The sequence below is a fragment of the Streptomyces incanus genome (assembly GCF_042656345.1).
In the GTDB taxonomy this organism is placed as follows: Bacteria; Actinomycetota; Actinomycetes; order Streptomycetales; family Streptomycetaceae; genus Streptomyces; species Streptomyces incanus.
Genome location: NZ_JBHSPC010000032.1, coordinates 63,229 through 148,154, shown reverse-complemented (window position 1 = coordinate 148,154; position 84,926 = coordinate 63,229). Strand labels below are relative to the sequence as shown.

Genomic DNA, 84,926 nt, shown 5'->3' with positions numbered 1-84,926 from the left:
CACCCGTGATGCCCGCTTCCCCGCCCCCGCCCACCTCTCCCCCAGGTCCGAGGCGGGCATCGCCCGAGCCGAACGGGCGCAAACGGGCAGCATCGGTCACGCAACAGGCCTGGTCAGGTTCGCGTACCCGCTGTACAACTTCTCGCAAGGACCCCACAGGGCCCGAACGGGCATCCAACCGGAAAGCAGGTGTGCGGCCATGAGTGACAGAACGGCCGAGGAGCGCCAGCGCGAGATCGTGCGGGTGGCACGCGCCACCGGCTCGGTCGACGTGACGGCGCTCGCCGCCGATCTGGGCGTGGCCAGGGAGACCGTACGACGGGATCTGCGCGCCCTGGAGGACCACGGCCTGGTCCGCCGCACCCACGGCGGTGCCTACCCCGTGGAGAGCGCCGCCTTCGAGACCACGCTCGCCTTCCGTGCCACCAGCCATGTGGCCGAGAAGCGGCGGGTCGCGAACGCGGCGGCCGAACTCCTCGGTGACGCGGAGACGGTGTTCGTCGACGAGGGCTTCACCCCCCAGCTCATCGCCGAGGCACTGCCCCAGGACCGGGCGCTCACCGTGGTCACCGCCTCCCTGCCGGTCGCGGGCGCGCTCGCCGAAACCGGCACCGCGTCCGTCCTGCTGCTCGGCGGCCGGGTCCGCTCCGGCACCCTCGCCACCGTCGACCACTGGACGACGAAGATGCTCTCCGGCTTCGTCATCGACCTGGCGTTCATCGGCGCCAACGGCATCTCGCGCGAACACGGTCTGACCACGCCCGACCCGGCGGTCAGCGAGGTCAAGACACAGGCGGTGCGGGCCTCGCGCCGGGTGGTGTTCGCGGGCGTCCACAGCAAGTTCGGGGCGGTCAGCTTCTGCCGGTTCGCCGACGTCGGCGCGCTGGAGGCGGTCGTCACGAGCACGCTGCTCCCGGCGGCCGAAGCCCACCGTTACTCCCTGCTGGGCCCTCAGGTCATCCGCGTCTGACCGGACGACGACCCGGTGGACCGCACCGCACCCCCCACGGTTTCCACCGCGCACCGATTCACCGGTGCCTCGGTACATCGGTACATCGATTCACAGCACAAGGTTCCACTTCCCCACGGGCCGACCCACCCAGGCGACGCCCGATACCTCCCTATACGTCCAGGAGCGATCCATGCGAACCCAGAGCCGACGGAGGCCGCCGCGAGCCACACTCGCCGCGGTCGCCGCAGGGACGCTGCTCGCCCCGCTGCTCTCCGGCTGCTGGGTCGGAGCGGGCGGGGCCGGCTCAGGCGGTGATGCCATCAATGTCCTGATGGTCAACAACCCGCAGATGGTGGAGCTGCAGAAGCTCACCGCCGCGCACTTCACCAAGGACACCGGCATCAAGGTGAACTTCACCGTGCTGCCGGAGAACGACGTCCGCGACAAGATCAGCCAGGACTTCGCCAACCAGGCCGGCCAGTACGACGTCGCCACCTTGTCCAACTACGAGATCCCGATCTACGCCCGCAACGGCTGGCTCAAGGAGATGGACCCGTACGTCGACGAGGACCCCGGCTACGACGAGCAGGACGTCCTGAAGCCGATGCGCCAGTCCCTCACCGGGGACGACGGCAAGCTCTACGGCCAGCCCTTCTACGGCGAGTCCTCGTTCCTGATGTACCGCAAGGACCTCCTCGAGCGGGAGGGCCTGACGATGCCCGCCAACCCCACCTGGCAGGAGGTGGGCGAGATCGCCGCGAAACTCGACGGGGCCGAGCCCGGCATGAAGGGCATCTGCCTGCGCGGTCTGCCCGGCTGGGGCGAGGTCATGGCACCGCTGACGACCGTGGTGAACACCTTCGGTGGCACCTGGTTCGACGAGGGCTGGAACGCCCGCCTGGACTCCCCCGAGTGGCGGAAGGCGACGAAGTTCTACGTCGACCTGGTCCGCGAGCACGGCGAGGCCGGCGCCGCCCAGTCCGGCTTCGCCGAGTGCCTGAACAACACCACCCAGGGCAAGACCGCCATGTGGTACGACGCCACCTCCGCGGCCGGCTTGCTGGAGTCCGCCAACTCCCCCGTCAAGGGAAAGATGGGCTACGCCCCCGCCCCCGTGGAGAAGACGGAGTCGGCCGGCTGGCTCTACACCTGGGCCTGGGGCATCCAGAACGCCTCCCGGAACCCGGACAACGCCTGGAAGTTCGTCTCCTGGGCCTCCGGCAAGGAGTACGAGCAGCTGGTCGGCGACGAGACCGGCTGGTCCAACGTCCCGGCCGGCAAACGCGCCTCCACCTACGAGAACCCGGACTACCGCGCGGAGGCCGCGGCCTTCCAGGAGATGACCAGGAAGGCCATCGAGCAGGCCCGCCCGGACGACCCGGGCGTGCAGCCGCGGCCCGCGCCCGGCATTCAGTTCGTCGGCATCCCCGAGTTCACGGACCTCGGCACCCAGGTCTCCCAGGAGATCAGCGCGGCCATCGCCGGACGCCAGTCCGTCGAATCGGCCCTGAAGAAGTCCCAGCAGCTCGCCGAAGAGATCTCCGAGGAGTACGAGGGACGATGACCGCCACGACAACGGCTCCCGTGGCCGCCCCGGACGTCCGCCCCGGCGGCGGGCGACGCTCCGACCGACTGCGCGGCTGGGCCACCAGGGCCCCGCTGCTGCCCGCCCTGATCTTCATGATCGCGGTGACCCAGCTGCCCTTCGTGGCGACGCTGGTGATCTCCTTCTTCGACTGGAACTCCCTCTACCCCGACGCCCGGGAGTTCGCCGGCTTCGCGAACTACGGCGAGGTGCTCGGCGACTCCGACCTGCGCCGGTCGGTGTGGACGACGATCCTGCTGACGGTGGCGGTCGTCCTGGCCAGCCTGGTCCTCGGTCTGCTGCTGGCCCTGCTGCTCGACCGGAAGTTCCGCGGCCGGGGTGTCGTCCGCACTCTGCTCATCGCCCCGTTCCTGGTGGTCCCGGTGGCGGCGGCCCTGCTGTGGAAGCACGTTCTCTACAACCCCGAGTACGGCCTGTTCAACGGCCTGCTGCACTACGTCGGCGGCCCGCAGCCGGACTGGATCTCGGGCACGCCGCTGCTCGCGGTGGAGGCGGCGCTGGTGTGGCAGTGGACGCCGTTCATGATGCTGATCCTGCTCGCCGGCCTGCAGAGCCGGGACCAGGAGCAGATCGAGGCAGCCCGGGTGGACGGGGCGAGCGACTGGCAGATCTTCCGCCATCTGACCCTGCCGCACCTGCGCCGCTACCTCGAACTGGGCGCCCTGCTCGGGTCGATCTACATCGTGCAGAACTTCGACGCGGTCTTCACGATCACGTCCGGCGGCCTGGGCACCGCCAACCTCCCGTACACCGTGTACCAGACCTTCTACCAGGCCCACGAGAACGGTCTGGCCTCGGCCGCCGGTGTCCTGGTCGTCATCGGCTCGATCATCATCGCGACCTTCGCCCTGCGCGTCGTGTCGTCCCTGTTCCGCGAGGAGGCGTCCCGCGCATGAGTACCGTCGCAGTACCCGACCGCGGCCGGAACCGCAAGGGAGCGGGGCTCGGCCTGGTGGCCTGGCTGGCCGGCATCGTCTTCTTCCTGCCCATCGCGTGGATGGCGCTGACCTCCTTGCACTCCGAGGAGGACGCGGCCACCAACCCGCCGTCCTTCACCGCCGCCCTCACCCTGGACGGTTACCGGGAGTTCTTCGGCGCGGGCGGCGGCGCGAGCCCCTGGCCGTCGCTGATCAACTCGACGGTGGCGTCCGTGGCGTCGACGATCCTGGTCCTGCTGCTCGCGCTCCCGGCGGCATACGCCCTGTCCATCCGCCCGGTGAAGCGGTGGACGGACGTCCTGTTCTTCTTCCTCTCCACCAAGATGCTGCCGGTCGTGGCGGGCCTGCTGCCGATCTACCTGTTCGCCAAGAACGCCGGGATGCTCGACAACGTCTGGCTGCTCGTCCTGCTCTACACCTCCATGAACCTGCCGATCGCCGTGTGGATGATGCACTCGTTCCTCTCGGAGATCCCGGTCGCGGTGATCGAGGCCGCCCAGATCGACGGGGCTCGGCTGCCGACGGTGCTGGCCCGCATCATCGCCCCGATGGCGCTGCCCGGCATCGCGGCGACGGCCCTGATCTGCTTCATCTTCAGCTGGAACGAACTGCTGTTCGCCCGGGTCCTGACGGGCGTGGTCGCCGAGACCGCCCCCGTCTTCCTGACCGGCTTCATCACCAGCCAGGGCCTGTTCCTGGCCAAGGTGTGCGCCGCGTCGCTCGTCATCTCCCTGCCGGTGCTCGCCGCGGGGTTCGCCGCCCAGGACAAACTCGTCCAGGGCCTGTCGTTGGGAGCCGTGAAATGAAGGCCGCCGTCATCGAGTCCGTGGGCCGGGCCGTCGTCACCGAGGTTCCGGACCCGACGCCGGGACCCCGCGAGGTCGTCGTCGAGGTCGCGGCCTGCGGGCTGTGCGGCACGGACCTGCACATCCTGCAGGGCGAGTTCGCGCCCAAGCTGCCGATCGTGCCGGGGCACGAGTTCGCGGGCGAGGTGGTCGGCGTCGGCGCCCAGGTCACCGAGGTGTCGGTCGGCGACCAGGTCGCCGTGGACCCCTCCCTGTACTGCTACGAGTGCCGCTACTGCCGTACCGGCCACAACAACCTGTGCGAGCGCTGGGCGGCGATCGGCGTCACCACGGCGGGCGGGGCCGCCCAGTACGCGGTGGCCCCGGTGGCGAACTGCGTCAAGCTGCCCGAGCACGTCCGCACCCAGGACGCGGCCCTGATCGAACCGCTCTCCTGCGCGGTGCGCGGTTACGACGTCCTGCAGTCCCGGCTCGGCGCGCACGTCCTGATCTACGGCTCCGGGACGATGGGCCTGATGATGCTGGAGCTGGCCAAGCGGACCGGCGCGGCGAGTGTGGACATGGTGGACCTCAACCCGGCCCGCCTGGAGACCGCCCGGCAGTTGGGCGTCTCCGCCTCGGCGGCGAACCCGGACGAACTGGACCGCCCCCAGGGCTGGGACCTCGTCATCGACGCCACGGGCAACGCGGCGGCGATCCAGGACGGCCTGGAGCGCGTGTCCAAGGCGGGCACCTTCCTGCAGTTCGGCGTCGCCGACTACGCGACCCGCGTGACGATCGACCCGTACCGCATCTACAACCAGGAGATCACGATCACCGGGTCGATGGCGGTGCTGCACAGCTACGAGCGGGCGGCGGAACTGTTCGCGACCGGTGTCCTGGACCCGGACGTCTTCATCAGCGACCGCGTGCCGCTGGACCGGTACCCGGAGGCGCTGGACCAGTTCGCGAGGGGTGTGGGGAGGAAGATCGTGGTGGTGCCGTAGGGGGAACGGGACTTTTTCCCGCCCCCCGGGACGGGCTGAATGTCCCGGCCGGCTCCTCCCCACCGACCGAGTCGGGTGGTGGGCGGGCAGGGACGGGGGTTCCGGGTGCGGAACCCCCGGAGTCGGGTCGTGTCCCGCGTCGTGGTGCAGGGGATCAAGCGTTACGGGTTCCGGTACAGGGCCCCTGCCGATCTCCGGAAAGGCGGCAGTCCACGAGGCGCCCTGCTGAGGCGAATTGAACATCCGGTCCGGCGGAGCGACCGCCCCCGACCTGCGGATTCCGGCGCCTTGATCGGCTACACCACCGGGCGGGGCACCATCCGGAGTCGGGAAGCGAAGGGAGGCGGGGGCGAAACCCACTGGGCGAGCCGCCCCCGCCGCCGTACCATCCGCGCATGCCCGAGCCCCACGGATTCGCCTACGAGACCCACCCCAACGGCACCGTGCACATCACCCACCACCACCGCCCCGCGACCATCCTGAACGGCGACCGTGCCGCCCGTTTCCTCACCGAGGTCACCGCCGGCGACCCCCAGCTCGTCATGGCCCGCTGGACCGGCGACTACAAGCGCGGCAACGAACGCACCGCCCGCAGCCACCCCCGGAACCGGGGCTGAAAACCACCGACCCATTCGAGCCACGGGTAAGGGAACGGCAAAACGCCCCCGCTCGTTCACCCGGCATGACAGCTATGACCCCCGGCTCGAACATCCCCCTTCCCGCCGCCCGCGTGACGGTGGACGTCGCCGCACCGGTGCGGCTCGACGTATCGGGCCTGCTGCTCACCGCCGACGGCAAGGTGCGCTCCGACGACGACTTCATCTTCTACAACCAGCCCGCGGGCCCCGGCGTGACCTACCGCTCCGGCGGCGGCAGCGCCCCGGACGCCATCACGATCGACACCACGGCCGTCCCGCCCGGCATCGAGAAGATCGTCGTCACCGCGAGCCCCGACGCCCAGGGCCAGACGTTCCAGGGCATCGAACCGACGGCCACCATCCGGAGCGCGGACGACAACGCCGTCCTGGCCACGTTCACTCCGCCGAGCCTCAGCGCCGAGACCGCCCTGGTGATCGTCGAGGTCTACCTGCGCAACGGCGCCTGGAAGGCCCGCGCGGTCGGCCAGGGCTACGCCAACGGCCTGGCCGGCATCGCCACCGACTTCGGCGTCACGGTCGAGGAACCGGCCGCCCCCGCCCAGCCGGCCACTCCCCCTCCGCCGGCGCCGCCGGTCCCGCCGCTGGCCGCCCCGCAGGCTCCGCCCGCGCCCGCCGCTCCCCCGGCACCGCCCGCCGCCGCGCCGGGCACCGGGAAGATCAACCTGGACAAGGGCCGGGTCAGCCTCCAGAAGAACCAGACCGTCTCCCTGATGAAGGGCGGGCGTCCGCTGCTCTCGCAGGTCCGGATGGGCCTCGGCTGGGAGCCGGCGTACCGCGGCAAGGACATCGACCTCGACGCCTCGGTCATCGCGTACGGCCCGCAGCGCAACCACATCGACAGCTGCTACTTCGGCAAGCTCCAGATCGTGAACGGCGCGATCCGGCACTCCGGTGACAACCTCACGGGCGAGGGCAGCGGGGACGACGAGACGATCACGGTCGACCTCGGCCGCCTCCCCCAGGAGGTCTCCGGCCTGGTCTTCACGGTCAACTCGTTCTCCGGCCAGAAGTTCACCGAGGTCGCCAAGGCGTACTGCCGCCTCCTGGACGCCACCACGGGCGAGGAACTGGTCCGCTTCGACCTCACCTCCGCCGAAGCGCAGACGGGCGTGATGATGGCGAAGCTGATCCGCCAGTTCTCCGGTGAGTGGGAGATGACCGCCCTCGGCGACTTCGTGAAGTCCCGCACGGTCAGGGGCATGGTCAAGCCGGCCGCCCAGGCGCTGTAACAGCCGCAACGGCCCGTGGCCGGGCGTCCCGCATCGGGGCCCCGGCCCAGGAACCCCGAGCGGACCGCTACGGCCGCGCCTGGACCCGCCACGGCCGCGACCCGTCCGTCAGCGGCCCTGGCACCGGCGGAGGTGCCGGCCCTCCCCGTCCGCCGGTCCGGATGTCGTGGCCGCCCCGCGCACCGGACGCGGGACGTCGATCGGCTCGACGTCCCGCGTGGGGTTCCCCCCCCCCCACCAGGGCCGCGTCGGCCGGCGCGGCCGGGGCACCTCAAACCCGTCCTGCAACCGGCTTCCTTTCACGTTCAGGACACAAACACCCAGGCCCTCCTCCGCCTCGCCCGCCACCGCATCAGCGTCCTGTTCGCCATGCTCCGCGACGGCACCTTCTACGAACCCCGCGTCTCCCGGGTGACGGCTGCATGAACCAGCCCACAGGCAGGTCGACTCAGATCAACGTCTTGCGTCGTCTGTCCACGCCGAGATCTCCGCGGCACCCCGGCGGACAGCTTCTTCCGGATCCCGGGCGAGCTGCTCGCAGACCGCTGCGACGTCCGGCACACCGTCCGGTCCCACGAGCGCGTCATGCACCCCGGTCTGCAGCCAGTCGGCCTGGTTGTCGTCGGCCTCGGCAGCCGCGAGAGCGATGAGCCTTATGGCGGCCACCGTCCCCACCCGGGCCAGGGCCTCTGCCGTCTGCCGGGTCACCGCCGTGTTCTCGACGTCCATCAGCAGCCCCACCAACGCTTCCGCAACCTCAGGAACATCAGCGAAGGAAGCAAGGTCACGCCCGGCACGAACACGCTGCGACCACGAAGGAGACGAAGCCTCGGTCAAGGCCGCCTCCAACCCACTCCTCGTCTCCGGCACGACCAGACAGTCTCATGCCCCACGAAGAAGATCGAACCCCGGACCGAAGCCGCCCACGCACTTGACGAAGAACAGAGAGGCACCCCCATGCCCCGGCGGTCGCCGGACACCCGGAACGTACGCCATCCCGGCGCTCATCCACCCGCCGAACTCCGGCTCACCCAGAGAGCAGGCTGCCGCGACCCGCCCTCGCGCCCCAGGGGGACCCATCACCACATGCGTGAGCACTCCGGCCATGACTGTCCACATACCGCTCGTCTGAGTGCACAAGTGTCATTCGCCCACTGACTGCTCACGTTTTTCAGTTGCCCCACAGTGGGACGGCATCGCCACGCGTTGTGCGAGCATCGGCCCGACCGGCAGGTCCCTGCCAGACATGCTTCTGCACCTGGAACCTCGACCGTTCGCCGACCCGGGAGCAGCGGACTCAGGCACGTCCAGGAGCGCCCCGCAATCGGGCGACCAGCCGGTCGCTCCTCGATCGCATGGTCCCCTGGCCGGCCGGGCGGCCCGGGGCCTGGTCCCAGGAGGGACGTCCGCGGACCGGGCCCGGAAATGGTTCCGTGCCGTGGGTTCAGCGGCGCTTCTGGCGCTTCCAGGGGCCGGTGATGGCGAGCATGATGCCTGGTTCCTGGATGTTGGCGTACAGGGTCTTCCCGTCGGGCGAGAAGGTGACGCCGGTGAACTCGCTGAACTCCGGCTCCTCCTCGGTGCCGATGTTCAGTTCGTTGCGGGCGATGGGGTAGGTGCGTCCGCTGTCGGTGGCGCCGAACAGGTGCTGCGCGCCGTCGCCGTCCTCGGCGATGACCAGTCCGCCGTACGGGGAGACGGTGATGTTGTCGGGGCCGTCGAAGGCGCCGTCCTCGGCCGGGTTCCGGTTGACGCCGAGCAGGACCTTCAGAGTCAGGGTGCGGCGCCGGGGGTCGTAGAACCAGACCTGGCCGTCGTGCTGTACGGGGCTCTCCTCACGGGCGTACGAGGAGACGAGGTACGCCCCGCCGTCGCCCCACCACATGCCCTCCAGTTTGCGGGCGCGGGTGACCTCGCCGGCCCCGAACTGCTCGCGCACGGAGACGGTCCGCGCGTCGCGGTCGGGCACGTCCACCCAGTCGACGCCGTACACCGTGCCGGTCCGGGTGGCGCGGGAGAGGTCGTCGACGAACCGGCCGCCGGAGTCGTAGCACTTGGGCGCCTGGAGGACGCCCGCGTCGTCGGCGAGGGTGCGGAACCCGCCGGGGCCGTGGCGGAAGTCCTTGGGCGGGGTCCAGCGGAAGAACAGGCCGTTGGGTTCGTCGGCGTCCTCGGTGAGGTAGGCGTGACCGCGCTTGGGGTCGATGACGACGGCCTCGTGGTCGTACCGGCCGAAGAACTTCAGGGGCTTGGGGTCGCGGTTGGCGCGCCGGTCGGCGGGGTCGACCTCGAAGACGTAGCCGTGGTCCTTGGTCATGCCGTTCTCGCCGGCCCGGTCGGAGTTCTCCTCGCAGGTGAGCCAGGTGCCCCAGGGGGTGCTGCCGCCCGCGCAGTTGTCGGCGGTGCCGGCGATGCCGACCCACTCGGCGACGCTGCCGTCGGGACGCACCTCGACAACCGTGCAGCCGCCGGGCGCGCCCGGGTCGTAGACGAGGCCCTCGACGAGCGGGACCGGGTGTTCCGCCTCGTCGCGCGGGCCGTCGATCTCGTGGTTGTTGACCAGCAGGGTGGTGCTGCGGGGGCCGTCGAAGGCGGCGGTGCCGTCGTGGTTCGAGGGGGTGTACTCGCCGGACTCCAGCCGGGTCTTGCCGGTGTACGTGAGGGTGCGGTAGGTGAAGCCGGCCGGCAGGGCGAGGATGCCGGCCGGGTCCGGGACCAGGGGGCCGTAGCCGACCGTGGGGTGGGGCCGCCGGGCCGCCTCCCGCTCCTCGCCCACGCTCTCGGCGTCGTGGGACGCGAGGGCGCCCGGCGCGGAGGCGAGGGCGCCTACGCTGCCCACCAGTGCGACACCGGCACCGGCGACCGCGGATGTCCTGGCGAAGTCCCTGCGGGTGAGCGGCATGGAGCCTCCTGTGACGGTGGGTTGCCGCGAGGGGGTGACGGGTCAGGTCTCGTTCACCGTCACGCTTCCGCCCATGCCTGAACACCGGTTGAACTCCGCGGGGCCTCCCGGCGGCCGCTTCGGTGAACCACGCGCGGCCGCCCGTCCCGCCCACCGACCGGAGCGGTGCGCCCCCACCCACCGGTCGCAGCGGTGCGCCCCCGCTCTACTACCGGCGCGAGGCGCCCACCGCCCGCCATGCGCCGTCCACCGTCCGCTCAAACCCCCTGCTGCACGTCAGCTCCCGCGCTGCGAGCGCGCCTTGAAGGCGGCCTTGCGTGCGGCCTTGGCGATCGCCTTGTCCGGGTGCAGCCGGCCCATCGCCTCCAGCACGTCCGCCGTGGCCGGGTGCTCCACCCGCCAGGCGGTGGCGAAGAAGCCGCTGTGCTGGCGGGCCAGGCCCTCCACCAGGGCCTGCAACTCCTCGGAGTTGCCCTCGGCCGCGAGCTGTGCGGCCACCGTGTCGATGGTCAGCCAGAAGATCATGGCCTCGGAGGGCGGCGGTACGTCCGTCGCCCCGTGCTCGGTCAGCCACACCCGGGCCAGTCCGCCGAGTTCCGCGTCGTCGAGCACCTCGCGCAGGGCGGGTTCGCCCGAGACGCCGACCAGCGCCAGCGCCTGCTGGCACTGCAGCCGCCGCAACGGCGCGTTCTCGTCGGTGCCGCGCGCGGCGGCGAGCAACTCGCGGGCCGCGTCGAGGGGTTCGCGGTGGGCGAGCCACTGCTCGGTCTCCGCGTGGGCCGCCGCCGGCGGGAAGGCGGGAGTGCGGTCGAGCAGAGCGTCGGCGCCCTTGTCCGTGAGGTCCCCGACCGCCGGGGCGTCGAACCCCGCTTCCAGCAGGCGGGCGCGCAGCCCGTACAGGCCGAGCGGGGTCAGCCGCACCACGCCGTAGCGGGTGACGTCGGTGTCGTCCCGGGGCGGGGCGGGCTCCTCGTCGCCCTCGGCCAGCAGCGCCTCGTCGACCGGCTGGTACTCCACGAGTCCGGCCGGCTCCAGCAGGCGGAACTGGTCGTCCAGCCGCATCATCGCGTCGGACACCTCCTGGAGCACGTCGTTGGTGGGCTCCGGCATGTCGTCGGGGACGATCACGGAGGCGGCCAGCGCGGGCAGCGGCACCGGCGAACCGGCGGGCCCCGCCTCGCCCACGGTCAGCAGATACAGGTTGCCGAGGACCCCGTCGAGGAAATCCGCCTCGGTCTCGGGGTCCCAGTCGACCGAGGAGAGGTCGAGTACGCCGGATCCGTCCCCGGCGGCGAGAGCGTCGACGAGCCCGTCCAGGTCGGGCACGCTCGCGTCGGCGAGCACCGCCTCCAGGGCGGCGAGCCACACGGTGAGGACGTCCTGCGGCGAGCCGCCGGTGAGCAGCGCGAGGTCGGCGCCCGCGGTGACGGTGCCCTTCTCCTCGTCGACGACGTCGACGAGCCCGGCGTCCACGGCGACGCGCCATGCCGCACTGACGTCGGCGGTGGCGTCCTCGCCGTTCAGCCCGAGCGCCTCGGCCGCCGCGGGCAGCTGCTCGTCGACGAGTCCGCCGCCGGCGTCGACCCGCGTTTCGGATCCGGCCCAGCGGGCGAGCCGGGCGGCCCGGGACAGCAGCGGCGTGGACAGCGCCTCGCGCGCCAGCTCCGCTTCGGGGTGCAGCCGCGCCGGCGGCATGGAGCTGTCTGACATCGGCTGTTCCTCCTAGGTCCTGGCCTCGGCGCCATGTACGACTCAGCCGCTCAGCCTAGACGGATTTCCGCCCAAGCCGCCCGCTTCACCTCTGCTTCACCCCCCGTGCATGGCCGAAACCTTGACAAGTGACCTGGCCAGGTTGGAGATTGACGCGCGTAGAAGTGGGCGGACAATTGCTCACCGGAGTCGGAGGCCGACCATGGACGCCATCCGTGGGAACCACGCCCGGACGTCACTCGTGACCGGCTGCGGACGCCATCCGCAGCGGGCATCCTGAGAGGACGGGAAGCCACGCGGGACGGAGGGGGCCGCCCACGGCGGTCCACCCGCCCCGCGCCTTCTACGCGCGTCACACCCGCCCCACCGGCCTCATCGGCCCCACCGGCCCGAGCTGCTCCCGCCGTCCACGCACGTCACACGCTTTTCCACCCTCGTCCCGGCACTCATCACATTCCCGGAGGGAATCCGTTGCCGAGCAAGCCGTCCGCGCGTCTCGCCGCACTCACCGTCGCCGCCGTGTGCGCGGCGTCCACGATCGCCCTCACCTCGCCCGCGCACGCGGAGTCCGTGCGCATCCACGACCTCCAGGGCGACACCCGGATATCCCCGTACGCCGGACAGCAGGTCACCGATGTGGCCGGAATCGTCACGGGCATCCGCACCTACGGCTCGTCCCGTGGATTCTGGATCCAGGATCCGATGCCCGACGCCGACCCGGCCACCAGTGAGGGCGTCTTCGTCCACACCGGTTCGACCCCCCAGGGGGTCGCCGTCGGCGACGCCGTCACGGTCTCCGGCACGGTGACGGAGTACGTCCCCGGCGGCACGTCCTCCGGCAACCAGGCGCTGACGGAGATCACCCGCGCCACGTTCACCGTCGTCTCCAGCGGCAACCCCGTCCCGGCCGCGACCAGGATCGACGCCGGGTCCGTCCCCGCCGCCTACACCCCGGCCGGGGACACGGCGACGAACGGCTCGGTCAACGCCCTGCCGCTGCGCCCCGACCGCTACGCCCTGGACTTCTACGAGTCCCTGGAGGGCATGAACGTCCAGGTCTCCGACACCCGGGTGGTCGGCGCCACCGACCCGTACGCCGAGCTCTGGGTCACGGTGAAGCCGGGGGAGAACCGCAACCACCGCGGCGGCACGGTCTACGGCTCCTACGACGACCGGAACACCGGCCGCCTGCAGATCCAGTCCCTGGGCGGGGCCGCGGACTTCCCCGACGCGAACGTCGGCGACACCCTGGCCGGCACCACCGCGGGCCCGCTGGACTTCAACCAGTTCGGCGGTTACACGCTGGTGGCGAGCGAACTCGGCACGCTCAAGAGCAAGAACCTGCGGCGTGAGTCGACGCGCGCGCAGCGCTCCGGCGAGCTGGCGGTCGCCACGTACAACGTGGAGAACCTGGACCCGTCCGACGACACGTTCGCCGCGCACGCCGAGGCGATCGTGGGCAACCTGAAGTCGCCCGACATCGTGTCCCTGGAGGAGATCCAGGACAACAACGGCGCCACCGACGACGGCACGGTCGCCGCCGACCGGACGGTGGCCGAACTGATCGACGCGATCGAGGCGGCGGGCGGCCCGCGCTACGACTGGCGCGGGATCGACCCGGCCGACAAGGCCGACGGCGGCGAGCCGGGCGGCAACATCCGCCAGGTGTTCCTCTTCAACCCGGAGCGGGTCTCCTTCACCGACCGCGCGGGCGGCGACGCCACGACGGCCACCGGCGTCACCAAGGTGCGCGGCAAGGCGGCCCTGACGGTCTCCCCCGGCCGGGTCGCCCCCAAGGCCGCGGCGTTCGAGAACAGTCGCAAGCCGCTGGCCGGCGAGTTCGTCTTCCGCGGCCGCACGGTCGTCGTGGTCGCCAACCACTTCGCCTCCAAGGGCGGCGACCAGGCCCTGACGTCGCAGTACCAGCCGCCGTCGCGCAGCTCGGAGACGCAGCGTCACCTCCAGGCGAAGGAGGTCCACGACTTCACCGCGAAGATCCTCGCCACCCAGAAGAACGCGGACGTCGTCGTCCTGGGCGACATCAACGACTTCGAGTTCTCCACGACGACGACGATCCTCGAGGGCCGGGGCACTCTCTGGTCGGCGATCAAGTCCCTGCCGCGGAGCGAGCGTTACTCGTACGTCTACCAGGGCAACAGCCAGGTTCTGGACCAGATCCTGATCAGCCCGTCGATCCGCCGCGGCGGGGCGTTCACCTACGACAGCGTGCACCTCAACACCGAGTTCCACGACCAGATCAGCGACCACGACCCGCAGATCCTGCGTTTCCGCCCGTAGGGCGTACCCCCACGCCGAGGGCCGGCCGCACGCTCCCGTTCGGCCGGCCCTCGGCCGTGCCCGCCCAGCCCTGCTCCGCCCGGGTCCGCAGCGCTCCCCGGTCCGCGGTCAGTGCGTCCCGCGCCGCCGCAGCACCGCCATCCCGGCCGTCGCCGCCAGACCGGCCGCCGTCCCACCGGCGATCATCACCGGCCACGGCTTCCGCGTCCCGGCCAGCCGGGCCTGCGTGGCGCTGCTCCGCAGTTGCACGGTCATCGCCCCGGCCTTGTCGCGCAGGTCCTCCACGCGGGCCAGCGCATGTCCCTTGACATCCATCTTCCCGGCCAACTGCTCCACCGTGTCACCGAGTTCGTGCCGGGTCCGCTCGATCTCCCGCCGCATTTCGTCCGGTCCCTTGGCTCCGTGGGTGGCGTCCTGCTCGGCCCCGGCCTCGATGTGGGACCCGGAACCGGACCCGGGACCCGCCGCCTTCGCAGGCGCGTTCACGCCGTTCACGTCCCGCGTCATCGGTGCGCCCTTCCCTTGATCTCCTCCACGTCGGCCTTCACGCTGTCCAGCGTCCGCTCCGGCGTCGCCGGGGTGGCCTTCTTGAGCTGCTCCCGGCCGAGCGCGGCCAGCACGGCGGCAATCACGAACAGCACGGCCGCGATGATCAGCGCCGCCGCCCACACCGGCAGGACGAGAGAGAGCGCGGCACCTCCGGTGAAGGCCGCCGCCAGCAGGCCCGCGTAGGCGAAGGCACCCGCGGCGCCGAGCATGCCGCCGCCGCGTCCGGCCCGGCGGCCCTTCTCGGCCAGCTCCACCTTGGCCAGGGCCACTTCCTGCCGTACCAGCCGGGAGACCTGCTCGGTGGCCTGTCCGACGAGTTCGCCCACGCTGTGCTCGTCGTGGCTATGAGTGTCACGGCCGTGAATGTCGTGGCTGTGAGTGTCACGGCTGCGCGTGTCGCGGACCGGCGGTTGCTCGATGGTTGCGGTCACGGTGCTCCGCCTCCTCTCGGTCGGGTTTTTCGAGTACCCGGACCGCGCGGCGCCTATGCCGAACACCATCCAGTTACCGTTGCTTATCAATAGTGGATAGAAGGTTTAAGTAGAACTACGCGGTGATCGGGCCGAGACTACTCCTCATGACCCCATCGACGCCCCCCTTCGGTCGCACCCTGTGCGCCATGGTCACGCCGTTCACCCCCGCCGGCACCCTGGACCTGGACGGCGCCGCGCGCCTGGCCGACCATCTGGTGAGCCACGGCTGCGACGGCCTGGTGCTGTCCGGTACGACGGGTGAGTCCCCGACCACGACGGACGCCGAGAAGTCCGCCCTCGTCACGGCGGTGCGGGAGGCGGTGAGCGGCCGCGCCTCGATCGTGGCCGGTGTCGGCACCGCCGACACCGCGCACACCGCCGAACTCGCCCGCGAGGCCGAGAAGGCGGGCGCCGACGGTCTCCTGGTCGCCACCCCGTACTACAGCCGCCCGCCGCAGGACGCGATCGAGGCGCACTTCCGCGAGGTCGCGGACGCCACGGACCTCCCCGTGGCGCTGTACGACATCCCGGCCCGCACGGGCACCCGCATCGAGCCGGACACGATGCTACGGCTCGCCGAGCACCCCCGGATCGTGGCGGTGAAGGACTGCTCGTACGACTTCCTGGCCGCCCAGAAGATCCTCGCCCGCACGGATCTCGCCTACTACGCGGGCTGCGACGAGCACATCCTGGCCCTGTACGCGGTCGGCGGCGCCGGGTACGTCAGTACGGTCGCGAACGTGGTCCCGGACCACCTGCGCGCCGTCCTGGACGCCTTCGACGCGGGCGACACAGCCCGCGCGGCCGCTCTCCAGCAGCGGGCCACCGCCTTGATCGAGGCGATGATGGCCGGCGGCCTCCCCGGCACGGTCACGGCCAAGGCCCTCCTCACCGCCCTCGGCCTGCCCGCAGGCCCGGTCCGCCCGCCCCTGAGGCCCGCGGACCGCGGGACGACCGACGGCCTCAGGTCGCTCTACGAGGCCCTCATGGCAGGCTGACCGCCACCACGGGCGCAGGCCCGCCCCTCACGGATGGTGTCCCACCGGGTGGTGCAGGGGATCTCCGCGATCCCGACGCTGCGGGGGCCGGAGACGGATGCCTTGCTGAAAAGTGTGAGCAGTCGGCGGTCATGTGTCACGTGAACGCTCAAACGAGCGACATCAGGGCAGCGGCAACCAAAGTGCTCGCGTCTTTGGGGCGGTGGGGCATCCCCGGGGCGGGGGCTAGTGCCCCGGCATCGCACACGTCGAGGTCGCCCTCCCGCCGGGCGGTCGCGGAAAACCGCCCGCACGAGCAGCTGACCGCCCCCGACAAGGCCCGATACACCACCTTGCCGGGTTGCTCGATCTCGTGCCCGCCGAGCAGCACTACCGGCCCCGACCCCGCGACGCCACCTTCGGATCCCTTACACCACCCGGAGGGACACCATCCCGGCGTCTCGGGGTCCGGCACGTGCGGATCGCGTCCCGCCAGGTGGTGTAGCCGATCAGGTACTCGGGACGCGCAGGTCATCGCCGCATTGACGCGGTTCAGGGGCTACCCACGGTACTGACGGCAGGTCAGCCACGCGCGGTGCGGGAGCCGGGCCCCATGAGGTGGCTGACGCGCGGCTTACCGGAACGCGTCGAGCAAGGTCGCTTGCACCACGAGGCGGGGCACGACCCACGTGCGACAAGGTGGCCGAGGTGCGGCCCATCGCACACGACCATGACAGGGAAGCCCGCCTGCGGGCGGCTACCGTCCGACCCCTCGAACCAGCGGGCACGCCCAGTTGATCGGGCGGTGTCGGCCCTCGTGCCGGCCGATCCTGCACGACCACCGACTCAAGGGCGACGGCGTCCCCCCACAGGCCATGAGCGGTGTCCTCCGCCTCCACAGCCCCGTACGGGTCGGCCAGGCTCGAACGAGCCCCGGACCGACCCGTATTTCTTCCACTCCGCGCTCTCCGCTCAGTCGAACACGCGGGCGAACATGCCCGGCTCGTACGACCCTCCCTTCTGGTGCACGATCACGGCGAGCCGGTTGGCCGCGTTGATCAGGGCGACCAGGGCGACCAGCGCCGCGGTCTGGTCGTCGTCGTAGTGCTTGCGCACCCGGTCCCAGGTCTCGTCGGACACGCCGTGGTGGGCGTCGCCGAGCCGGGTGCCCTCCTCGGCGAGGGCCAGCGCGGCCTGCTCCGCCTCGGTGAACACCGTGGACTCGCGCCAGGCGGCGACCAGGTGGAGCCGGACCGCACTCTCACCGGCGGCCGCGGCCTCCTTGGTGTGCAGGTCGACGCAGTGACCGCAGCCGTTGATCTGGCTGGCGCGCAGCGACACCAGTTCCTGCGTGGACCGGGGCAGCGGCGACTGCTGGATCACCAGGCCCGCGCCCGCGAACCGCTTGGCGAACCTGAGGGAGATCTCGTTGGCGAACAGATCGAATCGGGCATCCATGGTGTCGTCCTCACTCGTGGTGTTGCATCGGACGAACACGAGATGCCGGCCGCCGGCTTCGTGTGACAGAACCTCCGTGTGACACAGCCCATGGCAGACGGGTGTCACAGATCCGCGGGGACCGGTGTCCCGTGCGCATGACGCAGCCGGAAGCGAAGGAGCGTGCGGTGAAGAACGAACGAAGCGAGCCCACGGCCGGGCGCCCAGAGGCCGGCGCGGGAACGGATCCCGCCACCGAGGCGTTCGTCGGCCACCGCAACCTCCTGTTCACGGTCGCCTACGAGATGCTGGGGTCGGCCGCCGACGCGGAGGACGTGCTGCAGGAGACCTGGCTGCGGTGGTCGGGGGTCGATCTCGGCACGGTGCGGGACCAACGGGCGTACCTGGTCCGGATCACCACGCGCCAGGCACTGAACCGGCTGCGCACGCTCGGCCGCCGCAAGGAGTCCTACGTGGGCTCCTGGCTGCCCGCACCGCTGCTCACCACGCCCGACGTGGCCGAGGACGTGGAACTGGCCGACAGCGTCTCGACGGCGATGATGCTGGTGCTGGAGACACTCACGCCGACGGAACGGGCGGTGTTCGTGCTGCGCGAGGTGTTCGCCCTGGAGTACGACGAGATCGCGGAGGCCGTCGACCGGAAACCGGCCGCGGTCCGCCAGATCGCACACCGGGCACGCGGCCACGTAGCGGCGCGCCGGCCGCGCGAGCACGTGTCGTCGACCGACTCCCGTAAGGCGCTCGACGCGTTCCGGCAGGCGGTCGAGACGGGGGACCTGCAGAACCTGCTCGACATCCTCGCGCCGGATGTCGTCCTGCTGGGCGACGGCGGCGGAGTCAAACAGGCCGTACTGCGGCCCATCGTCGGGGCCGACAAAGTGGCCCGCCTGCTGGCCGCGGGCCTGGGCAGGATCCCCGCCGGTTCGTCGTTCCTGTTCGCCCAGGTCAACGGCCGCCCGGCACTGCTCCTCCGGGTCGACGGCGAACTCGACACCGTCCTGACGGTCCGCGTCGACCACGGCCTCGTCACCGGCCTCTACGCCGTACGCAATCCGGAGAAACTGTCCCACATGCGCCGGGAAACGGCCCTGAGCCGCTGAGGCCGGACCCCCGCGCCGGCTACCGCGCCCGGGGCGGTGACCGCACCCGGGCGCACGGGACGACCCGTCAGTTGTGGCTGTGCAGGACGTCGTTCAGGCCGCCCCAGACCGCGTTGTTCGGGCGGGCCTCGACCGCGCCGCTGATCGAGTTGCGGCGGAAGAGGATGTGGGAGGCTCCGGACAGCGCGCGGGCCTTGACGACCTCGCCGTCGGGCATGGTCACGCGGGTGCCGGCGGTGACGTAGAGGCCGGCCTCGACGACGCACTCGTCGCCGAGCGGGATGCCGACGCCCGCCTCGGCGCCGATCAGGCAGCGCTCGCCGATGGAGATGATCACGCTGCCGCCGCCCGAGAGCGTGCCCATGGTGGACGCGCCGCCGCCGATGTCCGAGCCGTCGCCGACGACGACGCCCGCGGAGATGCGGCCCTCGACCATGGAGGTGCCCAGGGTGCCCGCGTTGAAGTTGACGAAGCCCGCGTGCATGACCGTGGTGCCCGCGGCGAGGTGCGCACCCAGGCGGACCCGGTCCGCGTCGGCGATGCGGACGCCCTTGGGGACGACGTAGTCCGTCATGCGGGGGAACTTGTCGACGGAGGTGACGGCCAGGTGCAGGCCCTCGGCGCGGGCGTTGAGCCGCGCCTTCTCCACGTCGTCGACGGCGACGGGGCCGAGCGAGGTCCAGGCGACGTTCGCGAGGAAGCCGAACATACCCTCCAGGTTCTGGCCGTGCGGCTTGACCAGACGGTGCGAGAGCAGGTGGAGACGGAGATAGACGTCGTGCGCGTCGGTCGGCTTCTCATCGAGTGAGGAGATGACCGTACGGACCGCGACCACTTCGACGCCCCGGCGCGCGTCCGGACCGATCGCCGCGGTCGCGCCGGCACCGAGCAGTTCGGCGGCCTGCTCGGCGGAGAGCCGCTCGGTGCCGGACGGGCCGGGCGCGTCGGAGAGTTCGGGTGCGGGGAACCAGGTGTCGAGGATGGTTCCGTCGGAGGTGAGGGTGGCGAGGCCGGCGGCCACTGCGCCGGTGGTGCTCTGAGCAGTCGAGTCGGTCATGAGGGCAACCTAACCGGCTCGGGCCCGGCGATGCGAACCGGTGCCACGCCGTCTCAGGTGCCGGGCGGGCCGTCCCGGAAGCGGAGAGAGCCACAGGTCGGGGTGGCGGGCTGACGCCTTTCAGTCCCCTGGCAGGATCCGCCCCAGCATCTCCCGCGCGTACTCCTCGTCGTACGGCGTGCCGGTCAGCAGTGCCTGGAGGCAGATGCCGTCCATCAGGGCGACCAGGGCGCGGGCGGTGACCGGGTCGGTGCGGCGGGACAGCAGTTCGGTGACGTCCTCGCACCACTCGGCCGCGACGGGGCGCAGGGCGGGTCGGCGGAGGGCTGCCAGGTACAGCTCGTACTCCAGCTCGACGCCGGTGCGCTCGCCGTCGGCGGGCCCCAGCCACTCGCCGAGCAGTCCGGCGAGTTCGGTCGCCAGGTCGGTGCGCGGGTCCTCCAGGCCGCCGCGTGAGGCGACGGCCTTGGCGAAGCCCTCGTTCGCCTGGCGCAGGGCGGCCACCAGCAGCTCGTCGAGGGTCGTGAAGTGGTACGTCGTGGAGCCGAGCGGCACATCGGCCTCGGCGGCGACGCTGCGGTGGCTGAGTCCCGCGATGCCGCTCCTGCCGACGACGCGGATCGCCGCGTCGATGATCCGCCCGCGCCGCTCGGGGTCGTACCGCCGGGCCATCAGTGCGCGCCACCGAGGTTGAGCACGACCACGCCCACGATGATCAGCACGATGCCGGCGGCCTTGGCCGCGGTGAGCCCCTCCCCCATGAACAGGATGCCGATCGCGGCGATGGCGGCGGTGCCCACCCCGGCCCAGATGGCGTACGCGGTGCCGATGGAGAGGATGCGCAGCGTCTGGGCGAGCAGGCTGAAGGAGACCACGTAGCCCATCAGGGTCAGCAGCGAGGGCCAGAGCTTGCTGAAGCCGTCGCTGTACTTCATGGCGGTGGTGGCGCCCACCTCCGCGGCGATGGCTCCGGCGAGCAGAAGGTATCCCATGCGGACGAGCGTACACAACGATGCGTACGGCTGTACACAACAGCTCACCCGACCGGACACGACGAAGGCCCCCGGTTCCCGCGATCCAGTGGATTCGCGAAAACCGGGGGCCGTCCCGTGCCCGTACGACCGGTGTCTCAGACGTTGAAGCCGAGTGCCCTCAGCTGGTCGCGGCCGTCGTCGGTGATCTTGTCGGGACCCCACGGCGGCATCCACACCCAGTTGATGCGCAGCTCGCTGACCAGGCCGTCCGTGGCGGACTTGGCCTGGTCCTCGATGACGTCGGTCAGCGGACAGGCCGCGGACGTCAGGGTCATGTCGATGGTCGCCACATTGGTGTCGTCGACGTGGACGCCGTAGATCAGGCCGAGGTTGACGACGTCGATGCCCAGTTCGGGGTCGACGACGTCCATCAGGGCCTCACGGACTTCTTCCTCCGAGGCCGGCTTCATCTCCACGGTCTCGCTCATGCCGTTTTCCTTTCGGCGTCGGAGCCCAGTGCCTGGGCCGTCGCGTCCTTCCACGCCATCCAACTGAGGAGGGCGCACTTGACGCGGGCGGGGTACTTGGACACCCCGGCGAACGCGACCGCGTCCTCCAGGATCTCCTCCATCTCGTCGTCCGGCTCGACCTTGCCCTTGGACTGCATGAGCTCCAGGAAGGCTTCCTGGATCCGCTGCGCCGTGGCGAGGTCCTTGCCGACCAGCAGGTCGTTCAGCACGGAGGCCGATGCCTGGCTGATGGAGCAGCCCTGCCCCTCGTACGAGACGTCACTGATCGTCGTGCCGTCGTACTTCACCCGCAGCGTGATCTCGTCGCCGCACGTCGGGTTGACGTGGTGCACCTCGGCATCGCCGTCCCGCAAGCCCCGTCCGTGCGGGTTCTTGTAGTGGTCCAGGATGACTTCCTGGTACATCGAATCAAGCTTCACGCGCAGCCAGCCCCTCAGCCGAAGAAGTTCCGTACGTGCTCCAGTCCGTCGACCAGAGCATCGATCTCGGCCGGGGTGGAGTACAGATAGAACGACGCTCGCGTGGTCGCGGGAATTCCGTACCTCAGGCAGACCGGCCGCGCGCAGTGGTGGCCGACCCGGACCGCGATGCCCTGCTCGTCGAGGACCTGGCCCACGTCGTGCGGGTGGATGTCGCCCAGCGTGAACGAGATCGCGGCGCCGCGGTCCTCGGCCGTGTCGGGACCGATGATGCGCAGGTCCGGGATCTCGGCCAGCCGCTTGACCGCGTATTCGGTGAGCGCGTGCTCGTGGGCGAGGATCTTGTCCATGCCGATCGCGCTCAGGTAGTCGATCGCGGCACCGAGACCGACCGCCTGGGCGACCGGCGGGGTGCCCGCCTCGAACTTGTGCGGCGCGGGGGCGTAGGTCGACGAGTGCATCGACACGGTCTCGATCATCTCGCCGCCGCCGAGGAACGGCGGGAGGTCCTCGAGCAGCTCCTGACGTCCCCACAGGACGCCGATGCCGGTCGGGCCGCACATCTTGTGGCCGGTGAAGGCCACGAAGTCGGCCTGGAGGGCCTGCACGTCCACCGGCATGTGCGGGGCGGCCTGGGAGGCGTCGATGCAGACGAGCGCGCCGACCTCCTGGGCACGGCGCACGATCGCCTCGACCGGGTTGACCGTGCCCAGGATGTTGGACACCAGCACGAAGGAGACGATCTTCGTCTTCTCGGTGATGACCTCGTCGATGGTGGACAGGTCGAGGCGGCCGTCGTCGGTGAGGCCGAACCACTTCAGCTTCGCGCCGGTGCGCTGCGCGAGCAGCTGCCACGGCACGATGTTGGAGTGGTGCTCCATCTCCGTGATGACGATCTCGGTCTCGTGGTCCACCCGGTAGGGCTCGTCGGCCCAGCCCAGCATGTTCGCCACGAGGTTGAGCGACTCCGAGGCGTTCTTGGTGAAGATCACCTCGTTGCGGGAGGGCGCGTTGATGAACTCCGCGACCTTGTCGCGCGCGCCCTCGTACAGTGCCGTGGCCTCCTCGGCGAGCACATGCACACCGCGGTGGACGTTGGCGTTGTAGCGCTCGTAGTACTCACTGAGTGCGTCCAGTACCTGGCGCGGCTTCTGGCTGGTCGCCGCGTTGTCCAGGTAGACGAGCCTGCGGCCGTCGTGGACCTGGCGGTCCAGAATGGGGAAGTCGCCTCGGATGGCCTCGTCAAGGAGCCTGGGCTCGGTGAGGAGGCCCGGCAGCTGTGTCACGCGGATGCTCCACCCTTCGCGTATGCCTCGTAGCCCTCGTTCTCCAGCTTGTCCGCGAGCTCGGCGCCGCCGGACTCGGCGATCCGCCCGTCGGCGAACACGTGGACGTAGTCGGGCTTGATGTAGCGCAGAATGCGCGTGTAGTGCGTGATCAGCAGGGTGCCGACCTCGCCGGACTCGCGGACGCGGTTGACGCCCTCGGAGACGATGCGCAGCGCGTCGACGTCCAGGCCGGAGTCGGTCTCGTCGAGGATCGCGATCTTCGGCTTGAGGAGCTCCAGCTGGAGGATCTCGTGGCGCTTCTTCTCACCGCCGGAGAAGCCCTCGTTGACGTTGCGCTCGGCGAAGGCCGGGTCCATGTGGAGGCGCTCCATGGTCTCCTTGACCTCCTTCACCCAGGTGCGCAGCTTGGGGGCCTCGCCGCGGATGGCGGTGGCGGAGGTGCGCAGGAAGTTGGAGACGGAGACGCCGGGGACCTCGACCGGGTACTGCATGGCGAGGAACAGGCCGGCGCGGGCGCGCTCGTCGACGGACATCTCCAGGACGTCCTCGCCGTCGAGGGTGACGGTGCCGCCGGACACGGTGTACTTGGGGTGACCGGCCAGGGCGTAGGCGAGGGTCGACTTGCCGGAGCCGTTGGGGCCCATGATGGCGTGCGTCTCGCCCTGCTTCACGGTGAGGTCGACGCCCTTGAGGATTTCCTTCGTGGCGTTGTCGGCCTCGACGGTGACGTGCAGGTCTCGGATTTCAAGCGTTGCCATGGGGGCCTCAGGACTCCTGGGTGACGGAGACGAGCACGTCGTCCCCTTCGATCTTTACGGGGTATACGGGAACGGGGCGCGTGGCCGGAAGACTGTCGGGCTTGCCCGAGCGGAGGTCGAAGCGCGAGCCGTGCAGCCAGCACTCGATGTGGCAGTCGTCGACCTCGCCCTCCGAGAGGGAGACGTTCGCGTGCGAACAGATGTCGTTGATCGCGAACACCTCGCCCCCGGTGTGCACGAGGGAGACCGGCGTGCCGTCGAGTTCCACCCTTTTCGGGGTGTCCTCCTCCAGCTCGCTCAGCCCGCAGGCGCGTTGGAAGGTGGTCATCCGACCGACGCCTCCAGCTCCTCCTCGATCTTGGCGATCAGGCGCTCCTCGATGTCCGGGACGCCGATCTGCTGGACCAGTTCGGCGAAGAAGCCGCGGACCACCAGGCGGCGGGCGTCCTGCTCGGGGATGCCGCGGGCCATCAGGTAGAAGAGCTGCTCGTCGTCGAAGCGGCCGGTCGCGGAGGCGTGGCCGGCGCCGACGATCTCGCCGGTCTCGATCTCCAGGTTGGGCACGGAGTCGACGCGGGCGCCGTCGGTGAGGACGAGGTTGCGGTTCATCTCGTAGGTGTCGGTGCCCTCGGCCTTGGCCTCGATGAGCACGTCGCCGATCCACACGGCGTGCGCGTCGTCGCCCTGGAGCGCGCCCTTGTAGGCGACGTTCGACTTGCAGTGCGGAACGTTGTGGTCGACCAGGAGGCGGTGCTCCTGGTGCTGGCCGGCGTCGGTGAAGTACAGGCCGAACAGCTCGGCCTCGCCGCCGGTGCCCGCGTAGGCCACCCGGGGGTGCAGCCGGACCACGTCGCCGCCGAAGGTGACGACGACCGACTTGAAGGAGGCGTCGCGGCCGACGAGGGCGTTGTGCTGGGCGACGTGCACGGCCTTCTCGTCCCAGTCCTGGATGGAGACGACGGTGAGCTTGGCGCCGTCGCCGAGGACGTACTCGACGTTGGCGGCGAGCACCGCGTCACCGGTGTGGTCGATGACGACGACCGCCTCGGCGAAGGCGCCGAGCTCGATCACCTGGTGGCCGTAGGAGGCGCCGCCCTCGCCGTGCACCGCGATGCGGATCGGCTCGGTGAGGACGGCCTCCTTCGGCACGGTCACGACCGAGGCCTGCTCGAAGGCGGAATACGCCTGGGCGGCGACGCGGTCGACCGGCTTGCCCGCCCGGCCGAGCCGCGCGTCCTCGCGGCCGACGGTCTCGACGCGGACGCCCTCGGGCACGTCGATGGCAACCTTGACGCCTTCGCCGGTGGCGGCGGCGGTGCCGTCGTGCAGACCGCGCAGTCGCTCCAGCGGGGTGAACCGCCATTCCTCCTCACGGCCGTGGGGGACGGGGAAGTCCGCCACGTCGAAGGACGGGGGCGCGCTCATGCGGGTGGCGACGGTCGACTCGGCGGCCACCGCGATCGAGCCGGCGGTGGTGGAGCCCACCGGTGGGGTTCCCCCCGCCGCAGCGAAGCCGGAGGTGGGGGAATTCTGAGCCTCAGCCATGGCTGTCGTAGTGCTCTCTTTCTGAGTGAGACGTGTGCTGTCCGACGGGGCGGGTCGGGGCGACCGGCCGACGGGGGCGGGGCGGCGGGTCAGCCGACCGCGCCCTCCATCTGCAGCTCGATCAGCCGGTTGAGCTCGAGCGCGTACTCCATCGGCAGTTCCTTGGCGATCGGCTCGACGAAGCCGCGGACGATCATCGCCATCGCCTCGAACTCGGACAGACCGCGGCTCATCAGGTAGAAGAGCTGGTCCTCGGAGACCTTGGAGACGGTCGCCTCGTGGCCCATGGACACGTCGTCCTCGCGGACGTCGACGTAGGGGTAGGTGTCGGAGCGGGAGATGGTGTCCACGAGCAGCGCGTCGCACAGCACGTTGGACTTGGCGCCGGGAGCACCCTCACCGATCTCGATCAGCCCGCGGTAGGAGGTGCGGCCGCCGCCGCGCGCCACCGACTTGGAGACGATGTTCGACGAGGTGTTCGGGGCCATGTGGACCATCTTGGCGCCCGCGTCCTGGTGCTGGCCCTCGCCGGCGAAGGCGATGGACAGGGTCTCGCCCTTGGCGTGCTCGCCCATGAGGTAGACGGCCGGGTACTTCATCGTCACCTTGGAGCCGATGTTGCCGTCGACCCACTCCATGGTCGCGCCCTCGTAGGCCACGGCGCGCTTGGTGACCAGGTTGTAGACGTTGTTCGACCAGTTCTGGATGGTCGTGTAGCGGCAGCGGCCGCCCTTCTTGACGATGATCTCGACGACGGCGCTGTGCAGCGAGTCCGAGGTGTAGATCGGGGCGGTGCAGCCCTCGACGTAGTGGACGTAGGCGTCCTCGTCGACGATGATCAGCGTCCGCTCGAACTGGCCCATGTTCTCGGTGTTGATCCGGAAGTAGGCCTGGAGCGGGATGTCCACGTGGACGCCCTTGGGGACGTAGATGAACGATCCGCCGGACCACACGGCCGAGTTCAGCGACGCGAACTTGTTGTCGCCGACCGGGATGACGGTGCCGAAGTACTCCCGGAAGAGCTCCGGGTGCTCCTTCAGCGCGGTGTCCGTGTCGAGGAAGATGACGCCCTGCTCCTCCAGGTCCTCGCGGATCTGGTGGTAGACGACCTCGGACTCGTACTGCGCGGCGACACCGGCGACCAGGCGCTGCTTCTCCGCCTCGGGGATGCCGAGCCGGTCGTAGGTGTTCTTGATGTCCTCGGGCAGGTCCTCCCAGGAGGCGGCCTGCGCCTCGGTGGAGCGCACGAAGTACTTGATGTTGTCGAAGTCGATGCCCGACAGGTCCGAGCCCCAGTTGGGCATGGGCTTCTTGTCGAACAGGCGCAGTCCCTTCAGCCGCAGCTTCAGCATCCACTCCGGCTCGTTCTTCTTCGCGGAGATGTCACGGACGACGTCCTCGCTCAGACCGCGCTTGGCCGCGGCGCCTGCCGCGTCGGAGTCGGCCCAGCCGAATTCGTACGTACCCAGGCCCTCGAGTTCGGGGTGGGCAGTCTCCGTGGGGAGAGTCATGCGGGGTTCCTCCCGGCCGTGTTTGCGGATGCGGTTGCGTTGCGGATGTGGGGCGAAGGCTTCTCGGGCTTCGCCCCGGACGTTCTCGGGGATTTCGAGGGCTCCGGGGGCTCCGGGGGCGGTGAGGCCCCCGTGGCCCTCGAGACCGTCGAGGACTTCGGGATGAAGGTGGTGCAGACACCGTCGCCGTGGGCGATGGTGGCCAGCCGCTGGACATGCGTACCGAGCAGCTCGGCGAAGAATTCCGTCTCCGCCTCGCAGAGCTGCGGAAACCGCTCGGCGGCGTGGGCGACCGGGCAGTGATGCTGGCACAGCTGCTCGCCCTGCTGCGGGTGGGGGGCGCTGCGCGCGGTGGCAGCGTACCCGTCCGCGGTGAGCGCCCTGGCGAGGGCCTGGGCGCGCTCCTCGGGGGCCGCCGCCTCCACCGCCTCGCGGTACGAGTCGGCCTGGGCGGCGATCCGGGCGCGGGCGAACGCGGCGATCGCCTCGTCGCCGCCCTCCCGCTCGCCGATCCACTGCAGGGCGTCCACGGCCAGTTCGTCGTACGACTGGTCGAAGGCGTCCCGCCCGCAGTCGGTGAGGGCGAAGACCTTGGCCGGGCGGCCGCGCGTGCGCGCGCCGTAGACCCGCCGCTCGCGCGCCTCCACGATTCCGTCGGCGGCCAGGGCGTCGAGGTGCCGACGGACGGCCGCCTGGGTCAGCCCGAGTCGCTGGGCGAGTTCGGAGACGGTCGACGGGCCGTGGTCCAGGACGGAGCGGGCGACCCGGTTGCGGGTGGACCGCTCACCGGTCGCAAGTTCCTCCTGGGGAGCCTCGCCGACGTTTTTCACAACGCCATTGTTGCGTAATTCATCCGGGCCGGGCAAGCCGTGCATGATCCACCCGGGGTGCGCTGCATCACTTAGGTAAACCTAAAGCGACCTGCGGAAACGATCTTTGATCGATCAAACCGGTGGCGCCCCCGGGGCCCTTCCGGAACACTCCCCGGCATGCCCACACCCCCGCCGACCGGCCCTCTTGTCACCCGGGACACCCTTACCGCCGGACTCGCCGAGCTCGGCGTGCGGCCCGGCGAGACCCTCCTCGTGCACTCCTCGCTCAGCTCCCTGGGCTGGGTCAACGGCGGCCCGGTCACGGTCGTCGGCGCACTGCTCGACGTGCTGGGTCCGGACGGCACCCTGGTCGTCCCGGCCCAGTCCGGCGACCTCTCCGACCCGGCGCTGTGGAGCGATCCGCCGGTGCCGAAGGCCTGGTGGGAGACCATCCGGGCCACCATGCCCGGCTACGACCCGGCGACCACTGCCACCCGCAGGGTGGGCGTCGTCCCGGAGACGGTACGGACCTGGCCGGGCGCCCGGCGCAGCGCCCATCCGCAGACCTCGTTCGCCGCGCTCGGACAGCGGGCGGCGGAGGTCGTCGCGGTGCACGCGCAGGACTGCCGGCTGGGTGAGCACAGCCCGCTGGCAGCACTGGAACGGCTGGACGCCCGGGTGCTGCTGCTCGGCACCGGCTACGACACCTGCACCTGCTTCCACCTCGCCGAGTACCGGATACCCTCCCCGCTCGTCGCGGTGGGCCGCCCCGGCCCGGCGGGCTGGGAGACGTTGCCCGAGGTGTCGATCACCTCCGAGCGCTTCGACGAACTGGGCCACGACTTCGAACGGGACCGCCCCGCGGACCGCCCCGTCGTCCGCGGCAGGGTCGGGGCGGCCGAGGCGCGGCTGTTCCCGCTGCCGGACGCGGTGGCCTACGCGGAGAAGTGGCTGGGAATACACCGACCCCGTGCGGAGGAGTTCCTGAACCCGCCGGTCTGAGGCCCCCGGCGCCTCCCTAGACTCGTGACCCATGCGAAGCGAGCCCGTGGTCCAGGTGCAGGCCCTGGTGAAGCGGTACGGCACGAAGACCGCGGTGGACGGCCTCGACCTGACGGCACGGCAGGGCGTGACGGCCGTGCTCGGGCCCAACGGGGCGGGCAAGACGACCACGGTGGAGACCTGCGAGGGATACCGGCGCCCGGACTCCGGCACGGTGCGCGTCCTGGGCCTGGACCCGGTGCGGCAGTCGGCCGCGCTCAGACCCCGCGTCGGCGTGATGCTCCAGTCCGGCGGCGTCTACTCGGGCGCGCGGGCCGACGAGATGCTCCGCCACATGGCGAAGCTCCACGCGCACCCCCTGGACGTGGACGCGCTGATCGAGCGCCTCGGCCTCGGTTCCTGCGGCCGTACGGCCTACCGGCGGCTCTCCGGCGGCCAGCAGCAGCGGCTCGCACTGGCGATGGCCGTGGTCGGGCGCCCGGAACTGGTGTTCCTGGACGAGCCGACCGCCGGCCTCGACCCGCAGGCCCGCCGCGCCACCTGGGACCTCGTACGGGATCTGCGCGCCGACGGGGTCTCCGTCATCCTCACCACGCACCACATGGACGAGGCCGAACAGCTCGCCGACGACGTCGCGATCATCGACGCCGGCCGGGTGGTGGCCCAGGGCAGCCCCGAGGAGCTGTGCCGGGGCGGTGCCGAGAACACCCTGCGCTTCTCGGGCCGGCCGGGGCTGGACGTGGCCTCCCTCCTCAAGGCGCTGCCGTCCGACTCCCAGGCCGACGAAACGGCCCCGGGGTCGTACCGGGTGGTCGGCGAGGTGGACCCGCACCTGCTCGCCACGGTCACGTCCTGGTGCGCACAGCACGGCGTGCTGCCGGACCGGATCTCGGTCGAACGGCACACCCTGGAGGACGTCTTTTTGGAACTGACCGGCAAGGAGCTGCGTTCGTGAATCGGGCACCCACCGGGACCGACGAGGCCGTCGGCACCGGCGCCTACGCGCCGAAGTCCGGCGCGGCGCCGCTCTCCCGCATGATCGCGGCGCAGGCGGCGCTCGAGACGAAGATGCTGCTGCGCAACGGCGAGCAGCTGCTGCTCACTGTGGTCATCCCCACGCTGCTGCTGGTGTTGTTCAGCACCGTGGACATCCTGGACACCGGCGCCGGCGAGGCCGTGGACTTCCTCGCCCCCGGTGTCCTCGCGCTGGCGGTGATGTCGACGGCGTTCACCGGGCAGGCCATCGCCACCGGTTTCGAGCGCCGGTACGGGGTGCTGAAGCGGCTGGCGTCGTCGCCGCTGCCGCGCTGGGCGCTGATGACCGCGAAGACGCTGTCGGTGCTGGTCACCGAGGTGCTCCAGATCGTCTTGCTGACGGTGATCGCGTTCGCGCTGGGCTGGTCGCCGCAGGGCGGCCCGTTCGCGGTGCTGGTGCTGCTGGTGCTGGGCACGGCCGCCTTCTCGGGACTCGGCCTGCTGATGGCGGGCACCCTGAAGGCCGAGGCGACGCTGGCCGCCGCCAACCTGGTGTTCCTGCTGCTGCTCGTCGGCGGCGGGGTGGTCGTGCCACTGGAGAACTTCCCGGACGGCGCGCAGGACGTCCTCGGGCTGCTGCCCATCGCGGCACTGTCACAGGGCCTGCGGGACGTGCTCCAGGACGGGGCGGGGCTGCCGTGGGGCCAGGCAGCGGTCCTCGCCGGGTGGGCGGTCGCGGGGTTGGCGGCGGCGGGCCGGTTCTTCCGCTGGGAATGAGCGGGCGGCGGAAACGGGCCGGAACCGCCACAGGGCGGACCCTCGTGAAAGCGTGCACAAGCGGCGCCCTACGATGGGTCGCGTGCCAAACCTGACCCGCGCCGACGCCCAGGCGGCCCTGCGCAGCCCCCTCGCCTTCATCGCCGCACGCTGGACCCCGGACCCCCGGACGGTCCGGCGGGCGGTCCTCGCCGCGCTCGTCATGTCGGTGGTCATCGTGGTCACCGGCGGTGCGGTGCGGCTGACCGGCTCCGGCCTGGGCTGCCCGACCTGGCCCAAGTGCACCGACGACTCGATCGCCGCCACCCGCGAGATGGGGGTGCACGGCCTGATCGAGTTCGGCAACCGGCTGCTGACGTACGTGCTGTGCGCCGCCGTCGGCTGGGCGATCATCGCCGTGCGCTCCGAGAAGCCGTTCCGGCGCAGCCTGACGCGGCTGGGCTGGGCACAGTTCTGGATCGTGATGGGCAACGCGGTCCTCGGCGGCATCGTGGTGCTGGTCGGCCTGAACCCGTACACGGTCGCGGCGCACTTCCTGCTCTCCTCGGCGCTGATCGCGGTGGCCGCCGTGCTGTGGCAGCGCGTCCGCGAGGGCGACGGGGAACCCCGGCCGCTGGTCGGCAAGCCGGTACGGCAGCTGGTGTGGTTCCTGGTGGTGGCCTCCGTGCTGCTGATCGCGGTCGGCACGGTGGTGACCGGCGCGGGGCCGCACGCGGGCGACTCCAGCGAGGTCGAGCGGATGCCGCTGGACTGGGAGATGGTCAGCAAGCTGCACGCCGTGCTGGCGTGGATCGTGGCGACCCTGACGTTCGCCCTGTGGTTCGTCCTCAAGGCGGTGGACGCTCCCAAGGGCCCGCTGCACCGCACCCGCGAGCTGTTCCTGATCATCCTCGCGCAGGGCGTGATCGGTTATGTGCAGTACTTCACGGACCTGCCCGAGGTCCTGGTCGGCGCCCATATGCTCGGCTCCTGCGTCATGTGGATCTGGGTGGTGCGGGTCCTGCTGTCGCTGCGCGAACGGCCGGATACGCCGGTGGCCGATCTGCCGGCGCCGCCCGATCAGTCGTCCCGCGCCACGAGCGCGTCGATCGCCGGCCCCAGGTAGTCCCGGGTCAGCCGTGCCCGGCGCAGGACCCATTCCTCGTCGGGCGGCGCGGGATCCTCGTAGCGCCGTCTCCGGATGTCCGCGACCACCTCGCCGGGGGCCCCGAGGGCGGTCAGTACCTCCAGGGCCTCCCGCTTGGAGATCAGCCGGCCCTCGCGCAGCGTGACCGTGGCACGGGCGAAGGTCAGCAGGCCCAGGTCGACCCATACGTCCTGCGTCCAGTGGGCGGCCCGGTCCACCTCCCGTCGCCAGAAGTCGCGCTGGTCGCGCACCACGAACGCGGCGAGTCGGCCGTCCGGCACCGGCGGCAGTACGTCCGCGGGCGGCGCACCGTGCAGGACCCGACCGAAGCGGTGCAGCTCGGTCCGGGTGACCGGAGTGACCGTCCGTGTGAAGAGCTGCCGGTGTGCCCAGGTCAGGTGGCGTCGCTCGGTGTCTTCAACGGTGTCCGGGGTCAGATAGGTGCAGTGCAGCCGGTCGGCGAGTGGCTCGCTCCGCAGGCGGGCGTGCAGCAGCGCCACCCGCCACACCGTCCGCGCCGGGACCGGGTGGTCCAGGACCGTGACCAGGTCCAGATCGCTGCGGCCCTCCCGGTAGTCGCCGGCGGCCAGGGAGCCGTGCGCCCAGACGGCGACCGGGGTGAGCGGCGCGAGGCCGGTGAGGAAGCGGTCGAGCAGGGCGTCGGTCGGCATCCGCCCAGTCTTCACGCCTCGCTCCGGCCCGTACACCCGGCGTTCTCGCCTCATTCCAGTCCGTACACCCTGCCCGCGTTCCCCGAGGCGATCATTTTGGCCACCCGCCGCGCGTCATCGAGCGCCCACGCCCCCTCGGCGACCCAGCCGCCGAGGACCCGGGCGAGCGCCTCGCGGAACAGGCGCGCGCCCACGACGTGCAGTTCGGGCAGCCCCTGGGCGCCGCTGGAGAAGAGGATCTTGCCGAAGGGGGCGAGTTCCAGGACCTCCGCGAGGACGGTCGCCGCACCGGCGCCGGTGCGGGCGAGGGCGGCACCGGAGTCGACGTACACATGCGGGTAGACACCGGCCAGGCGGGCGGCGTGCCGGTGGTCCGGGTAGCCGTGCAGCAGGACGAGGTCGGTGCCGAGCCCGGCGGTGGCCCGGACGAAGCCGTCCAGCAGCGCCGGGTCGGTGGCCTCGGGCCGGAGGCCGGGTGCGCCGAGCCCCGCGTGCAGTTGCAGGGGCCGGCCCGAGGCGACGGCGATCCACAGCAGGTGCCGCAGCAGCACCGGGTCGCTCAGCTCGCCCCCGACCCGGCGTGCGGCCAGCCAGCGCGCGGCCGCGCCGCGCACCTCCCCGGGCCCCGGCGGCTGCGGGGCCAGTGCCGGACCCCGCCGTATGCCGGCGACGGAGGTGAAGGCGACGGCGTGCGCGGCGGCTCCGTGCACGGACTCGGCGAGATTGGCGAGGAAGGACTCCACCGTGCCGGAGGTGTCGGCGACCTGCTCGGCGAGTTGCTCGAGGCGCACGATCTCGTGGGCCTCGGCGGCGCCGACCGTGGCCAGTTCGGCCGTGCCGGTGAGGTCGCCGGGCAGTCCGGTGTCGACGAGGTAGGTGGTGATGCCGCTGGCCCGCAGCAGTCGGCGGCCCGTCTCGACGACGCCCAGCTCACGGCGCCGGGCCAGATAGCGGGCAGGCGGGCAGTGCGGCTCCAGGCCGAGCAGGGGCGGGCACCAGCGGCGTACGGCGAAACCGGTCTGGGTGTCGAAGAGGGTGGTGCCCGGGGCGGGCGGGCCCTCACTGCGGGCGAGCTGGGCCTCGAAGGTGCCGAGGCCCAGCTCGGTGCGCAGCACGCCGTGGCAGTACTGGTCCACGAGGGACGGCGGGTCGATCATCCGGGCTCCCCAGGTGGGCGCTGCACTGGCTTCGCAGGGCCTAACGGTGAACCGGTGAGTAGGTGTTGCCCGGCCGCGGGGTTGCCGTGGCGCGGCCCGGCGTCCCTCGCCGGGCCGGCGCCGCCCGAAGGCGTGGTTCAGCCGTTGGCCGGGCCGCCGATCTGGAGGCCCGCCATGCGGGTCCATTCGTACCGGCCGGTCCTGACCTTGGCCGCGAGCTCGCCGTCGAAGTCGTCGTGAAGGGTGAGGCCCGCCCGCTCGGCCGCCTTCTGGGCGATGGGGTAGGAGTGGGCGACCAGGTCGCCCCAGTCGCCGTCCTCGCCGACGAGCACGATCCGGGCGCCGCGCTGTCCGAGGTACGCGATCTGGCCTTCGGCTCCGCCGTGGGCGGTGGCGAAGCCACTGATCCGCTTGGCGAGCCTGGCCGCCTTCCGGTCGGCCTTGCGCTCGGCCTTCTGTTCGGCCCGCTGCCCGGAGGTCTGCTCGGCCTTGGGGTCCGACTGCTGCGTGTCTGCCATGACCAGGATGCTACCGACGGGTAGATCGAACGGCGACGGGTGGGGTCCGTGGTCTTGGCCACGGACCCCACCCGTCGAACGACTGCTCGGGAGGGCCTACCGCAGGAAGGGGTCCACCGCGACGGCCACGAAGAGCAGCGACACATAGGTGATGGACCAGTGGAACAGCCGCATCTCCTTGAGCTTGCCGCCGGTCACCTCGGACTTGGCCCGGTTGAGGAGCGCGTGCGCCTCCCAGAGCCACCAGCCGCCCGCGGCCAGCGCGACCGCGGTGTAGAACCAGCCGGTGTAGCCGAGCGGGGTGAGCAGCAGCGACACCGCGACCATGACCCAGCTGTAGACCACGATCTGCTGGGCGACGGCCTTGTTGGAGGCGATCACCGGGAGCATCGGCACGCCCACGCGCGCGTAGTCCTCCTTCACCTTCATGGACAGCGGCCAGTAGTGCGGCGGCGTCCAGAAGAAGATGACGAGGAAGAGGACGACCGGCGCCCAGGACATCGAGTTGGTGACCGCGGACCAGCCGATCAGTACCGGCATGCAGCCGGCGATGCCGCCCCACACGATGTTCTGCGACGTACGCCGTTTGAGGATCATCGTGTAGACGACGACGTAGAAGAGGAGCGCGCCGAGGGAGAGCCAGGCGGACAGCCAGTTGACGGCGAGGCCGAACAGCAGGGTCGAGACGACGGCCAGGGCGACGCCGAAGACCAGGCACTCGCGCGGGCTGACCATGCCGGTGACCAGGGGGCGCTGCGAGGTGCGGTCCATCAGCGCGTCGATGTCGCGGTCCAGGTACATGTTGAGCGCGTTGGCACCGCCCGCCGACAGGTAGCCGCCGAGGCAGGTCAGCAGCACCAGCCGCAGGTCGGGCACACCCTGCTGCGCCAAGAACATCACCGGAACGGTGGTGATGAGCAGCAACTCGATGATCCGCGGCTTGGTCAACGCCACGAACGCCTTGACACGGGCCCCGATCGGCCGGTGACTCGGGTTCTGGCTCGCCCCGATAACCCCCGCAGGACGGGATTCAACGGCCGTCACTCGCACCCCTGACAGAGACATCCCAGCAAGCCCTCCCGTATGAAGCGGCGGTGAAGACTCGCGCGTACCACGCCACCTTAGACGTTGCCCAGACCCGGACATTCGCGGGGGTCGGGTCGTGTTGAACATGGTCGCTCATGGCACGGATCCGGGCTCGATTGAGCATCCGGATGAGCGGCTCCGTATTCATCTGCCGAATGCGCATACTTCCCCGTCAGAAGGCGGATCGCCGGGAGTCCCGGCAGTCTGGAAGGGCTCGGAGGAAGCACGTCCTACGGGGGTAGGCTCGACTTCGCCGGTATGTACTCGTCCGGCATCCGAAAACATGTGGAGAGGAGCCCTGACTCAGGGTGAGCACCAAGCCGACCACCACAGACCTCGAGTGGACCGAGCTGGACCAGCGGGCCGTGGACACCGCCCGCGTCCTGGCCGCCGATGCCGTACAGAAGGTCGGCAACGGCCATCCCGGTACGGCGATGAGCCTGGCGCCCGCCGCCTACACCCTCTTCCAGAAGGTGATGCGGCACGACCCCTCGGACGCCGACTGGGTCGGGCGGGACCGTTTCGTCCTGTCCGCCGGACACTCGTCCCTGACTCTCTACACCCAGCTGTACCTGGCCGGTTTCGGTCTGGAGCTGGACGACCTGAAGGCGTTCCGCACCTGGGGTTCGAAGACGCCGGGCCACCCGGAGTACGGGCACACCACGGGTGTGGAGACGACGACCGGGCCGCTGGGCCAGGGTGTCGCCAACGCGGTCGGCATGGCGATGGCCGCCCGCTACGAGCGCGGTCTGTTCGACCCGGAGGCCGCTCCCGGGGAGTCCCCGTTCGACCACTTCATCTACTGCATCGCCGGTGACGGCTGCCTTCAGGAGGGCATCTCCGCGGAGGCGTCCTCGATGGCCGGCCACCAGAAGCTCGGCAACCTGGTCCTGCTGTGGGACGACAACCACATCTCGATCGAGGGCGACACCGAGACGGCCGTCTCCGAGGACACCGTCAAGCGGTACGAGGCCTACGGCTGGCATGTGCAGCGGGTGGCCCCGAAGCCGGACGGCGACCTGGACCCGAACGCGCTCTACGACGCGATCGAGGAGGCGAAGAAGGTCACCGACCGGCCGTCGTTCATCGCGATGCGTTCGATCATCGCCTGGCCGGCCCCGAACGCGCAGAACACCGAGGCCGCCCACGGCTCGGCGCTCGGCGACGACGAGGTGGCCGCCACCAAGCGGGTGCTGGGCTTCGACCCGGAGCAGACCTTCGAGGTGACCGACGAGGTCATCGGCCACACCCGCGGGGCGCTGGAGCGCGGCAAGCAGGCGCGGGCCGAGTGGGAGAAGTCGTTCCAGAAGTGGCGGAGCGACAACGCGGAGCGCGCGGCCGAGTTCGACCGGGTCGCGGCCGGTGAGCTGCCCAAGGGCTGGGAGGACACGCTTCCGGTCTTCGAGCCGGGCAAGGCGGTCGCCACGCGTGCCGCGTCCGGCAAGGTGCTCCAGGCGCTCGGCGCGGTCGTCCCGGAGCTGTGGGGCGGCTCGGCCGACCTGGCGGGCTCCAACAACACGACGATCGACAAGACCTCGTCGTTCCTCCCGGCGGACAACCCGCTGCCCGAGGCGAACCCGTACGGCCGCACGATCCACTTCGGCATCCGCGAGCACTCCATGGCCGCGGAGATGAACGGCATCGCGCTGCACGGCAACACCCGCATCTACGGCGGCACCTTCCTGGTGTTCTCCGACTACATGCGCAACGCGGTGCGGTTGTCCGCCCTGATGCACCTGCCGGTGACGTACGTGTGGACGCACGACTCCATCGGTCTGGGCGAGGACGGCCCGACCCACCAGCCCGTGGAGCACCTGGCCTCGCTGCGCGCCATCCCCGGTCTGAACGTCGTCCGCCCCGCGGACGCCAACGAGACCGCGATCGCCTGGCGGGAGATCCTCAAGCGCTGGACGAAGGAGTTCGGCAAGGGCGCCCCGCACGGTCTGGCCCTCACCCGCCAGGGCGTGCCGTCCTACGAGCCGAACGAGGACGCCGCGCGCGGTGGGTACGTGCTGTTCGAGGCCGAAGGGCCCTCCGGGCAGAGCACGCAGCCGCAGGTGGTCCTGATCGCCACCGGTTCCGAGGTGCACATCGCCGTCGGGGCGCGCGAGCAGCTGCAGGCCGCCGGTGTGCCGACGCGCGTGGTGTCCATGCCGTCGGTGGAGTGGTTCGAGGAGCAGGACCAGGGGTACCGGGACAGCGTTCTGCCGCCGGCCGTGAAGGCCCGCGTCGCCGTCGAGGCGGGCATCGGCCTCACCTGGCACAAGTACGTGGGGGACGCCGGGCGCATCGTGTCCCTGGAACACTTCGGCGCGTCCGCCGACGGCAAGGTGCTGTTCAAGGAGTACGGCTTCACCGCCGAGAACGTGGCGTCCGTCGCCCGCGAGGCGCTCGACGCGACCACCGGTACCGCCGCAGCCCAGGGCTGACGCTCACATACGAAACGTAGGAGATGGAATTTCCATGACAGACGCACTCAAGCGCCTTTCCGACGAAGGCGTCGCGATCTGGCTGGACGACCTGTCGCGCAAGCGGATCACGTCCGGCAACCTCGCCGAGCTGATCGACCAGCAGCACGTCGTGGGCGTCACCACCAACCCGTCGATCTTCCAGAAGGCGATCTCCGAGGGCGACGGCTACGAGGAGCAGCTCGCCGACCTCGCCGCCCGCAAGGTCACGGTCGAAGAGGCCATCCGGATGATCACCACGGCGGACGTCCGCGACGCCGCCGACATCCTGCACCCGGTCTTCGACGCCACCGGCGGCCAGGACGGCCGGGTCTCCATCGAGGTCGACCCGCGTCTCGCGCACAACACGCGCTCCACCGTCGCCGAGGCAAAGCAGCTGGCCTGGCTGGTGGACCGGCCCAACACCCTGATCAAGATCCCGGCGACCGAGGCCGGCATCCCGGCGATCGCCGAGACCATCGGCCTGGGCATCAGCGTCAACGTCACGCTGATCTTCTCCCTGGAGCGCTACCGCAAGGTCATGGACGCGTTCCTGACCGGCCTGGAGAAGGCCAGGGAGCGCGGCCTGGACCTGTCGAAGATCCACTCGGTGGCGTCGTTCTTCGTGTCCCGGGTGGACACCGAGATCGACAAGCGGATCGACGCGCTCGGCACCGACGCCGCCAAGGCGCTGCGCGGCAAGGCCGCCCTCGCCAACGCGCGCCTGGCCTACCAGGCGTACGAGGAGGTCTTCGCCACCGACCGCTGGAGCGCGCTGGAGCGCGAGGGTGCCAACAAGCAGCGTCCGCTGTGGGCCTCCACCGGTGTGAAGGACAAGGCGTACAAGGCCACGCTGTACGTCGACGACCTGGTGGCGCCGAACACGGTGAACACCATGCCGGAGGCGACCCTGGTGGCCACCGAGGAGTCGGGCGAGATCACCGGCAACACCATCGCCGGCACCTACGAGCAGGCCCGCGCCGACCTCGACGCCGTGGAAAAGCTCGGTATCTCGTACAACGAGGTGGTGCAGCTGCTGGAGGACGAGGGCGTCGACAAGTTCGAGGCGGCCTGGAACGACCTGCTGAAGTCGACCGAGGCGGAGCTCGCGCGCCTCGCCCCTTCGGAGGGCTGACACCTTGTCGAGCAGCAATCCGCTGCGTGACCCGGCAGACCGACGGCTCCCGCGTGTCGCGGGGCCGTCGGGCCTGGTCATCTTCGGGGTCACGGGCGATCTGTCGCGCAAGAAGCTGATGCCGGCGGTGTACGACCTCGCCAACCGGGGTCTGCTGCCGCCGGGCTTCTCACTGGTCGGTTTCGCCCGCCGCGAGTGGGCGAACGAGGACTTCGCGCAGGAGGTCCACGACGCGGTCAAGGAGCATGCCCGCACCCCCTTCCGCGAGGAGGTCTGGCAGCAGCTCATCCAGGGCATGCGCTTCGTCCAGGGCACCTTCGACGACGACGAGTCCTTCGAGCGGCTGCGGGGCACGATCGAGGAGCTGGACAAGGCGCAGGGCACGAGCGGCAACTTCGCGTTCTACCTGTCGGTGCCGCCGCGTTCCTTCCCGGTGGTCATCCAGCAGTTGAAGAAGCACGGGCTCGCCGACCAGTCGAGTGGTTCCTGGCGGCGCGCGGTGATCGAGAAGCCGTTCGGCCACGACCTGAAGTCGGCCGAGGAGCTCAACGCGATCGTCCACGAGGTGTTCGCCCCGGACCAGGTCTTCCGCATCGACCACTACCTGGGCAAGGAGACCGTCCAGAACATCCTGGCGCTCCGCTTCGCGAACACGATGTTCGAGCCGATCTGGAACCGGTCCTTCGTCGACCACGTGCAGATCACCATGGCCGAGGACATCGGCATCGGCGGCCGGGCCGGCTACTACGACGGCATCGGCGCCGCCCGTGACGTCATCCAGAACCACCTGCTCCAGCTCATGGCGCTGACCGCCATGGAGGAGCCGGCCTCCTTCGGTGCGGACGCGCTGGCCGCGGAGAAGACCAAGGTGCTCGGCGCCGTACGACTGCCGAAGGACCTGGGCCGGGACACCGTGCGCGGGCAGTACGCGGCGGGCTGGCAGGGCGGCGCGAAGGCGGTCGGGTATCTGGAGGAGGAGGGCATCGACGCCTCCTCGAACACCGATACGTACGCCGCGATCAAGCTGGGCGTGGACAACCGCCGCTGGGCGGGCGTCCCCTTCTACCTGCGCACCGGCAAGCGGCTGGGCCGCCGGGTCACCGAGATCGCGGTGGTGTTCCAGCGGGCACCGCACTCCCCCTTCGACTCCACGGCGACCGAGGAGCTCGGGCAGAACGCCATCGTGATCCGCGTCCAGCCGGACGAGGGTGTCACGGTGCGGTTCGGCTCGAAGGTGCCGGGCACGTCGATGGAGATCCGGGACGTGTCGATGGACTTCGCCTACGGCGAGTCGTTCACCGAGTCCAGCCCGGAGGCGTACGAACGGCTCATCCTCGACGTCCTGCTGGGGGACTCCAATCTCTTCCCCCGCACCGAGGAGGTCGAGCTGTCCTGGAAGATCCTCGACCCGATCGAGGAGTACTGGGACAAGCACGGCAGGCCGGCCCAGTATTCGGCCGGTACCTGGGGGCCCGTCGAGGCGGACCACATGCTCGAGCGAGACGGACGGAGCTGGCGCCGGCCATGAAGATAGACCTCACGGACACCACGGCCGGCGAGATCAACAAGTCGCTGGTGAAGGCCCGCCGGGCCGTCGGCACTCCGGCGGTCGGCATGGTGCTCACCCTGGTCATCGTGACCGACGAGGAGAACGCCTACGACGCGCTGAAGTCCGCCGGGGACGCCTCGCGCGAGCATCCCTCGCGCACGGTGGTCGTCATCAGGCGCGTCTCCCGCTCGCACCGCGACCGTACGCAGTCCCGGCTGGACGCGGAGGTGCTGGTCGGCGCGGACGCGGGCACCGGTGAGACGGTGGTGCTGCGGCTGTACGGCGAGGTCGCCGACCACGCCCAGTCGGTGGTGCTGCCGCTGCTGCTGCCGGATGCCCCGGTGGTGGTCTGGTGGCCGGTCAACGCCCCGCTGAATCCGGCGGGCGATCCGCTGGGCGCGCTGGGCCAGCGCCGGGTGACCGACACCTATGCCTGCGAGCAGCCGGTACGGGAGCTCGCGGCCCGTGCCGACTCCTACACCCCGGGCGACACCGACCTGTCCTGGACCCGGATCACACCCTGGCGTTCGATGCTGGCGGCGGCCCTGGACCAGGTGACCTGCGAGGTGCAGGGCGTCGAGGTGGAGGGCGAGGAGTTCAATCCGAGCTGTGAGCTGCTGGCGATGTGGCTCGCGGACCGGCTGGACGTCCCCGTGAAGCGTTCGCTGTCCGCCGGCCCCGGGCTCACGGCGGTCCGTCTGACGACCGACTGCGGCCCGATCGTGCTGGACCGGGCCGACGGTTCGCTCGCGACGCTGTCGATCCAGGGGCAGCCCAAGCGTGCGGTGGCGCTCAAGCGCCGGGACACGTCGGAGCTGATCGCGGAGGAGCTGCGCCGGCTGGACCCGGACGACACGTACGCGTCGGCGCTGCGGTACGGGGTCGAGCGGCTGAAGGACTCGGCGAACGGGCCGGGGGCGTCGAAGGCGCCGTCGGGCGAGCGGCTGGCGGCGGTGTCCCGCGGGCTGACCGAGGCCTCCAGCGCGCTCGACGAGGTGTCGCGGGCGCTGGACGAGGCGTCGGGGGCTCCGAAGGAGCCGACGCGGGAGCCCGAGGCGTCGGGTGGTTCCGGGAAGCGGCCGGCGGGTGAGTCGCCGGCCAAAGGAGCGGGGGGACCCGCTTCCGTCGAAGCGGCTGCGGAAGGTTCCCGGGTCACGGCGGCGGCGCAGGCCACGGTGAACAGGGCGGCGAAGTGAGTACGACACCGCAGCTCGTCGTGCACCGCGACAAGGAGCTGATGGCGCAGGCCGCGGCGGCCCGGCTGATCACCAGGATCGTGGACGCGCAGGCCTCGCGGGGTTCGGCGTCCGTGGTCCTGACCGGGGGCCGCAACGGCAACGGCCTGCTGGCCGCGCTCGCGGCGGCGCCCGCCCGGGACGCGGTCGACTGGGGCCGGATCGACCTGTGGTGGGGCGACGAGCGGTTCCTGCCGGAGGGCGACCCGGAGCGCAACGTCACCCAGGCCCGCGAGGCGCTGCTCGACGCGGTGCCGCTGGATCCGGAGCGCGTGCACGCCATGCCCGCGTCCGACGGACCGCACGGCACCGACGTGGACGCGGCGGCGGCCGCGTACGCCGAGGAGCTGGCCCGTGCCGCGGGACCGACGAACCACGGCGGGGTGCCGGAGTTCGACGTGCTGATGCTGGGCGTCGGCCCGGACACGCACGTGGCGTCCCTCTTCCCGGAGCTGCCCGCGGTCCGGGAGACGGAGCGCGTGGTGGTCGGCGTCCATGGCGCGCCCAAGCCGCCGCCGACCAGGGTGACGCTCACCCTGCCGGCGATCCGCGCGGCCCGGGAGGTGTGGCTGCTGGCGGCCGGCGAGGACAAGGCCGAGGCCGCGGCGATCGCCTTGTCGGGCGCGGGCGAGATCCAGGCCCCGGCGGCGGGCGCGTACGGCCGGGCCCGCACCTTGTGGCTGCTGGACGCGGCGGCGGCCTCACAGCTGCCGCGGGCCCTGTATCCGCCGGCGTCGGCGTAACGCGCGCACCGCACGACGCGCACGGACCCCCGCTTCCTCGCGAAGCGGGGGTCCGTGCGCTGTCCGGGTGGGGGACGGTGTCCGTCACTTCACCGAGCCCGCCATCACCCCCTGCACGAAGTGCCGCTGGAAGGCGAAGAACACGACCACCGGCACCACCAGGGACAGGAACGCCCCCGGCGCGAGCACATCGATGTTGCTGCCGAACTGGCGGATCTGCGACTGGAGTTCCACCGTCAGCGGCTGCGAGGAGCTGTCGGCGAAGAGGAGGGCGACCAGCATGTCGTTCCAGACCCACAGGAACTGGAAGATGGCGAGGCTGGCGATCGCCGGGCGGCCGACGGGCAGGACGAGCCGGGTGAAGATGCGCCACTCGCTGCCGCCGTCCATCCGGGCGGCCTCCAGCATCTCCTTGGGCATCTCGGCGAAGTAGTTCCGCAGCAGGAACACCGCGAACGGCAGCCCGTACGCCACATGGAACAGCACGACACCGGGGATGGTGCCGAACAGCCCCAGCTGGCCGAAGAGTTTGGCGACCGGCAGCAGCCCGATCTGCACGGGGACCACCAGCAGCGCCACCACGAGGAGGAAGATCGCCTCGCGGCCGGGGAAGTCGAGCCAGGCGAAGGCGTATCCGGCGAGCGCCGCGACGGCCACGACCAGGACCGTGGTCGGCACCGAGATCAGCACGGTGTTCCAGAACGCCTGGGTCATGCCCGAGTTCTTCAGCAGGGCCGCGTAGTTGTCGAAGGACAGCTGCCCGGGACTGGCGAACACGGTCCACCAGCCGCCCTTGGCCGTGTCCTCGGCGGACCGCAGCGAGGACAGGAACAGGCCGGCCAGCGGGGTCATCCACACCAGGCCGATCACGACCAGGAACGCCTGCACCACGGCGTTGCCCAGGCCGCGCCGGATCGCGTTCATCGCTGACTCCTTCGGAAGCGGCGGACGTTGAAGACCATGGCGGGGACGACCAGCAGCAGGAGCAGCACCCCGAGCGCGCTGCCCAGCCCCTGGTTGTTGCCGCCGCCGAACGACACCAGCCACATCTGGGTCGCGAGCACGGTCGCGTCCTCCTGCACGGGTCCGGGCGCGATGATGTAGACGAGGTCGAACACCTTCATCACGTTGATCACCAGGGTCACGAAGACGACGGTGAGGACCGGCGCGAGCAGCGGGACGGTGATCCGGCGGAAGATCTGCCACTCGTTCGCGCCGTCCATCCGCGCCGCCTCCAGCGCGTCCCGCGGCAGGGCGGAGAGTCCCGCGCCGATCAGCACCATCGCGAACCCGGTCCAGATCCACAGGTAGGCCCCGATGATCGCCGGGGTGACGAGGGTGGGTCCGAGCCAGGAGATGCCGTCGTAGGGGGGCGCGAAGTTGGCGGCGGGCAGTTTGAGCGCGTACGGGCCGGTGTCCAGGCCGGTGAAGCGGAACGAGCCGTCGGCGGCGGTCGTCGTGCTCGCGACGGTGCGTCCGTCGCGGACCGCCTCGACCGTCATCCCGGGCAGTCCGCTCTCCTCCTGGTCGACCACCCCCGGCTCGCCTCCCCCGCCGGGGGTGAAGTCGAGGTAGACCACTCCGCGGAGCTCGTCGGAGCCGGCCTCCTGCCGGGTGGCCGCCGGGTGGGCGGGTGCGGCGCCGTCGGGCAGGTCCTTGGGGGCGACACCGACCAGGCCGAGGGCCGTGGTGGCGCCCGGTGAGATGTCCGCGCCGGTCTGGTACCCGCCGTCGGACTCCTTGGTCAGGCCCGGCCCGGCGCCGCCCCCGCCGCCGGTGTCCTCGCGGGCGCGGGCCGTCGGGTAGGAGGAGCTGCCCTTGAAGGTGTCGTGGACCGAGACGGCGGCGGCGTTCAGCACGCCCTTGTCGGGGTCGTCGTCGTAGGCGAGCCGGAAGATGATGCCGGCCGCCAGGAAGGACACCGCCATCGGCATGAAGAGCAGCAGTTTGAAGGCGGTGGCCCAGCGGACCTTCTCCACCAGCACGGCCAGGATCAGGCCGAGGCCGGTGAGCAGGGTGGGGGCGATCACGACCCAGATCGCGGTGTTGCGGACGGCCTTGAGGGTGGCCGGGTCGCGGAACATCTCGGTGTAGTTCTCGCCGCCCACGAACCGGGCGCCGGAGGCGTCGAAGAGGCTGCGGCCGACGGAGAACAGCACCGGGTACACGACCAGCGCGCCCAGCAGGAGCAGCGCGGGCAGCACGAACAGCACGGCGACGATCCGCCCCCGCCGGCGCAGGCGCCGGCGGCGGGCACGATCGGGGTGCGAGGGAGCCGGCGGGCTCGCCTCTTTCACCAGGGTGGCGGTCATGGTGGTCAGTTCCCGTACGCCTTGGCCGCCGCCTTCTCCAGCTCGGCCGCCGTCTTCTTCGGGTCGGACGGGTCGCGCAGGAAGTCCTGGAGGATCTTCCATTCGCCGGTGCCCTTGGTGCCGCCGAAGGCCGCCGGGGCCTGGTCGGACATGTCGAAGCGGACCGAGTCGCCGGCCTCGATCAGGGACTCGGCGGTGGCGCGGGTGACGTCGTCACTGTAGGAGGAGAGGTCGAGCTTCTTGTTCGGGGAGAGGAACCCGCCGGCCTCGGCCCACACGGCGGCGGCCTCCGGGGTGGCCAGGTACTCCAGGAGCGCCATACCGGCCTCGGCGTTCTTGCCGTCCTTGAGCACCACGGCCGCGTCGCCGCCGCTGACCACCGGGGCCTCGCCGTCGCCGACCGGCGGGAACGGGAAGAAGTTCGCGTCGGTGCCGATGGCCTTGCCGAACTGGTCCTTGGCGACGCCGGCCACGAAGTCGCCCTCGTAGACCATGGCGGCGTCCGGCTCGGGGCCGAAGACCTTCTCCACCGAACCGGGGAAGTCGGTGTTCAGTGCTTCCTTCTGGCCGCCCGCGAGGAGCTGCTTGTCCTTGAAGAGGTCGCCGAGTGTGGTGAGCGCCTCGACCACCGTCGGGTCGGTCCACTTGATCTCGTGCGCGGCGAGGGCGTCGTACTTCTCGGGGCCCGCCTGGGAGAGGTAGACGTTCTCGAACCAGTCGGTCAGCGTCCAGCCGTCCTGTCCGGCGACGGAGAAGGCGGCGAGGCCGGAGTCGGAGATCGTCCGCCCGTCCTTCAGCAGGGCTTCGTAGGTCTTCGGCGGGGTGACCCCGGCCTGTTCGAGGGCCTCGGGGCTGTACCAGACGGTCGACTTGTGGGCGGCCTTGAAGTAGAGGCCGTACAGGGTGCCGTCGACGCTGCCGTAGTTCTGCCACACCTCGGCGAAGTTGGCGTCCACGGTGCCCTGGACCTTCTTGTCCAGCGGCTTGAGCCAGCCCTGCTCGGCGAACTGCTTCAACACGCCGACCTGCGGGACCATCACGACGTCGGGGGCGTTGCCGCCCTCGATCTTGCTGCCGACGACGGTGGAGACATTGTCGCCGGTGGACACGAACTGTGTCTTGGCGCCGGTCTTCTCGGTGAAGGCGTCCAGCACCTTCTGGAAGTTCTTCTGCTCGCTGCCGGACCAGACACCGGCGACCGAGACGGTCTGGCCGCCGAGCGCCTTGTCGCCGCCGCCGGCCGAGACGGGCTCGCCCGAGCCGCAGGCGGTGGTGCCGAGGGCGAGCACGAGGGCGGTGCAGCCGGTGAGCAGGGTGGTACGTCGTCGCATCATCGTTGATGTCCCTTCGAAATACGTGAAGTGGGCGGGATCTCAGGAGCCGCTGATCCACCAGGCGGCCGTGGAGCCGGGCAGTACTCCGGGCGGGCACGGGCCACTGGCGAGCAGCGGGGTGCCGGAGGCCGGAGCGGGTACGGGGGCGGTGCCGAAGTTGACGGCGCACACCAGGTCGTCGGCGCGGACGAAGGCCAGGACGTCCGGCGTGGTCTCCAGCCAGCTCAGTGTGCCTTCGCCCAACTGGGGCAGTGAGGCGCGCAGTTGCAGGCCGTCGCGGTACAGGTGCCAGAAGGAGCGGGTGTCGGCGAGGGCGCGGTCGGTGGCGTGTTCGGCGAACCACTCGGGCTGCGGCAGCCAGGGTGCGGCCCCCTCGGCGCCGGAGGTGAAGCCGAACGGGGAGGCCTGTCCCGACCAGGGCAGCGGCACGCGGCAGCCGTCGCGGATCCGGGCCCGGCTGCCGGTGCGGCGGAAGATCGGGTCGGTGAGCACGTCGTCGGGGAGGTCGACGACCTCGGGCAGGCCCAGTTCCTCGCCCTGGTAGACGTACGCGGCGCCGGGCAGCGCCAGCATCAGCAGTGCGGCGGCGCGGGCGCGGGCGGTGCCGAGGCCGCTGCCCTGGGGGGTGGGTTCGCCGTAGCGGGTGACGGTGCGGACCTGGTCGTGGTTGTTGAGGACCCAGGTGACGGTCGAGCCGGTGCCGGCGATGTCCTGCATGGCCTCGGAGATGACCTTGCGGAAGGCGTCGGCGTTCCAGGGGGCGCCGAGCAGGTCGAAGAAGAACGCCTGGTGGAGCTCGTCCGGGCGGACGTACCTCGCGTGCTCGCGGGCGGTCGGGACGGAGACCTCGCCGACCAGGAGGCGCTCCTGGCCGTCGCGCCGCGTGTACTCCTCGCACACCGCGCGCCAGTGCCGCCACACCTCGTGCACCTCGGGCTGGCTCCATGCCAGCGGGTTGACCGAGTCACGGGTGCGGGCGTCGGCCTCCGGGTCCGGGGAGTCGGGCAGTTCCGGGTGCTTGAAGAGTCCGGCGGCGACATCGATGCGGAAGCCGTCGGCGCCCCGGTCCAGCCAGAACCGCAGGGTGCGGTCGAAGTCGGCGGCGATTTCGGGGTTGCGCCAGTTCCAGTCCGGCTGTTCGGGCGTGAACATGTGCAGGTACCACTGGCCGGCCCGGCCGTCCGGCTCGGTGACCCGGGTCCAGGCGGGCCCGCCGAACATGGCGTGCCAGTTGTTGGGCGGCTCGGCCCCGCCCGGCCCGCGGCCGTCGGCGAAGTGGAAGCGGGCGCGCTGCGGGCTGCCGGGCGGTGCGGCGAGCGCCTCACGGAACCAGGGGTGCTCGCTGGAGCAGTGGTTGGGGACGATGTCCAGCAGCACCTTGACCCCGAGCCGCCGGGCGGCCCCGACCAGCAGGTCGAACTCGGCGAGGTCACCGAAGACCGGGTCGACGTCACGGTAGTCGGCCACGTCGTAGCCGTGGTCGTGCTGCGGCGAGGGGTAGAAGGGGCTCAGCCAGATCCCGTCCACGCCCAGCTTCTTCAGGTACGGCAGGCCCGCCCTGACCCCGGCGAGATCGCCGATGCCGTCACCGGTGCTGTCCAGGAAACTGCGGACGTACACCTGGTAGATCACTGCGTCGCGCCACCAGCGGTGGGTGTCGATGTGCTTGGGACTCACCCCGTGGACCTGTCTGTGCGTGCGGAGGCCCGGAATTCCGGGCCGACGGCGCCATCGCCGTTATGCATGCATGTTAGGTAGGTGTGTCGCGGAGGTGTCAATGAACGAACGCAAGCTACCCGGCAGTTGTCGGAGATGAATCACTGCATATTCAGGCACATCGGGCATGGTTGAGACACCCGCGTTACCTAACGGGTAACTAGAAATGGACGTTCGGGGGAGAGACCCGGTGGGCCGGACGGGCGCGGAGCCCGGGGTACGGACCCTGACGTGCGGACCCCGGGGTGCGGTTCGCGGGGTGCGGTTCGCGGACGGCGCGTCTAGCGAGCGGAGACGGCGGCGAGTTCGCGCGCCAGCCGCCGCACCGCCGACTCGGGCGTCTGCCGCCCGGTCAGCGCGTCGCGCACCACCGCCTGCACGACCAGGCTCACCTGGTCGTAGTGCGGGCTCTTGGGGCGCGGGGCGGCGGCGAGCACGCTCTCGCGCAGCGTCGGCAGGTACGGGAACCGCCGGACCAGTTCCGGGTCGTCGTACAGCGCGGCCCGTACCGGCGGCAGCGCGCCGCGGGTGAGGACCTGGCGCTGCACGGGCTCGCTGGTGAGGTACGCGATCAGCCTCGCGGCGGAGTCGGGGTGCCGCGCGTGGGCGGCGACAGCGAGGTTGGAGCCGCCGAGGACGCTCGTCCCGGGCCCGTCCGGTCCCGGCAGCGGTACGGCGCCGACCTTCCCGGCGACCGCGGAGCCCTCGGCGGACGCGGCGACGTAGGCGTAGGGCCAGTTGCGCAGGAAGAGCAGCCTGCCGTCCTGGAAGGCCTGCCTGGACTCCTCCTCCTTGTAGGTCAGCGCCTCCTGGGGGATCCAGCCCTCGCGGACCCCGCGGGCGAGGAACCCGAGGCCCTCGCGGGCCGCCCGGGAGTTGACGGTGACGCGCTCGCCCTCGTCGCCCAGGATGGTGCCGCCCGCCGAGTAGACGGCCTCGGCCGCGTTGACGGTCAGGCCCTCGTACGGCAGGAACTGGCCCGCGTAGCCGTCGAGGCCGCGCGCCGGGGCGAGGGTCTTCGCGGCCCGCTCCAGGTCGGCCCAGGTGCGTGGTGGCGCCACGCCCTCCTCGTCGAGGACGTCCTTGCGGTACAGGAGCAGCCCGGCGTTGGTCACGTAGGGGACGGCGTACAGCCGGTCGTCGTAGGTCGCGGTGTCCACCACGCGCGGCAGGAAGGTGTCCAGCGGGAAGCCGTCGCGCGGCAGCGGGCGGATCCAGCCGGCCGCTGCGAACTCCGAGGTCCAGCTGACGTCGATGTTGAGCACGTCGAAGCGGCCGCGGTCGGCGTGGCGCAGGTCGGTGATCATCTGCGCGCGGGTCTCGTCGGCCGAGTCGGGCAGTTCGACGAGGGTGACCTCCTCGCCGGGGTGGGCGCGGTTCCACCCTTCGAGCAGCGGGCCGAGATAGCCGGTGAGGTCCCCCGCGGTGGCCAGGGTGAGCGGACCGCGCCCGCTGCCGGGAGCCGCCTGTTCGGCCCGCGCACCGGAGGCCACACCGACCGTCAGGAGCACGGCGAGGACGAGAAGGCCCCTACCCGCGGCATGGATCCACCGCATAGGTTCCTCCCTGTGCACCGTCACCCGGCACCCTTGCCGGGGTCAGAGGCCATGTATACCTGTTAGGTATCGGCGATACTAGGGCGCGCGGCACATTGTGCCGGGCGCGCGCGGGACGAGGCGCACGGCATGTGACACGAAGGACGCGGGGAGGAGAGCACGAGTGCGGCAGTCCCTCCTGGCTCTGCTCGCCCGCGGCCCGGCCCACGGCTACGAGCTCAAGCAGGGCCTTGAGCAACTGCTGGGCTCCGCGTACCCTCAGCCGAACGTCGGCCAGATCTACGTCACCCTGGGCCGCCTCGAGAAGTCGGGGCTGATCGAGGGCGAGGACGTCGAGCAGGCAGGCCGGCCCAACAAGAAGGTCTACCACCTCACCGACGCCGGGCGGGAGGCGCTGCGCGCCTGGTACGAGGAGACCGCGGACGAGCCGCGGGTGCGGGACGAGTTCTTCATGAAGCTGGCCCTCGCCCCGCAGACCGGGCTCGCCGACCAGATCGCCCTGATCAACCGCCAGCGGCGCCAGTACCTCAACACCATGCGGCAGTTGTCGAAGCTGGCCGCCGCCGAGGACCGGGACAACCGCGTCGCCCATCTGCTGATCGAGGGCGCGATGCTGCACCTGCAGGCCGATCTCGACTGGCTGGAGCGGTGCCAGGAAGAGCTGGAGGAGCTGGAGTGAGTGAGAGCCCCACTCCCGTGCTGCGCGCCGAAGGCCTGGTCAAGACGCACCACGGGGAGGGAGCCCCGGCGCACGCGGTGCGCGGGGTCGATCTGCGGGTGACGCGCGGCGAGTTCGTGGCGGTGACCGGCCCGTCCGGCGCCGGCAAGTCGACCCTGCTGCATCTGCTCGGCGGGCTCCAGCGGCCGGACTCCGGCAGCATCTGGCTGGACGGCGAGCGCACCGACGCCTACAGCGAGGCCCGCTGGGCGGTGGAGCGCAGGAAGCACATCGGGATCGTCTTCCAGTTCTTCAACCTCGTCTCGAATCTGTCGGTCGCCGACAACGTCGAACTGCCGGCGCTGCTCGCCGGGACCCCGCCGAGGAGGGCCCGCGCGGGGCGGGAGGAACTGCTGGCCGAACTGGGCCTGACGGGCAAGGAGCGGAGCATGCCGGGCGAGCTGTCCGGCGGTGAGCAGCAGCGGGTCGCGCTGGCCCGTGCCCTGATCAACCATCCGCCGCTGCTGCTGGCCGACGAACCCGCCGGCAGTCTGGACAGCAGGGGCACCCGTGAGGTGATGCGACTGCTGTCCCGCTTCCACCGGCGCGGGCAGACGATCCTGCTGGTCACGCACGACGCCCGGCTGGCGAGCGCCGCGGACCGGGTGATCAGCTTCTTCGACGGGCGGATCGCCGACGACGCGCGGCTCGACGGGACGCCGGCGCGCGGCCGGGGCATATCCGGGGTGCTGGAGCTCAAGGACTGACATGCGTGTGTACGACGGTCCGGGCACCCGGCGCGAGCGAAGGGGCTGACGCCGGTGCGAGCGACGCTGCGCTGGGCGCACTCCGATCTGCGCACGCACCGCGGTGAGGCGCTGTTCCTGGTGCTCGCCACCGGGGGCATCGTCGCGTCCCTGTTGCTGGCCACGGCCCTGTTCGGGTACGCGACCAACCCCTGGCAGCGGATCTTCACCCAGGCACGCGGCGCGCACGTCACGCTGCACACGACCGCCCCGGCCGACGCCGCGAAGCTGGCCCACCTGGACGGTGTGGAGTCCGTCGCCGGCCCCTACCCCACGGCCGCCGTCACCCTCGCCGCGCGCGGTAACCGCGCCTCCGCCGAACTGCGCGGCACCGCCGAACAGCCGGAAACCGGTCGCCCGCTGATCACCTCCGGGCGCTGGCTGGACCCCGCCACCCCCGACGGCGTCGTCCTGGAGGGCAGTCTCGCCCGCGCCCTGCTCACCACGCCCGGCGACACCCTCACCCTGCCCGGCACCGCGCGGACGCTGACCGTGGTGGGCGTCGCCGACAGCGCCGAACCACGCTACCGGCCGGGGGAACAGCCCGGTCTGGTGTGGGCCCTGCCGTCCGCCGTGACCGACCCCGACGGCCAGGTGACCGGCCTGCGGCTGACCGACCCCGCGGACACCGAGTACGCGGTGCAGCGGGCGGTGACCGTGCTGGGCTCCGGCGCCATCGGCGAGGTGTCCACCTGGCAGCAGACGCGGGCCGAAGCGCAGGGCGACAACCGGCTGCTCGGCCAGGTGCTGGGCCTGTTCGGTCTCGGCGCGCTGGTCGCCGCCGGGTTCGCCGTGCACGGGGCGATCAGCACCCGGATCAGGGGGCATCTGCGGGACATCTCCGTCCTCAAGGCGATCGGCTTCACCCCGGGACAGGTCGTCCGCGTCTTCCTGCTCCAGCACCTCGGGTACGCCCTGCTGGGCGCGGTGGCCGCCGCCGCGCTGACCGAGGCGCTGGGCAGCGGGGTTCCGGGGCGGTTCGGGGACGCGGTGGGTGTGTGGCAGGGGCTGCCCGGACACACCATGACGCTGTTCGTGGTGCCCGTGGGAGCGGTGCTGTTCATCGGCGCCACCACCGGGCTCGCGGCGTGGCGGGCGGGCCGGGTGCCGCCGGTGCCGGTGCCCAGGCCGGCGGCGCCCGAGGCCGGCCGGCTGACGGGCGTGGCGCGACGGGCGCTCGGCGCACGGGTGCCACCGGCACTGGTCCTCGGCTGGCACAAGGCGTTCACCCCCCGCCCGCACGCCCTGGGCACGGTGGCCAGGCTGGCCCTGCCGCTGCTGCTGATCGTGACGGCGCTGAGCGCGTGGAGCACCATCGACCGCTTCCACAGCGGCCCGGAGCACATGGGGCTGCCCACCGCGCTCAGCATCCGCGCCGACGCCTCGCTCGGCGACCGGGAGGCCCGCGCGCTGCTGGAACGCGATCCGCAGGTCGCGGCCGCCCATCCGGGCGTCGAAGTGGCCGCCCTGGTCCCCGGCCAGACCGCCACGATCGCGCTGCGCGGCTTCGGCACCCACCAGGAGCCGTACCCGTTCACCCTGGCGGAGGGCCGCGCCGCGCACGGACCCGACGAGGCGGTGGCCGGGCAGGGGCTGCTCGACCTGCTGCACGTACGGGTCGGCGACTGGGTGCGGATGACCGTCGGCGACCGGCCGCAGATCCTGCACATCGTCGGCCGCAGCATCGAGCCCGAGAACGCCGGACGGGTCATCTCCACCTCGCTCGACACCCTCCGCGGCAACGACCCGGACCTCGAGCCCGCCCTCTACCAGCTCCGGCTGAAGCCCGGCGCCGACCCGCGGACCGTCGCCGACCGGCTGACCAGGGCCGGCGACGGCCACCTGGACGTGCACACGGTGACCAGTCCGGCCGACGGGCTGTCCCCGTTGCGCGCGGTCGTCGTCGGGCTGATCGCCGTGCTCGCCCTGATCGGGCTGATCGAACTGCTCACCGCGATCGGCGGCACGGTCCGCGAGGGCGAACGGGACCTGCTCGCGCTCAAGGCCATCGGTCTGACCCCACGGCAGATCACCGCGATCACGGTCACGGCCACCTCCTGCACGGCGCTGGCCGCCGTGCTCGTCGCCCTGGGGCTGGGGCTGCCGCTGGCGCACTGGCTGATCGACGCCCAGGGACGGTCGAGCGGCATCGGCGCCGGCATCGCCCGGGGGCCCTCCCCCGCGCTCCTGGTACTGCTCGGTGCCGCCGCGGTGCTGGGTGCCGCCGCCCTCGCCGCCCTCCCGGCCGCCCGCTCCGCCCGGCGCCGCCTCGCGGACACTCTGAGCGCGGTCGCGTGACGGAGTACCGGGATACCGGAGTAACGGAACGGGGTGCGGGGCGGGGCCGGGCCGCGCTGGGCGCCCGGCCGTGGCGACAGCTCTGGTCCGAGGGCCCCGGGGGAGCTCGGCTGCTCAGCTCGCGTAGGGGTTCCGCACCGGCGGGGCGTACGGGTTCTGCACGGGCGGGGTGTACGGGTTGCCGGGGGTGCCCGGGGCGTACGGGGACTGCGGGTAGGCGTAGGGGTTCCCCTGGACCGGGATGTACGGCTGCCCCGGGCCGGGCGCGGGAGCCGGACCAGGGGCCGGCGCGGGAGCCGGACCAGGGGCCGCACCGGGGGCCGGACCAGGGGCCGTGTGTGGCATCGGGACCGGCACGCCGAGTCCCGGCAACCGTCCCTGGATCGCCGGGTGGTCCCTCAGCCGGACGCCGTAGCGCCGCTTGAGCCGCCGCATTTCCAGCAGCGCGATCCCGGTGACCGTCAGCGGGGCGGCCAGGATGAAGACGACGCCCAGGGCCAGGCCGAGCCCTTCCAGATCACCGGTGATCAGGTCGGGCAGGGACATCAGCCAGCAGGTGACGACGGCGAGCAGGGCCGGCAGCGAGCGGTGCACGGCGCCCGTGCCGAAGAAGTTCCCGGAGACCCGCAGCGCCGCCGCGAAGACGAAGACGACCAGCCACAGCATCACCAGGCAGAGGAACAGGAACAGCCACAGGTCGTCCCCTCCCAGTCCGAGCATCCACCATGCCAGCAGCACCGGGGTGGTGAGGGCGCAGACGAAGAGCAGCAGCAGCTTGAAGCCGTCGGCCAGGGGTGCCCGCAGCTCCCGTACGGTGCCGGTGCGCCGCCACACCAGGAGCATCACGCCGACCGTCAGCGGGGTGAGGAACAGCAGGACCACGGCCGCGATCAGCGTGTTCGTCAGCAGCTCCGTGACGTCGAATCCGCCGGCGAGGAAGGTGTACACGCCGAGGGTGGCGACCAGTCCGGCGATGATCCGGACCCGTTTGAGCCGTTCGATGGACGGATCGAGCGAATCGGGGATCCACGCGGGGTGGAACAGCGCCCGCGCCGCCTGGTGGGGTTTGAGCAACGACGACATCTTGAGCGTGCCGCCTGTCCAACTCCCGCTTGCACGTCCCAACTTGAGCGCCCCCGAACGTTCGCCGCAATGACTGGCACCATGATCGACGGGGGATTCTACGGGAAGCGGGCGACAGTCCGTCGCCCGCTTCCCGCTCCCCGCTCTCAGCTCCGGCCGCGCAGCTCCCGGTAGGTGGCGACCAGGGCCCGGGTGGAGGCGTCCAGGCCGGGCACGTCGGCGCCTTCGGTGAGGGCGGGCTCGACGCGCTTGGCGAGCACCTTGCCCAGTTCCACGCCCCACTGGTCGAAGGAGTCGATGTTCCAGATCGCGCCCTGCACGAACACCTTGTGCTCGTAGAGGGCGACGAGCTGGCCGAGGACGGACGGCGTCAGCTCGCGCGCGAGGATCGTGGTCGTGGGGTGGTCGCCCTTGAACGTCTTGTGCGGCACCAGTTCCTCGGGTACGCCCTCGCTCCGCACCTCGTCCGGCGTCTTGCCGAAGGCCAGGGCCTGCGTCTGGGCGAAGAAGTTGGCCATCAGCAGGTCGTGCTGTGCCTTGAGCTCGTCACTCAGCTCGGCGACCGGCTCGGCGAAGCCGATGAAGTCCGCCGGGATCAGCTTCGTCCCCTGGTGGATCAGCTGGTAGTAGGCGTGCTGCCCGTTGGTGCCCGGCGTGCCCCAGACGACCGGGCCGGTCTGCCACTGGACCTCGCGCCCGTCCCGGCCGACGTACTTGCCGTTGGACTCCATGTCGAGCTGTTGGAGATAGGCGGTGAACTTCGACAGGTAGTGCGAGTACGGCAGGACCGCGTGCGACTGGGCGCCCAGGAAGTTGCCGTACCAGACGCCCAGCAGGCCCAGCAGCAGCGGCACGTTGGACTCGGCCGGGGCGGTGCGGAAGTGGTCGTCGACGAGGCGGAACCCGTCGAGCATCTCCCGGAAGCGGTCCGGTCCGATGGCGATCATCAGTGACAGGCCGATCGCCGAGTCGTACGAGTAGCGTCCGCCGACCCAGTCCCAGAACTCGAACATGTTCGCCGTGTCGATGCCGAAGTCGGCGACCTTCTCCGCGTTCGTCGACAGGGCGACGAAGTGCTTGGCGACGGCGGCCTCTCCCCCGTCGAGCGCGTTCAGCAGCCAGGTCCGCGCGGAGGTGGCGTTGGTGACCGTCTCGATGGTGGTGAACGTCTTGGACGCGATGACGAACAGCGTCTCGGCCGGATCCAGGTCGCGGATGGCCTCGTGCAGGTCGGAACCGTCCACGTTGGACACGAAGCGGACCGCGAGGTCGCGGTCGGTGAAGGCGCGCAGCGCCTCGTACGCCATCGCGGGACCCAGGTCGGAGCCGCCGATGCCGACATTGACCACATTGCGGATGCGCTTGCCGGTGTGGCCGGTCCACTCACCGGAACGCACGCGGTCGGCGAAGGAGGCCATCTTGTCGAGAACGGCGTGCACGGCGGGGACGACGTTCTCCCCGTCGACCTCGACCACCGCGTCGCGTGGCGCCCTGAGGGCGGTGTGCAGCACGGCCCGGTCCTCGGTGGTGTTGATCCGCTCACCGCGGAACATGGCGTCGCGCAGCCCGAACACATCGGTGGCGGTGGCCAGTTCGCGCAGCAGTCGCAGGGTGTCGTCGGTGACGAGGTGCTTGGAGTAGTCGATGTACAGGTCACCGACCCGGAGCGTGTACGCGGTGCCCCGGTCGGGGTGGGCGGCGAACACCTCACGCAACCGCAGGCTCCCGAGCTCCTCGCGGTGCTTGGCCAGTGCGGTCCACTCGGGGGTCTGGTCGAGCCTGGTACGGCCGTCTGCGTTCATCTCGGACTTCAGCCTTCTTCCTTGCTGCCTGTGCTGCGTATCCGCCCCGCTGCCGGTTCCAACCTAATTGATCAGAGGTGGACATCGCCTGTCGCGACGCCGTCGTGGGGCGCAACAACAGATACGGCTGTCCGGCCCCCGGGTATTCAGCACGGCGGCGGGCAGAACGTCCGTCGGGCCGGGCTGCGGGCAGGACAGGCGGGGCTGAGGGCGGGGCCGTGGGCGGGAAGAAGGAGCCGGCCGCGAGCAGCCGGACATGAACACGGCACAACGCAGGTAGGGCTCAGGTACAGCAGGTGCAGCGCAGGCCGTCCGGCCGACTGCACGCTGCACGGGCCCGGCCGGCCGTCGACTCACGAACTGAACCGAACCGAGCCGAACTGCTAGATCTCGCCCCGCAGTTTGGCGAGCGCCTCGGCGAGGATCGCCTCACCGTCCGCGTCGCTGCGCCGCTCCCGCACATAGGCGAGGTGCGTCTTGTACGGCTCCGTACGCGGCGGGGCCGGGGGGTTCTCTCGGTCCTGACCGGCCGGAAAGCCGCAGCGGGGGCAGTCCCACGTATCGGGGACCTGCGCGTCGCTCGCGAAGCTCGGCTGGGTCTCGTGCCCGTTGGAGCACCAGAAGGAGAGGCGCAGCCGCGGCGCTGACTCACCGCGCTCGGCCTCGCCCATCGGCCCCGCCCCGACCCGGCTTCCCCGGATCGCGTTGCCACTTGCCACGGTTGTAACTCCCTGCGTGATGGCGCGGCGAAGCGATTCGGCGTTCCGCTCCGCTGCGAGCGCCTCAGTCTACGTAAGGCCCAACGCGCGTCCAGTGATTGGAGTTACCGCTCCCCTATCCAGACGCAAGCCCCATGATAGGCCGCACTGTGCTGCGCGTACCGGACATGGGGCCTTACGTGGGGAATGCACACCCGATGAGGGCGGATTGTCCGCCAGGGTCCTTCGCTCGGATCAACTCGTCTTCATCATGACGCCGAGCGCGACGATGCAGGCGGTCCAGAGCAGACCGACCACGACGGTGATCCGGTCGAGGTTGCGCTCGGCGACCGAGGAGCCGCCGACGGAGGACTGCATGCCGCCACCGAACATGTCGGAGAGGCCGCCGCCCTTCCCCTTGTGCATCAGCACCAGCAGCATCAGCAACAGGCTGAAGACGATCAGGGCGATCGAGAACCCCAGAACCACGGCTGGACCAACTTCCTCGGATTCGGATGAAACGACGCGGGGTCCAGCTCAGGACTGGACCCCGCCAGGGTACGCCGGATCGCGGCTAGCGCCTACTCACTGGTCGCGAAAGCGGATGATCTTGACGAACTCTTCCGCGTCCAGCGAGGCACCGCCGACCAGCGCGCCGTCGATGTCGGCCTGCGCCATGATCTCGGCGACGTTGCCCGACTTGACCGAGCCGCCGTACTGGATGCGGACCTGGTCGGCGACTTCCTGCGAGTACAGCTCGGCGAGCTTGCCGCGGATGGCGGAGCAGACCTCCTGGGCCTCCCCGGCGCCGCAGACCTTGCCGGTGCCGATGGCCCAGACGGGCTCGTAGGCGATCACGACGGACTCGGCCTGCTCGGCGGGCAGGTCCTTCAGACCGCCCTCGACCTGGGCGAGGGTGTGGGCGACGTGGTTGCCGGCCTCGCGGACGGACAGCTCCTCGCCGACGCACAGGATCGGCGTGATGCCGTGCTTGTACGCGGTCTTGACCTTGGCGTTCACGAGCTCGTCGGTCTCGCCGTGGTACTGCCTGCGCTCGGAGTGGCCGACCGCCACGTACGTGCACTTCAGCTTGGCCAGCATCGGGCCGGAGATCTCGCCGGTGTAGGCACCGCCGTCGTGCGCCGAGATGTCCTGGGCGCCGTACTTGATCTTCAGCTTGTCGCCGTCGACGAGGGTCTGCACGGAGCGCAGGTCGGTGAAGGGCGGCAGGACGGCGACCTCGACGGCCTCGTGGTCCTTGTCAGCCAGGGCGAAGGCGAGCTTCTGGACGTGGGCGATGGCCTCGAGGTGGTTGAGGTTCATCTTCCAGTTGCCCGCCATCAGCGGGGTGCGGCCTTTTTCAGCAGCGGTCATTGAGGGTCAGTCCTCCAGTGCGGCGAGGCCGGGGAGCGTCTTGCCCTCGAGGTATTCGAGGGAGGCGCCGCCGCCGGTCGAGATGTGGCCGAATGCCTTTTCGTCGAAACCCAGGATGCGGACGGCCGCGGCGGAGTCGCCGCCGCCGACCACGGTGTAGCCCGGGGAGTCGAGGAGGGCCTGGGCGACCGCTTTGGTGCCCTCGGCGTAGTCGGGGTGCTCGAAGACGCCCATGGGGCCGTTCCAGAAGACGGTGGCCGCGTCGGCGAGCTTCGAGGCGTAGAGCGTGCGGGTCTCGGGACCGATGTCCAGGCCCATCCGGCCGGCCGGCATGGCGTCCGCGGCGACGGTGGCGGGGTGGGCCGGCGCCTTCGTCTTCAGGTCCGGGAACTCCTCGGCGACCAGGGTGTCGACCGGCAGCACCAGTTCGACGCCGTTCTTCTCGGCGCGCTCCAGGTACTCGGTGACGGCGGACAGCTGGTCCTCCTGGACCAGCGACGTGCCGATCTCGTAGCCCTTGGCCTTGAGGAAGGTGTACGCCATGCCGCCGCCGATGAGGATGCGGTCGGCCTTGCCGAGCAGTTCGTCGATGACGGCGAGCTTGTCGGAGACCTTGGCGCCGCCGAGGGCGACGACGTAGGGCCGCTGGACGTCGTCCGTGAGCTTCTTCAGGACGCCGACCTCGGTGGCGATGAGGAAGCCCGCGGCATGCGGCAGGCGGGCCGGGAGGTCGTACACGGACGCGTGCTTGCGGTGCACCGCGCCGAAGCCGTCGCCCACGTAGAGGTCGGCGAGGCCGGCCAGACGGTCGGCGAAGGCGCCGCGCTCGGCGTCGTCCTTGGCCGTCTCGCCGGCGTTGAAGCGCAGGTTCTCGAGGACCGCGACCTGTCCGTCGACGAGACCGGCGACGGTGGCGGTGGCGGACTCGCCGACGGTGTCCGTCGCGAACGCCACGTCGGTGCCGAGGAGTTCGCCCAGACGGGCGGCGGCCGGGGCGAGCGAGAAGGCGGGGTCCGGGGCGCCCTTGGGGCGGCCCAGGTGCGAGGCGACGACGACACGGCCGCCCGCTTCGGCAAGCGCCTTGACGGTGGGCAGCACCGCGCGGATGCGGCCGTCGTCGGTGATGGTGGTGCCGTCCAGCGGCACGTTGAGGTCGGCGCGGACGAAGACCCGCTTGCCCGCGACCCCTTCGGAGAGGAGTTCGTCGATCGTCTTCATGAAGGGACTCCTGGAGAAGAGCTTGTGTTCGCTCGTGATCGCTCGTGATCGGAAGCGGTCGACCGCTCCGATACGTGCGTCAGGGCTCGGACAGCGCGTTGTGGCGCGCCGGCCGAGCCCTGCACTCATATCAGGCGGTCTGCTCCACGATCAGAGCTGGTTGCCGACGAAGACCGTGAGGTCGACGAGGCGGTTGGAGTAGCCCCACTCGTTGTCGTACCAGCCGATGATCTTCACGTTCTTGCCGTCCTGGACCATGGTCAGGGACGAGTCGAACGTGCAGGACGCCGGGGCGTTGACGATGTCGGAGGAGACGATCGGGTCCTCCGTGTACTCGAGGAGACCCTTGAGCTCGCCCTCGGCGGCCTTCTGGAAGGCGGCGTTGACCTCTTCCTTGGTGACCTCGCGGCCGAGCTCGACGACCAGGTCGGTGACCGAGCCGGTCGGGACCGGGACGCGCATCGCGATGCCGTCCAGCTTGCCCTTGAGCTGCGGCAGCACCAGGGCGGTGGCCTTCGCGGCGCCGGTCGTCGTCGGGATGATGTTCTCGGCGGCGGCACGGGCGCGGCGCAGGTCCTTGTGGGGGAAGTCCAGGATGCGCTGGTCGTTCGTGTACGCGTGCACCGTCGTCATCAGGCCCCTGACGATGCCGAAGTTCTCGTCGAGCACCTTCGCCATCGGCGCCACACAGTTGGTGGTGCAGGAGGCGTTGGAGATGACGTGGTGGTTCGCCGGGTCGTACTGGTCCTGGTTGACGCCCAGCACGATGGTGACGTCTTCATCCTTGGCCGGAGCCGAGATGATGACCTTCTTGGCGCCACCGGCGATGTGCTTCTCGGCGTCGGCCTTCTTCGTGAAGATGCCGGTCGACTCGATCACGATGTCGACGCCCAGCTCACCCCAGGGGATGTCCTCGGGGTGGCGCTCGGAGAGCACCTTGAGCGTCTTGCCGTCGACGGTGATCGTGTCGGCGGTGTGGGAAACCTCCTGCTTGAGGCGGCCCAGAATGGTGTCGTACTTCAGCAGGTGGGCAGTGGTCGCGGTGTCACCCAGGTCATTGACGGCCACGATCTCGATGTCTGCGCCCTGCTCGAGCAATGCGCGGAAGTAGTTCCGGCCGATGCGGCCAAACCCGTTGATGCCTACGCGGATCGTCACGAACCGATCTCCTCGTTGGTGCGCCGGCTCAAGTCGCCGGCGAGCTGTATGGGATGTCCCCGACCACCCCCGACCCTACCTCTCCGGGGCCACGCCCGTGACATCGAGTCGGGCCATACCCGGCAGGCCGGGCCTTACCTGCCAGTAGGGTACGGACCGCCCAGGCCGAGAGCCCCTGTGCGGCCCCTCCACCAAGGCAACTTGACCAGGGGCGGGAGGCCTTCCCGGTGTCCCGCCACCGGGCCGGAGTCCGCAGATGCCCCCGCCCGCCTTCTCACCGATCGGCCACCGGCCGACCGGGGTCGATCCGTGAACGGGGCGCCGGAGGGCTTGGCGGCGAGGGTCCGTCCGGCGGCGGCGGGGGTCCTTCCGGCGGCAGCGGTCCGTCCCTCCGGCAGCGGCGGTCCTTCCGGCGGCGGGAGTCCGTCCGACGACGGCGGTCCGTCCCTCCGGCCGCGGCGGTCCTTCCGGCGGTGGGGGTCCGACGACAGCGGCGGGAGTCCCTCCGGCGGCGGCGGTCCATCCGACGGCAGCGGCGGGAGTCCCTCCGGCGGCGGGAATCCTTCCGGCGACGATGGCGGGGCGTCGACGGCCGGCGCGGGCCGGCAGGGCCGGCCCGGGCCGGGTGGCCGGCCGGGCTGCCCCGAACGGGAGGGCGTCAGCCGACGAGGTTGTCGGCGAGTTCCTCGCCGATGTTGGCCTCCGTACCCGGGATGCCGAGGTCGGCGGCGCGCTTGTCGGCCATCGCGAGCAGCCGGCGGATCCGGCCGGCCACGGCGTCCTTGGTCAGCGCCGGGTCGGCCAGCGCGCCCAGCTCCTCCAGCGAGGCCTGTTTGTGCTCCATGCGCAGCCGGCCGGCCGCGGCGAGGTGCTCGGGAACGTCGTCGGCGAGGATCTCCAGGGCCCGCTGCACCCGGGCACCGGCGGCGACGGCCGCGCGGGCCGAGCGGCGCAGGTTGGCGTCGTCGAAGTTGGCCAGCCGGTTCGCCGTGGCGCGCACCTCGCGGCGCATCCGGCGTTCCTCCCAGGCCAGCACCGAGTCGTGCGCGCCGAGCCGGGTGAGCAGGGCGCCGATGGCGTCGCCGTCCCGGACGACGACCCGGTCCACGCCGCGCACCTCGCGGGCCTTGGAGGGGATGGACAGCCGACGCGCGGCGCCGACCAGGGCGAGCGCGGCCTCCGGGCCGGGGCAGGTCACCTCCAGCGAGCAGGAGCGGCCCGGTTCGGTCAGGGAGCCGTGCGCCAGGAACGCCCCGCGCCAGGCGGCCTCGGCGTCGCAGGTGGCCCCCGAGACCACCTGCGGGGGCAGGCCACGGATCGGGCGGCCCCGTCCGTCCACCAGGCCGGTCTGGCGGGCCAGCTGGTCGCCGCCCGCGACCACCCGGACGACATAGCGCGAGCCGCGGCGCAGCCCGCCCGGTGCCATCACGATCAGTTCGGAGCCGTGTCCGAAGATCTCCAGGATGTCCCGCTTGAGGCGGCGGGCGGCCATCGCCGTGTCCAGCTCCGCCTCGATCACGATGCGCCCGCTCACCAGGTGGAGGCCGCCGGCGAACCGCAGAACGGCGGAGACCTCCGCCTTTCTGCAGCAGGTCCGCGTGACGGGGAGCCGGGAGACCTCGTCCTTCACCGCTGCCGTCATCGCCATGGGCCGATCCTTCCATGCATCCGAAAAATACGGTCGTACGCGGCGGCCAGCAGCTCCGGGTCGTGCCGGGGGCTTCCGTCGGGCCGGGCCACCGGCGCCAGCTCGACCGCGGCGCCGAGCCGCTCGGCGGCGTCGGTCAGCAAGTCGCGGTCGGGCACGGCGGCCTCGTCGGCCAGCACCACGTCCAGGGCGAGTTTAGGGGCGTGTCGTCCCAAAACCTCCACATGACGCTGCGGGGAGAAGCCCTCGGTTTCTCCGGGCTGCGGGGCGAGGTTCAGGGAGAGCACCCGGCGCGCCTTGGTCCGGATGAGCGCGTCCAGCAGTTCTGGCACCAGGAGGTGCGGGATGACCGAGGAGAACCAGGAGCCGGGGCCGAGCACCACCCAGTCGGCGTCCAGGACCGCCTCGACCGCCTCAGGGACGGCGGGCGGGTCGTTCGGCACGAGGTGCACGGACTGCACCTCACCGGGGGTGAGGGCGACGGTCGCCTGCCCGCGGACGATGTCCACGGCCTCGGGGTGCTCCGGGTCATGGCCCAGCACCTGGGCCTGGAGCTCCAGCGGTACGGCGGACATGGGCAGCACCCGCCCGTGCGCGCCGAGCAGCCGGCCCACCAGGTCCAGGGCCTGGACGTGGTCGCCGAGTTGCTCCCACAGGGCGACGATCAGCAGATTGCCGACCGCGTGCTCGTGCAGGTCCCCCTTGGACTGGAAGCGGTGCTGGATGACCCGGGCCCAGGTCTGGCCCCATTCGTCGTCGCCACACAGCGCGGCCAGCGCCTTGCGCAGATCGCCGGGCGGCAGTACGCCCAGTTCGTCGCGGAGCCGCCCGCTGGAGCCGCCGTCGTCGGCCACGGTGACGACGGCGGTGAGGTCTCCGGTGATCCGGCGCAGCGCGGCGAGCGAGGCGGACAGCCCCATGCCGCCGCCGAGGGCGACCACCTTGGGCTGGGTGCCCCGGCGTCGCGGTTTGGCGCCGCGGGCCTCGACCGGCCGACCGGCGCGCCCTTCGGGCATCACCCGGCGCAGCCGGTGCAGCCGCGGAGTACGTGCGGTCATTCCCGTCCCATGTCCCGGTGGACGACCACCGTCTCCACGCCCTCCGCGGCGAGTCGGGCGGCGAGCTTCTCCGACATGGCGACCGACCGGTGCTTGCCACCGGTGCAGCCGACGGCGATGGTCACGTAGCGCTTGCCCTCACGGCGGTAGCCCGCGGCGATCAGCCGCAGCAGCTCGGCGTACCGGTCGAGGAACTCCTTGGCGCCGGGCTGGTTGAAGACGTACGCCGCCACCTCCTCGTTGCGGCCGGTGAACGGGCGCAGTTCCGGGACCCAGTGCGGGTTGGGCAGGAACCGCATGTCCACGACCAGGTCGGCGTCGACCGGGAGGCCGTACTTGAAGCCGAAGGACATCACGGTGGCCCGCAGTTCGGGCTCCTCGTCGCCGGCGAACTGGGCGTCCATCTTGGCGCGGAGTTCGTGCACGTTGAGGCTGGAGGTGTCGATCACCAGGTCGGCGTCGCCGCGCAGTTCGCGCAGCAGTTCGCGCTCGGCGGCGATGCCGTCGACGATGCGGCCGTCGCCCTGGAGGGGGTGCGGGCGGCGCACCGACTCGAAGCGGCGCACCAGGGCTTCCTCGGAGGACTCCAGGAAGACGATCCGCCGGGTGACGCCCCGGGCGTCGAGGTCGGCGAGGGATTCGCGGAGGTTGTCGAAGAAGCGTCGGCCGCGGACGTCGACGACGACCGCGATCCGGGCCACGTTGCCCTGGGAACGGGCACCGAGCTCCACCATGGTGGGGATCAGCGCGGGCGGGAGGTTGTCGACGACGAACCAGCCCAGGTCCTCCAGACACTTCGCGGCCGTGGAGCGGCCGGCCCCGGACATGCCGGAGATGATCACCAGCTCGGGGATCGCCGCCTCGGGGGCCCCGGCCGTTTCCTTGCCCGTACTCACCTGTGCTCCGTCACCTGTTCCGTCGCCGTCGTCCTGCCGTGTCCCAAGACCTGCGTCCTGGGCCGTGTCCCGGCCGGTGGCCCGGGCCGCGGCCGCGCCCGCATCCTGACCAGTGTCCTGGCGTGTCTCGTGCTCGGTCATCTCTCCAACCCCCGTCGGTCGTCCGGGGCGCCCGCGGACACGGGCTCCCCGGGAGAGCCCCCGGACTTCCCGGGTTCCTCCACGTCGTCCATGCCAACCATGTCACCCACATCATCCATGTCATCCACGATCTCGCCCGTCGCCGTGTTCACGGCGGGACCGGCGGGGACTGTGCCGGCGAGGGCCGCCGTGATCGCCTCGGCCGTCTTGCGGCCTATGCCGGGCACCTCGCAGATCTGCTCGACGGTCGCCGCCCGCAGCTTCTTCACCGAGCCGAAGTGCTTGATCAGCGCCTGCTTGCGGGTTTCGCCGAGGCCGGGCACGTCGTCCAGCGGACCGGACCGGAAGCGTTTGGCCCGCTTGACGCGCTGATAGCTGATGGCGAAGCGGTGCGCCTCGTCCCGGACGCGCTGGAGCAGGTAGAGGCCCTCGCTGGTGCGGGGCAGCACCACCGGGTCGTCCTCGCCCGGCAGCCACACCTCCTCCAGCCGCTTGGCGAGGCCGCACACCGCGATGTCGTCGATGCCGAGCTCGTCCAGGGCCCGGTGGGCCGCCGCGACCTGGGGGGCGCCACCGTCGACGACCACCAGCTGGGGCGGGTACGCGAAGCGCTTGGGACGGCCGTCGTCCTCGGTGAGCGTGCTCGCGGAGGGTACGGCGGGGCCGTCGGCGGTCCCGTCCGGGCCTAGGGCGCCCTCGGCGCCGGCGGTCCCGTCCGGGGCCGGGGTCCCGTCCACGCCGGCCACCTCACCGCCGGTCCCGGCCCCTGGCTCCTCACCGTCGCTCCACTCGCCGGTCCTCTCCTTGTCGGCGAGATAGCGCCGGAAGCGGCGGGTGATCACCTCGTGCATGGACCGGACGTCGTCCTGGCCGGCGAAGCTCTTGATCTGGAAACGGCGGTACTCGCTCTTGCGGGCCAGCCCGTCCTCGAAGACGACCATGGAGGCCACGACGTCGTCGCCCTGGAGGTGCGAGATGTCGTAGCACTCGATCCGCAGCGGGGCGCTGTCCAGGCCGAGGGCGTCGGCGATCTCCTCCAGCGCGCGCGAGCGTGTGGTCAGGTCGGAGGCGCGCTTGGTCTTGTGCAGGACGAGGGCCTGCTGGGCGTTGCGCTCCACGGTCTCCATCAGGGCCCGCTTGTCCCCGCGCTGCGGGACCCGCAGCGAGACGCCCGAGCCGCGCCGTCCGGTGAGCCACTGCTGGACCGGCTCCACCGGGTCGGGCAGCGCGGGGACCAGGACCTCTCTGGGGACGGCGTCGCCGGTCTCCTCGCCGTACAGCTGCTGCAGGGCGTGCTCCACGAGGGCGCCGGTGGTGATCTCCTCCACCTTGTCGGTGACCCAGCCCCGCTGGCCGCGCACGCGTCCGCCGCGCACGTGGAAGATCTGGACGGCCGCCTCCAGCTCGTCCTCGGCGACCGCGATCAGGTCGGCGTCGGTGGCGTCGGCGAGCACCACCGCGCTCTTCTCCATGGCCTTCTTCAGAGCCCCGATGTCGTCCCGCAGGCGGGCGGCCCGCTCGTACTCCATCTCCTCGGCCGCCTCGGTCATCCGCTGCTCCAGGCGACGCAGATGGGCGCCGGTGCGGCCGGCCATGAAGTCGCAGAACTCCTCCGCGAGTTCGCGGTGCTCCTCGGCGGAGATCCGCTCCACGCAGGGCGCCGAGCACTTGCCGATGTAGCCGAGCAGGCAGGGGCGGCCCGTGCGGGCGGCGTTCTTGAAGACACCGGTCGAGCAGGTGCGCACCGGGAACACCCGCAGCAGCAGGTCCACGGTGTCGCGGATCGCCCACGCGTGCCCGTACGGACCGAAGTACCGGACGCCCTTCTTCTTGTGACCGCGCATCACCTGCACGCGCGGGAACTCCTCGTTCATGGTCACCGCGAGGTACGGGTAGCTCTTGTCGTCGCGGTACTTGACGTTGAAGCGGGGGTCGTACTCCTTGATCCAGGAGTACTCCAGCTGGAGCGCCTCGACCTCCGTGGACACCACCGTCCACTCCACGGAGACGGCCGTGGTGACCATGGTGCGGGTGCGCGGGTGGAGCCCGGCGAGGTCCTGGAAGTAGTTCGCCAGGCGCTGACGCAGGCTCTTCGCCTTTCCGACGTAGATCACCCGGCGGTGCTCGTCGCGGAACCGGTAGACCCCCGGCGAGTCGGGGATCTCACCCGGTTTGGGGCGGTAGCTGGAGGGGTCGGCCATGTCTCACACCCTACTGGCGGGGACCGACACGGCGGCGGAGCCGTGCGACCACCGGCCGGGCACCGCTCCGGAAGGGTTATGACCGGTGGGAAGCGGGAATGTGGGGAGTCCGGCCCCTCGGGCGGGATGCCAGCAGAATGCGGACGCGGTCACGAGTCGGAGGGCTGGTCGGACAATGCGACAGACACGGATCGAGAAAACACGACGGCCGGCCGCCCGCGCCCGCCGGTACGCGGACGAGACGGCCGCCCTCCTCGACTCCCTCGACCCACGCGACCCCGACATCGTGCGCGCCAAGCGCCTGGGGCCGCGTCCGAAGAGCGGCCAGGACGCGGCAGGCCAGTCGTAGGGGAGAGTCGCAGAGAAGTCGCGGGGAAGCCCTTCGCAGCAGGGCGTCAGGGGCCGTGCCGACCCGAAGGTCGGCACGGCCCCTCACGTGTGCGCACCGCGCGTGCGCACACGCGGTGCCCGCTTGTTGGGCATCAGGTGTTGTCGGGAATTGGTCAACACGCTTCAATGCGGGGGAACTCGGGGCCCTGAACGGCGGCGTACGGATGTGAAGACCCGTCCGCGCCGGCGGGGGAGGGCCCCGGGGTGCGCCGAGCGAACGGCCTGACCAGCCGTTGTGGACATTCAGAGAAAGGCCCCTGCATGCCGCACGCCACACCGCACACGGACACGGACACCACCATCGCGAAACTGGACTCGGCCCTGCGCGGCGGCCCCTTCCATGTCGCCCTGCGGGCCGCGATAGCCGCCCGCGGCCTGCCGCTGCAACGGGTGCAGCACCATCTGTCGCGCCACGGCGTGAAGGTGGGTGTCACCAGCCTCAGTTACTGGCAACAGGGCGCCCGCCGCCCACAGCGCGCGGAGTCGCTGCGGGCCGTACGGGCGCTGGAGGAGATTCTGGAGTTGCCGGAGGAGTCGCTGATCCGTCTGCTCGCCGAGTCCGACGAGCAGACGCCGGGCGGCCGTCCCGCGGGCCGTTCCTACCGCTCGCTGGTCGAGACCTCGGGCGTCCTCGCGGGACTGCTGGCCGAGCTCGACGCCACGCGGGACAGCGGGCTGCAGACCCTGGGGCACCACGAGCGGGTCCGGATCGGGGCGCACCGGGAGCTGGCGGAACGTGAGTCCCACCACATCGTGCGCGCGCACCGGGACGGCATCGACCGCTTCGTGGCCGTCCACTACGGCGACCCCGGTTCCGCACCGGCCCGGATGACCGTGCACTCCCTGGAGAACTGCCGCACCGGCCGCGTCCGCTGGCAGCAGGACACCGGTGTGCTCGCGGCCGAGCTGCTCTTCGACACGCGGCTGCGGGCCGGTGACACGTTCCTGTTCCGGTACGCCGTCGAGGACGGCACGGCCGGTGTCTCGCGCGAGTACCTGCACGGGACGGACGCCCCCGGCGGCCAGTACGCGCTCCAGGTGTGCTTCGACGCCGGGGCGCTCCCGGCACACTGCCACCGGTTCACCCAGCACTCCACGGCGGCACCGCGCGGCGGCCGTCAGGAGCTGGCGGTCAGCGTTCTGCACCGCTCGGTGCATCTGGTCGAACCGCGCGTGCGCTCGGGATATGTGGGGATCGGCTGGGACTGGGACTGAGGCTCAGCTCAGAGCTGAGTCTCAGCCTTGCGGCTCAGGTCTGCGGCTTCGCGACGATCGTGCCGTTCCGTACCTCGACGGAGAGCGGTATCAGCGGCGCCACCGCCGGCTCGCGCAGCACCTTGCCGGTGGTGGCGTCGAACTCGCTCCCGTGGCACGGGCAGATCAGCTTCGTCCCCTTCAGCTGGTTGATGGGACAGCTCGCGTGTGTGCAGAGGGTGCTGTACGCCGTGAAGGAGCCGTCCTCGTCCCGGCTGACGACGACGTTGTGGTCCCAGTACAGCTTGCTGCTCCCCCGGGCGACCTCGCTCTCCGCGCCGAGTTCGACGGGCCCGGTCGGCTGCGAGGGCCTCTCCTCGCCTCCCCCGCAGGCGGTGAGGCCGAGTCCGGCCACAGGGGCGAGGGCCATGCCTCTCAGAACGGTACGGCGGCTCGCGGCGGATCGGCCGGACATGGGGTTCTCCACTGGTCGGACGGCGGTACGGGGCGACCTTACCGGGGGCGATCCCTCCGGTCGCCGGGCGGGGAGCGGGTGAGGACGGTGAGACGGGACACGGTGTACACGAGGGCGTAAGCGCTTGCGCAAACGTTTACGTCTGCCGCTGGATGGGATAGCTTCCCCGTCACGGAGCTGCGGCAGGGCATCTGCGTCGGCCGGGTGCGCGAAGGGAGTGGGCGATGGCGACCATGACGGACGTGGCGCGGTGCGCCGGGGTCTCGGTCGCGACCGTCTCGCACGTCCTGAACGGCACACGGCCGGTCCTCCCGCACACCCGCCAGGCGGTCCTGGACGCCGTCGAGGAGCTCGGCTACACCCCGAACACGCTGGCCCGCTCACTGGTGACCGCCCGCACCCGTTCGATCGGGCTCGCGGTGTCGGCGATCAGCAACCCGTACTTCACCGAGATCCTCCAAGGCGTCGAGTCGGCCGCCCTGGAGCACGGCTACAGCCTGCTCATCGCCGATCCGCACGACGACCCCGAACACGAGCGCAAGGTCGTGCAGCTGCTGCACGAGCGCCGGGTGGAGGGCATGATCGTCGCTCCCTCCTCACAGCCGCGCGAGCTGCTCGCCTACCTCGGGCGCCATCGCGTACCGGCCGTGTTCCTCGACCGGGTGGTCGAGGGCTCCGGCGAGGGCGGCCCACGCTTCGACCAGGTCTGCGCCGAGAACACGGAGCCGACGGCCCGGCTGGTCACGCACCTCGCCGGGCTCGGCCACCACCGGATCGCCCTGGTCGCGGGGCGGCCCGGGTTCAGCACCACCGCCGAGCGGATCACCGGGTACCGGCACGGCCTCGCGAGTGCGGGACTGCCGTTCGACGAACGGCTCCTGGTGCACGGCGACTCCGAGTCGGCCGGTGCCGAACGGGCCACCGGTGATCTGCTCTCCCTCGGCGCTCCCCCGACCGCGCTGGTCACCGGGAACAACGCCATGACGATCGGCGCCCTGCGCGCCCTGCGCGCCCACGGTCTCTCCGTGCCCGGGGACATCGCGCTGTGCTGCTTCGACGACTTCGCCTGGGCGGACCTGTTCTCCCCCCGGCTCACCGCGATCGCCCAGCCCAGCAGGGACATCGGCGCCCGTGCCGTCCAGGTGCTCCTGGACCGGCTCGCCGTCCCGGACCGGCCCGCGCGGACCGAACGGCTCTCCTGCGCCTTCGTACACCGCACGTCCTGCGGCTGCCCGGACCCGCAGGACCCCCCGGAGCGGCCTGCGCAGTCCCAGTAGCCCCTACGGCCTCGGCACACGCAGCAGACCCACCAGCAGACCCACAGCCCGACAACCCAGCAGCCCTAGAAAGGGACCCCTCGTGATCGTCATAGCCGGTGAGGCACTGATCGACCTGGTACCGCAGGGGGCGGGCGCGCTCGCGGCGCTGACGCCGGCGCTCGGTGGCGGCCCCTACAACACGGCGGTGGCGCTGGGCCGTCTCGGCTCCCCCGCCGCCTTCTGCTCCCGGGTGTCCCGCGACGCCTTCGGCGAGGCGCTGCTGGACCGGCTGCGGGAGACCGGCGTGGTGGTGTCGTCGGTGCAGCGCGGTGACGAGCCGACGACGCTCGCCGTCCCCGCGGTCGCGGCGGACGGCTCGGCGGTCTACTCCTTCTACGTGGAGGGGACGGCGGATCGGCTGTTCACGGCGCCGGACGCTTTGCCGGCCGGCACCCGCGCGGTGTCCTTCGGCACCTGCTCCCTCGTGCTGGAGCCGGGGGCGAGCGCGTACGAGGAGCTGATGCGCACCGCCCACGCGCGCGGTGTGTTCACCGCACTGGATCCCAACATCCGGCCGGGGCTGATCCCGGACCCCGACGCCTACCGGGCCCGGTTCCTGAGCTGGCTGCCGTCGGTGTCGCTGCTGAAGCTGTCCGAGGAGGACGCCCGGTGGCTCGGCGGCACGCCCGCGCGGTGGCTGGCGGCCGGTCCGGCGGCGGTCGTGGTCACCCGGGGCGGTGACGGGCTGACCGTGTTCACTCGGGAGGGCGGCGAGTACTCCGTGCCGGGTGAACGGGTCGAGGTGGTGGACACGATCGGCGCGGGCGACACCGTCAACGCGGCGCTGCTGCACGGCCTGGCAGCCCGGGGCGCGCTCAACGAGCGGGGGGTGGCCGTGCTGGGCGCGGACGGCTGGCGGGAGCTGCTCGGCTTCGCGGCGCGCGCGGCGGCGATCACCTGCTCACGCGCGGGTGCCGAGCCTCCGTACGCCCACGAGCTGGACGGCTGAGCCCTCCGTCCGAGGCATGAACCGCCGGACAGGCCGTGAGGGCCGTAAGCCTTCGGGCCGCGCCCCGCGGGGTTCTCCCACGGAGCACGGCTCTTGCACCGCCTTCGCGCTGTCCGACCGGGGTGAGCGACCCGGCGGATCCGGGTCCGGATCCGCCGGGTCGTTCACCTCGGGTCGAGCGGGTCAGGCCTTGGCCGTCCGGGCCGTCCCCTTACCGGCGGTCTTCGCGGCGGTCTTCGCCGGGGCCTTCTTCGCCGCCGCCTTGCGCGGCGCCCGCACCGGGGCGGCGTCGCTGATCCGGTCCGCGCCGAGGACGTCGCGCAGGAACTTGCCGGTGTGGCTGGCCGGGACCGCTGCAATCTGCTCGGGCGTGCCCTCCGCGACGACCAGGCCGCCACCGGAACCGCCCTCGGGTCCCATGTCGACGACCCAGTCGGCGGTCTTGATCACATCGAGGTTGTGCTCGATGACGATGACCGTGTTGCCCTTGTCGACCAGGCCGGACAGGACGGTCAGCAGCTTGCTGATGTCCTCGAAGTGCAGTCCGGTGGTCGGCTCGTCCAGGACGTAGACCGTGCGGCCGGTGGAGCGCCGCTGCAGCTCGCTCGCGAGCTTCACCCGCTGGGCCTCGCCGCCCGACAGGGTGGTGGCCGCCTGACCGAGCCGGACGTACCCCAGACCGACGTCGTGGAGCGTCTTCATGTGGCGGGAGATCGCCGGGACGGCCTCGAAGAAGTGCATGGCCTCCTCGATCGGCATGTTCAGGACGTCGGCGACGGACTTGCCCTTGTAGTGGACCTCCAGGGTCTCCCGGTTGTAGCGGGCGCCGTGGCAGACCTCGCACGGGACGTACACGTCCGGGAGGAAGTTCATCTCGATCTTGATGGTGCCGTCGCCCGCGCAGTTCTCGCAGCGGCCGCCCTTGACGTTGAAGGAGAAGCGGCCGGGCAGGTAGCCACGGACCTTCGCCTCGGCCGTCTCGGCGAATAGCTTGCGGACGTGGTCGAAGACGCCGGTGTACGTCGCCGGGTTGGAGCGCGGGGTGCGGCCGATGGGCGACTGGTCGACATGCACGACCTTGTCGACCAGGTCGTCGCCGTCCACGCGGGTGTGCCGGCCGGGGACGCTGCGGGCGCCGTTCAGCTCACGGGCCAGGTGGGTGTACAGGATGTCGTTGACCAGCGTGGACTTGCCGGAGCCGGAGACGCCGGTGACCGCGGTGAACACGCCGAGGGGGAAGGACACCTCGATGTCCTGCAGGTTGTTCTCCCGGGCGCCGTGCACCGTGAGGAGACTCGACGGGTCGATCGGGCGGCGGAGGTCCGGCAGCGGGATGGCCTTCCGGCCGGACAGGTACTGGCCGGTCTGCGACTCGGTGTTCTCGAGCAGCTCCTTCAGGGCTCCGCTGTGCACGACCTTGCCGCCGTGCTCACCGGCGCCCGGACCGATGTCGACGATCCAGTCGGCGACCTTGATGGTGTCCTCGTCGTGCTCGACGACGATGAGCGTGTTGCCCATGTCGCGGAGTCTGACCAGGGTCTCGATCAGCCGGTGGTTGTCGCGCTGGTGCAGGCCGATGGACGGCTCGTCGAGGACGTAGAGGACGCCGACGAGGCCGGAGCCGATCTGGGTGGCCAGGCGGATGCGCTGGGCCTCGCCGCCGGAGAGGGTGCCCGCCGCGCGGTTCAGCGAGAGGTAGTCGAGGCCGACGTCGACCAGGAACCGCAGCCGCTCGTTGACCTCCTTCAGCACTCGCTCGGCGATCTTCTTGTCGCGGGCGGAGAGCTTCATCGCGCCCAGGAAGTCCGCGCACTCGCTGATGGACATGGCCGAGACCTCGGCGATCGACTTCCCCAGGACCGTGACGGCGAGAATGATCGGCTTGAGGCGGGTGCCTTCGCACGAGGGGCAGGCGACCTCGCGCATGTAGCCCTCGAAGCGCTCGCGGCTGGCGTCGGTCTCGGCCTCGCTGTGCCGGCGCTTGACGAAGGGGAGGGCGCCCTCGAAGGCCGTCGTGTACCGGCGCTCGCGTCCGTACCGGTTGCGGTAGCGGACCTCGACCTGGGTCTTGTGACCGTGCAGCAGGGCCTTCTTGGCGCGCTGCGGCAGACCGGCGAAGGGGATGTCCGTGCGGAAGCCCAGCGCGTCGGCGAGGGCTCCGATCAGCCGGGCGAAGTAGTCCTTGGTGTGGCCGTGCGACCAAGGGTGGATGGCGCCCTCGTCGAGGCTCTTGTCCGGGTCGGGGACGATCAGTTCCGGGTCGACCTCCATGCGCGTGCCGATGCCGGAGCACTCGGGGCAGGCGCCGAAGGGCGAGTTGAAGGAGAAGGAGCGGGGCTCCAACTCCTCGAAGGACAGGTCGTCGTACGGGCAGTACAGGTGCTCGGAGAACATGCGCTCGCGCTCGGGGTCGTCCTCGGGGAGGTCGACGAAGTCGAGCACGACCATGCCGCCGGACAGGCCGAGCGCGGTCTCCACGGAGTCGGTGAGGCGGCGCTTGGCGCTGTCCTTCACGGTGAGGCGGTCGACGACCACCTCGATGGTGTGCTTCTCCTGCTTCTTCAGTGTGGGCGGGGTGGCGAGCTGGATGGTCTCGCCGTCCACCCGCGCGCGGGAGTAGCCCTTGGACTGGAGGTCGGCGAAGAGGTCCACGAACTCGCCCTTGCGCTCCCGCACCAGCGGCGACAGCACCTGGAAGCGGCTGCCCTCCGACAGCTCCAGCACCCGGTCGACGATGGCCTGCGGGGACTGACGCGAGATGGGGCGGAAACACTGGGGGCAGTGCGGTGTGCCGATGCGTGCGAAGAGCAGCCGCAGGTAGTCGTAGACCTCGGTGATGGTGCCCACGGTGGAGCGCGGGTTGCGCGAGGTCGACTTCTGGTCGATGGAGACCGCCGGGGACAGCCCTTCGATGAAGTCGACGTCCGGCTTGTCCATCTGGCCGAGGAACTGCCGGGCGTACGAGGAGAGCGACTCCACGTAGCGCCGCTGCCCCTCGGCGAAGATCGTGTCGAAGGCCAGTGAGGACTTGCCCGACCCCGACAGGCCCGTGAAGACGATGAGCGCGTCGCGCGGGAGGTCGAGCGAGACATTCTTGAGGTTGTGCTCGCGCGCTCCACGGACGATGAGACGGTCGGCCACGCCGGTCCGCACCTTTCTGAGAGGAGTGACAGGGGCGGGGCCCCCGTGTCTTCCCACACTAGGGCGAGCCACTGACAACGCCGGTCGGATTCACGGGGTGACAACAATCCCCGGCTCTCCAGCATGCCCGACGCCACGACCGAGCTTATAGCACGTACATTCGATTCACGGTCTCCCTTCGCCACCTTCACCCGAAGGTGTGGCGTGACTAGGGTCGGCGCCATGACTGATCACGTTCATGACCTGGCATCCGTACACGATGCGACCGAGCGGCTGCTCCTCGCGGTCGGCGCACTGGACAACGCCACTGTGACGCAGACGTCACGGCTTCCGGGCTGGACCCGTGGACATGTGCTGGCTCACATCGCGCGCAACGCGGACGCCTTGGTGAACGTCCTGGAGGGGCGTGCGATGTACGTCTCCAGCGCCGCCCGGGAGGCCGACATCGAGCGGGACGCCTCGCGCCCCCTCGACGTCCAGCTCGCGGACCTGCGGGAGGCGGCAGCCCGCTTCCAGCGGGTGGGCGCGGCACCGGCGGACTGGTCGCGCACCCTGGAGCTGCGAGGCGGTGTCACGGACCGGGCGGCCCGGGTGCCGTTCCGGCGCTGGGTCGAGGTGGAACTGCACCACGTGGACCTCGGCATCGGCTACGAGTTGGAGGATCTGCCGGAGGATTTCACCGAGCGGGAGATCCGCTTCCTGAGGGCGCGGTTCGACGGCCACCAGGACGTGCCCACGACGCGGCTGACCACGAGTGACGGCCGGTCCTGGACCACCGGCGGCGGCGCACCGGGCGACCCGGTCGAGGTCGAGGGTCCGGCCGCCGACCTGCTCGGCTGGCTCTCCGGACGCCGCGATGGCTCCGGGCTGACGGTGAAGGTCGGCACCCTGCCTGCCCTTCCCCCACTATAGGCTGGTCACCATGACGTACAGCGGGCGTGTGACGGTCGGCGGATCGGCCGACGTGCACGAACTCAAAGACCTGATGATCACCAAGGTCGCCGTCGGGCCCATGGACAACAACGCCTATCTGCTGCGCTGCCGGGCCACCGACGAGCAGCTACTGATCGACGCGGCCAACGACGCGGACACCCTGCTGGGCACGATCGGTGACGACGGCATCGCGTCCGTCGTCACCACGCACCGGCACGGTGATCACTGGCAGGCGCTCGCCCGGGTGGTGGCGGCCACCGGTGCCCGCACCCACGCGGGCCGGGACGACGCCGAGGGCATCCCGGTGCCGACGGACGTCCTGGTCGACGACGGCGACACGATCCGGGTGGGGCGGGTGGAACTCACCGCGCGCCATCTCGTCGGCCACACCCCCGGCTCGATCGCCCTCGTCTACGACGATCCGCACGGGCATCCCCATGTGTTCACCGGGGACTGCCTGTTTCCGGGCGGTCCTGGGCGGACAACACAGCCGGAGGACTTCCGGAGCCTGATGGGCGGCCTGGAAGCGAAGGTCTTCACCCTGCCCGATGAGACGTGGGTCTATCCCGGGCACGGCGACGACACCACCCTCGGGGATGAGCGCCCACACCTCGAGGAGTGGCGGGCCCGCGGCTGGTAGCCGCCAGGCCCTCGAGCGGTTCAATCACAGAGAAGCCCCCAGCTGTCCGGCCGGGGGCTTCGTCGTGCTCGAGGTCGTCACTCCTCCCCGCGAGCTCCATCGCTGCGCTCGGCCTGGATCTGTGCCGCAATGCGCCGCACCCACTCACGGCTATAGGGCGTGTGGTCGGAGATGTCGGTTAGCGATAGGCCGGCGCCGCGGGCGTCGGCCACCAGCCCATCGAGCGCCTTGCGGGTCTTCTCGTGGGCTTCTGTCGCACGGTCGAGCTTCTTGAGGAACGCCCTGCGCTCCGCCTCGCTGGGCTTGGGTGGCTGGCTGGTCATGACCAGCATGTTCCCACACCTATGCATCTACTCGATAGACGAATCTTCAAGATCTTCCGTCTACTTAGTTGCAAGGTGACGCACTCTCATGCCATGCTGTTCCTGCAACAAAGTAGACGGCCCTCGGCGGTGTTGGAGCACCGACCGAGGGCCTGACGGAACAACCCGACTAGACCGGGAGCCCGCTGTGCTCAAGCTTCTCACGTCCCCTCGTACCGCCCGCACCGTGCGCGGCCTGATCGGGAACCTCATCGAGACGGCCGCCGACGCCGTCCGCTCCCTCGCCCCCGCCGAGGTCGAGCCGGTCGTCGAGGTCGCCCCGGACCCGGCCGGCCTGTACGAGGCGGACGAGATGCCCGCCACCGAGGCGATCGAGGCCGCCGCCGCCGAGTACGAGCGCGCCGCCGACCAGGCCCGCCGCGCCGACCGCGGCAAGCGCGCTGCGAAGAAGGTCCTCGACCGGCTCCCGGCCGGCGTGTACGGCGCCTGGCGGATCTTCCGCACCCCGTCGTCCCGGCAGACCCCGGACCTGGCGGAGATCACCCGCATCTTCAAGGCCCACGGCCTGGGCCCGGTCCCGATGAAGCCGTGCGCGGCCTCCCTCAAGGTCGAGGCCGTCGAGGTCGCCGCCCTGGCGGTGGCCGCATGAACGCCGCCGAAGTCAGCCAGATCATCAAGACCCACAAGCTCAGCGAGAACATGCTCCGCGCGCTCTACACCGGGGAAGACGGGGAGCCGGTGGCTTGCACCGCCAGCACGGAGCGCGCCCTTATCGCCCGTGAGCTGATCCACCCGACGGAGAGCATGCTGACGCCCAAGGGCGCCGCCCTCATCGCGGAACTGCGAGCACCGCGCGTAGCCACGCCGAAGCGTCCCGCCCGCACCGCCGCTGACCTCCCGGCAGGCACCCGCGTCACGACCCCCGAGGGGCGGACGGGAACGGTCAACGGATACGACATCGGACGCGTCGCCAACTCGAACCACCCCAACTACGGCCGCGAGTACGTCGGCGTCGAGCTGGACCCCATCGAGGGCGCTGCGCCCGGCACCGGGCGCACTCGGCAGTTCGTCGACGAGCTGCGCATCGACCGCCTCGCGCCCGAGGCGAGCACCGCCTCTCTGGCTCCCGGATCGGCGGTGGCCCGGTGAGCGCCCTCCTCGGCCGCCTGATGGCGAAGACCACCCCGGGCCCCAACGGCTGCGTCATCTTCACCGGCAGCACCGTCGAGGGATACGGCCAGATCTTCGCCGCCGGCCGCCGTGAGCTGACCCACCGGGTCGCCTACCTGCTGCTGGTCGGGGAGATCCCGGAGGGCATGCGCGTCAGCCACCTCTGCCACACGGCTGACACCAGCTGCCCCGGCGGGAAGGCGTGCCTGCACCGACGCTGCATCAACCGCGACCACCTCACCGCGCGTTCGCAGTCCGACGTCAGCCGGGAGGGGCACGGCCGCAAGATGAAGCCCGCCGGCTCCGCGCGGCTGACCCGCCGGGAGCGTGACGAGCAGGTGGCCGCCAGCCGCAGCGCGGGAGACAGGGAGGCGTTCGCCGCCTTGTACCGCCGTCACGCGCCCTCGATCACGGGTCTGGTGCTGACGCTGGTCCGGGACCGCAACGTGGCGCTTGCCGAGGACCTGACGGCGGAGGCGTTCATCCGGGCGTGGAGGGCGTGGCCGAAGTGCCGGGCCACCACGGACGTGCAGCGCCGGGCGTGGCTGCGGACGATCGTCCGCCACACGGTCATCGACCACTACCGGGTGAAGGCCAACACCGCCGAGACGGCGATGGACCCGACGGCCTGGCAGTACGCGAACCGCGCGGTTGACGCCTCCGACACGGCGGGCTGCTACGCCCTGGCCCGTACCGGCCGGCGCTCGCTCGCCACCCACTGACCACTGCTTCGACGGCCCCCGCACAAGCGGGCGGCCCCGGCAGGTGCTCGCAACACCCGCCGGGGCCTAGGCCGAACCCCTATTCACCAGGGAGAAGGACCATGCAGAACACCGTACAGACCATCCCCGCCGCGTTCATCGAGCCGAAGCCGGCCGTCGTCGAGGACCGCACCGTCACCTACCCGCTGCGCTCCGGCGGCTTCCTCGCCGTCGACTGCCCCGCCTGGTGCACCGCCGACCACGCCGACGACATCGAGCGCGGCATCGACCCCGTCGACCTGCAGCACACGGGCGCCCCGATCAGCCTCGGCTTCGACGACGTCGACGGCGAGCGGGAGACCATCCTCGAGGCCCGCCTCGTTCAGTGGCCGTTCGACCCCGACGGCGACACGAAGCCGCACATCGACCTCACCCCCGAGGCCAGCAGCGGCGAAAGCCTGATCTGCCGCAACCGCATCGAGCTCGACGAGCAGATCCGCCGGGTCCGCGCCCACCTCAACGAGCTGATCCGGCTGGGTGACCGGCTCGCCCAGGCGCAGGCCGACGACCACGCCGAGCGGGCCGCCGCCCGCGGCACCGGCAAGCCGTGGCTGTCGCTGTCCCGCACCGACGTGCAGTCGATGCCGATCGCCTACCTGCTGAAGGCGTTCGGTGTGCGGGCCGTGGAGACCGAGGACATCGGCCGTAAGGCCGTGCTCGCCCTGGTCGGGGAGCCGGGGGCGATGGAGCTGCGCATGCTGCCGGACCTGCCGCAGCAGCTGCGGGAGGACCAGACCCGCCGCGCCCTGCTCGCCTGGCACGACGCCCAGACCAGCAGCCGTGGCTGAGTCCCTTCCGCTGGTGCGGCGCCTCCCCTCCGAGGCGCCGCCCCACCCCCGACACCCTGGGAGCAACCCGGTGAGCACCTCCTACAACCCGCTGCACGACCCGGACGACACCGAGGTCTTCCCGGCGCCCCTGGATCGTGAGCTGCGGGCGGTCCGCGAGTACCTGGACCGGGTGGCCACGGCCAACATCCACGACCACCAGGCGATGGTGAAGGCCGCGGTCGGCCTGCACTACCGGATGCGCTCCCTGATCGCCGCGGTGGACGCCGAGCGGGGTGAGGGCCAGTGAGCACCGCGCCCCGCCGGCAGGACCCGCGTTACCGGGACGGCGTCGTCATCCTGCTGACCCTCGACCGCGGTGAGGTCGTCGTACCCGAGCCCGCCTGGTGCCGCGGCCACGACGACGACCTGGTCGGCCACCTCGCCGACGTCACCCACAACGGGCCCGCGGTCCGCGCCGACGCCGTCACCGCCCAGTACGGGCCGCTGCAGGTCATGGAGGCGCGCATCAGCTGGGCGCCCCACGGCCAGGTGCAGCCGGAGCCGGCGCCGCTGCTCGCGATCCGCGTGGACGTCGAGGTCACCGTCGCCGTCGAGGACGGCCGCCACCTCGCCCAGGCCCTGCGTGCCGCAGCCGTCCGCATCGACCGCACCCTCGACGAGGTCGCCCGCCTGCGAGGTGACCGCCCGTGAGCGCCAAGAAGTGGCCCGTGCGCCGCCCGACCGAGCACGCCGCCCTCCGCCGCCTCGAGCGGTCGGCCCGTCCCCTCCCGTCCGTACCCGCCCTGATGGCCGCGCTGCTCGACGCGAACGAGCGCCGCGACCGTGAAGGCGTCTGCCTGGCCGCGCACCGTGTCGTGCGGGCCGCCGAGGAGTACTCATGAGCAACGTCAAGAAGGCGGCGCCCTGGCTGCTGCCCGCCACGCTCACCGCCATCGCCATCGTGTGGGCCGTCACCGCCATCGGCGGCATCCTCGCCGCGACCGCTCACCCCGCGTTCGCCTACTCCGTCGCCGTTCTCTACGACGCCGTATGGCTGTACGCCCTGGCGCAGGAGACCGCGCACCGCCGGCAGGGATCCAGTGCCCGACTACCGAAGGCGATCGGCTGGGTGTTCCTGCCGCTGACCGTCGCGGTACTGACCGTTCACGGGCTGCTCGCTGGGGACGTCCTGGCCGCCGTGGTCGGCGCCCTGATCCCTGTCCTGGCCAAGGTGACGTTGGTGATGGCGATCGACCGGGACCGTACCCGGATCAGTGCCCGCGCTCAGGCCGCCATCGACCGGACCCGTGCCGCGACCCGTGACCGCATCGCCGTGTCCCGGGCTGTAGCGGCGGCCCGCGCCGACGAGACCACGGCGGCAGCCGACATCGTGAAGGGCGCCCGGGAGGCGGAAGCGAAGGCGGTCACGGTCACGCACGACGCCTACGAAAAGTACGCCGAAGTGATGGACCAGCACCCCCTGCCCGAGCCGGTCGGCGAGCTGCCCGGCCTGGTCTCCGACAGCGACCTCGAGGCCCTGCTGTCGGGCGGTGTGCCGGAGCCCGTTCCTGCACTTGGCACGGGGGGTGACGGGGCTTCGGGTGACCGGTCCGGCACGGAGGACGGCACGCCCGCGCTGGAGTCGGCGAAGGAAGCCAACAGCCGTGCGGTGGCGCTGCTGGCCGCGGAGCTGTACGCGACCGATCCGCCGCCGTCCAAGCGGAAGTTCCGGGCTGCGATGCGCGCCGCGATGAACACCCGCGGGCTGACCGGAGCGTGGGACGTAATCGATGCCCTGTACGACCGTGAGAAGCAGCTCGCCGAGGGTGGTGACCGGTCATGAAGTGGCTTCTCCTCGGCGCCCTGCTCGGGCTGCTCCTGACCATCCCGCAGGCGCCCGCCCTGGCCGTCGCCGCCGTGGCCGTGCTGGCGTCCCAGCCGCTGCTGGTCGCGTTCGTCCTCGGCATCCTCGCCCGCCCGTACCTGCCCCGGCTGGGGAGGTGGACGCGGTGAGCGACGCCCTCGAGAAGGCCGCGGCCGACGTGGTGGCCGCCGCCGACAACACCCGGCAGGTGGAACTCATCGCCGCGGTCCTCGCCGCGCAGCAGCTCCTCGCCCAGCAGCAGCCGCCCCAGCCGACCCCGGTGCCGCGGTCCGAGTTCGACACGCGGAAGTGGCTGACGCTCGGCTTCCTCGGCATCGCCGGCGGCCTGGTCGCCTCCCTCTTCGCGATCGCCGTCGCCATCGGCGCCGTGTCCGTCGCGATCCTCGCCCTGGTCCTGCGCGGCCTGTGGCGCGACTACCTCAACAGCAAGTAACCCCCATCCCACCTGCAAGGAGTCCAGTCATGAGTGTTCGTTCCCGTGCCAGCCGTGAGCGCCGTACCCGCATCGGCCGCATCGCCCGCCAGATGCTGCGCGACCACGGCCGCGTCCGCCCCGCCGACGTCGTCTGGCTCGCCGTCAACGCCGGCATGAAGACCAGTCCCGGCGAGGTCCGCACCGTCCTGTGCCGCATGCGCCTGCACCGCTGACCTGCCCTTCCGTCCCGCAGACCGACACCGCGTCGGTCTGTCGGGCGGTGAGGGGAGCCGACCCGGCACCACCCGATGACCGCTTCTCTCCCGGAAGGGATTGCTTTGAGATGACCTGCCAGGCCCGATACCTGCTCGCCGCTCTTGTCCTGGCGCTGCTCGCGGTGACCACCGCGTGCACGCCGGACTACCCGGCCGGACCGTCCGGCCGCGTCACCGACCGGGACCGCGCCTACTTCAAGTCGGGCGGCTGGCGCTACTGGCTGACCGTCGACGGTCGGAAGTTCCGCGTCACCCGCGCCGACTACCGGCACTGCGTCCGCGGCTCCAACTACCCCACCTGCACGACCCGCGGCTGACCGGCTGCCCGATCCGCCCGTCTCGCACGGGCGGTGAGGGGAGCCGGGACAGCCCCGGTCCATCACCCCGAGGAGAACCCCATGGCAGACCCGAAGCTCACCGCCGGCGAGATCGCCAAGCTCGCATGGCTCACGGCCCGGATGGCGAAGCGCGGCATCGCCGACGACAAGACCGTCGGCCACGTCTACCAGGGCGACCTGCAGCGGAAGTTCGACCGCGTCCTCGAGGGCGCCCGCAAGCGCGAAGAGAAGCAGAGCAAGCGCAAGTAACGCCCCGGGGCGGCCGTCAGCTGCCAGGCAAAACCGGCCGCCCCGGGCCTCCCAGCCACCCTCACGAGCAACCGGAGATCACATCATGACGGACACCATCCCGACGCCCGTAATCAACGGATACGCGAACCCGCAGGTGTCGCTGCTGAAGTTCGCGCCCGCACCCGAGGAAGGATGGGTGCCGGCGTCCACCCTCGACGATGACCAGCAGGTGCAGGGGGAGGCGGTCGACCGCGACGACAACCCGCTCGCCGACTGGCTGACCGTGCCGGACGTGCCGATCCTCCCGGCCTGGGCGCAGTCGGCAGCATCCTTGAAGGCGAACACGGCCGCGCTGGGCAGGCTGTGCCTGTGGCACTCCCGCTACCACCTGCTGCGCGTCCCCAAGTACGCGTTCCGCACGGCGTGGCTGGCCACGAAGGGCCTGTGGCGCGCCGTGCGCGGACTGTGGCCTTCCCTCACCGCCTCGGACCGCAGCGCCACCGTGAACGCCCTCCGCGCCCACGTGCGCGAGCACCCCGAGGACGTCGACATGGCCGTCAAGTACGCGCTGCTGCACCGGGAACGCACCCTCGCCCGCCGCTGGCGCTTCGGTGCCGCCGCAACCGCCGTCGCTGCCACGGCGGTCGGCTGGTGGCTGGCCCCGCTGCCCGTACAGGCCGGCATGGTCGCCGCCGTGGCGCTCCCGCTCGCCTACCTCGGGCGCGGCGACGACGTGCAGCTCCTCGACAACCCGACGCCGCCACTGCGGGTGGACATGTCCGCGCAGCAGCTCAACGACGCGTTGCGCGCCGCGGGCCTGCTCAAGGCAGGCAAGGGCGACGACGACGGCCCCCGGGTCACCTGCGTGATGGGGCCCGTGCGGGACGGGAACGGGTGGGCGGTCATCTTCGACCTGCCCAAGGGCGGCGGCAAAACGGCTGCCGACGTCCTCGCCAAGCGCACGGCGATCGCCGCCGAGCTCGGCGTCGACGAGATCCAGGTCATCGCCTCCCGCGTCCGCGCAGCAGCCGGCGGAAACGCCGGGCGGGTATCGCTCTGGGTCGCCGACGACGACCCCTACCTCGGTACGCCGAACCCGTCCCCGCTGGTCAAGGCGGAGACGTTCAGCGTGTGGGACCCGATCCCGTTCGGGCAGGACGCCCGCGGAACGCGCATCACCGTGCCGGTCATGTGGCAGTCGCTGTTCTTCGGCGGCCTGCCCCGACGGGGCAAAACCTTCACCCAGCGCCTGCTCACTGCGGCCGGCCTGCTCGACCCCTACGTGCGGCATTACGTCGCTGATGGGAAGGGTGGGGCGGACTGGATGCCGCTCAAGGCGGTCGCGCATCGGCTGGTCATGGGAGCCGAGGACGACGCCGTCGAGGCGCTCAAGGCGATGCTGAAGGAGCTGTTGGCGGAGATGGAGCGCCGGTTCGTGCTGCTGCGCGGCCTGCCCGTCTCCGTCTGCCCCGAGGGCAAGCTGACCCCGGGCATCGTCGAGCGGTACAACCTGCCGGTCATCTTCCTGACGATCGACGAACTTCAGGAGTACTTCACCGCGATGGAGAAGGACGACCGCGAGCAGGTCATCAACGACCTCTGCAGGCTCGCCCGCCGCGGCCCCGCCGCAGGGTTCATCTCCAACTACGCCAGCCAGCGCCCCGACGCCGACAGCGTGCCGACGAAGCTGCGGGAGATCATCACCCTGCGCTACTCGACGCAGGTCGTCGATCAGACCAGCTCTGACATGATTTTGGGTAAGGGGAAGGCCGCCCAGGGCGCCGACGCCTCCGTGCTCTCCGAGGAGCACAAGGGCACCGGCGTGCTGGTCACCGGCCCCGCGTCGTTCGTGACCGTGCGCGCCGACTTCCTCGACGGGCCCGCCTTCTCCGAACTGTGCCAGCGCGGCCGTGCCCTGCGCGTCAAGCACAACCAGCTCACCGGGGACGCGGTCGGAGACGTCACCGCCGCCGCCGACCAGGCCGGCTACAGCATCGCCCCTGTCCTGTCGGACTGCCTCGACGTCATGCGGCACACCGACCGGATGCACACCGTCGACCTGCTCGACCGGCTCGTGAACGTCGACGAGGACCGGTACGGCGACTGGGACCCCGAGCGCCTGGCCGCCGAACTCGAGGCCGCGGGCGTCGACCGGACGACGCGACAGGTGAAGGTGTCCGGCGTGAACCGGGCCGGCTACCGGCGGGCCGACCTCGAGGCCGCGGTGCCCGCCGAACTGCTGCTGTCCGCACGGCGGGTAGAGGGCTCCCCCGCTACCGGGCCCGCTACGAACACCCCTTCCGGCGACAGCCCCGAGAGCGCCTGATGTAGAGGGGGCCCGCTACCCCGGTAGTGACCTTGGTAGTGGGCCCCCACCTGCGAAGTAGTGCCCGTAGAGGGGTGCGGGGCAGGGCCCTCACCCCGCCTCGTACCCCGCCTTTTGAGAGGACCCCCTTGACCGCCATCTTCGACTCGCCGGCGGAGACGCTCGGCGAGCACATCGCCCGCCTGGCCGCCATCGAAGCCGACGCCGACAGTGTGCAGATCTGGCAGCCCATGGTGGTGCCCGGGCTGCTCCAGAGCTTCGCCTACGCCGCCGCGGCCATCCGCGCCGCCGCCCCGGCCCTGCCGCTCGAGGTCGTCGACGAACGCGCCGACGCCCGCCGCAAGCGCATCGACGAACTCGGACGGCCCGGCGCCCGCAGCATCAGCGTCGTCATCGACGAGTCCGCTCTGCACCGGCCCGTGGGCGGCCGTCAGGCGCTCGCCGACCAGTTGGAGCACCTGCTCACCCTCGAGGCCCTGCAGCCGTCCCTGACGGTGCGCGTGCTGCCGCAGGGCGGCGAGGAACACCCGGGCCTACTGGGCGCCTTCACCCTCTATCAGGCGGCGGGCCGGCGGGCGGTGTTCGTGGAGTCCCTGACGGACTCGACGATCAGCAGCCGCCCCGAGGACGTCGCCGCCTACGCTTCCGCTTGGGAGAGGCTGACCAGCCTGGCGCTTTCGCCGCAGGCTTCGGTGCAGCTCATCGACGGAGCATGGGGGGCGTTGTGCCGCAGAGGGAAGACGACCGGCTGATCTGGAAGACCTCGACCTACACCGACTCCGGGGCGTGCCTGGAGTGGTCGCGCCCCGCCTCGGGTGTCCTGGTGCGCGACACGAAGGCTCGAGGCCGCGCCACTGTCCCGATCGGGTCGCCGGCCTGGCAGGGCTTCATCGACTGGGTCCGCCAGCCGTAGCCCCGATAGCCCGCGCCTCTGGCCCCTGCACGGTCACCACGACCGGGCAGGGGCCTTTCGTCATGCCTGGGGCGCGTCGACGACGTAGCTGCCCTTGCCGCGCACGGTGACGACCAGGCCGCGCTCAACGAGCAGCTGCACGGCCGCCCGCGCGGTCGGCCGGGACACGTTGAACTCCTCGACGATCCCCGCCTCGGACGGCACGCGCCGGCGCGGCGGATAGGTGCCGTCGGCGATCCGGGCAGTGAGCACCGCGGCGATCTGCTCGTACAGCGGTTCGGGCCCGTCGAGATCCACGGTCATGTATCGACCGTAGGAGCGATACGACGATGCTTCCCGTCGGGTTACGTCACCTGACAACACCTGACAAGCAGGTCTACGCTGCGGGAACACGAGAAGCCCCCGCAGCCTGGCCGGGCTCGGGGGGTTGGCCGACTGGATGGAGTCGACATGGAGCACCGTACTGCCCCCTCGGTGATCGAGTCAGGGGCAGAGCATCACCCGGCGGACATCGTCACCATGCGCGCCAGTGCGCACCGGCTGCTCGCCCCGGACGCGAAGC

The 84,926-nt window shown here is 71.2% G+C and carries 86 protein-coding genes (1 of these 86 running past the window's edge); 45 read left to right on the top strand and 41 right to left on the bottom strand.

The features are described from left to right. Window positions 1-199 precede the first annotated feature (199 nt). The 7 genes from ACFP2V_RS12560 to ACFP2V_RS12530 all read left to right on the top strand — a co-directional run bounded on the left by ACFP2V_RS12560 (window position 200) and on the right by ACFP2V_RS12530 (window position 7,176). Window positions 200-970 carry a DeoR/GlpR family DNA-binding transcription regulator gene (locus ACFP2V_RS12560; RefSeq protein WP_381210044.1) on the top strand — a complete coding sequence of 257 codons (771 nt, stop codon included), beginning with the start codon at window positions 200-202 and terminating at the stop codon, window positions 968-970. A gap of 172 nt (window positions 971-1,142) precedes the next feature. Then, window positions 1,143-2,516 carry an ABC transporter substrate-binding protein gene (locus tag ACFP2V_RS12555; protein WP_381210041.1) on the top strand — a complete coding sequence of 458 codons (1,374 nt, stop codon included), beginning with the start codon at window positions 1,143-1,145 and terminating at the stop codon, window positions 2,514-2,516. Then, window positions 2,513-3,454 (top strand): carbohydrate ABC transporter permease, encoded by a 942-nt coding sequence (locus ACFP2V_RS12550; protein WP_381210038.1) that lies wholly within the window; start codon window positions 2,513-2,515, stop codon window positions 3,452-3,454. The genes ACFP2V_RS12555 and ACFP2V_RS12550 overlap by 4 nt, the downstream gene beginning before the upstream one ends. Further along, window positions 3,451-4,302 (top strand): carbohydrate ABC transporter permease, encoded by an 852-nt coding sequence (locus ACFP2V_RS12545; RefSeq protein ID WP_381210035.1) that lies wholly within the window; start codon window positions 3,451-3,453, stop codon window positions 4,300-4,302. The genes ACFP2V_RS12550 and ACFP2V_RS12545 overlap by 4 nt, the downstream gene beginning before the upstream one ends. After that, window positions 4,299-5,288, top strand: a complete 990-nt coding sequence (locus ACFP2V_RS12540) for a zinc-dependent alcohol dehydrogenase family protein (protein WP_381210032.1) — start codon at window positions 4,299-4,301, stop codon at window positions 5,286-5,288. Before ACFP2V_RS12545 ends, ACFP2V_RS12540 begins: the two co-directional genes overlap by 4 nt. Before the next feature lie 395 nt (window positions 5,289-5,683). After that, the gene (locus tag ACFP2V_RS12535) at window positions 5,684-5,905 is read left to right on the top strand and encodes a hypothetical protein (RefSeq protein WP_381210029.1); all 222 of its coding nucleotides are present in this window, start codon (window positions 5,684-5,686) and stop codon (window positions 5,903-5,905) included. Between the two features lie 74 nt (window positions 5,906-5,979). Next, window positions 5,980-7,176 (top strand): TerD family protein, encoded by a 1,197-nt coding sequence (locus ACFP2V_RS12530; protein ID WP_381210373.1) that lies wholly within the window; start codon window positions 5,980-5,982, stop codon window positions 7,174-7,176. A gap of 453 nt (window positions 7,177-7,629) precedes the next feature. Here ACFP2V_RS12530 and ACFP2V_RS12525 read toward each other — a convergent pair whose 3' ends face one another. The 3 genes from ACFP2V_RS12525 to ACFP2V_RS12515 all read right to left on the bottom strand — a co-directional run bounded on the left by ACFP2V_RS12525 (window position 7,630) and on the right by ACFP2V_RS12515 (window position 11,788). Then, entirely contained in the window at window positions 7,630-7,917 is a 288-nt protein-coding gene (locus ACFP2V_RS12525; protein ID WP_381210027.1) for a hypothetical protein, read from the bottom strand. Window positions 7,918-8,620: 703 nt separating this feature from the next. Then, window positions 8,621-10,078 carry an alkaline phosphatase PhoX gene (locus ACFP2V_RS12520; protein WP_381210024.1) on the bottom strand — a complete coding sequence of 486 codons (1,458 nt, stop codon included), beginning with the start codon at window positions 10,076-10,078 and terminating at the stop codon, window positions 8,621-8,623. Between the two features lie 276 nt (window positions 10,079-10,354). Then, on the bottom strand, window positions 10,355-11,788 hold the full coding sequence (locus ACFP2V_RS12515) for a hypothetical protein (RefSeq protein ID WP_381210021.1): 1,434 nt from the start codon (window positions 11,786-11,788) through the stop codon (window positions 10,355-10,357). A gap of 471 nt (window positions 11,789-12,259) precedes the next feature. On the opposite strand from ACFP2V_RS12515, the gene ACFP2V_RS12510 reads away from it, so the two are divergent. Next, the gene (locus ACFP2V_RS12510) at window positions 12,260-14,086 is read left to right on the top strand and encodes an endonuclease/exonuclease/phosphatase family protein (protein WP_381210018.1); all 1,827 of its coding nucleotides are present in this window, start codon (window positions 12,260-12,262) and stop codon (window positions 14,084-14,086) included. 108 nt (window positions 14,087-14,194) lie between these two features. On the opposite strand, the gene ACFP2V_RS12505 is transcribed toward ACFP2V_RS12510, so the two are convergent. Continuing rightward, window positions 14,195-14,593 carry a DUF3618 domain-containing protein gene (locus tag ACFP2V_RS12505; RefSeq protein WP_381210015.1) on the bottom strand — a complete coding sequence of 133 codons (399 nt, stop codon included), beginning with the start codon at window positions 14,591-14,593 and terminating at the stop codon, window positions 14,195-14,197. Next, window positions 14,590-15,066 carry a phage holin family protein gene (locus ACFP2V_RS12500; protein ID WP_381210012.1) on the bottom strand — a complete coding sequence of 159 codons (477 nt, stop codon included), beginning with the start codon at window positions 15,064-15,066 and terminating at the stop codon, window positions 14,590-14,592. Before ACFP2V_RS12500 ends, ACFP2V_RS12505 begins: the two co-directional genes overlap by 4 nt. Window positions 15,067-15,212: 146 nt before the next feature. Between ACFP2V_RS12500 and dapA the strand changes: the two genes are divergently transcribed. After that, a complete protein-coding gene (gene dapA, locus ACFP2V_RS12495) occupies window positions 15,213-16,106 on the top strand; it encodes a 4-hydroxy-tetrahydrodipicolinate synthase (RefSeq protein WP_381210009.1) in 894 nt (297 codons plus the stop codon). 951 nt (window positions 16,107-17,057) lie between these two features. On the opposite strand, the gene ACFP2V_RS12490 is transcribed toward dapA, so the two are convergent. Then, complete coding sequence (locus tag ACFP2V_RS12490) at window positions 17,058-17,543, bottom strand: carboxymuconolactone decarboxylase family protein (protein WP_381210006.1); 486 nt, start codon at window positions 17,541-17,543, stop codon at window positions 17,058-17,060. Between the two features lie 137 nt (window positions 17,544-17,680). On the opposite strand from ACFP2V_RS12490, the gene ACFP2V_RS12485 reads away from it, so the two are divergent. Further along, window positions 17,681-18,643 (top strand): RNA polymerase sigma-70 factor, encoded by a 963-nt coding sequence (locus ACFP2V_RS12485; protein ID WP_381210003.1) that lies wholly within the window; start codon window positions 17,681-17,683, stop codon window positions 18,641-18,643. A 67-nt stretch (window positions 18,644-18,710) separates the two neighbouring features. On the opposite strand, the gene dapD is transcribed toward ACFP2V_RS12485, so the two are convergent. From dapD to ACFP2V_RS12430, 11 genes are all read right to left on the bottom strand, one after another. Then, window positions 18,711-19,700 carry a 2,3,4,5-tetrahydropyridine-2,6-dicarboxylate N-succinyltransferase gene (gene dapD, locus ACFP2V_RS12480; protein WP_381210000.1) on the bottom strand — a complete coding sequence of 330 codons (990 nt, stop codon included), beginning with the start codon at window positions 19,698-19,700 and terminating at the stop codon, window positions 18,711-18,713. 120 nt (window positions 19,701-19,820) lie between these two features. Next, on the bottom strand, window positions 19,821-20,372 hold the full coding sequence (locus ACFP2V_RS12475) for a TetR/AcrR family transcriptional regulator (RefSeq protein WP_381209997.1): 552 nt from the start codon (window positions 20,370-20,372) through the stop codon (window positions 19,821-19,823). Beyond that, window positions 20,372-20,692: a DMT family transporter gene (locus ACFP2V_RS12470; protein WP_381209994.1), complete on the bottom strand. Its 321-nt coding sequence runs from the start codon at window positions 20,690-20,692 to the stop codon at window positions 20,372-20,374. The genes ACFP2V_RS12475 and ACFP2V_RS12470 overlap by 1 nt, the downstream gene beginning before the upstream one ends. A 137-nt stretch (window positions 20,693-20,829) precedes the next feature. Continuing rightward, window positions 20,830-21,162, bottom strand: a complete 333-nt coding sequence (locus ACFP2V_RS12465) for a metal-sulfur cluster assembly factor (protein ID WP_055591708.1) — start codon at window positions 21,160-21,162, stop codon at window positions 20,830-20,832. After that, on the bottom strand, window positions 21,159-21,623 hold the full coding sequence (gene sufU / locus ACFP2V_RS12460) for a Fe-S cluster assembly sulfur transfer protein SufU (protein WP_381209991.1): 465 nt from the start codon (window positions 21,621-21,623) through the stop codon (window positions 21,159-21,161). Before sufU ends, ACFP2V_RS12465 begins: the two co-directional genes overlap by 4 nt. Before the next feature lie 14 nt (window positions 21,624-21,637). Next, window positions 21,638-22,909: a cysteine desulfurase gene (locus tag ACFP2V_RS12455; protein ID WP_381209988.1), complete on the bottom strand. Its 1,272-nt coding sequence runs from the start codon at window positions 22,907-22,909 to the stop codon at window positions 21,638-21,640. Then, on the bottom strand, window positions 22,906-23,670 hold the full coding sequence (sufC, locus tag ACFP2V_RS12450; RefSeq protein WP_055591711.1) for a Fe-S cluster assembly ATPase SufC: 765 nt from the start codon (window positions 23,668-23,670) through the stop codon (window positions 22,906-22,908). The genes ACFP2V_RS12455 and sufC overlap by 4 nt, the downstream gene beginning before the upstream one ends. 7 nt (window positions 23,671-23,677) lie before the next feature. Then, window positions 23,678-23,998, bottom strand: a complete 321-nt coding sequence (locus tag ACFP2V_RS12445) for a non-heme iron oxygenase ferredoxin subunit (RefSeq protein WP_381209984.1) — start codon at window positions 23,996-23,998, stop codon at window positions 23,678-23,680. Continuing rightward, window positions 23,995-25,215 carry a Fe-S cluster assembly protein SufD gene (gene sufD / locus ACFP2V_RS12440; RefSeq protein ID WP_381209981.1) on the bottom strand — a complete coding sequence of 407 codons (1,221 nt, stop codon included), beginning with the start codon at window positions 25,213-25,215 and terminating at the stop codon, window positions 23,995-23,997. The genes ACFP2V_RS12445 and sufD overlap by 4 nt, the downstream gene beginning before the upstream one ends. Window positions 25,216-25,304: 89 nt before the next feature. Continuing rightward, window positions 25,305-26,726: a Fe-S cluster assembly protein SufB gene (sufB, locus tag ACFP2V_RS12435; protein ID WP_381209979.1), complete on the bottom strand. Its 1,422-nt coding sequence runs from the start codon at window positions 26,724-26,726 to the stop codon at window positions 25,305-25,307. Further along, a complete protein-coding gene (locus ACFP2V_RS12430; protein ID WP_381209976.1) occupies window positions 26,723-27,556 on the bottom strand; it encodes a helix-turn-helix transcriptional regulator in 834 nt (277 codons plus the stop codon). Before ACFP2V_RS12430 ends, sufB begins: the two co-directional genes overlap by 4 nt. 159 nt (window positions 27,557-27,715) lie before the next feature. Between ACFP2V_RS12430 and ACFP2V_RS12425 the strand changes: the two genes are divergently transcribed. The 4 genes from ACFP2V_RS12425 (at window position 27,716) to ACFP2V_RS12410 (ending at window position 31,397) form a co-directional block, all read left to right on the top strand. Continuing rightward, window positions 27,716-28,540 carry an AAC(3) family N-acetyltransferase gene (locus tag ACFP2V_RS12425; RefSeq protein ID WP_381209973.1) on the top strand — a complete coding sequence of 275 codons (825 nt, stop codon included), beginning with the start codon at window positions 27,716-27,718 and terminating at the stop codon, window positions 28,538-28,540. Between the two features lie 31 nt (window positions 28,541-28,571). Next, window positions 28,572-29,495 carry an ABC transporter ATP-binding protein gene (locus ACFP2V_RS12420; RefSeq protein ID WP_381209970.1) on the top strand — a complete coding sequence of 308 codons (924 nt, stop codon included), beginning with the start codon at window positions 28,572-28,574 and terminating at the stop codon, window positions 29,493-29,495. 80 nt (window positions 29,496-29,575) lie between these two features. After that, window positions 29,576-30,292: an ABC transporter permease gene (locus tag ACFP2V_RS12415; protein ID WP_381210370.1), complete on the top strand. Its 717-nt coding sequence runs from the start codon at window positions 29,576-29,578 to the stop codon at window positions 30,290-30,292. 73 nt (window positions 30,293-30,365) lie between these two features. After that, the gene (locus ACFP2V_RS12410; protein WP_381209967.1) at window positions 30,366-31,397 is read left to right on the top strand and encodes a COX15/CtaA family protein; all 1,032 of its coding nucleotides are present in this window, start codon (window positions 30,366-30,368) and stop codon (window positions 31,395-31,397) included. Here the strand turns inward: ACFP2V_RS12410 and ACFP2V_RS12405 are convergent. The 4 genes from ACFP2V_RS12405 to ACFP2V_RS12390 form a co-directional block, all read right to left on the bottom strand. Continuing rightward, window positions 31,352-32,089 (bottom strand): nucleotidyltransferase domain-containing protein, encoded by a 738-nt coding sequence (locus ACFP2V_RS12405; protein ID WP_381209964.1) that lies wholly within the window; start codon window positions 32,087-32,089, stop codon window positions 31,352-31,354. The two genes, ACFP2V_RS12410 and ACFP2V_RS12405, sit on opposite strands and share 46 nt — an antisense overlap. Before the next feature lie 50 nt (window positions 32,090-32,139). After that, entirely contained in the window at window positions 32,140-33,246 is a 1,107-nt protein-coding gene (locus ACFP2V_RS12400; protein ID WP_381209961.1) for an amidohydrolase family protein, read from the bottom strand. A 137-nt stretch (window positions 33,247-33,383) separates the two neighbouring features. After that, on the bottom strand, window positions 33,384-33,764 hold the full coding sequence (locus tag ACFP2V_RS12395; protein ID WP_381209958.1) for a hypothetical protein: 381 nt from the start codon (window positions 33,762-33,764) through the stop codon (window positions 33,384-33,386). A gap of 96 nt (window positions 33,765-33,860) precedes the next feature. Continuing rightward, window positions 33,861-34,814, bottom strand: a complete 954-nt coding sequence (locus ACFP2V_RS12390) for a heme o synthase (protein ID WP_381210367.1) — start codon at window positions 34,812-34,814, stop codon at window positions 33,861-33,863. A 344-nt stretch (window positions 34,815-35,158) separates the two neighbouring features. Between ACFP2V_RS12390 and tkt the strand changes: the two genes are divergently transcribed. The 5 genes from tkt to pgl are packed head-to-tail and all read left to right on the top strand — an operon-like array spanning window position 35,159 to window position 41,959. Further along, on the top strand, window positions 35,159-37,279 hold the full coding sequence (gene tkt / locus ACFP2V_RS12385; protein ID WP_381209955.1) for a transketolase: 2,121 nt from the start codon (window positions 35,159-35,161) through the stop codon (window positions 37,277-37,279). A gap of 34 nt (window positions 37,280-37,313) precedes the next feature. Beyond that, window positions 37,314-38,432: a transaldolase gene (tal, locus tag ACFP2V_RS12380; protein ID WP_381209952.1), complete on the top strand. Its 1,119-nt coding sequence runs from the start codon at window positions 37,314-37,316 to the stop codon at window positions 38,430-38,432. Between the two features lie 4 nt (window positions 38,433-38,436). Next, complete coding sequence (gene zwf / locus ACFP2V_RS12375; protein WP_381209949.1) at window positions 38,437-39,960, top strand: glucose-6-phosphate dehydrogenase; 1,524 nt, start codon at window positions 38,437-38,439, stop codon at window positions 39,958-39,960. Further along, complete coding sequence (gene opcA, locus ACFP2V_RS12370; RefSeq protein WP_381209946.1) at window positions 39,957-41,177, top strand: glucose-6-phosphate dehydrogenase assembly protein OpcA; 1,221 nt, start codon at window positions 39,957-39,959, stop codon at window positions 41,175-41,177. The genes zwf and opcA overlap by 4 nt, the downstream gene beginning before the upstream one ends. 41 nt (window positions 41,178-41,218) lie before the next feature. Further along, entirely contained in the window at window positions 41,219-41,959 is a 741-nt protein-coding gene (gene pgl / locus ACFP2V_RS12365) for a 6-phosphogluconolactonase (RefSeq protein ID WP_381210364.1), read from the top strand. Window positions 41,960-42,043: 84 nt separating this feature from the next. Here the strand turns inward: pgl and ACFP2V_RS12360 are convergent, their stop codons facing one another. The 5 genes from ACFP2V_RS12360 to ACFP2V_RS12340 all read right to left on the bottom strand — a co-directional run bounded on the left by ACFP2V_RS12360 (window position 42,044) and on the right by ACFP2V_RS12340 (window position 48,877). Next, complete coding sequence (locus ACFP2V_RS12360; protein WP_381209943.1) at window positions 42,044-42,883, bottom strand: carbohydrate ABC transporter permease; 840 nt, start codon at window positions 42,881-42,883, stop codon at window positions 42,044-42,046. Continuing rightward, the gene (locus ACFP2V_RS12355; protein ID WP_381209940.1) at window positions 42,880-44,271 is read right to left on the bottom strand and encodes an ABC transporter permease; all 1,392 of its coding nucleotides are present in this window, start codon (window positions 44,269-44,271) and stop codon (window positions 42,880-42,882) included. The genes ACFP2V_RS12360 and ACFP2V_RS12355 overlap by 4 nt, the downstream gene beginning before the upstream one ends. A gap of 5 nt (window positions 44,272-44,276) precedes the next feature. Further along, window positions 44,277-45,605, bottom strand: coding sequence for an ABC transporter substrate-binding protein (locus ACFP2V_RS12350; RefSeq protein ID WP_381209937.1), 1,329 nt, complete (start codon window positions 45,603-45,605; stop codon window positions 44,277-44,279). Between the two features lie 39 nt (window positions 45,606-45,644). Then, a complete protein-coding gene (locus ACFP2V_RS12345; RefSeq protein ID WP_381210359.1) occupies window positions 45,645-47,267 on the bottom strand; it encodes a glycoside hydrolase family 13 protein in 1,623 nt (540 codons plus the stop codon). A gap of 335 nt (window positions 47,268-47,602) precedes the next feature. Next, the gene (locus ACFP2V_RS12340) at window positions 47,603-48,877 is read right to left on the bottom strand and encodes an ABC transporter substrate-binding protein (protein WP_381209934.1); all 1,275 of its coding nucleotides are present in this window, start codon (window positions 48,875-48,877) and stop codon (window positions 47,603-47,605) included. A 163-nt stretch (window positions 48,878-49,040) separates the two neighbouring features. Between ACFP2V_RS12340 and ACFP2V_RS12335 the strand changes: the two genes are divergently transcribed. The 3 genes from ACFP2V_RS12335 to ACFP2V_RS12325 are packed head-to-tail and all read left to right on the top strand — an operon-like array spanning window position 49,041 to window position 52,639. After that, a complete protein-coding gene (locus ACFP2V_RS12335) occupies window positions 49,041-49,556 on the top strand; it encodes a PadR family transcriptional regulator (protein ID WP_381209931.1) in 516 nt (171 codons plus the stop codon). Continuing rightward, window positions 49,553-50,302, top strand: coding sequence for an ABC transporter ATP-binding protein (locus tag ACFP2V_RS12330; protein WP_381209928.1), 750 nt, complete (start codon window positions 49,553-49,555; stop codon window positions 50,300-50,302). The genes ACFP2V_RS12335 and ACFP2V_RS12330 overlap by 4 nt, the downstream gene beginning before the upstream one ends. A 54-nt stretch (window positions 50,303-50,356) precedes the next feature. Continuing rightward, a complete protein-coding gene (locus ACFP2V_RS12325) occupies window positions 50,357-52,639 on the top strand; it encodes an ABC transporter permease (RefSeq protein ID WP_381209925.1) in 2,283 nt (760 codons plus the stop codon). A 114-nt stretch (window positions 52,640-52,753) separates the two neighbouring features. On the opposite strand, the gene ACFP2V_RS12320 is transcribed toward ACFP2V_RS12325, so the two are convergent. The 11 genes from ACFP2V_RS12320 to uvrC all read right to left on the bottom strand — a co-directional run bounded on the left by ACFP2V_RS12320 (window position 52,754) and on the right by uvrC (window position 65,916). Further along, window positions 52,754-53,722 (bottom strand): hypothetical protein, encoded by a 969-nt coding sequence (locus tag ACFP2V_RS12320; RefSeq protein ID WP_381209922.1) that lies wholly within the window; start codon window positions 53,720-53,722, stop codon window positions 52,754-52,756. Between the two features lie 146 nt (window positions 53,723-53,868). Continuing rightward, the gene (pgi, locus tag ACFP2V_RS12315) at window positions 53,869-55,524 is read right to left on the bottom strand and encodes a glucose-6-phosphate isomerase (RefSeq protein WP_381209919.1); all 1,656 of its coding nucleotides are present in this window, start codon (window positions 55,522-55,524) and stop codon (window positions 53,869-53,871) included. A gap of 383 nt (window positions 55,525-55,907) precedes the next feature. Then, window positions 55,908-56,243, bottom strand: coding sequence for an RNA polymerase-binding protein RbpA (locus ACFP2V_RS12310; RefSeq protein WP_074993622.1), 336 nt, complete (start codon window positions 56,241-56,243; stop codon window positions 55,908-55,910). A 234-nt stretch (window positions 56,244-56,477) separates the two neighbouring features. Beyond that, entirely contained in the window at window positions 56,478-56,711 is a 234-nt protein-coding gene (secG, locus tag ACFP2V_RS12305; RefSeq protein ID WP_381209915.1) for a preprotein translocase subunit SecG, read from the bottom strand. Window positions 56,712-56,807: 96 nt separating this feature from the next. Next, on the bottom strand, window positions 56,808-57,596 hold the full coding sequence (tpiA, locus tag ACFP2V_RS12300; protein ID WP_381209912.1) for a triose-phosphate isomerase: 789 nt from the start codon (window positions 57,594-57,596) through the stop codon (window positions 56,808-56,810). A gap of 6 nt (window positions 57,597-57,602) precedes the next feature. Further along, a complete protein-coding gene (locus tag ACFP2V_RS12295; RefSeq protein ID WP_381209909.1) occupies window positions 57,603-58,814 on the bottom strand; it encodes a phosphoglycerate kinase in 1,212 nt (403 codons plus the stop codon). Window positions 58,815-58,964: 150 nt separating this feature from the next. Beyond that, a complete protein-coding gene (gap, locus tag ACFP2V_RS12290; protein ID WP_381209907.1) occupies window positions 58,965-59,972 on the bottom strand; it encodes a type I glyceraldehyde-3-phosphate dehydrogenase in 1,008 nt (335 codons plus the stop codon). 658 nt (window positions 59,973-60,630) lie between these two features. Then, the gene (gene whiA, locus ACFP2V_RS12285; RefSeq protein ID WP_381209904.1) at window positions 60,631-61,620 is read right to left on the bottom strand and encodes a DNA-binding protein WhiA; all 990 of its coding nucleotides are present in this window, start codon (window positions 61,618-61,620) and stop codon (window positions 60,631-60,633) included. Then, window positions 61,611-62,678 (bottom strand): gluconeogenesis factor YvcK family protein, encoded by a 1,068-nt coding sequence (locus ACFP2V_RS12280; RefSeq protein ID WP_381209901.1) that lies wholly within the window; start codon window positions 62,676-62,678, stop codon window positions 61,611-61,613. Before ACFP2V_RS12280 ends, whiA begins: the two co-directional genes overlap by 10 nt. Further along, complete coding sequence (rapZ, locus tag ACFP2V_RS12275) at window positions 62,675-63,715, bottom strand: RNase adapter RapZ (RefSeq protein WP_381209898.1); 1,041 nt, start codon at window positions 63,713-63,715, stop codon at window positions 62,675-62,677. Before rapZ ends, ACFP2V_RS12280 begins: the two co-directional genes overlap by 4 nt. Continuing rightward, window positions 63,712-65,916: an excinuclease ABC subunit UvrC gene (uvrC, locus tag ACFP2V_RS12270; RefSeq protein ID WP_381209895.1), complete on the bottom strand. Its 2,205-nt coding sequence runs from the start codon at window positions 65,914-65,916 to the stop codon at window positions 63,712-63,714. The genes rapZ and uvrC overlap by 4 nt, the downstream gene beginning before the upstream one ends. Before the next feature lie 175 nt (window positions 65,917-66,091). Between uvrC and ACFP2V_RS12265 the strand changes: the two genes are divergently transcribed. Both ACFP2V_RS12265 and ACFP2V_RS12260 read left to right on the top strand, forming a co-directional pair. Next, entirely contained in the window at window positions 66,092-66,265 is a 174-nt protein-coding gene (locus ACFP2V_RS12265; RefSeq protein WP_381209892.1) for a hypothetical protein, read from the top strand. A 302-nt stretch (window positions 66,266-66,567) separates the two neighbouring features. Next, entirely contained in the window at window positions 66,568-67,521 is a 954-nt protein-coding gene (locus ACFP2V_RS12260; RefSeq protein WP_381209888.1) for a hypothetical protein, read from the top strand. A gap of 34 nt (window positions 67,522-67,555) precedes the next feature. On the opposite strand, the gene ACFP2V_RS12255 is transcribed toward ACFP2V_RS12260, so the two are convergent. Continuing rightward, complete coding sequence (locus ACFP2V_RS12255; RefSeq protein ID WP_381209885.1) at window positions 67,556-67,975, bottom strand: Rieske (2Fe-2S) protein; 420 nt, start codon at window positions 67,973-67,975, stop codon at window positions 67,556-67,558. A gap of 224 nt (window positions 67,976-68,199) precedes the next feature. On the opposite strand from ACFP2V_RS12255, the gene ACFP2V_RS12250 reads away from it, so the two are divergent. Both ACFP2V_RS12250 and ACFP2V_RS12245 read left to right on the top strand, forming a co-directional pair. Next, complete coding sequence (locus ACFP2V_RS12250; protein WP_381209882.1) at window positions 68,200-69,252, top strand: LacI family DNA-binding transcriptional regulator; 1,053 nt, start codon at window positions 68,200-68,202, stop codon at window positions 69,250-69,252. An 82-nt stretch (window positions 69,253-69,334) separates the two neighbouring features. After that, window positions 69,335-70,243, top strand: a complete 909-nt coding sequence (locus tag ACFP2V_RS12245) for a carbohydrate kinase family protein (protein WP_381209879.1) — start codon at window positions 69,335-69,337, stop codon at window positions 70,241-70,243. A 183-nt stretch (window positions 70,244-70,426) separates the two neighbouring features. On the opposite strand, the gene uvrA is transcribed toward ACFP2V_RS12245, so the two are convergent. Beyond that, entirely contained in the window at window positions 70,427-73,384 is a 2,958-nt protein-coding gene (gene uvrA / locus ACFP2V_RS12240) for an excinuclease ABC subunit UvrA (protein ID WP_381209876.1), read from the bottom strand. 222 nt (window positions 73,385-73,606) lie between these two features. On the opposite strand from uvrA, the gene ACFP2V_RS12235 reads away from it, so the two are divergent. Both ACFP2V_RS12235 and ACFP2V_RS12230 read left to right on the top strand, forming a co-directional pair. After that, a complete protein-coding gene (locus tag ACFP2V_RS12235) occupies window positions 73,607-74,296 on the top strand; it encodes a maleylpyruvate isomerase family mycothiol-dependent enzyme (protein WP_381209873.1) in 690 nt (229 codons plus the stop codon). 10 nt (window positions 74,297-74,306) lie between these two features. Next, complete coding sequence (locus tag ACFP2V_RS12230) at window positions 74,307-74,957, top strand: MBL fold metallo-hydrolase (RefSeq protein WP_381209870.1); 651 nt, start codon at window positions 74,307-74,309, stop codon at window positions 74,955-74,957. Between the two features lie 77 nt (window positions 74,958-75,034). Here ACFP2V_RS12230 and ACFP2V_RS12225 read toward each other — a convergent pair whose 3' ends face one another. After that, window positions 75,035-75,289, bottom strand: coding sequence for a hypothetical protein (locus tag ACFP2V_RS12225; RefSeq protein WP_381209867.1), 255 nt, complete (start codon window positions 75,287-75,289; stop codon window positions 75,035-75,037). Between the two features lie 178 nt (window positions 75,290-75,467). Between ACFP2V_RS12225 and ACFP2V_RS12220 the strand changes: the two genes are divergently transcribed. The 16 genes from ACFP2V_RS12220 (at window position 75,468) to ACFP2V_RS12145 (ending at window position 84,364) form a co-directional block, all read left to right on the top strand. Further along, window positions 75,468-75,929, top strand: a complete 462-nt coding sequence (locus ACFP2V_RS12220; protein WP_381209864.1) for a hypothetical protein — start codon at window positions 75,468-75,470, stop codon at window positions 75,927-75,929. Beyond that, window positions 75,926-76,429 carry a hypothetical protein gene (locus ACFP2V_RS12215; RefSeq protein ID WP_381209861.1) on the top strand — a complete coding sequence of 168 codons (504 nt, stop codon included), beginning with the start codon at window positions 75,926-75,928 and terminating at the stop codon, window positions 76,427-76,429. The genes ACFP2V_RS12220 and ACFP2V_RS12215 overlap by 4 nt, the downstream gene beginning before the upstream one ends. Further along, a complete protein-coding gene (locus tag ACFP2V_RS12210) occupies window positions 76,426-77,172 on the top strand; it encodes a sigma factor (protein WP_381209858.1) in 747 nt (248 codons plus the stop codon). The genes ACFP2V_RS12215 and ACFP2V_RS12210 overlap by 4 nt, the downstream gene beginning before the upstream one ends. A 101-nt stretch (window positions 77,173-77,273) precedes the next feature. Then, window positions 77,274-77,999, top strand: coding sequence for a DUF6907 domain-containing protein (locus ACFP2V_RS12205; RefSeq protein ID WP_381209855.1), 726 nt, complete (start codon window positions 77,274-77,276; stop codon window positions 77,997-77,999). A gap of 70 nt (window positions 78,000-78,069) precedes the next feature. Continuing rightward, window positions 78,070-78,288, top strand: a complete 219-nt coding sequence (locus ACFP2V_RS12200) for a hypothetical protein (protein ID WP_381209852.1) — start codon at window positions 78,070-78,072, stop codon at window positions 78,286-78,288. Continuing rightward, entirely contained in the window at window positions 78,285-78,692 is a 408-nt protein-coding gene (locus ACFP2V_RS12195) for a DUF6907 domain-containing protein (protein ID WP_381209849.1), read from the top strand. Before ACFP2V_RS12200 ends, ACFP2V_RS12195 begins: the two co-directional genes overlap by 4 nt. Then, on the top strand, window positions 78,689-78,883 hold the full coding sequence (locus tag ACFP2V_RS12190) for a hypothetical protein (RefSeq protein WP_381209846.1): 195 nt from the start codon (window positions 78,689-78,691) through the stop codon (window positions 78,881-78,883). The genes ACFP2V_RS12195 and ACFP2V_RS12190 overlap by 4 nt, the downstream gene beginning before the upstream one ends. Continuing rightward, entirely contained in the window at window positions 78,880-79,824 is a 945-nt protein-coding gene (locus tag ACFP2V_RS12185) for a hypothetical protein (RefSeq protein WP_381209843.1), read from the top strand. The genes ACFP2V_RS12190 and ACFP2V_RS12185 overlap by 4 nt, the downstream gene beginning before the upstream one ends. Then, window positions 79,821-79,994 (top strand): hypothetical protein, encoded by a 174-nt coding sequence (locus ACFP2V_RS12180; protein WP_381209840.1) that lies wholly within the window; start codon window positions 79,821-79,823, stop codon window positions 79,992-79,994. Before ACFP2V_RS12185 ends, ACFP2V_RS12180 begins: the two co-directional genes overlap by 4 nt. Then, entirely contained in the window at window positions 79,991-80,299 is a 309-nt protein-coding gene (locus ACFP2V_RS12175; protein WP_381209837.1) for a hypothetical protein, read from the top strand. The genes ACFP2V_RS12180 and ACFP2V_RS12175 overlap by 4 nt, the downstream gene beginning before the upstream one ends. Window positions 80,300-80,328: 29 nt before the next feature. Then, the gene (locus ACFP2V_RS12170) at window positions 80,329-80,514 is read left to right on the top strand and encodes a hypothetical protein (protein WP_381209834.1); all 186 of its coding nucleotides are present in this window, start codon (window positions 80,329-80,331) and stop codon (window positions 80,512-80,514) included. A gap of 110 nt (window positions 80,515-80,624) precedes the next feature. Continuing rightward, entirely contained in the window at window positions 80,625-80,873 is a 249-nt protein-coding gene (locus tag ACFP2V_RS12165) for a hypothetical protein (protein WP_381209831.1), read from the top strand. A gap of 81 nt (window positions 80,874-80,954) precedes the next feature. Continuing rightward, on the top strand, window positions 80,955-81,143 hold the full coding sequence (locus tag ACFP2V_RS12160) for a DUF6257 family protein (protein WP_381209828.1): 189 nt from the start codon (window positions 80,955-80,957) through the stop codon (window positions 81,141-81,143). 85 nt (window positions 81,144-81,228) lie between these two features. Continuing rightward, window positions 81,229-83,451, top strand: coding sequence for a cell division protein FtsK (locus ACFP2V_RS12155; RefSeq protein ID WP_381209826.1), 2,223 nt, complete (start codon window positions 81,229-81,231; stop codon window positions 83,449-83,451). Window positions 83,452-83,579: 128 nt separating this feature from the next. After that, window positions 83,580-84,203, top strand: a complete 624-nt coding sequence (locus ACFP2V_RS12150; RefSeq protein WP_381209823.1) for a DUF5753 domain-containing protein — start codon at window positions 83,580-83,582, stop codon at window positions 84,201-84,203. Beyond that, the gene (locus tag ACFP2V_RS12145; protein ID WP_381209820.1) at window positions 84,176-84,364 is read left to right on the top strand and encodes a DUF397 domain-containing protein; all 189 of its coding nucleotides are present in this window, start codon (window positions 84,176-84,178) and stop codon (window positions 84,362-84,364) included. The genes ACFP2V_RS12150 and ACFP2V_RS12145 overlap by 28 nt, the downstream gene beginning before the upstream one ends. 60 nt (window positions 84,365-84,424) lie before the next feature. Here ACFP2V_RS12145 and ACFP2V_RS12140 read toward each other — a convergent pair whose 3' ends face one another. Further along, a complete protein-coding gene (locus ACFP2V_RS12140) occupies window positions 84,425-84,667 on the bottom strand; it encodes a GntR family transcriptional regulator (RefSeq protein ID WP_381209817.1) in 243 nt (80 codons plus the stop codon). A 147-nt stretch (window positions 84,668-84,814) separates the two neighbouring features. Between ACFP2V_RS12140 and ACFP2V_RS12135 the strand changes: the two genes are divergently transcribed. Then, window positions 84,815-84,926, top strand: the 5' portion of a protein-coding gene (locus ACFP2V_RS12135; RefSeq protein WP_381209814.1) for a DUF6415 family natural product biosynthesis protein. It continues 272 nt past the right edge of the window; 112 of the gene's 384 nt are visible here — the first part of the coding sequence; its start codon is at window positions 84,815-84,817; the stop codon falls past the right edge of the window.

Coding starts and splice junctions, on each gene's coding strand:
- ACFP2V_RS12560 (WP_381210044.1), top strand. CDS start 200: ATGAGTGACAGAACGGCCGAGGAGCGCCAGCGCGAGATCGTGCGGGTG.
- ACFP2V_RS12555 (WP_381210041.1), top strand. CDS start 1,143: ATGCGAACCCAGAGCCGACGGAGGCCGCCGCGAGCCACACTCGCCGCG.
- ACFP2V_RS12550 (WP_381210038.1), top strand. CDS start 2,513: ATGACCGCCACGACAACGGCTCCCGTGGCCGCCCCGGACGTCCGCCCC.
- ACFP2V_RS12545 (WP_381210035.1), top strand. CDS start 3,451: ATGAGTACCGTCGCAGTACCCGACCGCGGCCGGAACCGCAAGGGAGCG.
- ACFP2V_RS12540 (WP_381210032.1), top strand. CDS start 4,299: ATGAAGGCCGCCGTCATCGAGTCCGTGGGCCGGGCCGTCGTCACCGAG.
- ACFP2V_RS12535 (WP_381210029.1), top strand. CDS start 5,684: ATGCCCGAGCCCCACGGATTCGCCTACGAGACCCACCCCAACGGCACC.
- ACFP2V_RS12530 (WP_381210373.1), top strand. CDS start 5,980: ATGACCCCCGGCTCGAACATCCCCCTTCCCGCCGCCCGCGTGACGGTG.
- ACFP2V_RS12520 (WP_381210024.1), bottom strand. CDS start 10,078: ATGCCGCTCACCCGCAGGGACTTCGCCAGGACATCCGCGGTCGCCGGT.
- ACFP2V_RS12515 (WP_381210021.1), bottom strand. CDS start 11,788: ATGTCAGACAGCTCCATGCCGCCGGCGCGGCTGCACCCCGAAGCGGAG.
- ACFP2V_RS12505 (WP_381210015.1), bottom strand. CDS start 14,593: ATGACGCGGGACGTGAACGGCGTGAACGCGCCTGCGAAGGCGGCGGGT.
- dapA (WP_381210009.1), top strand. CDS start 15,213: ATGACCCCATCGACGCCCCCCTTCGGTCGCACCCTGTGCGCCATGGTC.
- ACFP2V_RS12490 (WP_381210006.1), bottom strand. CDS start 17,543: ATGGATGCCCGATTCGATCTGTTCGCCAACGAGATCTCCCTCAGGTTC.
- ACFP2V_RS12485 (WP_381210003.1), top strand. CDS start 17,681: ATGACGCAGCCGGAAGCGAAGGAGCGTGCGGTGAAGAACGAACGAAGC.
- dapD (WP_381210000.1), bottom strand. CDS start 19,700: ATGACCGACTCGACTGCTCAGAGCACCACCGGCGCAGTGGCCGCCGGC.
- ACFP2V_RS12475 (WP_381209997.1), bottom strand. CDS start 20,372: ATGGCCCGGCGGTACGACCCCGAGCGGCGCGGGCGGATCATCGACGCG.
- ACFP2V_RS12470 (WP_381209994.1), bottom strand. CDS start 20,692: ATGGGATACCTTCTGCTCGCCGGAGCCATCGCCGCGGAGGTGGGCGCC.
- ACFP2V_RS12465 (WP_055591708.1), bottom strand. CDS start 21,162: ATGAGCGAGACCGTGGAGATGAAGCCGGCCTCGGAGGAAGAAGTCCGT.
- sufC (WP_055591711.1), bottom strand. CDS start 23,670: ATGGCAACGCTTGAAATCCGAGACCTGCACGTCACCGTCGAGGCCGAC.
- ACFP2V_RS12445 (WP_381209984.1), bottom strand. CDS start 23,998: ATGACCACCTTCCAACGCGCCTGCGGGCTGAGCGAGCTGGAGGAGGAC.
- sufD (WP_381209981.1), bottom strand. CDS start 25,215: ATGGCTGAGGCTCAGAATTCCCCCACCTCCGGCTTCGCTGCGGCGGGG.
- sufB (WP_381209979.1), bottom strand. CDS start 26,726: ATGACTCTCCCCACGGAGACTGCCCACCCCGAACTCGAGGGCCTGGGT.
- ACFP2V_RS12425 (WP_381209973.1), top strand. CDS start 27,716: ATGCCCACACCCCCGCCGACCGGCCCTCTTGTCACCCGGGACACCCTT.
- ACFP2V_RS12420 (WP_381209970.1), top strand. CDS start 28,572: ATGCGAAGCGAGCCCGTGGTCCAGGTGCAGGCCCTGGTGAAGCGGTAC.
- ACFP2V_RS12415 (WP_381210370.1), top strand. CDS start 29,576: ATGATCGCGGCGCAGGCGGCGCTCGAGACGAAGATGCTGCTGCGCAAC.
- ACFP2V_RS12410 (WP_381209967.1), top strand. CDS start 30,366: ATGGGTCGCGTGCCAAACCTGACCCGCGCCGACGCCCAGGCGGCCCTG.
- ACFP2V_RS12405 (WP_381209964.1), bottom strand. CDS start 32,089: ATGCCGACCGACGCCCTGCTCGACCGCTTCCTCACCGGCCTCGCGCCG.
- ACFP2V_RS12400 (WP_381209961.1), bottom strand. CDS start 33,246: ATGATCGACCCGCCGTCCCTCGTGGACCAGTACTGCCACGGCGTGCTG.
- ACFP2V_RS12395 (WP_381209958.1), bottom strand. CDS start 33,764: ATGGCAGACACGCAGCAGTCGGACCCCAAGGCCGAGCAGACCTCCGGG.
- tal (WP_381209952.1), top strand. CDS start 37,314: ATGACAGACGCACTCAAGCGCCTTTCCGACGAAGGCGTCGCGATCTGG.
- opcA (WP_381209946.1), top strand. CDS start 39,957: ATGAAGATAGACCTCACGGACACCACGGCCGGCGAGATCAACAAGTCG.
- pgl (WP_381210364.1), top strand. CDS start 41,219: ATGGCGCAGGCCGCGGCGGCCCGGCTGATCACCAGGATCGTGGACGCG.
- ACFP2V_RS12360 (WP_381209943.1), bottom strand. CDS start 42,883: ATGAACGCGATCCGGCGCGGCCTGGGCAACGCCGTGGTGCAGGCGTTC.
- ACFP2V_RS12355 (WP_381209940.1), bottom strand. CDS start 44,271: ATGACCGCCACCCTGGTGAAAGAGGCGAGCCCGCCGGCTCCCTCGCAC.
- ACFP2V_RS12350 (WP_381209937.1), bottom strand. CDS start 45,605: ATGATGCGACGACGTACCACCCTGCTCACCGGCTGCACCGCCCTCGTG.
- ACFP2V_RS12340 (WP_381209934.1), bottom strand. CDS start 48,877: ATGCGGTGGATCCATGCCGCGGGTAGGGGCCTTCTCGTCCTCGCCGTG.
- ACFP2V_RS12320 (WP_381209922.1), bottom strand. CDS start 53,722: ATGTCGTCGTTGCTCAAACCCCACCAGGCGGCGCGGGCGCTGTTCCAC.
- pgi (WP_381209919.1), bottom strand. CDS start 55,524: ATGAACGCAGACGGCCGTACCAGGCTCGACCAGACCCCCGAGTGGACC.
- tpiA (WP_381209912.1), bottom strand. CDS start 57,596: ATGACCGCTGCTGAAAAAGGCCGCACCCCGCTGATGGCGGGCAACTGG.
- ACFP2V_RS12295 (WP_381209909.1), bottom strand. CDS start 58,814: ATGAAGACGATCGACGAACTCCTCTCCGAAGGGGTCGCGGGCAAGCGG.
- whiA (WP_381209904.1), bottom strand. CDS start 61,620: ATGGCGATGACGGCAGCGGTGAAGGACGAGGTCTCCCGGCTCCCCGTC.
- ACFP2V_RS12280 (WP_381209901.1), bottom strand. CDS start 62,678: ATGACCGCACGTACTCCGCGGCTGCACCGGCTGCGCCGGGTGATGCCC.
- rapZ (WP_381209898.1), bottom strand. CDS start 63,715: ATGACCGAGCACGAGACACGCCAGGACACTGGTCAGGATGCGGGCGCG.
- uvrC (WP_381209895.1), bottom strand. CDS start 65,916: ATGGCCGACCCCTCCAGCTACCGCCCCAAACCGGGTGAGATCCCCGAC.
- ACFP2V_RS12265 (WP_381209892.1), top strand. CDS start 66,092: ATGCGACAGACACGGATCGAGAAAACACGACGGCCGGCCGCCCGCGCC.
- ACFP2V_RS12260 (WP_381209888.1), top strand. CDS start 66,568: ATGCCGCACGCCACACCGCACACGGACACGGACACCACCATCGCGAAA.
- ACFP2V_RS12255 (WP_381209885.1), bottom strand. CDS start 67,975: ATGTCCGGCCGATCCGCCGCGAGCCGCCGTACCGTTCTGAGAGGCATG.
- ACFP2V_RS12250 (WP_381209882.1), top strand. CDS start 68,200: ATGGCGACCATGACGGACGTGGCGCGGTGCGCCGGGGTCTCGGTCGCG.
- ACFP2V_RS12235 (WP_381209873.1), top strand. CDS start 73,607: ATGACTGATCACGTTCATGACCTGGCATCCGTACACGATGCGACCGAG.
- ACFP2V_RS12230 (WP_381209870.1), top strand. CDS start 74,307: ATGACGTACAGCGGGCGTGTGACGGTCGGCGGATCGGCCGACGTGCAC.
- ACFP2V_RS12225 (WP_381209867.1), bottom strand. CDS start 75,289: ATGCTGGTCATGACCAGCCAGCCACCCAAGCCCAGCGAGGCGGAGCGC.
- ACFP2V_RS12215 (WP_381209861.1), top strand. CDS start 75,926: ATGAACGCCGCCGAAGTCAGCCAGATCATCAAGACCCACAAGCTCAGC.
- ACFP2V_RS12205 (WP_381209855.1), top strand. CDS start 77,274: ATGCAGAACACCGTACAGACCATCCCCGCCGCGTTCATCGAGCCGAAG.
- ACFP2V_RS12185 (WP_381209843.1), top strand. CDS start 78,880: ATGAGCAACGTCAAGAAGGCGGCGCCCTGGCTGCTGCCCGCCACGCTC.
- ACFP2V_RS12180 (WP_381209840.1), top strand. CDS start 79,821: ATGAAGTGGCTTCTCCTCGGCGCCCTGCTCGGGCTGCTCCTGACCATC.
- ACFP2V_RS12170 (WP_381209834.1), top strand. CDS start 80,329: ATGAGTGTTCGTTCCCGTGCCAGCCGTGAGCGCCGTACCCGCATCGGC.
- ACFP2V_RS12165 (WP_381209831.1), top strand. CDS start 80,625: ATGACCTGCCAGGCCCGATACCTGCTCGCCGCTCTTGTCCTGGCGCTG.
- ACFP2V_RS12160 (WP_381209828.1), top strand. CDS start 80,955: ATGGCAGACCCGAAGCTCACCGCCGGCGAGATCGCCAAGCTCGCATGG.
- ACFP2V_RS12155 (WP_381209826.1), top strand. CDS start 81,229: ATGACGGACACCATCCCGACGCCCGTAATCAACGGATACGCGAACCCG.
- ACFP2V_RS12140 (WP_381209817.1), bottom strand. CDS start 84,667: ATGACCGTGGATCTCGACGGGCCCGAACCGCTGTACGAGCAGATCGCC.